This is a genomic window from Dyadobacter sp. CY351 (genome assembly GCF_021502625.1).
In the GTDB taxonomy this organism is placed as follows: Bacteria; Bacteroidota; Bacteroidia; order Cytophagales; family Spirosomataceae; genus Dyadobacter; species Dyadobacter chenhuakuii.
On the sequence record NZ_JAKFFU010000006.1, the window covers coordinates 1 to 115,343 of the forward strand.

Genomic DNA, 115,343 nt, shown 5'->3' on the forward strand with positions numbered 1-115,343 from the left:
TCTTTTTCGTTGTGGGGGCCTGTGGTGGGGGGGGTCCGGCCGGCCCCCCCCCCCCCCCCCCCCCCCCCCCCACGACCCAACCATTGCTCCGGGTTTCAACCCGGAGACATAGAAAAAATTAGAGCTTCTTCAACAAGCTTCCAGGCATTTTTACATGCGCGCTGTCGCCAACTGCCAGATCAAGTGATTTGAAAATGTTGCTGTCGACCTGGAAAGTGCTGCTATCCCGGACTGTTATCTTACTCTTACCAAAGTCATTTTCACGATAGGCCGTAACGATAGCGCCCGAAACAAAATCTGCCCGAAGATCATTGACCTGATTTTCCAGCAGGACCATCGCGCCGCCGATCTGTTTTATATCTAAACTTTCCTGCTTCATGTTCTTAATCTTGCAGTTGATCGTGTTTGACTCCAAACCCTTCAATGCCGGAACGAAAATGTAGACAGAGGGCAATGTATGCACAATCTGCTGCGGCGACTGGCCGCCTTCGGGGAAGTCTTTTTTATAATTGACGGTCAATGTATCATTGACAACTTTCCAGTCGATGAATTTTTGATCAACTACAAATTTGATTTCAAAATCTTTGCCCTGCGACACCTCGGTCACACCAAAGCCGACGCCCTGTAATCTTACATAGTGAAATGGCTCCAAACTATGTGTGAGGTAGCCCGAGTAGGGGTCTTTTCTATCAATTTTATCAAACTGTTTCTTTAAAACAAGGTTGGAGGCAACCATTGCGCTCAGAAACAATGATAGCACGATAATGAGTAGTATATTGCTGGCTTTCATGAGGTTATGCTAGTTATTGACAGGGAAATTGTCGGTGACGAACTGGTTATAACGCGTTTGTAGTTCTTCCAGGCTAATGTTAAGCAGGTAAAGCGTTTTGAAAACTTCCGGCAGCTCGGATTCCAGAAAACGTTCTTTTTTATAAGCCAATACGCGCGCTTGCGCATCCTCGCTTACCGAATAGCCGATGCCCCTTTTATTGAATATAATTTCTTTGTTCTGCAAGAAATCATACGTCCGCATCACCGTGTTTGGGTTCACTTCCAGCATGCCTCCCAGCTCCCTTACCGATGGAATGCGCTCAGTAGGAGGCCATTTGCCCAGTAAGATCTGCTCGCAGATGTAATCGGCGATTTGCAGGTAAATGGACTGTTTATCTTTAAATTCCATGAATGCGGGGATTAAACTTCCTTCTCTTTAAGGCGTAAATAAGCGATATACCAAATGCTCAGTATAAACAATGTAATAAAGGCCTGGATGGCGTGATAAATGTTCTTTGGGAATTGGATATGAAACGTGTTCAGGCCGCGAAAAACGGTGAAGTTACCATCCTTAAAATACCACATTTGCCAGCTGGTGAAGGGTAATGTGTTCAGTTTCGATGGATAATGCGTCAGATAATGCGCCATACTGAGATGGATCGTAAATACAATGATTACCGAAGCTACAATGAAGGCAGCTGTTTTGACATAAGATCGTTTTGAGAAATAGATGGATCCTAAAAGCAAAAGGCTGTGTAATATGAAATAGGCAAAGCAGAAATACACTGCCAGGTCGAATTTGATGTAAGGATATTTGTATCCCCAGGAGGGCAGCTTGGCATTGGCAATATCAATCGTCTTGTAATGCAATTGGAAATAAAGAACAAGGAAACTGACGATAAAGAGCAAATTGAAAAACATTGCGCTCAGAAACTTCTCCAAATGCGAGGCTGGTAGCATCAGGCTGCTGATAGAAGTCGGCAGCGAAGCATAGTGCGTCATTGCATTGCTCGTGTAAAAGGAGCTGGCAAAGAGCATTACCATAAACATGGCCATGTAGTGCAAGGCTTCATAGGTTCCTACGGGCTTGCTGGACGTAACGATAGGAAGCATCATCGAAAGCAGCAGAATTGTCAGCAGCGTGGCAATCAATAGATAATTTTTGCCTCTTTCAACCAGATCCAGCTTTAAGACGAGCGCAAAACGGTGGATATCAAATGTTTGGTTCATAGCATAAGTTCAGATAGGATAGGAAGAATGGATCGGGTGAGCATTGCCAGCAAAAGCAACAGCATCGTTATAAGGAGCCTGGTCATTGTTTGCCGAAAATTTGTCTGATCCGCTCGGGGTTTCCCAGCACAGCATTGAAGAGATATTCCAGGTCCACACGGCTTTCTTCCAGCTCAGAATTTTCGAACACAGCTTTATAACCTTTGAGCGATGGCTCGGAGTAAAGCACGCGGTTGTCGTAATCGATGCTGGGAAGCGTTCCAAAGCACAGTTTTTCGGCTACTGTTTCCAGGCTATGCTGGATGAGTATCTTGCTGTCTTCCAGGATAATTATCGAGTCAATCAGATTATCCAGGTCACGAACCTGGTGGGTTGAAATCAGAAACAGCCTGTTTTTATCAACATTCATTGAGACCAATTTGCGAAACTGACTTTTCGAGGGAATGTCCAGGCCATTGGTGGGCTCATCCATGATCAGAACTTTGGTGTTGGCAGAGAGCGCAAATGCAATGAGAAACTTTTTCCGCTGGCCATAGGACATGTCAGTCAGCTTGTTACCCAGAGGAATGTCCATTTCTGCAATGTAGCCGTCAAATTGTCCTTCATCGAATTTAGGATAAAACGGAGCGATCATATCAAGATATTTGCGGATCGTTACCGAGGGCAGGTAAATCTCTTCAGGAAGAAAGAAGACATCCTGCAAAAATGCCGGAAGACGCTTTTTAGGCTCATAACCCACCACATTGATATGGCCTTGCTGGGGAAAAAGCAAACCGACCATGTTTCTGAGCAGGCTGGATTTACCGGCGCCGTTTCTGCCGAGCAAACCGTAAATGTGCCCGGCTTCCAGATTAATCGACAGATTCTCAAACAGCTTATTCTTCTTGCTATATCCAAATGTTACACGGTCTAGCTGGATCATTTCAGAATCGTTTAGTGTTCTAGTTAAGTAGTACACTGTAAAAGTAAACATCTGAAATGAGTAAGCAAGGTTTTGTCAAAAAATATTTTGAGATGTGATTGCAGCTGGTGATTCTAGCTGTTGCCCAGCAGTTTTTGGTAATCTGCTTGCGTATCAATGTCGATGCCGCCGGAAGGGAAGGGGACTGGCGTCACGTCGATGGCAAATTTAGTAATGAGCTTTTTAGCACCTTCGGCTCCGGTGAGCTTTAAAAGGGAAGGGAAATATTTGCTGGAAAAAAGAACAGGCGTTCCAAAAGTGTTCTCATAGGCAGAAGCGACAATGCCTGCATTGCCTTCCAATGACTTATCTATCAAAGCATTAAACAGATCAACAGTAACAAAAGGTTGATCGCTGACAGCGAAAATAACGCCTGAAATGCCGGGCTGCGATGCCATTTGCTGCTGAACTCCGGTGACAATGGAAGAGGCCATGCCCGATTCCCAGTCTGGGTTGTAAACTGCATGACAGGGAAGCGAATTAAGCTCTTTTGCAATCAGATCAGCATTTGAGCCAGTCACTACGGTCACGCTTGTGCTTTTTGCGGCAATAGCGGCTTGGGTGACATGGCGGATCAGCGTTTTGTCCTGATAGCGGAGCAGTTGCTTAGGCTCGCCCAGGCGTGAGGAATTGCCGGCGGCAAGAATAATGATCCCGTAACCAGACGTCTCGGCCATATATTTCAGGATTGACTCGTTTGTATTTCGCAAAGAAAATCCTCCCGTGTGGATTTGCGATAGTCCACTTTCTGATCTGCTCGGCTGTGGATCGGCTCGGGCTTTTCACGCAGGGAAATTCCAGTTCTTCCATTTAAAACAGCTTTAATCTCGGCAAGCACCGACAATGCTATTTCCTCAGAGGTTTCAGCGCCAACGTCGAGTCCGACAGGACCAAAAATTTTGCTCTTTTGCTGTTCTGTGACTTCAATGCCTTCCTTTCTGAGATCGCCAAACATTTTTTCCAGCTTCTTTTTCGGGCCTAACGCGCCTATATAAATGCATTCTTCAAGCTCAATGAGCTCTTTGAGCAGCGCCAGATCGTAGTTGTAATTATGGGTCATTAACACAAAAAACGTCCGCGCATCTGCTTGAATATGCGATAAAACTTCTGATGCCTTTGCTACGATTACCTGACTGGCTTTGGGAAATCGCTGCCTGGTTGCATGCCCGTTCCGGCCGTCGACAACAGTTACGTTCCAACCCAAAATACCAGCCATTTCCGAAAGGGGAATGGTGTCATTTCCAGCGCCAGCGATGATCAGCGCCGGGGCCGGACGCAGATATTCTACGAAACTCGTCAGCTTTTGGCCTTCAAAATCAAGTTCTTTAAAAAACGACTCCTGACGCTCTTTGACGAGTGCTGCCTCAGGAAGCAACTGCTCTAAGAGCGCAGGTTGCAAAAGGTTATCCATGGTTAGGTGATCCGTTTCCAGATCCAGAAAACAGGTTCCAGGCTGAATGGCAGTGCGCGAATAAAGTGAAAACAGCGTGATTACCACCGCATTCTGCCGTTTTTCAAGCGCTTTTTTAAGTAATGCGATTGGATTAAGCTCGTCGTCGGAGTGGATGGGTTCGAATAGGATGTGAACAATGCCATTGCAGCCCAGCTGAACGCCAAGTGTTGTGTCGTTATCGTCTGTGGTATCGTAGGTTACCAGTTTGTTCTTCTGCTGTGAAATTGCCAGCAGCGCCTTTCTTAATGCGTCTCCTTCCAGGCATCCGCCGCTGATGGCTCCCGTAAGCTGACCATCGTCGGTGACAAGCATACGCGCGCCTGGACGCCGGTAAGAGGAGCCTTCTACATGTACGACGGTTGCCAGCGCTGTTTTCTTGCCAGCATTGACAGCAGATTCGTATGATCTTATAATGTCCGTAATTTCTTTCACCCCCTGTGTTCTTTTACTATTTTAGAAATTACTGCAACAGCATGATCTACTTGCTGTTCCGTAGAAAACCTTCCGAAGCTGAACCGGAATGTGTTATGGATCAATTCATTGGAAAGCCCCATCGCTTTCAACACGTAGCTCGGTTCCAATGTAGCCGATGTGCAGGCCGAGCTTCTGGAAAAAGCAATGTCGCTGCCGGCTTCAAAAATCATTTTTTCCCCATCAATATCATGGAAAGAAATGTTGGTTGCGTGGGGCAGGCGCGGGGCGGTGCCCGCATTAATATCTATATGTTGCAATGCCAGTATCTGCTTTTCAAAATGATCGCGTAGCGAGCGGAGCCGAAGACTTTCTGATGCCATTTTTTCAGCACAAATCTCACATGCCTTGCCAAAAGCCACAACGCCGGCCACATTAAGGGTGCCGCTGCGCATATTGCGCTCATGGCCGCCACCCTCGATCTGTGCAGTGAGTGTAACGGTGGGGTTTTTCTTGCGTACATAAAGGGCGCCGACTCCCTTGGGTCCATACAATTTATGGGCGCTGAAAGCCAGCAGATCAATGTCATCTTCCTGCACGTCCACTGGAATTTTACCAACTGCCTGCGTGGCATCCGTAAAAAAGATAACGCCATGCGCTTTGGCTATCGTGCTGATTGCTTTAATCGGCTGAATGACGCCCGTTTCATTGTTGGCATACATGACAGCAATCAGCAGCGTTTGGGCCGTAATGGCTTTTTCGAGATCATCTAAGTTAACCACACCATTGGGCTGAATTTCCAGATAGGTAACCGAGCCGCCTTTACGCTCAATGTGTTTGCAGGTGTCCAGCACGGCTTTGTGCTCGCTTACCACGGTAATAATGTGGCCTTTTTGATCAGGATTATTTTCCCATACACCCTTTATAGCCAGATTGGCTGCTTCTGTTGCGCCCGATGTAAAAACGATTTCCTGCGGATGTGCGCCTATGAGGCTGGCAATATTTTCACGCGCAATATCTACGGCTTCTTCTGCTTCCCAGCCATAGGAATGCGTGCGGCTGGCTGCATTGCCAAATTTTTCCGAGAAATAAGGAAGCATTTCCTCCAAAACCGCCGGGTCCATCGGAGTGGTTGCATTATTATCCAGGTAAACAGGCAATTTTAAGGTCATGGCAACAGCAGTGAATCTTTATTGGAGAAAACAAAAACCTTGTTTATAGTTCAAATTAAACAAAAACCATCCCAAACTGAGAAACACTTTTTTGAAACTTATTATTTAAATTTGCGTTAACTCTATCATATTAATAGATTATATCGTCCACTTAAATCATCATACATCATGTCACTTCGACTAGGAGATATTGCCCCTGATTTTGAGGCAAACACCACACAAGGCCAGATTAAATTTCACGAATGGTTAGGAGACAGCTGGGGATTGCTATTCTCTCACCCGGCTGACTTTACGCCGGTTTGCACCACAGAACTTGGCAAGACGGCTCTTTTGCAAGGTGAATTTCAAAAACGTAATGTAAAAGTGCTTGCCGTGAGCGTTGACGACATTGATTCACACAATCGCTGGATTCCCGATATTAACGAGGTTAACAATACAGAGGTCAATTTCCCGATCATTGCCGATGAGGGCCGCAAGGTTGCTGAACTCTACGATATGATCCACCCCAATGCAAGCGAGAAATCTACCGTTAGATCTGTTTTTATTATCGGGCCTGATAAGAAAATCAAGCTTACATTGACTTACCCAGCGTCGACAGGCCGTAATTTCAATGAAATTCTGCGCGTCGTTGATTCACTTCAACTCACTGCCAATTACAGCGTTGCAACGCCTGCCGACTGGAAAGATGGAGATGATGTGATCGTGGTCCCGGCTGTGAGCACGGAGGATGCCGAAAAGAAATTTACCAAAGGTCTCAACATTGTTAAGCCTTACCTGCGTTATACGCCGCAGCCTAATAAGTAAGTGAGCCTGGCTCAAAAAAATAGGATGTCGCATCAGGCGGCATCCTATTTTTTTGTTATCAAATGCTGTTATTAAAATTAGCTTTCGTTCTCGCTTTCAAGTATTTCTTCGGGCTTGATCATTTCTTCTCCATAATAGATCATATGCCTTGCTCCCTGGTAATAAAACCAGATGGATGCGCCCATGCTTATGTGGCTGATGTCGTTGTAATTAAACCACGGGCCGAAACTGAATTTGAGTGCATGTAACCCGGCAGAAATAGCGCCTAATGCTGTTGCAATGAATATATTAATGCTTCCCGGATCTTTACGCTGTCTGTAAACATATATCTCAATCAGAAATAGCATCAGGAAAAGACCGTAAAATGCGTGAATTTCAACAACGACGAAGTTCAGGGTAATGAAGGTCAGTGCAAAAAACACGGCCAGCTCTACATAGTTCAACCAGCCCAGGATTAAGCCGCTACGCTTTTGGAGCAGAGGTTTGATGTGCCAGATCGCTGCGCGTTCAAAGAGCGCTACGGCAATCATGCTGGCAAACCAGCCGGGAATTTTGCCAGGCTGACCTGTTAAATACAGAAATCCATGCCCTAGCACACCGCCGATTGCAGTGGCAATGCCCATGAAAAAGAAAAAATACTGGATTTGTTTGTACATCCTGTGGGCCCTTCCCAATTTCCCAAGGTGGACAAATGCATATATGCAGATCACAGTCATCATCAGACTGGAGATTACAGTGGAAGGTTCTAAAATGGTAATTCCAAAAACCTGGATCTGATGAACCTTACTGAAATCAATGGCAACTTCATTCATGAACGGCTGAGTGTTTTAAAATAATCAATCTAACAAAATTATACCACGATTCTGGAATGAATGCACATTTCCCGGTTTATCTCTTATTATTAGTTATATTGACGATATATTTGTAGTAAATAAAACGTTATAATACAGAGGAGTTTTAGCATTTTTTTAATGCTGGATACGGATCGCGGTATTTACAATTTTAAATGCTATTTCATGAAATGGTCTTTTGTAATTCAACAAAAACTGAAAGCTGCAATGCTTCTTGGAGGCATTATGGCACTTATTATATTGGCCACATTGCTGTCCAGGCGCAATATGGACGGGATTGACAAGTCCTTTTCATCCATTTACCAGGACCGGCTGATCCCTGCAACAACGATCATTTATCTGACAGAAAACCTGTATGGAAAGCGGCTTTCCCTTGAAGAATATTTACTGACCAACGGGACAGGAAATAAAAACGAGATCCGTGTGCAGTTAAGCACGCACAACAAGAACATTGACTCGCTGATCAAAGCTTTCGAGCAAACATATCTGGTTGATGAAGAGGCTAAAAGTCTGACTGCATTTAAGAACGAGGTGCACAGATACACGGCCCTTGAAAAGTCTATTCTTGGTTTGTATAATGCAGGCGCCCAGGAGGAAGGTAAGCGACTTTTCGCTGGCGTGGGAGCAAACACTTTCAAAAACACCATTACCAATCTCAACGAGCTGACAAACATTCAGTCCAGCATTGGAAAGGATCTGATGAAGGAATCTAAAAGTGACATTGCCAGCTTTGGCATTATTTCATTTCTGCAAATCGCGCTCGCCGTTGTTATCGGGCTTATGTTGCTGGTGCTGATCCAGAACTCGTCTATTGTTAACAAGCCCAAAATTTCGGGACAGAAAAACCAGTATTTTAATCTTAATTAATGAAGGCTATAAACGAAGAAAGGTCAGGATTTCCTGACCTTTCTTCGTTTATCTTGATTTCTTACTGACCAACTTTACGGCCTTTCAGTGTTTCTCTTGAATTTTTAACCTGCTTCAAAAGATCTTTCTTTACGAACAACCGGGCGCCATTTCCGCCTTGCAGATCGAATGTCCTTTCTTTATAATCAAACTTATTGTTGGGCAGCACATCCAGGAAATAATTCTGGCCGCTCAAATTAAACTTCATCCCCTTGGTATCTTGCTGGGTATCGTCCCAGGAAACATGAATAACACCGTTGTCTGAGCTCAAAGCTACACCTGGCGTAAAGGGCAGCACATTGATGGTCTGAATGCTCTTACCGTTGCTCATGGTGATCTGCCCTTCCGGGTTTACTTTAATGTCATTAGGATCAGAAACTTCACGGCGAATGTTGATTGCCTTGTCGTTGAAAAACTGAACCTTGGCAATTTCAATGTTGGCTGCTTCCAGGTCGCGGCGAAGATCTTCCGTAAACACGGTATAATTAGAGAGAGGGACGGAATTCATTGTGGTGCAAGCTGATACTGCGCTCAATAAGAATACGCCTGCGAAGAGTTTTTTAATAAGATTCATGTTACTAATTGGTGTTCTGAATGAACTGTTTGAATAATTTTAGTTGAGTTGGTTACCGTTCGCAATATTAACAAAAAAGCTAGTCAGTTACCAACCGATTGATTAATGAGGTTGATTTCAGCAATCCTGACAATCTGTCAGCCGACCTGCGATTTAATTGTATTTGGAACGCATATTTGGATTCGGTATTGCAGAGCAGAAAAAACAATTTCTTCAATATTATAAACAAAAACGGCATAACTATGGAATCAGTGATTCAGGAAAAAGGAAACCTCAGCATTCATACCGAGAACATATTTCCGATTATCAAAAAATTCCTTTATTCGGACCACGAAATCTTCTTACGTGAATTAGTATCCAATGCAGTCGACGCTTCTCAGAAAATCAAAAAACTAGCCTCCTATGGCGAGTTCAATGGCGAGCTGGGTGAGCTGAAAGTGGTCGTAAAGCTTGATAAGGAGGCTAAAACAATCACCATCAGCGATAATGGGATTGGTATGACTGCCGATGAGATCAAAAAATATATTAACCAGATCGCATTGTCCGGCGCCACCGAGTTTGTAGAAAAATACAAAGACAAAGGCGAGGACGGAAAAGGTGACAAAGGAATTATCGGACACTTCGGCCTTGGTTTTTACTCAGCTTACATGGTTGCAGAAAATGTAGAGATCATTACAAAATCTTACAAAGAAGGCTCCGAAGCGGTTCGCTGGGAATGCGATGGTTCTACGGAATTTGAATTGGGCCCGGCTGAAAAAGCAGAGCGCGGTTCGGACATTATCCTGCACATTGCCGCTGATTCCGAGGAATTCCTCGATGAGCACCGTCTGCGTGGCATTCTAGAAAAATATGGTAAGTTCCTGCCAATCCAGATCGAATTTGAAGAAAAGATCATTAATAATCCAAACCCGATCTGGACGAAAAATCCGTCTGATCTGAAAGATGAGGATTATCTGGCCTTCTACAAAGAGCTTTATCCTTTCAGCGAAGATCCGCTTTTCTGGATCCATTTGAATGTGGATTATCCCTTCAATCTGACGGGTGTTTTGTATTTCCCAAAACTCAAAAACGATTTCCAGGGTCAGCGCGAAAAAATCCAGCTTTACAGCCGCCAGGTCTTTATTACCGATGAGGTAAAAGACATTGTGCCGGATTTCCTTCAACTGCTGCACGGGGTGATCGACTCGCCGGATATTCCTTTGAACGTTTCAAGAAGTTACCTGCAAGCCGATGGTAATGTGAAGAAAATCAATGGTTATATCACGCGTAAAGTGGCTGATAAACTGTCAGAGATTTTCAAAAATGACCGCGAAGGTTTCGAGAAAAAATTTGATGATATCGGCCTTTTTGTAAAATACGGAATTATCAGCGATGATAAATTCTATGAAAAAGCCAAGGATTTCTGTCTGGTAAAAAATACAGAAGGCAAGTTCTTTACTTTCGAGGAATACCGCGAGCACGTAAAAGGTAATCAGACTGATAAGAACGACACGCAAGTATGGCTTTATACGACCGACGAGAAAAAGCAGGATGCATTCATCCAGTCTGCGAAAAAGCGCAGCTATGACGTGCTGACATTTACGACGATCATTGATTCGCACTTTATCAATACGCTTGAACAGAAACTTGAAAAAGTGAATGTGAAACGCGTTGATGCCGATACGCTTGACAAGCTTGTTGAAAAGGATGTGACGTTAGAAAGCATTCTTTCCAGCGATGATCAGGATAAAGTGAAGAAGATTTTTGAAGACGTAGCAGGAAGCAAAAGCGCGCATGTTCAGGTAGAGGCCATGCCGGTGGACGAGCTGCCAGTGGTGATTACTTTCCCTGAATTTATGCGCCGCATGACTGATATGCAGGCTACTTCGGGACAGCGTTCTATGTTTGGCGATATGCCTTTGATGTATACTGTTTCGCTTAATGCTAATCACCCGGTGATCAGCCGCGTGCTGCAAGCCGAAAACGAAGAAGCTCAAAAGACTTTGGCAAAACAGGTTTTTGACCTTGCATTGCTTTCACAAGGTCTGCTTTCAGGAAGCGATCTTACGCAGTTCATTCAACGCACAGTTTCGACTTTGTAGACTGTCATCAATCTTATCAAGTCTGCAAAAAGGCTTGGTAAGTCATAAAAAAAGCCCGCTTACTTCGCAGTAGGCGGGCTTTTCAGCTTCTATATGGTGTCAGAATTCTTTATTTGACATAATCAACCTTCTCAGTTCTTCTAACTCGTCCCATTTCTGGTCTTTGGCCAGCAATGCTTGTTTTGGCCAGGATGTAGGATTCTGGATCTGAAACCTGGGTCCTGCTTTTTTCAAAACGGCTGCTAACCTGATAATGGAAGTGTCGGCGAGCTGTTCAATGGTATGAATGCCTTCCCGATTGAGCAATTCTTCAATCTTTGGGCCGATGCCTTCTATAATCTTCAAATCTTCCATGGGCCGGATTGCTTAGCGGTTCATAGAGATCAGGAATTCTTCATTGCTTCTTGTGCCCTTCATATGTTCAAGCAGGAAGTCCATGGATTCCATTGCATTCATATCCGACATGTGTTTTCGCAGGATCCACACTTTTTTCAGTGTTTCTTTATCCAGAAGTAGATCCTCGCGGCGCGTTCCGGAAGCCATAACATCAATAGCAGGGAATACACGCTTGTTGGAAAGCTTGCGGTCCAGCTGCAATTCCATGTTACCCGTTCCTTTGAATTCTTCAAAGATAACTTCGTCCATTTTAGAACCTGTATCGATCAATGCCGTGGCAATAATGGTCAGTGAGCCACCGTGTTCTACATTTCTGGCCGCTCCGAAGAATCTTTTCGGCTTATGCAACGCATTGGCATCCACACCACCCGAAAGGATCTTACCGGATGAAGGAACCACCGTGTTATAAGCACGTGCAAGACGCGTGATGGAATCCAGCAGAATCACCACATCATGGCCGCATTCAACCATTCTTTTGGCTTTTTCCAAAACAATGCTGGCCACTTTTACGTGACGGTCTGCCTGCTCATCAAATGTAGATGCAATCACCTCAGCTCTTACGCTGCGCTGCATATCAGTAACCTCTTCCGGACGTTCGTCGATCAAAAGGATCAAAAGAAACACCTCAGGGTGGTTACGCGTGATGGCATTTGCAATTTCTTTCAGCAAAACAGTTTTACCCGTTTTTGGCTGCGCAACGATCATTCCACGCTGTCCTTTTCCAATAGGAGCAAAAAGATCCAGTATCCTTGTTGAATATTGATCGGGACGTGAGCTTAGCTTCAAGCATTCATCCGGGAAAAGAGGCGTAAGATATTCGAAAGGAATACGGTCCCTGATTTCCTCGGTTGTTTTACCATTCACAGTCTCAACACGGAGCAATGCAAAGTATTTTTCACCTTCTTTCGGCGGGCGAATCTGTCCTTTAACCGTATCACCGGTTTTCAGGCCAAAAAGTTTAATCTGAGAAGGCGATACATATATATCATCCGGGCTAGCCAGATAGTTGTAGTCTGCTGAGCGCAGGAAGCCGTAGCCGCCATCCTGCATAATCTCAAGAACGCCCTCATTAACGATCAATCCGTCAAACTCTCTTACGTAGTTGTTGTAGTTGCGTTTGATTTTAGACGATGGATCGTCGCGGTGTGCAGGCTGCTGCGGTTGTTGCGGCTGGCGTTCACTGGAATCGTTAGGCTGATTCTGCTGATTTGGCTGGCGGTTTTGTCTCTCTTCTTTTGCAGCAGGTGTATTCTCTTCCGGGCTGGTTTCTGTTTTTTCCTGAACCACTTCTTCTGTTGCAGGCGCAGCAGCTTCCGGCTGGTTGGTTACTTCTTCTTTGCCCAGATCATTTAATGTATCATTATCTGAATCGGCTTCTTCACGAATGTCCAGATTCTTGGGCCTGTCATTATTTTCAGGGCGCTGATTTCTCAGGGAAGTGTCAAATAGGGGAGCAGGTGAAGGCGACGCATTGTCTTTTTTCATCCTTGCCGATCTGTTGTTTGCCGGTTTCATAGTATCCGAAGGGGCGTCAGATGGCCTTCTTGCCCGTTTTTTCTTTGGTTCATCGGCATCATAACCATCCGATTCCAAAGCCGGTTGTGCTGCGGGAGCTGCCGGGGTTATATTGTTAACAGGCTCAGCAGCTGCGGGAGCTTCTGTAACTGTTGCAGGCTCCTGTTTAAGCAGGATTCTGTTGATAAGTTCTTTTTTTGGGAGTTTAGCGTAATCAGCAACACCAAGGTTGCCAGCTATTTCTTTAAGCTCTGATAAAAGCTTAATGTTCAATTCATCAATTGTAGGCATACAGACAAGGGAAAGTAAAGTAGCACTTTACCGAATGGATATTAAGGTTTTGAATTTTTTTGGACAAAAGCCGAGAAGCATATCTCGCAGTGACGTGATGGTCATTAATATTAAAAATATCTTTTGTAAAAGTCCGGGTGACGACTCTACAACCTGAAAAACTTTATTAGATATACTCTGAAAGTTGGCAATTAAATAAAGGAAGTAAAGACAGTAAATCGGCAAGATTTTAAAACCTCGACAACGTTGAGAGTCATCGTGAGATGGAATTGGATTTAAAAGTCGATACTGGACTTATAGCGACGAAGGTAAAAAAAATATTTTTTACATCAAAGCGAAAACCTATTTAATACAAAAAAATAAACAATTCAAGCTTTCTATCTACGAAACACTGACATTAAGTGCTGATAATGAATGCACAAAACATGCGCCAACAGTTTTGACAGCGCTAGTTTTTGTGCCTCAAATGTGGGACTTTTGCAAAATTATGAACATTGTCATTGATTCGGGAAACACTTATTCGAAGGTCGGATGGTTTGAAAACGATAAACTGATACGCTATACGACGCGCCTTACATTTACGGAACTGATCGAAGCAGTGCTGGCGCAGGCTCCGGAAAATATCTTGTTTTCATCTGTAAGTCACACGGCCGCCGACTTTGAAGATGCGCTGGGAAAGTCACTGAAAATATTTGACTTAACACCCGGCACGCCATTGCCTATCAAAAAAAATTACGACACGCCTCAAACCCTGGGTGCCGACCGGATTGCCGCCTCCACCGGTGCCAATTTCTTGTATCCAGGGGAAGATTTGGTTGTTATTGATATGGGCACTTGCATTACATATGATCTGATTGACAAAAACGCGGTGTTTCAGGGCGGGCTGATTTCCCCCGGGGTGAGAATGCGATTTAATGCAATGCATTCGTTTACTAAGCGACTTCCGTTGGTCGAACCGGATTCAGATCCGGAATTGATTGGAAAAAGCACGCACAGCGCCATGCAAAGTGGCGTAATGAATGGGGTTCTTGCAGAAATGCATGGAATAATTGAAAGGTATCGGCACAAATCGCCGGATTTGCGCGTACTATTATGTGGAGGTGATGCTGCTTTTTTTGAAAGTAGCCTGAAACCACCCATCTTTGCGGTGCCGGAATTGGTTTTAATAGGATTGAACAGAATTTTAACATATAATGTCTCGTTACAGTAGATTCAGAATACTCACATTTGCAATTGCACTCATTTGGAATTGTACATACCTCAATACGGCGCTAAGGGCACAAGGCTTGGGCAATTCTCCATACTCTTCATTGGGAATGGGAGAGTTTTATGGCGATGCTTATTCTGATAATACGGGAATGGGTCAATCCGGTGTTAGCACGGGAACCGGGTTTCAGATCAATAATCTTAATCCAGCCCTTTGGGTGCGTAACAGGTTTACAACCCTGGATATTGGCCTGGTCGGGCAGTATAAGGATGTTGCTTCGGGAGCAAACAAACAAACAAACACAGGCGGTAATCTTGCTTATGTTTCGCTGGCTTTTCCGATCAGCCCGCGTTGGGTGCTGGGTGTAAGCCTTAAACCGTACACGTTTGTAGATTACAGCAATGCTTCGATACGCAATGTTCCGGGAACCCAGTTTGTAGGAATTTACAATACTACCGGAAAGGGAGGCATTAACAAGGCTTCGGTCACAACAGCTTACCAGGTTACAAAATATTTAAGCCTTGGTCTTGAAACTTCCTATTTTTTCGGGAATGTGCGTAAGGCCACAGAGGTTTCCCTGGTTGACAGGGCTGCAATTGAACGCGGCGACGATCTTTCCAATGAATATGTGGTTAGCTTAAATGACCGCACAACTTATTCGGATATTGCGTTTCGGGCGGGTGCTGCGTTAAGAATCCCCATTAAGAAGGAAAATAAGCTGAACCTTAATCTGGGTGCTTCTTACAGCATTGGAACATCGATCAATGCGGCCCAAACCACCACTTTTGAGGTTACTGCCAACGCGCTTAACGTGATCAGTCCTGACACGCTTCAGAATTTGATGGGCGGCGGGATTAAAACGCCTAACCAGCTGCTGGTTGGCGGAAGTTTGGAATGGCCGTTCAAATTGATCCTTTCTGCGGATTTCAGCTACCAGCAATGGTCACAATACAGAAGCTTTACAAACGCCAATGACGGTTTGAAGGATGTGGGCCGCATTAACGTGGGGGCAGAATACCTGCCAAGATTTACCTCACTGAATTATTTTGATCTGGTAAGATACCGCGTTGGGTTTAGCTATGGTAAAACACCCTATTCGATTGGAAATAGTGACGTGAATGATACCAATGTAAGCCTTGGCTTTACATTCCCGATGGGTAGGGGTTATCAGAACTTTCTGTCTGTGGCACTCGTTGCAGGACAAAGAGGAAGCACCGGCGGCGGGATGATCAGAGAACGTTACGGGCGCGTCGTACTGGGAGTGACGCTTCTGGAAAGATGGTTTGTTAAACAAAAAATCGACTAAAATCAGACATGCGAATCGCATTGATCTTCAAGCAAATACGAAAAGGAGATAAATTTTTATCTCCTTTTTATCTTATTGTGCTGACTGTATGGATGCTGGCCGCCTGCGAAGGCAAACAAAACAAAGTCGGTGCCTTGTATACCGGCCCGCTCGAACTTGTCAATGATGTTGAAGTAAAATACAGCGAGCAGGGAAAGCTGAAAGTGGTGATGAAAACGCCAAAGCGCCTCGCTTATCAGAACGAAGCACAAGTTTTTCCCGATACGATCAACATTAATTTTTATGATACAACAGGGACGATAGTTACCCGCCTACGCTCGGACTCGGGGCATTATGATAAAGCAGCCGACGTTTATATTGTAAAAGGAAATGTGCGCGTCGTCAAGTCGGAAACGGAAGAGTTGCTTACCACGACTGAGCTCAACTGGAGCCCGCGCACGCGTAAGGTCTTTACAGATAAACCGCTTTCAGTTATTAACAAACGAACTTCGGAAGTTACCAATGCGATCGGGATGGATGCCGAGCAGGACTTTACACGTATTAAATTTCGAAAGGCAACCGGAATCTATAAATTCAGCGGCGCTCCTTAATATTCCTTGCAATCCTTTAATGCAGCTTGTACAGTTTCAATAGGTGTATATACGCTGTCTTTACCCCATTTCATACCCAGAAAGCTGACCAGCTCAGCAATTTCAATCTCAGTCAATTTGAGATTGGCGGGCATAGGCCGGTTAAATTCTTTGCCGTCAACCAGAATACTGCCTTTCATCCCGTTTCTGATAATGCAAGCAATGGCAGATTTATCGCTCAGTCTGGCAGACGTTGCCAGTGGGGGATAAAGATTAGCCATTCCCTTGCCGTCTGCCTGATGGCAATTGGCACAATAGGTCGTATATAGCTGATATCCTTCAACAAAATACTGCTCACTTTTCAGCTCAGATGCACTTTGGCAGGAAAACAGGGAGATAACTGAGAGAAGAAGAATCGCTGGTTTGATCATCAAAACGGGAGGTGACTGGCTATTTATATTCGTCGAGTAAGATCTTCATATCGGCAATGAGCTTCTGGGTTCCTTCTTCTGTTGTGCCGTCATACATGCCTCTTACCCGCTTGTCCTTATCGATCAGGATAAAAGCCCCGCCGTGAATGTACCCACCGTCAGCCGTCTTGTCTTCTTTTGCCGTAACCAGATAGTTTGTCTGACCAATTTCAAAAATCTTCTCTTTATTACCAGTCAGAAATTGCCATTGATTGCCTTCGATGCCTAAATCACTTGCGAATTTCTTCAAAACCTGGGGCGTGTCATGATCCGGATCGATAGAGTGGGACAGGATCATTACCTGCGGATTGCCTTTGTATTGATTGTAAACCTTTATCATTTGCCGCTTCATAACAGGACAAATGGTAGGGCAGGTTGTGAAGAAAAAGTCTGCAACATAGATTTTGCCTTCCACGATTTTTTCAGAAACGGTGTCTCCTTCCTGGTTAACAAATGAAAATGCGGGAATAGTATTATAAACCGTATCAACCACTTCCTTTCCGTCAACCATTTTCTTGACCGCATCGCGTTCTCCAAGAATCGGCAATTTCTTATCGTCCTTGCAACCAAGCACGCCTAAAATGAATGCAGCGAAAACGAACGTATATATATGAATGGTCTTATTTCCTTGTATCATAACCTGTTACTCCAAAAATGTTTGCGCTTCTTGAATGGACTTTAATGTTACCTGTTTTACTTGCAGAATCTTTTCCTTTTCGCTCTCGAAATAATGGATTGCACTTTCAGGCTTTAATTTCTTGGCAGAATCACCTCGGTAAGCATGCATCCAGCTCATCATAAGCTTATCCGATTCATTTAGTTTTTGATTCAGATCCACAGCTTTCATGCGTTCTTCGGCGATGGTATTGCTGCTGATGCCTTCGTTTTGCAAACTATCCATATGCTGGATTTTCTTGGATAACTTTGATTTCAATGTCATGATCTGGTCCATTTGCGGCATCACTTCGTCGTGAATCGTCATCACTTCTGCTTCCAGCTCGGAGGCCTTATCTTGTTTGCCTTCTTTGCCGCATCCTGACAAAAGGGCCAGAACAAACACGGATAGTATCGGGTATTTCATGAGTTTGGGAGGTTAAATCTATTGTATTTTGAAAATGCTGTTTGGCCTAATTTTGTTCTTTAAGAATCATTTCGCGTGCATTGACCAGCACTGAATCCGAAGGATTATGCCCCCCGATCATTTGCGCAATTTCCAGCACACGCTCGTCTACGGTAAGTTTCTTTATTTTACTGACGGTTTTTTCCGAAGAATGATCCTTGTAAACAAAGTAATGTGCATTGCCGCTGCTGGCAATCTGATGTAAGTGTGTAATGGCAATAATCTGATGGTTAAGCGCCATATTTTGCATCATCTTGCCCATTTTTCTTGCAATTTCACCCGAAACGCCCGTATCGATCTCATCAAAAATGATCGTAGGAAGCATTCGTTTATCTGCAAGAATGTATTTGATGACCATCATTAATCTGGAAAACTCGCCGCCCGAAGCAACTTGCTTCAATTCTTGCGGGACGACACCTTTATTGCCGCTGAAAAGAAACGCCACCGAATCCAGGCCATTAGCTGTCGGCAAAGTTTCTGTTACCTGTATAGATAAACTTGCGTTTGGGATTCCCAGTTCCGAAAGTCTTTCCAAAATCAGCGTTTCTATTGCTTTGGTAACTTTTCGCCGCTTTTCCGAAAGGATTTTGGCGCTTTTGAGCATCGCCTCTTTCGCCTGAACCGCAGCTTTTTCCGCTTTAAGCAGCTCATCATCCAGGTTCAGCACAATGCTGAGCTTACGCTGCAATTCTTCTTCAATTTGAAGCAACTGCTCAACAGTAGTCACCTGATGTTTTTTGAGCAATGTATATATCAGGTCCAAGCGCTCCTGAACCAGTTCGGCACGTCCCTGATCGATGTCTACTGAGCTGTTTGCCTGGTCGATCTCGTCAGCTATGTCGCGCAGTTCTATCAATGTGCTTTGCACGCGCTCACGGATGGCGTCATACACAGGAACAAGCCTGGCGGCCTGACCTATTGCATTAGCCGCATTTTTCAGCAGTTCAAGGATGGAATTATCGGGGTTATCTAGTAATGTGTAAGCGAGTTGCAGCTTTTCGCGGATCTCTACTGCATTTTCCAGAATGTTTAATTCAACTTCCAGCTTCTCCTGCTCGTCAGAAACCAGCTTGGCGTTGTTTAATTCCTGAAAGAGAAATTGGTCGTAATCGAACTCTTTCCGGAGCTTACCCGCTTCTTGTTGCAGCGTTTCAAAGGCCCGTGTTGCGTCCTTGTATGCCGAAAAATCCTGCTGATATGCTTTAAGGAGTTGTGCGTTATCGGCAAAGGAATCCACTACGCGCAGCTGAAATTCATTGTTGCCCAGCATCACCGAATCGTGCTGCGAGTGAATGTCAAGCAGCTGGCTGCCGATCCGCTTTAAAGATTCCAGATTGACGGGCGTATCATTTACGAATGCGCGCGATTTGCCAGCCACAGAAATTTCACGGCGGATGATGCATTCATCGGAATAATCGACATTTTCATCTTCAAAATTGGGGGCAAGGTCATAGCCGGAAAGATTAAAACTGCCTTCTATCACACATTTTTCGCTGGAATCGTAAAGTGATTTCACATCGGCCCGATTGCCCAGAAGTAAGCCTATTGCGCCCAGCATGATCGACTTTCCAGCCCCCGTCTCACCTGTAATGATATTGAGTCCGGGATCTGGCGACATTTCCAGCTGCTTAATGAGCGCGTAATTTTTTATAAGTAAATTCGAAAGCATATCTATACGAATATAGTTATCAGATCAACAATTAGGAAATATAACCATTCGCGGCCTGGTTTTGCCTGCTCATTTCGAGTTGGCATCATAAACGATCTCGTAAAGCGATGGCAATGGAATGAGATGCGTGTGATTACGCGGGTCCCGGATCAGCAAACTTTCGTTTGTAAAAGATTCAAGTTTGCCAAAATGCGTGTTCCCATTATTCAAAACTGCGTTGATTTCTATTTTAAGCAACTTTTCGAGTGAAGCAAAAATGTCTTTGGAAGAGATGCGTATCAATCTTTTACTCATAAGAAATCACAGAAACGATTTGAAGGGGAAGTGCGATGGTTTATAAGGAGAGACGTTGATATAATTGCGTTTTGCTAGGATCCAGCCCTACCAGAAGCGTATAAGCTTTCGCACGTTCCTCGGGCTGCGCCTCTATCAGGATCCGGTAAAGCTCATCGGATTTTGAATCGAAAAAAGAGTTAATCACCACACTGGCAGGCCTTAACTGGTTGACTTCCTTGGCCGTATTGAGCACTTCCAGCACTTTTGCGCGGGTCTCCGCCGGATTCTGAGTGGCAACGTCGAGCCCAAGCCGGTAGTATTTATACATGCCTTCCCGGAACGGCGTGAACTGCTGGCTCATCAGGTTTTCTACAAGCCAGTAACGATTGCGCGAGTCACCATTGGAATCCCAGCCGCGTTTATTAGGGGAGGAGTTGCGAGCCTGATTCACAAGATTAAAAGCCTTCTGAACATAAGGCGCCCCGCCGAGTTTGCTGAAAGAATCGTAGTCAAATATCAACGCTACATTCGCGTAAAAGGCCAGAATGTAGGGAAGCTCTTCGGTGTAGTTATTTTCGTTAAAATAAAGGGGCGTGTTGGGTAAGTAACTGAAGGTGAAATTTTTATCAACATAAGTGAAAAGCACTGTCTCGTAATTTGAATTGTAAACAGGCCTTGATACAACCAACTGTGCATTCCCTTCATAGGCGCCCTGATTGAGTGAGCGCGTCAGGTTCACATTGAGCTTGCATTTGATTTTTTCCTCTTTGCCAAACTCATCATTAGTCCAGCGTGTATTATTCAAAAAATCATTCATATAAGTTTGAAGCTGCGCCATAGACTGTGGATCAGTCTTTTGCTGTGCTACCAGCTGCTCGTAATTAAGATTCACCGAGAACTGGAACTCCTGCGCCAGCGATTGTGCAGAATGCGTGCAGGCGACCAGTAAGAGCAACCAAACCCAAATATTTTTCATGCTTCACTCCATTTATTTAAGACAATGTCCAGGATGTCCTGTGCCACTTCATCTTTATTTTTAAGATCGAAATGTTTCACATTTTTCCCTTTGTCAATAACGGTTATTTTGTTGGTATCGTGTGCAAAGCCAGCACCCGGATCATTCAGTGAATTCAGAATGATGAAGTCAAAGTTCTTGCGCAGTAACTTGTCCACTGCATATTCCATTTCATTCTCTGTCTCCAATGCAAAGCCGATCAGCAACTGGTTTTCCTTTTTGGTTTTTCCCAATGTCCCTGCAATATCCTGCGTTTTAACCAGATCCAGGGTCATTTCCTGGCCTTGCTTTTTAATCTTATGCTCGGCTATAACCTTTGTCGTGTAGTCAGCAACGGCAGCAGCAAATATAACCACGTCGCTTTCTTCAAAATGTTGGGCAGTGGATTTATACATTTCATTTGCGCTCTGTACATTGACGCGCTTGACCGTCGGTTCGGGCACCGGCAGGCTGGTAGGCCCGCTCACAAGCGTAACTTGTGCTCCCGCGGATGCAAAGGCCGCTGCAATTGCATAACCCATTTTCCCCGACGAGCGGTTGCTGATGTAGCGAACCGGATCAATTGCCTCTACGGTGGGGCCGGCAGTAATTAGCACGCGCTTTCCGGAAGCGATGGGTTTTCTTGCAAAAAAGCTGCCTAAAACTTTTATGATTGCCTCTGGCTCGGCAAGACGACCGTCCCCAATCAAACCACTGGCCAACTCACCATGTTCTGGCTCGATGAAGTGATTTCCAAAGCGAAGTAATGTATCAATGTTATGCTTCGTGGACGGATGCTGATACATATCCACGTCCATGGCGGGCGCAAAGAAAACAGGACAGCGTGCTGACAAATAAACGGCCGTCAACAGATCATCACAGTTGCCGGTGGCGCATTTTGCAAGCGTCCGCGCCGTCGCCGGGGCAACGATGATCGCATCCGCCCAGAGTCCAAGCTCCACGTGGTTGTTCCATGTTCCGTCCTGACGGTCCGTAAATACGCTTAATACAGGTTTTTTAGATAAAACAGATAAGGTAAGCGGGGTAATAAATTCCTTTGCCGACTCTGTCATAACCACTTGAACATCAGATCCGACTTTTACCAAAAGCCGGACAAGAAGGGCAGATTTATATGCGGCAATGCTGCCTGAGACGGCAACGAGTATCTTTTTACCTTTAAGATTCAAACTTCAATCGCTTTGGGTGGTCAATTCGGAAGGACTCCTGTAAGGCATAAAGTTACAGAGATAAGTGTAACATTTAAAGCCTGTAAATGAAAAGCCAGCCGCAAAACAGTTTTTGCGGCTGGCTCTTGAATGAAATCAATTTTTATTCTTCCGTTGTATCGCGGTAAGCGTGATAAGTTTTTCCTTCGATGAATTCATCTATTGAAATGCTTCCTGCTTTTGGCATACGCTCGTAAAATTTGGAAATTTCAATTTGCTCCCTGTTTTCAAACACTTCTTCCAGGTTGTCTACGCCAGAAGCAAATTCAGCAAGCTTATTGTTAAGCTCTTCTTTCATCTTGCTCGAAATCTGACGGGCTCTTTTGGAGATTACAGAAACTGATTCGTATAGGTTACCAGTTACGTCTGCGATCTTATCGGTATCCCGGGTAATGATTGATGGATTGGTTGCCATACTTATGGTGATATTAGTTAAAATTAAAATCTAAATGAAAGAACTACTGTCCTTTCGGTTCTGTAATGGCCGGCGTTGTTACTTTGGTCGGCTTGTTGGCTGGATCGGGCTGCGTTTCAAGTTGTTTTTGACGTTCCACTTCGGCTTTTGCAATCACATCGATTTGCTTTTGGCTTTCGTCAAACATTCTTTCCGCATCACGGTTATATTTTCCTGTCGGATATTTATCGATCAGCTCCTGATAAAACTTCAAGACGTCCTGATAACGCTCCTTTTGCTTCGAACTAAAACTGTTGGTGGCAAGATTGTACTGTGATTCCACCTTCAAAAACGCAAGTTCCTCATTGTATTTCGAATCTGGAAAATCCTTACGGAAGTTCTCAATCGATATTACGGCAGACTTCATCGACATTGCATTGAAATCGCTGATCTTGTGATATAAGCGGGCTCTTTCATATGCTTTGCGTTCAAGCTTTGCGCGCAGCTCCAAAATATAACGCGTACATTCTTCGCGGAAAGGGCTTTCAGGATATGCATTGATAAAATCCTGCATGGCCGAAATCGCGGTAAATGTACTGGTCTGGTCTAGGTTGTACGGCGACGAATCCTTATACAGAGAAAAAGCATGCATATACAATGCTTCCTGTGCGTAATCGCTTCGTGCGTAGGTATCAAAGAACTTTTTGAACAAAAACTGACTCGTATTGTACTGCCCCTGCTGGTACTGGGTATACGCATAGTAAAACTGCGCCAACTCGGATTCTGTACTTCCTTTTAACAACGGAATGAGTTCTTCAAAAAGTAGGCCGGAACGATAAAAATCCCCCTTTTTGTAATAAGACATCGCGGCATCATACTTTTGCTGATCCGTACCAGTCTTTTGTAACTTCGAGAACTTACTGCAAGAAGTAATTACAAGGACCGCAATAAAAAGCAAGAAATAGCTTGCTGGACTGTTTTTTCGCATATTAGGTGCAAAGGTAATAAAAAAAGCTACATCATTCATAACGAATGCGTAGCTGATATAGTGTTAAAAATTAGCCTATTGCTGATGGCGTACAAGCATTTTTTTAGTGGCTACTTTTTGACCGTCCAGTGACAATTGATAGAAATAAAGCCCTGTCGGCATATCTTTCGTATTGACACGCAGCTTTCTGTCATTTCTGTTCAGGGGCAGCTCAGCCATTTGAGAACCAAGCACGTTGTAGATAATCAGTTTCGCGTCACGAATGTTGGCAGTGATGTTATAGTCAAGATCTGCATATTCGCTGGCTGGATTCGGATAAATGTTTGATACTGAAATCTTATCGTTGGCATATAGTTGCTCTTCCACTTTCAGCTGCGCTTCCATCTCAGGTTGTCTTCTGTTTGAAGATCTCTCCACGATTTCGGCAGTAGCGACGCCTGTGCTTTCAGAAGCATTGGGAGAAGCGAACAAGAAAGAACGATAGAAACTGTTCAGCGCTTTTGGATTTTGCAAAGACAGTAATTTGTAGCTTGAACCCGTTGCCAAACCTGAAAATTTGATGTTTTCGCTGGCAGCAGGGTTCTTCTTGTTGACCATGTTCAAACGGCTGCCGTTCGAGACGGATTGTGCGTTTAAACCCTGTAAGGTCAACGTTAGTGTTATTATTAAGTAAAGTATATTTCTTTTCATAGCGTCATCTTGGAATACTTTTGACTAATATTTTATAATATTTTAGTAAAAAAGTACATTACAAAAATATAGAGAAACAATTGTATATTCAAAATATATTGTGTGAACGGACATCTTTATTTTGGAATCTAAAAAATCATGCCTGCTTAAATAAAATGAAGCTTGTCTCGATATATTTTTTACAACTCTTTCCAAATCGTCTTATTCTTGGTTGGTTTCTCTGAAATTCGCCAATTAAACCCGTCCAACTGTCGTTCCGGAGCCTTTATTTTCGAGGGTGGAATGAGCCTGCCGTCCGGTTTCCCCACAAATGAGATTTTATGTACACGATTGTCGGTAAAAAGCAGATTCATTTTTCCACATTCAACCCGGTTCAAGCCGATGCTTTTTTGCTCATCATCCACCGCATAGTAGGCACTTTCGCCGTTTCCATCCACCAGAACCTGTTTTAATTTGCTCCCGCTTTCAAAAAAAGCATTGATCGTGCGTCCTTTCACCTGGTTAAACTGCTTGACTAAGGTATCCTCTGTAATCACAAAAGATTTGCCTTTCAGCAGCATCCGGTTGATCTCATTGTTGACTAAAAAAGCAGTAATCGAATCGGCCTCCATTTGATAATGCTGGTCACTCCATAAAATCGGTTTCCGGAAAAATCGGATAATCGAATCGGCTGTATTGTAAGTGATCGAATCGCATTTGCCCTGGAAATCGCTTTTATATATAAAAACGTTTTTATTTCCGATCAGCTTCCTTGTGCTATCCCTCTGATTTTCATATGAATACAGTGTATCCGCACGAATGTAAAGAGTGTCGTCGGAAACTACATTTCTGACATATGCATGACCGAATATTTTGGAATAGCCCTCTTTTTTCCAGTAATATCCTTCGTCACCATTCAAGACCGTTTTATCCTTTTTGGCGACGATCACCACATTACCTTTTCCGCGACCATTGTTGGTTTTACCGTCCACTTCCAGCGAGTCAGCGGTGAGTGTATACGTTTCATTGTCTACCATCGTCCGCTTCTGAAATGAGGACTCGGCAGACTCCGTATTGTAGCGACCCCTGGTTCCGTTTACCGTGCCGTCTTTATTCGTGATTTTAGTAACACCATTAAAATCCGACCACTTCGTCAACGAGTTATACAGCAGTGTATCCGTCGTAAGCACATACTTTTTGTTGACCAGTTTTACACTTTTATAATAAGTGAACTCCTTTGTTCGCGTATTATAAAAACCCTCTTTACTCGTCAGCACATTTTCCTCATCGACAGTCCGGCCAGGCGTTTTATAATTGGCAATGCCATTGGCCATATCGTATTCGATTTTGCGGGTCGTTAGGGTGCGTTTGCTATCTTTCAAAACCGTCTTTTTACCGCTTACAATAGCGAGTCGCGTGTTGCCAAAATAGTAAAGCGTATCGCCTGTCACTGTAACCGTATCACCCTGTATGATCTTAACATTCCCGAAAGCTTCGATCACATTCGTATTAATATTCTGGATCGCGAGATTGCTGTGCAAGAATGCTCCTTTGTGCTTAAAAACGCCATTTTTGACCCGGCGGGAGTCAACTCCGTTTTCATTCACAATTTCCAGCTCGTCGGACTTTATAATTTCAACAAGATCCTCACTCTGAACTGGCTGAGGTTTTGGTAAAGCTCTCTGGGCCAACAGGTAATGTGAAAAAAACATCAAAACAAAGAACGTCAAACGAAACATATTACCTTTGATATTGATGACGCGCAAAAGTTTAAAAGGGTTGCAGTTCGCGATGTATTTTTTTTTATTCATGTTGCCATTCTTTCTTTTACCTTTGAAATCAGTGCCTTCTGGCGAGTCTGGTAAAAGACTATTCATGTCTTATATACGCCAAAACTACATCAATTACGTTTCTTAGGTTCATGTTGGATGCTTTTTTAACTTTTATTAACCAACACAAGCTGGATCTCGAAAAACAGCCATGCTTATTGACTGTGAGTGGGGGAGTAGACTCAGTTGTAATGCTTCATCTGTTTCACAAAGCCGGTTTTCCCGTTGGCATCGCACATTGTAACTTCGGGTTAAGAGGCGAAGAGTCTGATGGAGATGAAGAGTTTGTTGAGCAGCTTGCCCAAGCATACGGTTTTCCATTTTTTGCCAAACATTTTGATGTAAAGTCCTTTGCAAAGGAAAAGGGCATTTCCACGCAGATGGCTGCACGCGACCTGCGTTACCAATGGTTTGAAATGCTAAGAACCACCAACGGCTACACACACATTGCCACCGCCCACCACGCAAATGATTCACTGGAAACAACCCTTTTAAATCTCACCCGCGGAACAGGTTTATCGGGCCTACACGGCATTTCAGGTATCAACAATCATCTCATCCGCCCATTGCTCCTGGCCACCAAAGAGCAAATTCTGACCTACGCGCAAGAGAACGCGCTAACATGGAGAGAGGACCGCTCGAACGCTTCGGACGACTACAAAAGAAACCTGATCAGGCACAAGGTTGTGCCCGTTTTGCAGCAGCTAAATCCGTCATTGGAAGCCACCTTCATTCACTCCTCCGCAAAACTGTCAAGTGCAGATCGGTTGCTGAAAGAAATGCTGGACGAATGGGCGAAAGGGGTTGTTGTGAAGGAGGGGGAGCAGGTGAGGATTAGTAAGGCCAAGATTGTTTTGGAGAGCGAGCCGGGGTATAGGTTATGGCATATTTTGCAGGATTATGGATTCGCTTATTTGCAAGTAGAGAAAATTGTTGAGGGATTGAATGGAATGCCGGGAAAACTGTTCGAATCCGCATCTTATACATTGCTGATAGATCGAAAAGATCTAATCCTTAAAAATCGGGTTATTGCAGCGTCTGATGACGAGATCAAAATAGAAGAAAGTCAATCCGAAGTTAATTTTGCCGGACGATTGATCTCGCTATACAAGAAGAGCCGCAATTCAAACGATGAGCTTCCTAGTAACAAAAGCATAGTTTCCATCAATTATGACAAATTGGTTTTTCCTTTAAAAATTAGAAAATGGGAAGTAGGAGATTCGTTCCGACCACTGGGCATGAATGGCGCGCGAAAAAAGTTAAGTGATCTTTTCATCGATTCGAAGATGGATAGATTTGCAAAGGAACAGGTGCTGGTACTTTTGAATGGCAATGGGGAAGTTATTTGGGTGGTAGGAGTGAGGTTAGACGAGCGGTACAAGGTTCATGGACGTACAGCGCATATCTTGCAGGTAGTAGTGAGCTAGAATAGCTCTCTGTTCTTGACTTAGCAAAAAACATCCAGGAGACACAGTGTGTTTTATATCAGCTAATGTTCATGACTTTGGGGATAGAGAAGGCAATAATCTGCATCCTTATCTGCAAAATGAGACTGAACAGCTTGGACTGGATGTAAGATATTTTCGATCTCTGAATCATTTCAATGGGGTTCACGCAAACCACCTAAATTTTCTTGACGAGCAATGGGTTAGCACTAACATTGACTGGGAATTTTTAAATTTGTCGGTATTGGAAGGGGTCCGCGGAATCATTGCGGTTATTACTTTGAAACCTTTGAAAGAAATATTGTCAGGTACTATAAGGGTATATTGAATTATGACCCCTTGCAAGCTAAATATGATCAATCCATTTCAATGTTCAATGTTGGTTGCAAAGCAACCGATGAATTTGATGTGTGGATGAGCTTAGGCGGTACAGCTATCGTCGAATATTTATTGGATGATGAGCATTACAACTTTGTATCAGTTCAATTCCACACAGAGGTCAATGTCCGGATAAGAGACAAAATAATAATTAGTTATGAAGCTAACTATGATGACGAGAACTCAGGATTGTCAATTGAAGGTGCGTGTGAGATTTTATATTTTGCATAGGCCTAGTTTTTTTTTAACATGAGCTATTGCGCATAAAGATTTTGTTTTTACCTTTGCACCACGTTTCGCACACGGCGAAGTATTTAGAGAGATGGCAGAGTGGTCGATTGCGACGGTCTTGAAAACCGTTGACTGTAACAGGTCCGGGGGTTCGAATCCCTCTCTCTCTGCAGGACATGATGTCAAAACATTCAAAAACCCCGTTTAAACGCTTTAAACGGGGTTTTTGATTTTTACGGACTACCAAAATATTCAAAAATTCCCAATGTTTTTTGACGCCGATCGTGGAACTCCATAAGTCTCACGAAATGACGCACAAAAAAGCCATTAACTAGCTGGTTAGTAAGGTGTTCACTAGATGAACATCTTGCGTTTCAATAGTAACAATTCGATTTTTGTTCATCTTAAACATTTTTACCATGTTAGAAACAAGCTTCGGGTTGAACTTCTTTTTGAAGACCCCACGCAATGAAAGTCCAGACGGTACCAGGCACATTTATATGCGCATCACCGTAAATCGCCAACCCAGGGATATTGCTACGAAAAGAGTATGGCACCCGTCCAAATGGAATATCCGCGCCGGAAGAGCCACAGGAAACAAGGAAGATTCTAAAGAATTAAACAGTTACCTGGACTCCCTCAGTGCAAAAGTTTTTCAGGCTAAAAAAGCTCTGCTGGAAGCGGACAAAGAAGTCACTGCCGATGCACTCAAGAATATGCTCCTCGGAAAAGAAGGGGACAAAAGGACGATCCTGAAGATTTTCAAGGAGCATAATGATCAAATCGCGGCATTGATCGGGGCTGATTTTGCGCCAGGTACACTTGAACGATATGAGACTTCTCTCAAACATACGCGGGAGTACATCAAGTGGAAATACAATGAAGACGATTTTGATATCAAAAAATTGGACTTCGAATTCATCTCCCAATTTGAATTTTGGTTCAAAGCAAAAAAGAAGATTAGTCATAATACTACAATGAAGTATTTGGCCAACTTCAAAAAGATCGTTCTTCTTTGTGTTAAGAGAGGTTGGCTCACGCGTGACCCATTTTATGCTTTTAAGTTCTCGAAGAGAGAAGTTGATAGGGAGGCGTTAACCGAAAGCGAGTTGAAGAAGGTTTGGGAAAAGGATATGGGCGACGGGCGTCTATCATATGTGAAAGATATCTTTCTTTTTTGCTGCTACACTGGACTTGCATATGCCGATGTCTACAAATTGAAACGCACAGAAATAGTCGAAGGAATTGACGGCGGGAAGTGGATCACCACTAAACGGCAGAAGACGGACACGCCTTCAAGAATTCCACTGTTACCACTAGCATTGGAAATTATGGAGAAGTATGAAGACCATCCGCAGTGTGAAAATGAGAACAGGGTGTTGCCGGTGCTTTCTAATCAGAAAATGAATGCCTACTTGAAGGAAATTGCGGATTTGTGTGGGATTCAGAAGAATGTTACTTTCCACCTGGCTCGGCATACTTTTGCGACTACCGTCACTCTTACTAACGGCGTGCCGATTGAGAGTGTGTCAAAAATGCTGGGACATCGGAATATTAAGACTACTCAGCAGTATGCGAAGATTGTTGATAGAAAGATTAGTGATGATATGGCGAGGTTAAAGGATATACTAACGAAATAGTGTCAATAGGGCTTTTTAGCAAAGACTTAGCTGATCCAAGAAGGCATGCGAGATCGTGCCTCTCCGATCAGCTAAGGACACTATCTCAAAATCTGTGTAAAGTTTAAATCGGGGTTTGTAACTCCGATTTTTTACTTTTAACAAAACACAGTTTATGAGACCAGAAGATTTGTTGACTGATGAGTTTTTAAAGCAGTTCAAGAGCCGCGACACGCTCAATGACTTTCTTGGCCAGTTACAGAAACGGGGCATTGAGAAAATGCTGGAAGGCGAACTGGATGGGCATTTGGGATACGATAAACACGAGCAGTCGCCCAACGGCAATTCCCGTAATGGCTATGGAAAAAAGAGGGTTAAAACCAGCTATGGCGAGTCGGAAATACGAATGCCTCGCGACCGGGACGCCAGTTTTAATCCCATGATTATTCCCAAGCGGGAAAATATGGTAGACGGAATCGAAGAGGTAATTGTGTCTCTGTATGCCAAAGGAATGAGCGTTGCTGACATCGAAGACCAGATCAGGGATGTTTACAATTTTGAGGTTTCGACATCAACTATCAGTCGTATCACTTCCCGGATAGCAGAAGACATCGTTAGTTGGCAGAACCGGCCTTTGGAGCCCGTTTATTTGATTGTGTGGATGGACGGTATTGTCTTCAAAGTGCGCGAAAACAGCAAGGTAGTCAACAAGACAGTGTACATCGCTGTTGGGCTTAAACGCGATGGTTATAAGGAAATCTTAGGCATGTGGCTTGGCAAAAATGAGTCTGCCGCCTACTGGATGAGTGTTCTGACAGATATGAAAGCCCGAGGGTTACAAGATATTCTGATCACGGCAACAGACAATCTCAACGGCTTCACCCAAACAATCCGGTCTGTTTTTCCTGAATCGGCCACCCAGATTTGCGTAGTCCACCAGATCCGGAACAGTTGCCGGTATGTGGTCTGGAAAGATAAAAAGGAGTTCAGCCGCGATTTAAAAGACATTTACGGTGCTCCCACGCGACAGGCGGCCTTAGCTGCCCTGGATAGCCTTGAACTGAAATGGAACAGCAAATATTCCTATGCCATCAAAAGCTGGCGCGAAAACTGGGATGAGCTGACTGTCTTCTTTGATTTTCCATTAGAGATTCGCCAGATTATATACACCACAAATCTCATAGAGAACCTAAATGGGAAAATAAGAAAGTACACGAAGAACAAACTGTCATTTCCGACTGATGAAGCAGTGATGAAATCGGTATATCTAGCCTTAAGAGAGGCTTCGAAAAAATGGACCATGCCGATCCGAAACTGGGGGATGATCCTGAATCAATTTTTGACTATTTTTGAAAACAGGGTCAGGCTGTAAGCTTTGCCCAACCCCGATTGAAAAGTTTACACAGTTAATGCGATAGTCCCCAGCTAAGTTATTAATTGTGTCTTGTGATAGAGGTTTTTATTAAAAGTTTAATTCTCCTTGTTTTCTTGATAAGTCCATAGGGATACGTTTGGTCCGTAATTAGCCGCCTCAAAATCGGTCTTACTCAAGATCCCGCCTTCTTAAAAACTTGTTAATTACGTTACAGTTTGACGAATAATAACTACATTGTTCAGGCCCTTATCTTAAAAACATGTCATTATCCGCAACACAATTAAATTTCGAACTTCGTGATTTGTACCTACAAAAACTTTCGAAAATCTACACTACCATTCGCACGCATGCAGTTGATTCTCAATTGAAAAATCTGCACGGTCCATTTTTGATAGAAGTACAACCGGAGTATCTCGAAGCGTCGAAAAAGATTATGTTTGTGGGAATGGAAACACATGGATGGAGAAAGTGTGATTTGGGTGAAGACTTAATGATCTCCTATCAGAAGGTCATGGAATGCCACCGGGAATTTATGTCACAAGAAAAGCCTATTAATTCTCCCTTCTGGTGGTTTATGAGAGACCTGAATGCCGTATACCAGCAATCGGATCTGCGAAAAACTGTGCTTTGGACTAATTTGTCGAAAATTGACGTTGGCAAGAGCCGACCTACTGGCCAGCTGTTTAATAATACGATGGCAGGTTTTATTGACTTGTTGGTAGAAGAGATTGATCTGTTAAAGCCGGCAATTGTGGTTATCATGACTTCAAGTCCTAATTATCGGTGGCATCTAGGTGAACATTTAGGGCTAACCACAGGTTTGGCGCGGCGAGAAGAGCTTATGCCAAGGTTACTTTATCGATGGACTGCAGATAAACTCCCTACGAACACTTTCCAAATCTGCCATCCTAATAGCCTTCGTTTCCGGAAAGGCGGTTTCAAGCAAAATGCAGAAGTAATTATCGGGAAGATAAGAGAACTTGCCATTTAGGTATTGTAACTACACCCTTTAAACTAAGTTGTCTCACAATATGAATTTGCTTCAAGCCCAAAAAAATCAGCCATAATAAGACGATAAGGCAATCGGCGAACTTTTCAAAACTCGCTTGATGCTTTATTTAAAAGGAGGATAGCTATTGACCAACCCATTCTATGCATTTAAATTTTCGAAGAAGGAAACTAACTGCTAGATTTTTCAGTGAAAGTGATAGACCATTGATCGTTGATTTAATGTGTATTCTATTCAACGTATTCGCTTTCAACCGCAGCAGATTGTATTCGGTTCTTTGTTACAAAGCCGGAATGTGAACCTTACAATCAGTTAAATAGATGCTATCTCACTCCCATCATATAATCTATCTTATGTCTAATCTTCGCTCTGCGATTTTAATGACATCCTCTTGAAAAAGGCTAGTAAATTCCAAGTCATTTAATATCAAAATTTCCAAGGTCAATGTTTTTTTATCCAGTAATAGTAGCCTAGTATATCCTTCTGAGGCCTTCTCAGAGGAAGCAAGCGTTCCGCGGTTGCTAAAGCACCAATATCGTTTAACATTTGTCTATAATAGTTAGGGTTGTATTTTCGATTGGTCTCTTTAAATATTCTGTCAATCTGCGCACGCATTTCGATATCAAGCCTTTCAATAGTTTTTTTGATTTTTCATTTGTCTTTTTTGAAAACTTTGGTTATAATCTTCCAATCCTAAGTTTAGCGGTGCTCAGAAGTAAATCTGGAAATAATGGGTGATACTTGTTTTGATTTACAAGGAAAAATTCCAAGGTTAAATCAAGCCTTCCAAGAAGTAGCAAGACGGTGAAGCCATCGGAAGCATTCTCGCCTTCGATATGGCTTTCGACTAAACCGATGGGGTCAACATTCCCAAGCATCGTAGAAAAATATGTTGGGGCATTCTTGTTAATCTCTTTCTGTATCTTTTTATAGAGGCTTTCTAAATCTAATTGGAGATCTTGCTCAAGTGCTGTATTCGACTGTAGTTGATTGTCAAAATTGCTGTTTTTGATAAACTGGAATGTGACGGTGCCATTGTCAGGAATAGGGTCGCCTTCTTTCCGACCTGGATCTACAACATTCTTGAGCTGAGCGACAATATAGCCTTGACTTAGCCACGCCTGTTTTTGAGTGTGAGTCGGGCTGTTAAAATCGTTTCCCCAAAACACGCTATATTTAAAAGCAACCCCTGGCAATCCCCCTTTGCCCATCAGTCCCACTTGGATGTTTAATTCGTGGATAGAAACCGTGACTGTTTCCTCATGCGTTGAAGCGGCTGTGGACAAAATTCGTTGAATGGGAAAGTATTTCTGGTTTGGGTCAAGGGGTTTACACTTCTTGAAAACATTTTTTTTGAGTCTGCCTCTAGTCTTGGGATTGAGGTTGTGAAACTTGCCGTCCATCTCCTTGAATGGTATGGCAATTGAGGAGAACAAAAGCATCTCTGTACGGAAAGGTTCTTGTGGGAAGTTTGGATAAAGGACCGTATTGAGTGATTGGATGAGTTTGCAATACTCAAAATAGGCTACATCTTCGTTGTGATAGTTAGCATGAAGCTCCTGATTAATTAAAAGCTCAATAGGCTTCTCGGATATCATTTTATTCCTTGATCCGCCCGGGATAGGAAAGTATTTTATTGCCTCACCTGCTTCATTAGCCTTAAATATGAGGTAGTTTAAAGTGTATACCGCCCGGTTGTCATAGATAGTAAAATCAGATGGCTTCCAGAAGCTCGCGAGCTTCGATAAGGATGAAATAACTCTGAACAAACCAGAACTGAGGGGTTTAAGTGTTGAGATCCGGACATAAAACTCATTAATCTTAACTACGTTTTGTGCGTTTTCTTTTTCGCTCGTTTTAAAGGCTCTTATTCCACCCCATTCTCTAATAATCCAGAACAATAACGGATAATGCAACGGTTTGGTGGCCAGTTGCCGCTCAACTGTGTACTTGAGAAGCCTATTTTGCTCGAAAGCAGTATCTGCAGAGAGTAACAAATTCTGCTCCTCAGTTGCGAATAAGCCCGAGCTACGACCGATCAAATTCTCAATTTTCCAGGTGTAAATATTCACTAGCTCGTCTACTGGAAGGGTGTTGCGAGCAATTTTTGCCAACGTTTCAATAGGACCCATTTGATAATGATAGATTAGACCACAAAACTAAGTATAATATTTAAATATCAAGTGTTTTTGTAAATATGAGTATATTTATGTGTCTTGTGTATTTAAAGAGCACTCGAATTACTTCAATATTCCTCAATATCAACAAGTTAGATGACGTAGTTACGTGAAGAAGACATGTTTGTATATTTAAAAGTCAACTACATGCTATCGGAGACAATAGAGAGGTGGGCTTCTATTGCTGCTAGAACTGTAACAATTCAGCAATGGACTGCTGAAATTAATTGACAAACAGGTAGTTGAGTGGCTACCCTGAGCAGAGAAAGCTGTAACTGATCGAAATTACAGAAATTTTAAAATTAGGAATTAGAGAGCATGTTATCTGGAAAATTAAGGACAAAGAATCGTCCCAGACAAATTCGTCCGGTGATTAAGAAACATAAGTTTATGTATTACCGGAATTTGTAAGTTCCAGAAAGACAAGCGCCCTTAGCTGCCCGGAACACCAAAGCCGGCAAAGTCTACCAGATAAATGTAACCCTGATCTCTTGCTTCCGTACACCAATCTCTTGCAAAGTTTGTCTCATTTTCCAAATCGAATCTGCAAGTATCTTCGTAAGACCAAACCACCACTTCACTTACAACAAAGCCGGTAACCGTCTGATGGTCTCCCGCAATATTGGCGTTACCTGCTAATTCTCCGATAGGTCTTGTTGAATTTTCCTTTAAAAGTTCATGAACACTAAAATGTGCGCCGTTATGCGAAATAACTTTCCTTCTTATAAAAACGAAGTCACCACTTCTGACAGAAGCATTGATATAACTATTCACACCACTATTAAAATTAAAAGCTTTAGCTGCCCATCCTATTTTCAATTTTTTAATTCCCGGCTGTAAAGGAATACCCATGCGAACGTTTTCATTTTCAGGAATAACATAGCGATTACCATTTGCTAATGCAATTTCTCTGAAATGTTTGAAGATCACCAAGCGATACCTTGCTCTTGTATAGGCTACAAATGCTAACCGTTTTTCTTCATCTAACTGTTCTTCAAGTTCTGCTTGAGTATGTAACTCATTGCTATTTAAAGGCAAATTTGAGAATGATGGAGGAATAATAACGCTATCAAATTCAAGACCTTTAACCTTATGCATTGTAGTTAGAACTATTTCCGTCTCACTAGTGCTATTCGTAATTTTATCTACATGTTTTTCGTATATTTTATATAATTGTCCATCATCCTTTTGAGTCAACTCATTTATGAACTCTAATAAACCATCGAATACCTGATGCTCATCCTGTTCCTCCAGGTATTCTAAAACAAGAGCATGAATAACTCTAATGTAAAAATGAGTCCAATTTTGGTTGTGATTGATCAGATCGCCTATAAATTCACGAAAGGTTTGTTTAAAACTTGGAAGAATTTGTTCACCTATCTTGGATTTTAAGAATAACATAACGGCATGACATTCTCTTATGCGAGTGAACTCATAAGGCAAGCTACCTTGAATACGGATTCTAATATTTGGAAGATTAAGTCCTTTTATTTTTTGAAAGCCTCTGTATACCTCGTTGTTTGTTCTGAAAAGAATTGCTATTTGCTTATATGGCCGTTGCCCCACTCTTTCTTGCATTAACATTGAAATCTGATCCCACCAATCCATTCTTTGCTGCGTCCGGTCTATTATTTGAGCATAATTTGCAATGAAATTCTCATCAGGAACTCTTGTTGGTCTTGGAATCAAATGTTCGTGCTCTGCCGGAAGTGTCAGTATCTGAGACGCTAAATTCAATATTGCCGGGTAGGACCGATGATTGTCATATAATTTAAATTGAGTTGGATTGAATATCTTATTAAAATCAGCATAATATGGCCAAGGGCCCATGCTTCCACCTTCCTTTATTCTTTCATATCCATATATGCTTTGATTTGGATCGCCTATTATAAACAACTGAGAATCAGTTAATTCATGTAGTTTGTTTAAAAGCTTAATTCTTACATTATTAATGTCTTGAAATTCATCTACTAAAATATGCTTTAACGGTGCTAGTTGATTCATGATTTGCCCAGGAGCACTAATCAAACGCTGAAGTAAAATATTTTCCCATGTATCGAACGGATGACCATTAACTTCATTTTGGCAATACCTTTTCGCTAAACCATGAAAGGTAAATATCTTGATTCTCTTCGCTAAGTTTCCGTAACCTAAGTCGTTGAATAGATGGCCTAATCTTTCTTTCAACTCGGAAACAACAGCTCTATTATAAGCTAGCACTAAAATTTCTTCGGGATTCGTTCCGATATGATGCACCAATTTGGCTACCCGAAGCGTCAATGTATGTGTTTTACCGGAACCAGGACCAGCCATAACATTGATGTGCTGATTTATTTCGGCATCATAAACATTTCGTTGTTCTTTATTCAACCGATCTTCTTCCGTTTTCATTGCGTCTCCCCTCCATTTTACAAGCAATGGGTCATTGGGTGGAAGCTCCTCTTGTAATACTTGTAATAAACTTTCCAAAGAGTTACAACCGAAGTATTTCCTGATGAAAGTGTCTTGCTTTTTTCTGATTTCACGCACGTTATTACCTAACTCACCTTTATGGAATCCAGCCAATACTTCGAGTACAATCAGTTTCAATTCTCTTACTTTTCGGGTTTCATCAAATTCTTCATATATTATTTTATCAGCAGATTGCAAATCTGTTTCGTCGATATTCTCAGTTGAGGTAAGGTAAATTTCAATGCCGCTAGGAAGCAAGCCTCCCGTCTTACTATATCCTGACACAGATAGTATAAAAAGTAAGTCAGATAAGTATTGAATATTTCCTTCAAAATTCAATCCGGAAATAATATCTGGCCAGTTGAAGTTCTTTAAGTTTTTCTCAAAATATTGCTGGGATACATAATCTAATAGTTTTATACAATCTTTCTTAATTTGTGCTATTTTATTTGACCATTCTTCCTTTTTGTGATAGCCATTAAAGATTGACTGCTTTATTTTGACTTTCTGGTTACCGTCAGTAACCTTTTCCATTTTGGTTTCATGTTTTGTTTTTCCCAACAAACGAATGATGGTAAAGGCATGTTTGCTTCTTTTCTTGACAATGTCTTTGAGGTAGTTGTTATATTCCTTCGTTTGATTTTCTGCATTGTCTTTCTTTGTCCAAGGTAGCTTCTTAAATTTTATATTTTCAGTTATAGATTCATGTATAAACACGTCTAATTCCTCACCGTCAAAAATCTTGGAGTCGTTGATTGGGACTGTACTTAGGATTTTAGATGCCAATGAAAATATAACCTGAAGTGCTGGGTACTTTTCGGCTCTAGAATGGATATTTTTACAATGATTTGTTTCGTCGAAGCGGATTTTAGATGGCTCAATCACCACATCTTGTATTAGTTTAAATATTCCAGCAGAATGATTTTTAAGTAAAGCACTAAATAGGTTGTTGAGACTTAGCCTTGAAATGCTCCGAAGTGATGCAATAGATAATTGTACTACCTTACTAGATTGATAATCAATTGGTTGTAGCTCAATTATGGCATAACATACTTTTTCGCAATCCTTATCCGGACAGTTATTTATACGTTCGGCTAATTTGTTTAATGATGCGGAATCAAATTCTAGATGAGTAATTGTAAAGTAGCCCAATTTAATTCTTTCTAATCGTTCCAGCCAATGCAAAGCGATTCTGAATTTATTATCCAGGTCATCATTCACAGAACCCTTTTTATTCGAATACAGATTGAACGGAACTGCTACTGGAATTTCGGTATTAGATGTCAAGGGCTTAAATCTTTCGATATATTCTTGCAATACATGTTTGATATCCTTGACCTCATGCCAGGAAATTCGGCTTTCATGCAGTTGGTCTTTCAACTTTGCGAAATCATTGGTGGTAGTAAGACAGAGTGTCCTAATAGGATTTTCAATATTACTAAATCCTGCTTCCAAACGTTGTTTTTCGTTTCTACCAGCCCTACCAACTTCTTGAAGAAAATCCTCAAATGTACTAGGTGGTGAATAATGTGTTACAAAGTGAACGTTTGGAATATCCATTCCCATACCAAATGCTTTTGTTGCAAAGAGTATTAGAATTTCGCCTGCTTTAAATCTTTCGTAAGTATCCGTTCGATCTTCTGCATCCATTCCTGCATGGAACCCACCGACCTTATCCGCAAAACTACAGTCTGCGCCAAATACATCCCTTAAACTGTCCGGCATTATTAGAGAGCATTCTTCAACCTTTTTTCTGCTCTTAACAAAAATGATTGCCCGGCTTAGGGAAAAATTAAATTTGCCTGATTTTAGGTAATTCGCTACTTCAAGAAGCATGTCATCTTCAACCACATTATGTTTGAAATCCATCTTGATGTGGTCTCTTACAGGATTGTAACTTTTCTCAGTGCCTTCTACGGTAACTACGCCGGGCATCAAAACACTTATTTCTTCAAATACCTGTTCTGATATTGTAGCAGAAAATAGCAGCTTACTCATTTTATATATTCCAGAATAACCTGCAACTTTTCTACCAGCATTCAAATAGTCAGGCCGAAACTCCTGACCCCATTGCGAAATACAGTGTGCTTCATCAAATACAACATATTCTAATCCGCTATCCGCATCCAATCTTGTTAGAAGGCAATTTTCAAAAGATCGAGACCTAAACCGTTCTGGTGTGATGTAAAGAAGCGTTATCTCACCTCCTACGATTCTTCTATAAATGTCTTTAATCTCTTCGTGTGATTTATCACCACTTAGATATTCAACGTTGCTATATAGACCTTTGTCCCATAGTGTCTCTACCTGGTCATGCATTAATGCTCTCAAAGGTGATACAACGATTGAAAGTTTATTCGTAAATGAAGATCGAAACAATGCTGGCGCTTGGAATAACACAGATTTTCCAGCACCAGTTGGCAGGGAGATTAATAAATCTTTTTTTGCCGGAAGGATATCATTGAGACATTGATCTTGATAGTCGTACCAATCAAAAAAATCTCCATTTTCATTTTGGGGCAAAAATAATCGTCTTAAAATCTCCTTAGCTTCTCTCACGTCAAAATCAATATCAACCGTAATATCTGAAGGGAAAAACTCAGATGCCTCTTTGTAATCAGATTGATATTCTTCTATTCTATTCCAAAGTCGTGCATATTTTGACTTTACATCCAAACTCTGTTCAATACCAACAAAGTCAGCTAATCTAGTATCACACAAATACAAACAAGAATCTGGATTATTATCTACAATCATCTTATAGTAATAGTCAACTAGGGGTTTGTGAAGCCTAAATAATTTGTACGTATCAAAATCACCTTCACCTACTAAATCCTTCTTTATTGTTGGAATGTATTTTGCGTTTTCGGATAATTCAATATCTGTTTTCTCAATAGTATTTTTCAGCATCTGTAATTTCTCCTGCAACAAAAAGCTATCCCATATGAAATCTATTGAGCCAGAATAGTTTGTTGAAATGACTTTGTCTAATATTAGAAAAGATGCAATTAAGAGTTTGTTAGATGATCTGTGTGTGTGCAATAGTTCTACTTGCCGTGCCAGTGAAGCTTTTTTGTCAGGAATATAATACCCTTTACGTCTTGCATAAGCAGATAGTTTTTCTATTTCAGATTCATTGTTGATAATTAGAACTTTCGGATTGTTTACTTCACCCATACCCTCAAATAATTTGAATTGATATGTCCAATAGCTTTTCCGGTACAATGATTCAGGGTTTACCCTTTTCTCCTCTGCTATATAACTGCTATTTTTGGCATCAGGCCGTATGACGAATGAATTTGTTTTTGTAAACGTCTCTTCCACCCAATCAATGTGGTAAACTTTATTAAGAGGCAGATCTTCCAGAGATGCTTTGAAATTCACGTTACACCATACTCTGAATTTGCCGTTTCCAATTTTTTCCAACCAAATATTTTGAAGAAATTTGGGGAATTCAGTAATACCTAATTTACTGCAGTGGATTTGTTCAAGACTGACGAAACTTTTACCCCCCGACATCTGCAACCAAATAGGTTCATTCTTCAATCTGGCGAAAATTGTAGCGAAGTCCAAGTCCTGGCCTAATTGTAATTTGCTAGTTAGGTTGTACAATTCACTTCCGATTACAATTGTTTGAATGTCCGAATCGTGATTCACATATTGTTTGAGAATTTCTATATCAGTGGGTTTAATACAGATAGGTTTGTCGATTTTGTTTCCAAAATCAACTTCTATACAGTCGCATATTGCTGTTGACTGTTCATTAGTCAACATTGATTTTATAGCTGTCGGTAAATGTTGTAAGTATGACTGAAGTCCTTTTGAAACTCGTGAATCCACAAAGCTATAAAGGATAGCTTTTAGTATATTTTCATCGGCAAAAGTTGCTGCTATCTTTTCTTTATTTAAGTGAAAGCTTAAGAACTTATCAGTGGAATAGAATGCGAAGTCAAATTGATGTGACAATGTATCCCATAGAAATTCAGGAGCAATTATAATCTTGCTACTCACGTCCTCTAAGTTTTTTGAGAGTTGAGCAAGTATTTGCTCTGGAAGATTTCGATTCGTAGGATTTGGGCGGAAAAATTCGTTTGCCTGAGTTGTAAGATAGTTATAATCTAACAATGCCAAGGTTGGGTTTGTGCTAATTTGATTAATTGCGTTGATTGCTTTTGATGGCAATAACTCCTTAATAGCTACTGAGTTATTTATAGATGCTATTATCCTAGATAATTGATTTTTGAACAATCGATAGGTGAGCTCCACATCGGATACTGCACCGTGCTCGGTTTTAAGGCCATAACTGAATCGTTCCGGATTTAGAAACATTTCGACCTCGAGCGTATCCCAAATCAAGTCTGCTGGCGGTGAAGCTCCATGATCTGCTAGTATCAGTAAGTCAAATTTTTTTATGTTCTGCCCAATTATTAAGCGACTGGAATTTAAGAGACTGACAAGTTCGGCAATCCCATCTCCAGGTATTTTATAATCTACATCACTTCTTACACCTGATTCGCTTTTCCAGGCAAACTCATTTATTTTCTCACCATCGGATTCCAGATCGAAACATAGGAAGTCAATTTTTGCAAATTTATTTTCAAGAATGCTAGTGATGTGCCTCTCTCGGTAATTGGATAGAGATGGAAACTCTAAATAATATTTTATAATCTTATCAGCTGGCTGCTTTTCTATAAAATGCGCTTTATCATTGTCATTTTGTATTTTCTCAATGTGAGTCCTTACTCGGATATCAGAAAGCTCTTGAAGCAATCCCTGCTCATAAAGTTCTATGTAGTAGTCATTATCGCTGCATTTGAAATTAGCTTCAGTCAGATCAGGAGAAGCAAAAGTACCAATGAAAGTTTTAAGGAAGATTATTACAGTTTCCAGCTCCTCTTCAGTGTTTATTTCCCAGCCCCGGCTAATTAAGTAATTATATGATTCTTCAACTAGTCTTGTCGGACCTTGCTCCGAAGATATCTTAGTTATTACTTGTTGTAATTCCTTCCAATCCAGGGCTGGCAAAATGTCGAGATTCCATAGATCAAAGTCTTCCTGCTTTGTGCAAGTTGGCAGGGTTTCGATTTCACCCAAAGTCCAGAGTGCGAAACTTACCTTTGAAAGCAACTTTGCTCGAGGTTTTAGATAAGGCTGAAAAAGGGGGATTTCTTTTGCCGCATTGATTCTGCTGGTGACTTCTGTTAGGGATTCTCGCTCAATACTCTCAATACCGTCTGCATATAGCGAGTGAATCTCGGCTTCCTCAAGTTCTGGTTTCAGTACGTTAGTCAACCAAACAATTGATTCAATGTAATCGACAGGATTCAACAGGTGTTTCACTAATAACGTTTTGCCAAATTGAACTTTTACCTCTTTCTGGATTGCATGGTCTTGAACGACGCTTGGTTCCCAATAAGAACGCCGATGCTGACCAGTTACTGTTGCGAAGCAGTTTTCATATTTGCCTCTAATGGCTATTTTTTTTGGGAAGGAGTTTTCTATTAGTGGAAGGCAGATGGGCTGCACCGCTCCTTTTTTGTTGAATATGACTACCGGAACTTTGTTGGAGACGTTAATTGCATCAAGTTCGCCAGTCTTTTTTCTGGAAGGTTGGGTTTCTAATATAACTATCTCATCCGTTGTAATTCCCGGTGTGAGTAAGTTTGAAACATGAATAAAGCACTCTTTTTCATCTTCAAAGCTATGGATGTAGCCGAAGCCTTTTGTGGCATCGAAAAACTTAACTTTTCCCAGTTTTATATGTTTGGTAGGCGTGTGATGCTCTTTTGTTGCAATTGAGTTTAATTGTGGATTTTTTATATCGCCAAATGTTTTGGCGATATTTTCTTTTGGCTTAGTAGTGACCTTGCTTAAGTCAATTTGAGTTACTAGCGCACCACCTTTCAAAACTTTTTCAAGTTTTAAGCGCACATCCATTTTAGTAAGCTTCGTAGATGTCTTTGGGTCTATATTAACTGCAATTCTAAATAGTTCAATGACGGACGGGAGTTGCTCTTGCCCTATATCTTCAAATCTGGATAACTCGAGACCAATATGCTTCAATCCTTTTTTGAGGTCCGCAATATCTATCAGTTCCTTATTTAGAATATCGTTTAGGTTCATTTGAGGGGCGAGTATTTTTTGCAGAATCTAGAATTCTCCTTTCTGAATTTGCAATAGATTGTTGTTGAATTGGAAGGGATTATTCGAACATTCAGTGTGCAACTAATTATTCACCAAGCAAGTCACTGACGTAGCCCAATTCTTTTTTGCTTAAGGGCATCGGTTGTTTTTTGCTGGTTTTCTTCTTGTTCCACAATCCGGCTTTCACCTCCTCCTCATGAATCTTATGGTTCAGCTCCAACAACCGTTTCAACACTTCTTTCCTGGCATCAGGATGGATCGTAAAACGCACTCTGTCATTCTCCGGCAAATAATCTACTTCATAAAAATCATGCTTCAGTGCTATATCATTCCATCCGTAGGCATCCAATACTGCCTCATCCATTTGCACATGTATCTCACGGAGTTTGAGGATGCCTTTTATGGCTTCATCAAATGAAATAGTATTAGCCGTTTTTTCAAAATGCTTTTGCAGTGAAGCTACCTGTTTGTCTTTATCATTAATCCCTTGTGTGGTGATGGCATTGCAGTGGAACAGATTATATGTTTTGGTAAGCCCCAATTGCATATTCATCATGAGTTGCCTGCGGTGTTCGTGGTAGGCTTCGCCAATGGTTTCTAATTGCCATTTCTGTTCGGAATTTATATTTGGTGGAAAAGGAAAGGTCTCAAAGAGAGAAGTGGGAGCATAACTCAATCTAGTTTCAAGTGTTGTACAGTAATTCCAACACCAACTATTATGCATTGAACTTTGTAAAACGGCGAAAGAGTTGAACTCATGTAAGTCAAATACTATCAGCTTGGCATCAAGTACCTGATTTGTATTAACAAATTCAAATGCTACTGGTTTGGTAACTTGTGCAATCGCAATTACTTTGGTCTTGTTTTTAATTGAATCATACATATCAACCGCTCGTCTACCATATTGCCACCATTTTTCTCTATATCCTTTGTCTTTTAAAATATCCCTTTGTGGTTTTACCTTATTTTGAACGATTGTATAGCAATCAAAATAATTTTTTTTACAATAATCTTCTTCCCAGTTATAAAAATTAATTATTTGACGAGTTGCAGTTGCATCGGAAGTAGAGTTTAAATCGTCCCCATTTAAATAAGGTAAAATAACTTTTGCATTTGACATACTGTTTTTAAGAAGTGTTGTAGCCTCATCCTTATCCAAAATAAAACCAGTGCCTAAAACTATTGTCCCCTGAAAACTTTTCTTTTGGTTCGAATATAAACAAAATGGATTTTCATTATTACTTTTATTGTCATCAAGAAATGGAGTTATAGAAATCACTTCGGTTGACCCTAAAAATATCTTCTTCTTCCAATTGCCTTTGAATATGCAAACTAAAGAAACTTCGAGAGTGGCTACACCTGGCCATTTAGTAGATTTTATTGCAAAATTTATTGTCCCTGACTTACTGCTTATATATTCTAACGACGCTTTTTTCGTATCGCCTTGTGCTATTGTATTCGTTGATATTAAACTTTGAAATCCTTCATTTTTAATAATGTAATAAATCCTCCTAAAAAAATATCCCACCAAATCAACTCCACCTTCTACTGGGAAATAGTAATACTTTATAATTGACAAATAATCATCTCCATAATTTCCACTTATTTTTTTTCCACCTAAAAAAGGAGGATTCCCCAACACACAATCAAAGCCTCCTTCATTAAATACTTCCGGGAACTCGATAAACCAATGGAAGAACCTTTGTTCTAATGCCACTGCTGTTGCCTTCGCAACTTTTCTATCCTGCCAACCTTTATAACCACTTAGGATAAGCCGGAAATCTGCATCGGTCATCAGGTATTCTTTGTTGGCATCGGTTTTAGGAATAAAGAATTGAGCAATTTGTGTATCCGCCATTGCCTTTAAAAAAGTAAAACCTTTGCCATCAATAAACTTCTTGTAGGCTTTTGCCTTATGTTTTGTCTCATCAGGTGTGGTTTCTGGCAGCTGGTTAAAGGTCTTGTATTCTGCCATTGCTTCCTGCACAGAGTTTTCGGTTGTTTTTTCAAACTCAGCTTTCAGCTGTAAACTTTTGGCAACCCTTTCTTTGCGTTCTTTTACATTTTTATCACGCCATGTTTTGGCAATGTCTTTATTGTCTACCGTAAGGGTTTTAAAGGCTTCATCAGCAATTCCTTTTTCCAATTCGCTGCGGTGTGCCAGGCCTACTATGGCGTCGCCACATTTAATATGATGGTCTAAAAAGTTAAGCGGTTCTCCGGGGTTGTATGCTTCTAACCATAAGGCAATTTTGCAAAGCTCCACTGCCAGTGGATTCTTATCTACGCCATAGATGCAATTCCGCACCACATCCTTCATGGCTTTGCGAATAGACAAAGGATTGGGTTGTTCTTCCTCGGTTTGCATCCTGGCTACTGCCAGTGCAATTCTACGAGCTGCACTTAATAATATATGTCCACTGCCGCAGGCAACATCGCAAACTTTTAATTTTAATAAGGCATTTATTGTACTTTCCTTGCTTACTTTCTTTTGCGTGTAAAGTAGCAATATGTCTTCAATGAGATACTCTAATGAATGTTTGATTAAAGGCTGCACCAATTCTTCTGGTGTGTAATGAGACTGAAACTCTCTGCCACCCGCTTGCTTTTGCCAATTCACCGAATAATTATCAGAGCCTTCTACTTTGTTAAACTCTAATTTTAACTCCAGTAAACCTTCATAAACAGAACCAAATTCTTCAACATCCAGTCCGCCATAATTAACGGCTATCAGTACCCCATTGTCATTTTCAAAATAACTAAGTGACTTTAAGATGTTTAACAGGACCGAATTACTCAGGTAACATTGGTGCAAATCATATTGACTATTGCTGATGGCATGGTAGCCAAACAAATCACCCTGCAGGCTCATGATGCCAAGTTTTTCACCAATTTCTTTTTGCTCAAACAAAGAAAAGGTGCTCACCAGGCTTTGCCATAAATCGTAATGGCGGTTGGCTTCGGGTGGTGGAAGTTTTTTAGCCAATTTCCTTAACCTGAGTAAGCTATAATAATTGAAATAGATTTGGTTAAAGCGTTTGGTTTCAGGTGTTTTGCTATCTGAGTAAATAAGGTTACGCTCTTCAATGACAAACAGAAATAGCAAGCGATAAATGATTCGCAGCTGGTGCCGGTAATATTCATCTGTGTTAACGTTTCCCGCTGCAACAGCCTCACGCAAAGCTGCATTATTAGGATGGTTAATGAAACCATTGGCCAAGTTCTTTATAGCTCCTTTAACTGCTTCACCCAATTTATTGCGGATAGTACTACCGGCTTCCAACCCTTCCTGATGGTATTTCTCCATGATGCTTTCAGCTCCGGCATCAATCTTTTTAGGCATCCGACTGGCATGGAGCACACGGTAGAGAATAACGAAATCAGAATACAGATCCTCTTCCATCATTTTTTCAAGGTTAAACTCCAAATAGCTTAACCGAGTAATACGGCTGGCATCACGCAGCAAACGCAGTTGGCGGCCATTGGTAGCCATGCCATACAGGTGCTCACTGTAATTGAGATACTCCTGCACCAAAGCGTGAGGTGATACCCGAAGTTGCTTATTCTCTGGTCGCTTGTCCAGTGATTCGTGGTAACCACCTACATACACAGGAAAATTATCTAAGCTGCTGTCACGGAAACCAATAGGAAAAGATTTGCCGTTGAGTTCTTCGGATTGTCGGTTGAATGTGAGATTGTAACCCAAATTGGTTAGAAGAGGCGATATCCAGAAATTACGCGTTTCTGTTGTTCCGGCTTCACCTTCCTTTAATCGGCCCAATTTACTTTTATATATAGTCCATTGTCCTTTGGCATCCTGCCATGCCAGGCTTATTTCATCCTTAAGTTTGGCATTGGTTAAATCGGCATTGAAATCCTTGCCCTGCTGGAATGTTGCTTGCTCACCGCGGATTTTGGCCAACAAGTCAGTGGAAAGAATGGAGCCTTGTATGTCTATTGAGGGAAAATTCATACTGATTTCTTTACTTAAATTTTGGGGTTAGGAATTAATACATATACCCCTAAGATATCGGGAGGCAAAACAGGAGTGACTGCTTCAAATCGCTTGGCACCTATATACTTTGCAAAACGGGTATGGGCATTTACCAATTCATCAGACCGCTTTGCCACTACCGCAATGAAGTCAGGATGCAATTCTTCGAAATGTTGCAGTTCCTTTTCAAAAATGATTTCCTGCCTTTCCGTACTAATGTCCAATGCACTTGAAGTGTGCAACAGCGTTTTACATTGGTCTATGTCCAAGGCATGAATGCCGTCAAGTGTTTGCTCGTAGCCCCAAAGAAACATTTCTTCCGAAACCATTTCGTGATGCTTGCTTACCTCACGAATAACATTGCGAACACGGAATTGAATTAAAGTGGTTTGTGTATTAACCGCATCTGTACGGAATACAGATGCTCTTGCTGCTTTATTCCCTTTTCTTTCTTTATCGAGTGAGTTTGCAATAATGCGATGGCAGAGCTGCTCCACAAAACGATGGTTGCGACCTATGTAACGGAATCCATGTGGAGTAGGTGACTGAAAAGATATATGGATTTTGTCGCCCTGCCCCAAAGCAGATGCCATCCAATCATCCATATTGAGCTTTTTAAAAATGTAGCCGCCTTGTGTTTTTTCAAAAGTTGCTCCTAATAGTTTTGCTGCTGCCAGCACAAACGCTTCTAAGGTGGCCACATCACCAATGGCTTCATCTACCTCATGCAAGTCTTTTTTAACTTCATCCGGCATGATGCTTTCATGCGCAAAAATGGAACGGATTTTTTCTGCCTTCTCCCTTGCTGCTTCAATCTCGTTGGTAATTTCAACATCTAATTCATCCAACTCAGGGCTTGGCCCAAAGTCTAGTCGCATTTGTTTTGAAAACTTCTTTTGCGCTTTATCAGGATTTAACAAGACTTCTTTCAAAACCTTATCCATTACCGAACGGTTATTGTCGGCCAAGGCAATACTAATGCCTGATGTGCTTTGGATGCGCTGTATTTTCTCAATGATGATTTTTAGTACCACTACATCCATTGGATTGTCTTCACCAAACAGCACTTTTACATCAATGGTGTTCTGGTGGTTACCATTTTTATCAATCCATCCCGGTTGGCCATAACGGTCAACACGGCCTTCTCTCTGTTCCAAACGGTTGGGATTCCAGGGTAAATCGTAATGCAGGATCGCATTGAATTTATCTTGTAGATTGATACCCTCACTTAAACAATCGGTGGCAACTAAAACCCGTTTGGGGCTTTTGCTCATTTCGTCAATCTTCTCCCTTCGTTCTTCATCACTCAGTTCGCTGGTGATCGCTCGAACATCTACATCCCTGGGTAAATATTCTTTTAGAATTTTAGCCACATACTGTGCGGTGGCAATAAATCGACAGAAAACAATAGGGCTTTGCCCTTTATTAATCCAGAGTTTGATTTGTTCAGCACCCAGCTTGACCTTTTGATCTTTCTCTATTCTGGTTAATTCCAAAGCCTTTTGAGCAAGCCTGTGTAACACATTCCATTCGCTTTCGGACAGACCGGCACGATCAATGATTTCAATCTGCTCTGAATCACTTTGCTCATCCCATTTTTCTATGATAGGATTGTCTTTTACCTCATCTGATGTAATGTCATCCAGCTCTGTGATTTTCGATTTGCGCCTTTGTAACATTTCAAACCCAGCTGCAGGGCTACTCATTACTCCTCGCAATAAGGATAGTGCTGCAAAGTATTTTATTCGTGCCTTGTTTTCGGTAACACCTTCTGTACTTATACCTCTTGCAAATTTTAATACATCCTGATAGAGTTTATAATAATCTGAGGATGCAGAAAGTGTGTAGGCCAATTCCTCAGTGGTCCGCTTTGGAAAGGGTGTTTCTTCATCCAACCACTTTTCGATATTCTTTCTTTTACGTTGTATGAAGTGAGACGCTACTTTTTTCTTTTCTGACGTTTCTAAATCTGAAAAATCGTACGTTTCAAATTCAGGGTTTACCAGACCTAAGAGCGACTTGAACTCACCATCTTTTCCACTGTGTGGCGTTGCAGTGAGTAAAAGCAAGTGTTGCCGATCGTTTTTGGCAATCTTCTCTAACAGTTCATATCGCTGCTGGCTTTGACCCGTCTTCTTAAAATCAAGATTTTTCGTACAGGTGTGGGCTTCATCTACTATCACTAATTCTGGCACATCTTTTAAAAAGGCAGGCATCTTAGCCGAACCATTTTTTACATAGTCAATGGACACAACCTGGTATGGATAATAGTTGAATACGTTCAGTGTATCATCACCCACTATTTTTCTTTCCAAGCCTGCTACTGTACTTGAACGAATGATTACAGCATCGATATCCAATTTATCGGACAATTCCTTTTGCCACTGTTCACATAGATGAGGAGGACATAAAACTGCAAAGGATTTTATAGTACCCCGTTCCAACAATTCCCGTAAAATCAAGATGGCTTCAATTGTTTTACCAACCCCCACATCATCCGCTACTAATAAACGAGTTACAGATTGCTTTAATGCCATTATTAGCGGGACCAATTGGTACGATCTCGGACGAAACGATAGTTTACCCATGCAACGAAATGGGCCACTTACCTGGCGGAAAGAAAGCCTTGCTGCATCATATAAAAGCTTGGCTGTCAAAAAGCTGTCCAAGTCTGATTTGTCGGGTAATTCAAACTGGTCATCTTCTAATTTGTCGAATGCCTGCAGTACGGGTTCAAATACTGAAATCATTTCATCATCAGAACCCCCAAGCGGTTTGAGTAATACGATCTCACTGTCAGATGACGGTTGTACTACACACCTTCTTCCTCGGAACTTGACGAGCTTTCCTGGCTTTTTTAATTTACTATCAATCATATCTACCGTACTTTTCTAAAAATGTCTTGTCTCCTTGTTACAAATGATGAAACGAGTTCTGACGTATCATCCCAGACCAACACATCAAAACCGGCCAACTCAATCGTTTTTCGTTTCCTTTCATCATCAGCTTTATTGATAGCCTTTTTATGTATTCCCCCATCGACGAATACTAAGGCCTTTTCTTTTTCATACACAAAATCGGGTTGCACATAAAACTGTTCCATATTGTGATTAGTGAAGTCTGGTAATCTATAACCATTTTCGAACAGGTAATCTAGTAGTACTTTTTCTCCTGGGCTGCGGTGATGTAATCCTTTTTTTAGCTCTTCGAATTTTTCTTCATAAGTACCCCCAACCGTATCATCAGGATTGGAGATTATTAATAATTCTAAGGCTTTAATGATGGAGTGACGGTCGATTTTGGTATGATCCATTTGATTGTAGTAAGACAATAAATCGTCATAGCTTGCTTTGGTCCGTGTCGGAAATAAGTCCTCTTTTGTAGAATAGTCATAGCCGCATATTTCATACGCCTTTAAAAATATTACACGAAGTTTTGCGGGGTTCCTCGCAATGTCCTTCAATACACCTATACTTCCTTCGGCAGATTCATACATCATGATGTTTTTATATTCATCACTGCCCATTAATCGGGCGTCAATTTCAACAGGTTCGATATTATATAATTGTTCAATTGCCTTCTCCAAAGCGTATTGCATTGTCACGACTCCTTCATCTGTTAAGCCCAATGATTTTATTGGTTGTACATACAATACATCAGATGTATCATAAGTGTATAACATGATGTTTTGAATTGGATCTTCGGGATTGGGTCGCGCCAGCTGTTTTTTTGTTTTGAAAAAACCTGTCTTAGTTCCAATATCAAAACCATCATCACGGCCACGCTTCCATTTTTTGTTTAATAAAATCAACTTTGCTGCAGGCGCATAAAACAATTTCATTAGTTCATCGCCATCAACTGTGAGTTTGATTTTTGTGGCGTCAAGCAAACTGTCTGCTGAATTTAAATAGATCTCTGTCACATATCCCTCAGAGGTTCGTACTTCTTCCATACACGAAATGCGTTCAGAGTTTTCAGACTGAGCCTCTTCTAATTCCAGTAGATTCTGATATAATTCAATATTGCTGGCTGTGAATTCTGTTCCGGTAATAGGGTCTTGATTTTTACCTCGCCCTTCATCTTTGCCAAGAAAAGCATAATTAGTTTCTTTTGATATCTTTATTTCCATCAAGTTCAATGAAACATCATTTGGCGTTATACGGTTTACCTTATACTTACCACCATTGTGATAAATGAGGTTATTCGGGCCAAATTCTTTTAAACCAATAAAGCGTGGTCTTGATATAGATTCGTTTCTGTCCTTTCCTCCTAAGAAAACGCGAATTGGTAAACGGGTAAAATTGTATCCAGGCAGAAAGCCCTCAGAAGCCAAATAACGAAAAGTGTAAAACTCAGATAAAGTTGAATTTTTGTTTTTATCAGATTGGTTCTCAAGCAGACTCTTTCTGTCTTTAGCCCTCATATAAGAAATACTAGCCAGTTTTTTTAGCTCTGCATCTTTTATCACCGGGCTTAAATGCGTCTCATGAGCCTCGTTCATTTGACGCAAGGCATCTAAGTACATCTTCCGCCAGCGCAGTAAGGCATTTTCCAGCTTATCTGGTACGGTTCTGATTTGCGTCTCTAACCATGTTTCATTAAACCACTTGATACCTTTAAAATCAATACTTGAAACAACCGATAACACTACCTTTTTGATTGAATCGAAGTTGGAATTAATAACATCCTGATACTTTGCCTTAATCTCCTTCTTGAGTTTATACGAACCACCTGCAATATCAATCAGATCAACCAGAGAAGGTTTAAACTCTTCTGCATTCAGGAATGAAAGCACGGTAGCATTGATATGAGATCGGATTAATTCCTCATTGGATAGATCAATTCTTGGAGCCTGCACGACACCTGCAACCATCTTTACCGGATAATTGAAATAATGCTTGTCATGTGGTGACACCTTAGAAGCATAGGTGAAAACCAAAGCGGATTGCCCGCTACGGCCTGCCCGGCCACTACGCTGAGCGTAGTTGGCTGGGCTTGGTGGCACATTGCGCATATGAACAACGTTGAGGGAAGAAATATCAATACCAAGCTCCATGGTAGGCGAACAGTAAAGGGCGCTTAACTCAACCGCTTCATTAAATTTTTCTTCTCTGTTAATTTTATCTTCGTTATTAATCTGCCCGGTATGCTCTGCTGCTATATAAGATTTCGGAAGTTTTGAGAAATCTTCCTGATAAAGTTTCTGAAAATAAAGATGTGGTTTAAGGTTCACTTCGCTATCAAGTGCGATTAATGAGGTCTTATCAGCATTGACGTTGGTTAAATCTCCTTTCTTCCAAAGCACTTTTGAAAGAATCAATTGATAGGCATCTTTATCACCATTCTCTGCTTTAATGTTTATTTTCTTCAGATAATGCGCCTCTGCCAAGGCATCTAAAAGGTTGGTCATGAAAACATTGTAATTGTTTCCTATTGGAGGACTTAGGTTATTCTTTCTAAACTCGTGTTTGATGTAACGTGCCAACCTGCTGGAGGGGCCTATACTTTTAATAAAAGTTTCTCTTGTTGCCTTATCAGCCCCTTGCACAGAAAGAAAATTGGGGGCAACCAACTTTTCACCTTTGTCTAGCGACCAAAGTTTCTCTTTATTCAGTTGCTGATTCAGCTCACTTTCGACACGCAACCTGTTCTCATAACGCAACATGTCGTAATCTACTGCATACATATTTCTGAAGTAGTTTAACACTTGCAGTATAAACTCCTTTCTCTCTTTTAATGAATAATTTCTCAATAAATCAATATTGCTCCAAAGTGTTTCATCTGCCACATCATGCTCAATATTCTTGTATGTTATTTCTAAGAGCGCTGTTTGTTCCAGATTTGGCAAAATATATCGCCAACCTCTCTCCAAGTCTTGAATGATACGATAAGCAATGTAATTTCTCAGGGCTTCAAGATTATCCTCACTTGGTCGGATAGGGTTAGGGGCGGGGTTAGTTGCGTAATCTTTTTCAGGCAGGTTCAGCGCGTCCTGAACTTGGAATATTAAATCAGATATCTTTAAGGGTATGACGCTACTACTCAACACTTTCTCAATAGCCGAACGCAAATGCACAACTTGTATAAAATCGTTGAAATGTCCTGCCTGCAGGGAAGCATCTTGTCTGTTATCTGTAAAACTCATGAGCTTTTGCTCTTTCAAAACCTTCCCCTGGCGGTAAAGTGCCAATAAGGTTTGAAGCGTTATGAGTGTAGTTGAAGTAGAACGACCTTCGTTGCCTAAGGAAATCAACTTAGATTTTTCGCTTAGCTTGGGTTCTAAATAAACTAAACCGCAGGTAGGATCATAAACCAGTGGAGCTGGCATAAACCAAGCCTTTTCACCTCCATTCGGTGTTTCAGAGAAAGAGCCATCTCTGGTTACATAAATTTCTTTGGGTAACAGAAATTCTTTAGAGGGATCTATCTTATCTCCGGCTTTGTTTTTCCAGGAAGCTGGGAGTACATCCAAAAACTCATTTACGTCGACATTGTAGCCCTTATTTAATAAGATGTAACCATCTTTATAGTCATTGGCGGTACGGCTTTTTACCTTCTTTATTTTGATGCCGTTATTAATTTTCAGGTCATCATCGTTTTTTGGATTCTGATTCTCGTTGAAATCTCTAAAGACCAATTTCGACCCTCCAAGCTCCTTTCTTACACAAATAAATTCGTCACCACTAACCCTACTAAAGACGGTTTGGAAGACCGGAGTTTCCGGTTCATTTTCACCCAGTTTTACAAAAGGATTAGGTTCAAGTGTAACATATCGTTCATCAGGATCTTCAAGTGTTACATAAACATAACCGGTTTGAGAAATGAATTGATGCAATTTGAATGGCAATACAGTATCTTTTTTCTTCTCCTTTGCACTTTGAATGTTCAGAGATTCAGCCCAAACCAATATCTCAATAATTTTACGCTTACAATCAGATACATCAATTTCAGTTATTTCAGACAAGGCCTCAGAAATTGATTTCAAAGTTTTTGGTTCATTTCGTCTTTTATGAACACTCTCGTCTTTTATGGCAATTGTTCTTTCAAGCCATATCGCTATTGGATTTTCTAGAATAGCATTCTTTGATCGGTCGTGGATTGGAGCACGAAAAGCATTGATAAGCTGCGATTTTGTTGGTATGATTTCTTTTGTTGAATACGTCAACGATTCAACAATTACGTCGGTAGGTTTAAAACTGCCGTCAAAAAAGCGGGAGGCAACTTTTGCCACTTCACGTTTTTGTTCATCAACTGAACCTGTTGCCATTGTAGCTGACGTGCCAATACATACGATATTTTTATTCTTTGCCGCGGCTTTGATTCTACGATTTAAAAGAGACACATCAGCACCCTGTCTGCCCTTATATACGTGCAATTCATCGTACACCAGAAATTCAATATTGTTTAAGAAGGAATTCCTTAAGCTCTCATCTGCATTTCTTACCATTAATAATTCAAGCATCATGTAGTTGGTAAGAAGAATGTCGGGAGGGCCGGCAATCACTTTATTACGGTCGTCCTGCTTTTCTTGACCTGTATATTTCGCATAAGTGAAAGGCAGGCTATTTCCAGTTCGCTTTCGGTAATTTTCTTCAAAGCCCGATATAGCCGATTCCTGAGAATTAATAAGAGCATTTAGTGGATATACAATAATGGCTTTGATGCCAGGCTTGGTGGCGTTTCTAAAAAGGTAATTGAAGATAGTCGTAATATAAGTCAAGCTTTTTCCAGAGCCGGTACCTGAGGTTACGACAAAACCTCTGCCTTCATTACCCTTAGCAATTGCTTCTGTCTGATGCTTATAAATTTCCCATGAAGTATTTTCAGTATCGTAAAATATATTAGCAAACTCGTTTGATATAATGCCTGTTTTAATAAGGTCATCAACGTTTCCACCAGACTCAAATGAGGGATTAAATTGAATCAATGGTTCTGGATATAAACTTCCTGAATCAAAATCTTTTTTAACTGTGGTCAAGATTCGTTCATCTGCAATATTGATGAAGCTATCAATATATAATTTGTAATCATTCAAGATTTCGTTATGCAGCTGGAATATATTTTTATCACCCATTACTTTTTAAAACTTTTAAGATTGATTTTTTCTTCTGTAACTTGAATGGCCTTCTTTGCAACCTGTTCATCCTTCACCAAAGCATAGATTTGGTCGGCCAGCCATAGAGTCAATAATTCATCTTCATTAGCCTTCAGAATATTTGCAATAGCCGGTATTTGTTCCCGTTTTATTTGTCGCAACCCTTTTTCAATTTTACTCATTTGCGCTGTATCCATTTCGAGTAACGGAGCTACTTGCCGCAGATACAAGTTTTGCTGCTTCCTGAGTGCTCGAATTTTCTCTCCAAACTGACTTTCCATTATTCTAAAATTGACTTGTCACGAATTGGCAAATATAAGATATTGGAGGAAGGTATCTACTTAAAAGGGCGGCCTCTTTGCAAGGCTGTCAAAGTCCGGAAATCGGAGAAAAATGGGCAAGAGTAACGCATTAGTGTAGCTGTTGCGATCGAATCGGAGTAACAATACTATTATTTAGCGGCTAACCGCTTCTAGAGTTCTGGCCTTCAAGAAGTAGTATCATGAGTTAGACGCTATATTCATAGTATGATAAGAGGCGGTGGTGCTTATCGGGAGCGCGTATAGTATTTTAAAAATGAATGGGGCATATCACGCAGCTCAGCGAAGATTGTCGACAAGAAAATTGGGGATAAATTGAGAAGTTAAAAGAGGTGTTAGGTAATCTATAAAGATAATCGTCTAACAAACAAACTCGGCAAAAGGGCAGCTAAATAAGTGGCCCTATCCTCTGAGGATTGTGCGAAGCCGCCAAAAGCTTACGGCATAATGGCGGGTTTTTCTATTGTACAGGATGTGAAAAGTTGAGCCGCCAGCCTGTGGCACTTATTCCGTTTCCTTTTGGCTAATAGAGGGCCACTGCTAGAAGGGCTTTATTTGTGGTTTATCGGCGTAAAACCGGACAGCCAAAATAGTGGTGTTGGAAAAAAGCTGATGGAAGAAATTGTTGCCGAATCCGAGCGTCTTAAAAGGCCCATTTATTTGGAGACATCGACTGTCAAAAACATACCCTGGTACAAGAAGTTTGGCTTAAATGTTTATAATCAACTTGACTTCGGATATACCCTTTTTCTCATCAAAAATGATTAACAACGATGAGAATTGGGAGTACAGACATGCATGTTGTAACACTTGTGTTCATCATACTCGAACTAATTATGTTTGTGTATCAGGTGTTCTTTTACCTTTCTCACCCACAGGACAGGCGTAGGCTCTACTATGTCGGATTGTTGCTATTCTTGATCTTGAAGAATACTGCCAGCGGCTTTTTTCCAGATCCCAATCTAAGCAGCCCTCCCATGGTCGTTCAATATGCAATAGCCTATGGGATGGGGTTTTTGATGGGAGCTTATTTCCCGTATTACTTTTACAAAGCCTTTGATTTAACGCGGCTGCGATGGCATGCTTTATACGGCGTTCCGCTATTTATCCTGTTGCCATTTGCTGTCATATTCCCTGGGAAATTCATTTTTGACGGGGATATAGACAAGGCAATTAATTATGGCATGGTGATCCCAGCCGGGTATGCGCTTGTACTTTTGTATACGATTCAACAGTCGATCCAGGCAAAATATAGGAAGGATATTCAGGATCGCAGGTTCTTCGAGGTGACGGCAGTCTATATGGCCGTCATCCCTTGGGCATCGCTTCCATTTTTTGCATTTTTCAGGATACATCAGGTTCCGGAAGCGTTATTGACAAATATCGGCTTCATAGTAATAACGATACTGTTCATGAGAAGATCTATCCAGGAAAGTCGGGACGAATATGATCGATTGAGCAAGCTGGCGGGAGGAGACGGCCAAGTTTCCTTGTCGAAGCTGGATTTGATAGATCAGATGGTCAAACATCTGCAATCGAGCGAAATTTCTCCTTCACAGCGCTTCGAGATAAATTTGAATACAGTTGGCCTTACCACAAGGGAAAAAGAAATTGTCCGATTGATAAAAGTTGGTAAGACTTACAAGGTCATTGCGGATGAACTTTTCATTTCTGAGCGGACTGTTAGCAAGCATGTCCAAAATATTTTTGAGAAACTTGGCGTGTCAAATCGGGTTGAGCTGCTCAATCGGTTGGACATTTGGGAAAGTGGCTAATTTGCTCATCACAGCACGAAATACGTGTTTTCGCGTAGATGATTTGCGTCTTTTTGCGTAGGCCTTAAGCATTCAAATAGTTGTTTTCTCGTATTTACTTAGTTTCCTAAATCATTGAGTTTTGTCCCAGACATTCACTACTATGTGATGTGCACTTTACTTATATGGTATGGGACACGAGTATGCCTTGGACTGGCTAGACCAGATGGTTAACGAGCTAGATCCGCAAAGAACAGAACCGGAAAGTTTCGACGATTGTGAAACCATGGCAATTGTTGAGAAAGCCGCCAAGGAAGAGAAGCGGCTTATCCTATTGTTCAAACAGTTCGTCTTTCAAGATCAGAAAACCCGGCAGATCAGAAATTCAGTTAACCATTATCTTTCTGCGGCAGTGAGCTTGATGACAGTCGCCAGCAAAAACTTAAATCAAATTCCGACCAGAGCCAATAACTTTCGTCTGGCACTGGAAAGTGTGTTTCTATGCCTTCAGGACGTTACGGCGTTTATCGTCCACCGTTACCGGAATCTTGTTGATCGCGATATGTCTCTGAGTATGGTCAGCATTGATCCAGGTCCACACGACTTACGCAAACAGGAAAAATGCGACGTTATGAAATGCAATCCCAAATTGTCGGAGCTCGTGACTAAAGCATTCAGCGATGTCTTCTTTGATCGTCGAGGTGGTGAAATCACGATGCGCAAGCTTGATTTTTGGGACAGTGTAAGTCGGGGAGTCACTTACGCTGATGGCTCCTTGGAAGTGACCGAACCATTTGACCGTTTGGAGCTGATCATGATAGAGCGCAATTTCAATTCTCCGCTTTTTGTGAAATATTTAACTTCAAAGCTTTCTGAGCAAATCAAGAATTCTACCGATCCCAACTTGGTGGTACAAGACCTTGCCTTTTTGCAGAAAACATTCAACCAAATACCCGTCATGAGTGATTTGATTTTTAGTAATGAATTTGATGATTTGAGCTTGACAATCAATGCCTGGTTTATCCAGGAGATTGCTTTCCAGTCAAAAAGAAGCAGCATTGATTTAACAGAGCCCAGCGAGCAGCCACAAAAATCCGGAAAGAAATATGAAAGAAAGACTTCTGACAAGATCTTATGCAATCTTACTGTTGATCAACTCTCTCTGTTTTTCAAAGCTGCAGATATGTCTAACATTATATCAGCGCGCTCATTATCGGCAATTTTTCATTCGGTGGCCCCATATTTATCAACGCCACACCGCACCGACATTTCCCATGGTAGCCTCAGGGTGAAAAGCTATTCGATTGAGGAACGAGATAAGACCTTGCTGATAGAGATAATGATCAAGTTAACCGAGCAAATCAAGGATCTGTAAAGTAGATAGTCATTTAGTGTGGCTGATCGCAAACCTTAGGTAATCCAAGCAAGAGTGCAACTGATGGCATAGCTTTTTTATTTTATCTATTTGTAACACAACGCAATCATCGAAATGGGAATAAAAACAGGACCTAAAAAAGTTGCCAAGTCGACCGACGAGCCAGACAAGCGGCAACGGGACAATAAGGAATCTCCAGGCAATACGCCTTCCTTAAAACCGCACAAGCATAAAAAAGGCGACTAGCTTTTTTCGGGCGAGATGGATGATGATCCAGCAGAAGCTTTCAAGATTTTCTGCGAACAGATCAGTAGCTTGCCGGGAAATAGAGAAGCACTAGACGAATAAGTCGAGAGTTTTCAGGAGAGCTACCTCGGCTACTTTGGAGGATCGATGAGAGATGCGAAAATAGAGTATACTTACCAGTATGTTGATAAAACTGGAATGTTGGCCGATGCGCCTTCGCTACTTGAACGGTATTTTGATAATGAGGCTTTTGCTCGGGATTTGTTTTTGGAAGGGTATACTGAGGTGGAAGAGTATGTGTTTATTGACTACTGACATTTTCATGACAATATAACCGGCCATGGCCGGTTATATTGCTTTAAATCGATCCCTTAAGTGCTTTTTAGTTTGAGCAAAATCAGCTTGCGACGTGAATCATGGATGACGACTTGATTATGGTTTGAACTGGTTGGCCAATAAATGATTACTCTCCTGGATCCAATCCCTCGCTTAATTCTATGCCAGATTAGACTACACTATTTTATATCCTTACCCTCATCTTCTTCAATTTCATCCTCTTCCTCGTCACCTTCAATCTCATCATCTTCGTCATCTAAATCCTCATCATCTTCAATCTCCTCATCAGCGTAAGCCATTCCTGTAAAAACTCTTGCGTTGGATTGCATTCCAGGAATGCTAGAGTTAAAATTTTGAGCAAATTCTTGTTTAGATATCATGTTCATAACGGTATGATTAAGTTTTTTCAAAGATATCGCAACACGAGCATAAGCAAGACTTTTGAAAGTTATGTTTTTGTTAACAACAGTATACAATAGACATCGTAGCTACTGATATCTATTGACTGTTTGAAAATCTCATTTTCCCAACTAAACGAGTTAAAATTTCTTTCGCTACATTTATCTCCAGGGCCTTCTCAAAAGCATGCCATTGTGGAGCCCTATTAGACTCGATAATATGAAGGTTGCCGGAAGCATCCAGACCAACATCCACTCCTAGCAAGCCCTTTTCGCTCACCAGTTCGACCGCAGCGCTAGCAAGGTCAGGACGATCACTGCGAACAAACTCTCCCCCCTGATGAGCATTTGCAACGTAGCTGCCTCGTTTTTTAAATTTTTCTGCAATTCCTAGAACCTCGCCATCGAAAATTAACAGTCTGAATTCCTTTTCGAATTCAACAAAACTTTGTACTAGTAAAGGATCTTTTGAAAACCCATCCGATTGAAAAAATATGCGCACATAATTTAAAGCCCCGTCCAAATTATTCAAACGTAAAACTCCCTCTCCTTGACTTCCAGACACGGGTTTTGTCAGTAGTGGAAATTGCCCTTGTAAGTCTAGATCCTGAAATAACGCTATAGCAGATTCACTACTGAAACAGAAGTACGAGCTGGTTCCAACGTTACTATTAAACCGCGATATGGTTGTGATAACTTTGGAAGCTTTTCCGATTGAAAATCTTTCAACTGGATCGACAACGTCACAGCCAAGTAATACACAAACTCTCGCCAAAACAGCAGTAGCGATTTCGATGCCTTTTGTACTTCGAATTAGTAAAGAATTCATATCCGCGATACTTACCCCCTTGAAAATTATCTCAGGTTGTTCCTTGTCGCGAATGAGTTTATAAGTAACCTCGCGAGGGTCTATCAGTAAAACCTCATCATATAGTTCCAATGCCGCACCATATAATGATTGACCTTCATATGACAGTCCAGCGACACTTCTTGCAGTGGTGCAAATCCCAAGTCTAGCCATACCTACGATTATCAAATTCTTAAGAAACACTTAAAAGGGAATGGCAGTTCGATAAAGCTAATTCTCCCGAATCAATGCCAAGATTTCCAGGAGGTCCGCTAGATTCCACTCAAGCAAATCATACGTTTTTGAAGTCACGTGATAAGCACTTAACATGCTCGTATCGTTTCCTTCGCGCCAAACTAAATAACTGCCATAACCATCCTCCGCTAAAATGGTGTAACCGACCAAGGAATCGTCGTTGACAACAGTTTTCTGAAACTCAGCCATTGACTCTTTTTTTGTATATAGATACCATTTATATTCCTCAGATTCAAGTACTGGGGTAAATTTATCACTAAAAATTTCAAATAGCTTATTTTCAGTCATTTATGTGTATTTTTAAGAATTGACAGTCAATTTGAAGTCGCAAGATAGTCAAAGCGCGCTGCTGTGAGAAGTAGTGTTTCAAAGGTTATAGCTTTTACATCCTAATAATGCATATCTAGTAGATAAAATTGAACACTATACGGTCAAAAGGTATTCTTTTTGCGTTTTGCTGACTATTTTGAACATAATTTCTGGCAGACATCTGCTATGCTCAAATTTTTCTCCCTCAACATTAAATCCTCATCACAATGCCTCGTTCAAACATCAAATTAAAGAATTATGTAGACGAAGATTTTTTGCGTAGGCTAAGAAGTAACAATTATTTAATCATTGGGCTCTGCGGGCATCGTGACCTTCCTCAAGATGACTTGGTACATATCACTGAATTGTTAAAAGAAAGAATAGATAGTTTAAGAGCTAATAGGAAGATTGCTTTCATAACAGGGCTTGCCCCGGGAGCAGATCAACTTATCGTTAATTATATGGATGCAGATCTCGATGATTGTTTAATAGTTATTGAGGCGTTAAATGATAAGCAAACCAAAACGGTATCCTGCGAAGATTCTGCAACTGACTTTGAACGCTATTTGGATCCAGGATTCGAACATAAAAGAATTAGGCTTTATGAACACGAAAACTATGAACTTTCGGTTGCGGGTTGCAACAAGCAATTTGAGTTATTGGGAAAAGTCATTGTCGAACATGCTGACATATTACTCTTATTATGGGATGGTATTCCTGGTGGCCTTATAGGTGGGACCGCAGATGTTTCTCGTATATGGCATAGGGTTTATACATCTGACAAAACATTCAGAAAAAAAAGTGAATTGCACCATTTGCTAACTCCTCGATTAAAGAACAAGCATCCGATCGGCCTTCGCACTGGTTCAGGGATTTTTAGCCTATCTACACCAGATAAATTTGAATGGATTACTCACCAAAGTATATTTAATCAAAGAAAAAGTCTAAGCGAAAAGTTATTTTCTTTTGCCAGAAGCAATAGCTCATGGCTTTGGATCAGCCTCATTGTAGTTCTACCAATATTCTTTTTTGATCCCAAAAGCGGCTTCAGTGCCGGTGATGTCGCCCAGACATCAATATTATTAATGTTTTATGTAGCAGCTTGGTCGGCATATAACCGGTTCCCGAATTATCGAACTATACTCTTATCTTTTGTATATCCGCTCATGTTAGCCATCTCTGTTCTAGTAATAGGAACCTGGGGCTTTCTTCTTTCTATTAAAGAAGTACCGCTTTTGGACGCTGTCATTATGGCCGCTCGCTTAATGACATTAGATTCTGTATTTCACAGTAATGTTTCTCCAAATCCTCAACTCGAGGTTGGCAGGGTCTTAGGATTATTTGTGACTGGGTATTCCTTTGTTCTCGCTCTATCACTTGCACTTGGCAGAGAAGGACTTAGTCGCATCTCATTTTGGAGATACCGTATCATGCCTGGACAACAACGCTATACAGTAGTGATAGGAGACGGCATGATGGCGCTTAATTTAGTAGTAGACCTCATAAAAAAGGGAAAACGTGTGCTATATCTAGATGAAGGGAACGAACTAAAACTCACAGAGATCCTTTCATTCCACCGAGTTTGGCATTTAAAAGGCAATTTGACATCAAAACTAACTTTACGAAAAACTCACTTTCAGAACGCAAGCAAAGTCTTTGTGATTGGTAAGTCCGATGAAGAAAATTTTAGAATCATTCAGGAGCTGGATGAGCTAGATCAAAACCGTGGCACTTCTTCACCGGATTGGCATGTACACCTGTCACAAAAGAGCACTAGGGAACTGCTTCATGAACTATCTCAACGAAAAAAAAATTTACATACATTCAGTATTAACGAAAATATCTCCCGCAAGCATTTGAACAAGTTTCCCTTAGATCGATTTAATAAAAAATCAAATGGTGAAATTGAAGTCGCAAAAGTTATTATCCTCGGGTTCTCAGTTATTGCGCAGGAGCTTGTATTGAACCTTATTCGGCTGGGTCACTACACAAAAAACAAGATTCTTTCGATTACTATCTATCTGAGTAAAGATGAGAATGAAGCGGCAAAAAACTTCAAGCTTGCACATCCCGAATTGTTCAATCCATCAGCACTTAACTCACTAGCTGGTTTTGAATCAATCCAAGAATACGTGTTCTATGAAGGTCGCCCGTCAACTGTACCGTTACTCGAATTTAAGGATCTCCCTTGTTCCCAGAGCTTGCTGCATTCTCCTGAATTTGATATTTACCACCATCTACGTCCCGACCAAGCTTGTACGATTTATTCATGCCTGTCGGCTAGCCTGCAAGCCATCGAGACATTGGCGGCACTTCTTCCAAGAATAAGCTGGATCAAATTTGAGAACAATGGAAGTCTCGATGTGCAGTGCTTCTGCCATTATAATCTTCCAGACAAAAACGAGGAGGAGTTTGTAGAAGCGCGGTTGCGTAGCCTGGCTCCATCGATACCAATCTTCTGCTTTGGAAATCTGCTGGATCACTGCTCGGAAACGGCAATAGTGAATGAAGAGCTACTGATCTTTGCGAAGCGAATCTCCTTGTCCTATGTAACACTATTTAGACGAGAAGCACTTATGGGTATTATAAATCAATTTACTTGTACTGACCCAGCATTCCCAGAGTTTGCCCGGTTGCTAAAAGTAAGTCCTGACACATCAGCCATCAGTTACAAAAAGCATAATATTAAAGTTTTAAATTCTTTAATAACGCTCAACGAACAAACCATTAAATATTGCGCCGAGCAGATATGGAAGGATCTGAAGGAGGAGGAGAAAGAATCGAACATACACGCTGCCGACCATGCTCAGGTGAAATTTCGCTTGATCAAGAAAGATTACCATGCAATAGCAAATTTTGGCGAGTATTGGAGTGAAGCCGAGATATCAACACTCGGTGAAGTGGAGCATAGGCGCTGGTGTGCTGAGAAACTAACATATGGATGGTTGCCATATCAAAATGAACCCGTATGGAATAAGTATAAGAAAGATATAAAGGCTCAAAAGTATCACCTACACTTAACTACCTATACAGATTTACTTAAAATAGAGCAGGAAAAAGATGATAGTCAGGTTTATATACTGCCATTCCTCTTCAAGTTATCGATATCAACGAAGAGTATAGTTTAAACCTATAATATATGCATCGCCTACCCTCCAAAATGCTCTCTTAAATAGGCCGACAAATCGTCATCGTCCAGCAATAAAAGTCTTGGGGCTAGATCATCAAAAAATGCTCGATTTGCGATACGAATTTTGTCTAGTTCGGGCAAACCAAGTCGCTTAACTAATTTTCGCTCAACAAACTTCTTAAAACATAATTCATAAGTATCCAAGTTATATATCCGCAAACCTATCATCCGAACAAGCACATCCCTTACCTGATTTCCATTTTGGATGATTTCAATACATGTTCGCAGTGAAGGATTGTCTACATCCATTGCCTCTACCAGTTCGACAGCAATCTCTTTATGTGCAACTGTGCTTTTTCCGTCCAATAGAGCGAGCACTTGGATCAACTGCTCGCTCTTTGAATATCCGTTTTTAATCATCAATGAGCAAATCTTTCTAAGAGAATCCGCATCAAATATTGTCTTTGCAACCAATGCAGCCGTATCCAGGTTTCCATTCAAGACTGCGAGCCTCGCTACCTTTCCTCTATCGTCGGGATCTAATTTCATCGAATTCTCATAGGCGATATGATCCTCAGAATTGGAAATGAAATATGATATTATTCGCTCACTTTCTTCAAAATCAACCGGTTGCAGAACTTTGGGAAGTGACTTTGTCGATGAGCGAAAAGTGTCATAATAATTTCTATTCTCAACTTTTGAAATTTCATACAAAGACTCTACCAGATGCTGCGCTGGACTTAAAAACTCCCCAATGGGCACCTCCAGATTATATACTTTTTTATGAAGACTAACGAAAAGTGATTGAACCGACAAAATATCAAACAAGTAGGTAAATTGACGTCCAGTGACGGGTCTATCTAGTACACCAACAACGGTTTCATCCGTCAATAGAATAAAATAAGGCTTCTTAGCTATCCAAAATGGAGACCATTCAATATAAAACCAACTTTTATCAGTAAACTTTGGGGTAAGTAAAGTTATCAAAGCGTCACTAGTCACTAAGTTCTGGAGCAATTCTTCTTCCCAATCGTCACCGCCGGCTATCGATCTGCCGGCCACGTAAACCTGGACATCATCTTTAAATACAAAACGCACAGACTCGGCAATCTTGTCTGCACTTTCTTTGTTCATCGTGCTGTAGCTAAGGAAGACTTTAAAATTTGGCATGACAATAGACGAATTTAGAGAATAGAAGTACTTAGAAATAAAATCCCAAAAAGAGGATGGGCTTACAGGTATGCAATAGTACAATGCTATCAATAAAATACCAATTATAGAAAGATTTTCTATAAAGAAATTTACTTTGACTTATTTATATTATTTTGAACCTGAAAACAAGTAAATCCGTAACAGAATTAATACAAACATCCAATTGTATGAAAATCTTCTTTAGTTGGTCAGGAACCAAAAGTAGAGAATACGCTCAGGCGTTAAGAGAAATGCTTGAATTAACTTTTCATGGCGTAGACATATGGATATCAGACGACGACATTCTGGCCGGCGATCAATGGAGTAAGGCAATTTATGAAAATTTAAATAATTCAGACTTCCTCGTTGCATTTATTACCAATGAAAACATAAAAGCACCATGGATTCAATATGAATCTGGAATGTTTTCGCAAAAAAATGGAATTGAATCTGTTTGCCCGTATCTGATTGGAGTTTCACCAGAAGACATTGGTAAATCCCCAATATCTCTTTTCCAAGCTCTTCAAGGCACTAGGGAAGGAACTAAAAAATTGATAAAGACCCTTCGGACAAAAAGCCAGTACTCTATCAAGGAAGATAAATTAGAAAAGGTATTTGATCAACACTGGCCAGAATTAGAGTCAAAATATGAAAATTTGAACGGGAAATTTCAAGAAAGTGAACAATTAGGATACGATCTGGCAAGATTAAACAATGTAATGGGAGACCTCAGGAATAATCCGATCTTTTCTAATGTCTATATTGCGGATGCTACAATTAGTTACTTACAAGATTTTTCTAAGAGACTAGATCGGGGTGTCCGGAGCGCTTTCCCATCAATCTCACTACCCTATATTTGCTATCCTTTCATTTTATCCAAAATCCTTAGGTCCCGTCCTAACACGCAAATTAAGGCTATCTCAATTGTAGACAATGATGAAAGTTTCTGGCCTGATCAAATGGGAGATGTAATATTAGAAAATACGCCAAAGGAAAGTATCAGAATTTTTGCATTTAAAGATGAAAAACAAATGCGCTTCCATATACCAATGCTACAAAAGCATTCGAAGGTATATAATGTATATGCAATCAGTCAGGGAAAGCTTCAAGACCTTTACCGCGGAAGCATTTACGACTTCTCAATTATTGGCGACATAAATACAGATAACTTTAATATGATTGCGAAGTATGATCGATCGGGGTTTAGCTATAAAAAGATCACTTTCGGAAGCCAACCCCAAGATTTGATCAGACATAATGACCTATTTAAGATAATCATAGACCAATCAGAAAGCATTAATAACGATCAAGAGCTCGACCTTATGAATCCCAGAAATAGTTTGTATGATACCATTTTTCATAGCATAAGTCGGTTAAACAACAAACCGGTCGAAATGTCCTCTTACATTTCCATTCATGAGTACCATAAGCACGAAGAGAAACATGCGTATTACATAGAAATGATGGAAAGAATGCTTGAAATATATAGAATGCGAACGCCAATATCCCGTCCAAAGGTCTTGGAAATAGGTTCAGGAACTGGAATTTTTACTAAAAGGCTTTTACAAACAATGAATATTGATATAATGGCCATTGAAATTGACTGGGCATGCTATAACTCTTTACTCGAAAATTTGCGTTCTATAAATACTTCAAGAGTAATGCTACAAAAGGATAAAACGAGAAATACGATTAAATTCGATAGTCTCAACGCAACAGTAACTTGCTTTAATGAAGATGGTCGCAGATTTAATCCACCAGGTAAATTTGATGTCATTTTTTCCTCGTTTGCTGATCACCATATCAATAGAAAGGATAAGGTGAAATATTTCGAAAACATCAAAAAAAATTTAAAACCAGATGGAATATTTATTGTTGGCGATGAATTTCTACCAAATTATGTTGAAAATGATCCAATTGCAAGAGAAAATGCCCTTAGGATATACCACCATCACATTATTGACGAAACACGCAAACGGCATGGAGATAGCGCTGAAGAACTTGTGCAACTTGAACAGGATGCGCTAGAGTCTGGGATTCAAGGTCTTGGAGATTTTAAACTTTCATGTGAACTCTACGAACAAGCTTTTAAAAATTCATCTATGATCCAGGTCGAAAAGCATTTGATTGGGCCAACAGATATGTCGAATGTAGGTGGAATATATGTGTACGTAATTAAAGCGGCCGATTAACTTATATTGACAAATCGATGACTTTTGTTTTCTACAGTAAATTAACAGGCTTATGACTGCAATAGAACCATAAATGCTGTAACTATTTTCAATAATACGTATATCCTAGCAATTTAACAGGTGCACGAAGGTTCCACAATACAAATTGATTGCTATAAACTCTTTAAGTTTCAGGGCCAAATAGGCAGACTATCTCACAATAACTAGTCTCTAAAACTGCTGTACCGTGAATAGACACTGCTAGTCGTGAATCATGGCTTGTGACCAGTTTACAATTTTAAACGTTTGGAAAGCTGTAAGTTATTATGTCGATCAAATCCCTCGCTATCGACATCGCCCGTCCCCGGTTTAAGATGAGCCGAAGTATGACGCTTTGCAAAGGATAAAGTGGTGATGGGATTTATTATCTGTATTTAGGCAATTGGTAAGATTGTCAATCAAGCAATGAAAGTGAAGTAATAACCAGCGCCGAGCTTTGCGAATAGACTGACAATTATGAATTATCCGATTTCCAATCACCAAAGCTGTTTTTCTTGTAATGTGCCCCTAGTCCATAACCGTCGATTCCTTTGGTAGCTCCAAAAGAACCGCGTTCTGTCACAATTATGCCTGAATCACCATCTTTTTTATCTGATGTTGGAGTGTAATTAGAAGTTGATTTTGATCCATAAAATGGATTTTTCTCAATTTTCCGCTTCCTTGATGTCTCCAGGTAACCAGGGTTTTTCCCATCTCCATGTAGATATTATCTAACTGTCTTGCTATGAAGAAAATGGCAACTATCAAAACAATAACAGACAGCATAACTTCTTCATTTATAGTACACTTAGAGTAAAGAAATTACAATCGAACACCGGAAACTCTACTTTCAACCGTCTGAAAACCTAGGAGGGGCTCAATCGAGATAATATGTTTTACAGGATCTTGGATGATAATGGGAAACGTCTCGACTATCACGCGCCAACCATGGCTTGAACTCTGCATCTCAAATAAACCATTCACATGATGGAAAGTTATCTATTTGAAACCGACTTGCATACAATCGACCTCTTTGCTTACTATTTGGAACACGAGGTAGGCACGGATCGACAAGCGGCTTTGAATCCGACGGTAGAACAAAACAAAGTGCTTAGAAAAATCGGCACCGCTGTTGTTGCGATGGTTGAAAAGGCAAGAGCAGATGAATCAGATGACTATCAGACGTTGGCAGATGGTTACAATGGATGGCGCAAACGTGGGATTAATTTAAACTATTTTCTTACCAATCATAGGGACCTATTCTTGTTTCGTCATCCGGACTTCCGGGTTTACTATGTAAGCGAAGCGAAAACCATTCTATTTGAGAAAAAACTTCCAGATGTGACTGGTAGGGAGTTTAATATTTATCTGCAGATCATCGGAGTCATTAAAAACTAGTCGAACAATTGGCGAACTGTAATTACTGCTTTACTTTGTCAATAACCTTTATCAGCTCGACTCTGGCCGAATTCAAAGATCGTTTTACTTTCTCACCGTCTTCTATAAATTTCCTCAAACCCACTGGATCGATGCTTTTATAATCATCTCGCATCAAATCACCCACCCATATTCCTCTTGCTCCAAAAACATTTCCTAGTTGCGTGGATGCCTCATTACCACCAGCTTTAAGTTGCGAGCTCAAATCAGGCCCAATGATATTGAGGCGAGTCTTACATGTATCCAGCGAGCTTCGCACCGCTTTCATTGCAGAATTAATCTCTTGATTATTTAAATTCTTTCGGCTTAGCGCCTCAATGAGGTAAGAAGTATTACTTTCCAGATCAAAAAGGTCTTTATGAAACTGCGTTAATGATCTTGCCAACCTAGCCTTTTTCACAGAGCTAGTGATTGGGCTAACAGAGGTGAGCATTGTAGAAAACCATCCAAATAGAGTTTTTGATCCTTTTATAAGTGATTCGAATGCGCTAGTGTGAATTCTAGCGGTTGTTTGAGAGAATGCGGAAGTACTTAAAACTAGTGCTAAAAATAATGAAAAGATCCAACGCATATTATAAACCATCATTTCTATTTGTTTTAGTAATCTTTTTTGCCCGAAAGTACTTTGTTGTGTAAAAAACGCCGAGATATAAAAAGAATAGCGCAGGGATGGAATCAGTTATATCCTCGTTAACCGCTTGAATATAGGTTGCAGCAAGCCACAGACTGCCAATTAAAAAAGCAAGAACGGCTAAGTGTAGAAAGATTTCCCTCATAATGAAAGTAGCAGGTCGAGATACCCAAATTTATTCTTATTTGAGAATTTTTCTATACTCATTCGTTTTAATCCCTTAAAATCTGTCATCAATCTTATTAAACGGTCTATTTGTAAATTCACACTCCCCAACATCCAATTTGAAAACCATTGTGGAAATATTAAATCATATTCTGCGTGGGTTTTCCTGGCTGGATAAATCGTGTTTCGATATTCCTAGCAGCACACCAAATTGCAAAATTCTTCGAGGTGAATTCTGGTCCGTTGTCCGACCTGATCACTTTTGGAAAGCCTTTACTCAGCCCGATCCGTTCCAAAACTCTGGTAATTCTTTTCGAAGAGAGCGAAGTATCAATCTTAATGGCCAAGGCTTCACGAGAACAATCATCGATCACGTTGAACGTCCTGAATTTGCGATTCCCAATCATAGAATCACTCATAAAGTCAACGCTCCAAGTATCATTCACCTGCGAAGGCTGTACCAGCGGTTGTTTAACCCGGGCTGGCAATCTACGCTTACCTTTTCGTCTTTTGTTCAGCTTTAAGGCCTGATAAAGGCGGTGCACCCGTTTATGGTTCCAAGGCTTTCCCGCTCGCCTCAGGTAAGCAAAAAGCTTTCTAAAGCCGTATGAAGGATGCTTAAAAGCCAATGCCTGCAACGATTCGATCACCTCAGAATCATCCTTGCGGCTGTTGTAATAGTATTGGGAACGGACAAGGTCAACGATTTTATAGGCTCTGCTCACGGCGATATTGTACTCCTTAACAATCTCTCCCGTCAATTCCCTTTTTGTGGCAGAGCCCAGCCCTTTTTTGCGAAAAGTTCTTTAAGGATTTGATTATCCAGGCTCAGGTCGGCAAACATCTTTTTCAGGCGAGAGTTTTCTTCCTCCAAATCCTTCAACCGTTTGACGTCAGAGGCTTCCATGCCGCCATAACGGCTCTTCTAATTGTAAAAAGTGGCTTCGGAAATGCCATTTTGCCTGCAAATCTCCTTGGTTGCAATGCCCGCTTCCTGTTGTTTGAGGATCGAAACGATCTGTGTTTCGGTGAATTTGGTCTTTTTCATCAGTTTAAAATTAAGTGATATTCTCTAATTTCAAACTGTCTGCGGTTTAGGGATACTTACATCACTAGAATTCTCCCGTAAAGTAGAACGCTCCCCAATCCCTGTAGTCCGGGTAAATTTTTTGCGTTTCAAGCTGGGCCAAATGAAAAGATTCGAGTTTTCCTGATCCTCTTTTTAGTTGTGAATAAAAACCTGTAAAAAAGTGTCGAGAGCTTTCCTGTTCAACTTCCCATAGCGTGCCAATTATTGTTTTAACACCAGTTTGCAACAAAATTGCCGGTAAACCCCTCAAATTATCGGAATAATCGAACCTGCCTAAGGCAGTTTCACAGGCACTTAAAGTCAAAACCTCTACGTTTGCGAAATTTTGATCCACCAGTTCATAGGCATTTAAGACTCCGTCGTCCAAAGCATCAGGAGATAACAATAGGCACTGAAAACAGGGGGCATCAGCATCGAATAGACCATGTGCCGACAGATGAACCCATTTCGATGTAGACATCGAAAAAATAAAGGTCTGCTCCGTAACTTTATTTTCAATAATAGGAGAAATTCCAAACAATTTAGCAATCTCAGTAGCCTCGTCGATTGAACTTTGCAGATGGGGTAAATTACCGAAGGCTGATGCATGCATATAACTAATTCCCATGACGGTCAATTCGTTTTTAACGATGTTTGAAAAAGATGCACCAATCTTCTGTCTGGCAAGAACGCCTAGATTTGGGATATAAGATATATTCCAGAAGTGACATAAAGGACTTTTATTATAAGGAAGCAAATGAAATGGAAGATAGTGAAAAGGCCCGTGCGGCCAAATGCAAAGATGAGTTTTGCCTTTCTTTTGCAACTCAGAAAGAAGAGCTCTCAATGGTGGGGGGAGAAATATATCGACCATCGACAATAAACTTTGTTCCGCTTCTCTACTTAATCCTTGTGTTTCGGGATCCTCTTGAATTTGCTCTCGAATTGACGCAATAAATGGTCCAAAAAAAGGAAGATGTTCAATTTTATCACCTTGGCTCATTTGAACAATCCAAGAAGGTTCGTTGAGCTTTCCTGTAATAAAATGAACTTCGTCAGTTGTGTAAATTAAATTGTGAAGGGCCGAATGGCCATCGGGCGTAGGATAAGCAAGCTGACAAAGTAATACGGTTTGCGGTGTTAATAATGCCTGGACATCTTCCGAGGCAAGTAAGTTGTCCTTATCCATAATTCTATCGGACACCACTTTCGTACTAATTTGCTTATCCAGTTGAACCTTCAAATTTCTAATTTCAATATAAGGATCTGTGCCATCCAGAGTATTGGGATAACCAGCATATGACATTAGGAGTGTCTCAGAATCTAAGAAATGATTATAATTAACTGATGTTGTTTTAAGCAATTCAGAGAGGGCGTTTATTTTAACAATTTTATCTTTTATTAGATCACTTTGGAGCACCCTTCCGTTTTTCGAATTTTGAAGTACAGAATTGTATGCATATCCTTTTGCAAGTTGACATAAATACGTAAGATATGTCGGATTGCCAGACCCGCGGGATAAGAATTTCGTTAAAAGTATTTTGTATATCGATTGGCATGACTCGGACAAGAACGATTCATTTAGACCTTCAATAAGTATGGAATACAAAGAAAAATATGAAAGTGCCGATTTACCTAAGTCATAATCTCCTTGCAATAACAAATCCTCAACTCGCTTTAGTATGTTGTTGACAAGATGGGGAAATCCTAATCGCGCAAAACTTGCTATCGCTAAAAAGTAATGTTCAATTGCTTTTTCAAAGTTTCCCTCATGAACATAGGTGGCACCACAGTTAAGTAATAAATTAGAAAGCATAAAGTCATATAATCTATAAAAAGGACGCAGTTCATTATATATGAATATATGATCGCCAATTTCCTTTAGGATTAATATACCGTCCTCTTCTTCACTATGTTCGCTGCTTTCAAAGGCAGTTAGGATCATTTCTGTATAGATTCCTGGCTTGGATATAGAAGCGTTATTTAGGAGGATCTTTAGGTCCGCATAGCGTTGCTTTGTACGCGTCCGTTGCTCAGAAATAACTGTTTGGGGAACCAGCAATTTCCGCATTAATTTGACTCCGTGATTATAAATTGAGAAAAGATTTTCTTCCGATCCATATCTGAAAATGATATTTTCCGACTTGGAAAAGAGCTTAACTGCATTGTTAGGATCTTTCTTAGTTAGATAAGTCAAACCTTGACTAAGCATGTGTATCAAACTTATCAAATCGTGATCTTTGATCAAGGTTTCTTCTGAATCTCCTAGCAACCTATCGGCCAGTTCTCTAAAATTATCTTCTGGAAAAATTTCAGAGCTATTACTACAAAAGGCGATGGACGATTCAAGACTGTTACGCTCGTTTACATATAAACTCTTGGGTGTAAATAGGCTTAGTGCCTCTTTATATAATTCAAGAGATATTTCAAATTTTTCAGTCTTATTGATTACGTTTATCCACATATGAGCTTGTCCCAATGCTTTGAGCGTATAAGCCTTTTCAACACCTTTTCGCATCAATCGAGCGTGCTCTAAATATTTGATTGATATCTGAAGTGCGTCCTTAGCCTTGGGTAGAGAAATGTTCCCATCGATAAAGTTCATGACTGAATTATTAAGTGAGTCATATAGCTTCTTCGCCCAGTACGATTCTTGCGACTCATAGTTTGAGCTTGTTTTACCCATAAACCATGGATCTAGATATAATACTCCTAGTCTATGAATGATCTCTCCCTTCAAATCATCTTTTATTTTATGTAACTGAATGGAGTCATTTGCCAGAGCCACGGATTTTTCCAGAATTCGATTATCTGGTACATCATATAAGGCATTGCAGGCTACGCCTAATCTTGCTATAATAACGAACGACCACATCTCCTTCCACTCATCCTGGAAAGGATATTCTGAATGGATTGAACTAAGGCTATTCTCGATAATATCAAGCAGAGAAAAGGCAGACTTCCAGCCTTTTGTTTCACGGTTTGAAGTGTTCTCAGCATAAGCACAAAGCCTGCGTATATAGATTGGAGACAAATCCATTCTGATTCTTTCAGAAGCGGATAAGTTCATGGCAGTTGAAATGGAAATTTTACCTTCAATGTACCTTTGGTATATTGACTCGATGGGCCCATATCCAAGAAGATAGTTATTGAAATCTAGTAGATAGTCGAAGAAACTTTCCAGCATCTTGAGCGAATTGATAGCCATCTCCTTATGGTAAGCAGAGAGAGGGACGTAATTCTTTCTAAAATGAGTCCACCTTGTCTTTGATAATAGTGAAGGGTGTTGAAACACATATTTAACAGCGTGTTCCGAATCTTCGATTTCCGTTAGGGCAGCGAAGTATTCTAGGCTAGGATCAACCATGCTATTCAAATTTTTATTTCTGCTATATTTAAAAGTAACTTATCCTGTAACTGCTCAGCGACTTTACTTCGTACAACGCTATAAGCACTTGGGCTTAGTGTTGCCTTTTTCGACATGTAATCTAATGTAGTGGTATCTTTTTCTGTTTTGACAAATATAACACGACTGAGTTGATGTGCGGAGTTTAGCACAAAAGCACCGATCTGGAGTGAAACTATCCCGCCCACATCAGTAGCTAAAGCAATTTGAAAGCCGCTTTTCGACAATGATTGGACATTTTTTTCAAAGGCCTTAATTTTACGATCCTCGGTTCCCATATTTTTTATTGCTTCTAATGATTTTTTTAGAATGCTTATATATGTCGATCCAAATGCCGCCGCCAATATTTCTAATAACACGGTATCAACTTCTATGCTAGACTCTTTGGCTCGATAGATCTGATAGTCAGAACCTTCTATTAACCATCCAATTTTTGTCAAAACCTCGGAAAATGTTTCGAACCATTTCATGATATTTGAATTTTCCGGAAATTGATAATTTGCTGCTAGTTGGGCTAATAACGTTGATTGTAACACATCGTCTCTCAACTCTGCGCTTACCTCGGAAGTGAATGACACTAAACTTCGAGCGGAGAAAAATGCCTGCTCTTCGTTTGATCGAACGGGCAGTGATTTTTGATTGAAAGATTTTGTAATACGTGCTTCACTGTATGGAGCGGCATCAGATATCGGAAGATCTGTTATAAACCGAATTCTATCATCTTGAGTCATGTTATTGATTTCTTTAAATGTTTTTACACTATTTGCTTTAAACTCCTGATTCGGCGATTAATTACATTAAGTAAGTATCTAGCAGTCGACGTCCACCAAATTTCGCTTCTCCATTTCTTCGACAATAGTATTAATACAGTTTTTCGCTATGTACGATTTGGCAAAGTATTTTCCGATTCCGAGATAAAGATGGACAGCTCTTTTTTTGCCCTGGTTAAACAAGTTGTCAAATTTTGATTCCTTGTTTATGCGTGGTAGTATTTTGCTCTTTAAGATCTCTTTGGGTAACTTGTCGACCTTCGATACGTGTTCAATGTTATTCAGTATGCATTTGACACGATCTTGAATTTTTGGTTTCAGGCTGAGTAAGTAACTTAGCTTGATTTTCGGATAGGCGTATCGCTCTTCCTTTAGAGGTTTTGCAAGCCAAAAACCGGATTGCTCGTCTCCATGAACGCGAACATCGGGAATCAAGGGAAGGTAGGTATTCGCAACGCCATCTGTATTTTTGGTGACAATTGTATATTCATCGTCCTCATAGCCAAATCTTAAAATGGGGTTGTCGGCATTGGCTGGTGCGCTAAAATGTTCCTGCAAAAATTTCTGACAATTTCGCCTACCTAGAAAGTAATCGTGTGTTCTGAATTTCTTAGAGAAGAAACCGCCGAACCCGCCCAGAGAACCGCAGGCTATCGGGAACAAGCGGGCTTCATTCTTGGAATTTTCGCTCTCACCCATGGCGCTCCTTACCGGCATAATCAAAAATCGAGTGTAATCGTCGCTCAAATAAGCTCTCTTGATCTGCTCGTCTTTCAACATCAGCTGTCCTCGCATCGCCGAAATGATGGATGGTACCAGGTTACGCAGGGCCTTTTTTGATACAAACCCATCTTCCAGCCCTTCGTCATTTGGGAATGGATCGATCATAACAACAGTGCTGTCGAACTCGGCCGCACTCGTCTTCACTGTATAGTCTCCGGAAGCTCCATTGGCGTGCAATTTGCTGCGCCGTCTGTCGTCCAGAAGTGATTGGGTAATTTCAAAAGGCTCGTTATTGATTACACCTCCATCCACATTGAGCGTGTGGAACGATTCATCCTGAGGAACTAGTTCATAGCTAGCACCGCTTGTATCTTTTACGGACAACATCAGGTTCAGATATTTGTTGTTTTTGATGTAAGCGCGACTGCGGATAAGATCACGGCTTTCAAGGCCTACCGGAAACGCGCCGGTGGACATGGCAGCCTGTTTTAGAATATCGACATTCAGGATATTACCGGAAGTGAAACTGATGGGTATTCTGCCATCATTTGGCAGGTCGACAGTCGTTGCATGGTCCCCTTCCGTATTAATGACTGTTGGGGCAGTCCCTCGGTCATTCTTTGAGCTGAATTTAAAGAAGGCGTAATCCCGGTGCATCTTCATTTTAAGATTTCTGTCACCCGAAGTAGTCTTGAAGGTAATCTGATAATCAAACCCTCTCAAATTAGTGACAGTCGTGAATATATCGGCATCGCTCGCGATGTAAGGGCGTTCGTAGGTCGATTCCACTCCCTTTTCTAGTACAGAAGTAGCGATTTCTTCAATGAAAGTCGAATTAAATGCTGCACGAACCTCTTTGCCTGAATTCTTCGGATTGCTTTCAATATCGCTATTACTCAGCATCTGCGACATCATGTCCTGCTGGTCTGTTTCTGTCAGGTTTACCCATGAATTGAAAAGCGGGTTTTGGGTAGTTCTCGCGTCATCATGTTCATCCGCTTGCGTAATGGGATCAAATTTGATTTGTGTTGCAGCAGCGGCGATTGCTGCTGTCATTCCGCCCGCTGATGCGCCACCAATTACATCAATAAGTACGTCGTGTCTCGGTACCTTTCGATAATCGCCTTGCTTCCAAGCATAGCTATTATTTTGAAGCTTTTTTGCACGCTCCCAGTGCTCAAGGGCTTCAAATAAATAGTCCATAACGCCAGCAGTATACGCACCGGCTGATATTGCCCCAGCCATGCAAATTCCAACGTGGAAAGTTGGTTTTTGATCTAATACGCTCATTTTAATTTTTATTAGGATGGTGAAACGTTTTCATTTGCCGGGTACCTCAGGAGTTACATTGATACGCGGATACCCGGAACAGCCTTGTTTGTTTGTATTCAAATTGAACCCTATCACATTTAATTGAATTTATAATTGAATCCTAATTGATAAACCTGCTCGTTTTTTCTGTCGAACGGTAACTGGCCAGATGTGTAGCTGATAAACAAACCGGAGGAGGATGTTATGGACGCAGCATAGTATCTGAATCGGTCAAGGTTAGATGCTTTTATGGTCTGGTTGGGGTTGAGCTCCTTGTAATAGCGGAATGAGCTGTTGAAATACAATATCTGGCTTCCGGCTTTCGCCATGACGGTCCGGAAGCTAATTTCAAAATTTATTCTCGGGAAAGGTTTACGCGCCGGATCTGCTTTTTCTCGGGTGGCGTCTTTCTGAGGATCTACATAATCGAACCCGGCCAGCACAACGGGTAGAGACGAGCCGTGAAGAACGAAGCCCTTTTCAAACCCGGTAAGTGACCGCAATAAGGCAAAAGGAATATCAAGCACATTGAGATTAGATAAAAGGTCCTTTTGATTCCAGGATTTTACACCCCCTCCCAGACGCACACCAATGGATTTCTGAACCTTTGAAAAGTCTTGATTTGATTCCAGCCCGCCGTTAAGATCCCCCTTGACGATCCACGAATTTTTCAGTTTGACAATTTCATTGAATTGCTTCCATTCACTCGATACAAGTATAGCCTCCCTAGTAGTGAGACTTGCAAGTCGCTGCCTTATCATGGCAAGCTCACTTTTTGATTTGCTCTCATCCGTTAAGAATACTCCTCCTCCGACATGGAAAAAGTTCAGCGCGATTTTGCTTAACAAAAAATTGATTGGGTTTACTTCTTTTTTTATAGCGACATTTCCCTGCGTTGCGAGAGACACCGAAACGCCGCTCCGATGGCTGCCTTTTTCATTGATATAAGCTCTTTCCAAATTAAAATCATATGACAAGCCTAGGGATGTGCGTGTTGAATCTTGGTTTTGGAAAGTTTTAAAATCGACATTAAGCCCATTGAGCCATCTCCCTGCTGACTTATTATCCGTCGCAATCCCTTCTAGAATAAAATTCCACACCCGGTCGTAATGCTCGGGGTTAGTTTTCAAAGAATCTACTTTATTTCTCAAGCTGGTTACCAGAAAATCAACCACGTCAGCGTTGGGGATATTTTGCGTGGCAATAGCCTTTACTTGATCAACTGAATTAACGGGCTGTGCTAATGTCGGGACGGAAAAAATGAAAGCAGTAAAAAATAGAATGTATTTCATACTACTGGCTTTTTTTCATTTACAAATAAATAATTGGTATCATTTGCCTCGGCAAGATCCTCAATGGTTTTGGAATCGTCCATCAGTACTTCGATCATGGCGCTAAGCGCACCATTCCTTGAAATGTTATTTTCCAGCTTGACACCAAAAGCGGAAAATAGCTGGTCAACTGTATTTGCGATTAGCGTCGCCTCAATTTTCAAATGATCCCTGCTTGCGGCCGGATTATAGAATGTTAATTCGGACATCTTAATTTTACCTGCATCAGGGAATGGAGCAAGGATTTGGTTGGTGCGAAATAATGTGAACCAGGTGTCTACATGAGCCATTTTTTCATCCGTCCAGGCCATAGTAAGATGTCTTATTTAAAGGTGTTAACTGAAGATCAGTACCAATTTTAGGAGTAAATGGCTTTATTGAAATGAGCTAGTAGGCCTAATTAGGATGTCTTTCGTTTACACGATTATGTCCCGATCTTCTTCGGGCTGAAACTCCCGATGATCGTGGCGCAACTTTCTCAGAACGTCATCTACAACCGCCTTGCATGTAAACAGATATTGATGGTGTGGAAGTAATAGGTCTCCTTTGAATAAGCCTTCCAATGTCTTGATATTACGATAGTTGCCCTTCCAGGCCTCGGCAAGTGCAGAATTCGTGTTATTTCTAAATGGAAAGAATGCTAGATTCCGTGGTGCTTCACCAGCCTCTGAAACTAATTGCTGAACATTAACAAAATTGAATCCCTGTTCAAGGGTCAGAACAGAGTCAGCCTCATCAAAAATATCCTTGCCGTAATTGCCAAGCGTTCGGTAATCGGTAGTTATGCCCATTGAGTCGGGCCGGTTATCAAAGAAGACATGGTCTATGCCATAGGATTGCTTTGAACTCACATAGAGTAGATAGTCAGCAGAGTTATGGTAGATGTGGACACGAGCTCCAAGATCTTTCAAGGGAGAAAGATCGTAATGGTAGTGCCGTCCTTTTCTTGTCTTTTTAGGATTTCGCAGCAAAACCCCATTTTTTTGAATGGAAAGGTGCGTAATATCCGGAGCCATTAAAAATATGTTCTGGAAAATTTTTCCTGGAAGCAGATGCCGGCTACCCTCTCCCGGATTAATCATGCCATTCAACAACTGATGTCCGTATGAATGGACAATCAGATTGAGGGATTGACCCTGTTTCTGTAAAGCTTCCGATAGTAATTTGAAATATCTAAACAGGCCCTTTTGTGTAAAACTTTTTCCAAACTCGATCGATCTATCGTCCGCATCCCTTCTGCCTCCATAAGACGGCCATCCAAAATAGAGCACCTTAGCCACTGTGCTGTCGGGGTGGTTCATATAACTCTGGACAAACCTGGCAGCCAAATCGAGTTTTAACCCTGGCTGCCAGTCGTACCCGTGTATATATACGAAGACATCCTTCTCCGCTTTTCCAACTACAGACTGTGCTACCGCATTCGCAAATATGTTGGGAAGCCAGTTGTTAACCTTTACGGATGGAGACGACAGATGGGAAAAATACAGCTTATCAGGAGCATCCGATACTTCACTTTCTATTGGTGCGTTTTGCGCGTTTAGTTTGCGATAACAGATGTAAAATTGACTTTGATGCCGTTCAGGAAGGCCAGAATATAGGTCGACTTCCACTTCAAAGCTATTAATCTCGATCCCATCGTCTACCTGATACCATAAGACGTCATCGTGAAATTTGCCTCCATTAATTTGTACCAAATTTCCCTTTTCAAAAAAACCTTTGCCCTTTGGTTTTTGAGTTTCGGGCCTGAGATCATTCTTTATAATTCCTATCATAACGGAGGGGGGTTACACGAGATAACAGCGTTAGCACTGGCTTACTTAATATCATTCGAAATTCAGAACCCAAGTTCGTCGCGGGTAACCCAATTCATTATTAAATGTCTAAGAGCCCTGAGCTGTAAATGTTAGAAATTTGCAAAAAAAAACACAGCCAACAAAATATCCATTTTGGCTATTATGACAAAGTTATTATTCGGCATTTGATGAGCATAGTTTTACAGATAGTAACATAGAGATTAGAATGACTCGTTAGCGTTATATGACTCTAGTGTTATCTGTCTTCGTTGTATAAGTTACTCCTTAATCACAGAGCTGCATAGTATTAGGTAAATTTTAAGCGCAACTCGCATTCGAAAAACAAGACATTTGGCTTCCGTCGCCGCCAAGCATAAATCACATACGCATTGTCACCTCGAAGGCTATAATTGAAGAAGTATCTAATTTCTTACCGGTTTTCTTAGCTTTTATAACGTATAAGAAATTGATAAATTCAAACGAACTAATCACTAGGAGCAATACAAAACCCTATTCGCCGATTAAAAGGATTGGTGAATTATATGTAAGAAGCTAAGTATGTAATTGAGGAGAACCTTCCTTAAATTTATTAGCATGGAGAGGCGTTGGCATGGCCTAGTTTTCAAGTCAAGTCCCCTGCTCAATGCTATTGGATTATTGTGGCTTAAAGGGGAGCTATGTTGCAGATTTTCTCAAAATTCCATGATTTACGAGGTGATACTTTTTCTTGCAAGAGCAAAGCCTTAACTTTGTTGTACAGTCGCGGAGCTATTCATTGATTACCAGCTAGTTAGACCTGTGATCGGAATTGGGATTTTTGGCCGTTTCGCTCATCATGGAACGCATTTTAGAGATTTCGTTATCGATTTGATTTTCAGTCCATTAAATCAATCGTTCGAATCCCTCTCTCCTCGTAGATTCCCGCCACTAATCCCGCTTCATCTTAGCTTCATCAAGCCTAGCCTCTAATTCCCTATTCTCCTCCATAAGAACCAGATTCTCCTTTTGCAGCGCACTCATTTTCGCTTTTGCAGAAATCAACGTCGTATCACCCTCCTTACTCTTCACAACCTCATTAAACAGATCCACATAACTCATGACAATACTTTGATAGAATGGTTGTCGATAGTTGCTTTGCAGATCGTTTGTCCATTTGAAAAGCGGTGCCAGGGCTTCTGCTTTGACATCGGTTGCTTTTTGGAGTTGGATGACGAGTGTGTCTGCGTCGTTGGTGTGATGTATTAGCTTTTCGACTTGCTCGTTCGTTACGGCAGTGAGGTCGCTTTGTTTTTTTGGTATTTCAATCATTGAGAAATAGAGCAAAAAAGCGATGAGTAGGATCATTAAAATATAACACAGCGAGAAGCGGAGGATTGTTGCATATCGCTGCGCAGCATTGATTGGCTTCATAAAGGGTCGGTTAAGGCAAGCCCAGCAGGACTTGTTTGATCATTTGATTCTGAGATTTTAACTCTGCATTCTGTTCTTCTAATTTGGAAACCAGCGTGCTGACGCGTTTTACTTCACCTGCCTGTTCATTGCGTTTGCTCAACAAATGCTTATTCAGCAGAACTCTCACCTGGTAATTCCGGATAAGTTTGTAAGCAAGCAGGGCGGGGGAGGTTTGGCCCGCATATTCCTTTTTCATTGAAGCAAATTGCCTTTCCAGCACGGCGTCGCTGCTGGCAATGGCGATCTGATCATTGGAAGCGAGTGCAGCAATGTGTTGTTTATATAAACTGTCCAAAACGACAACTTCCTTTCTGAACTCAGTTTCCTTGTCCTGGCTGATCAGCTTTGTTTGGTTGCTCTTCCGAAACTTGGGCGTGGCATAATAAAAGGCGATGCTCCCGAGGAGCAGTAAAGTCACGTTGATCAATATATACCATTGCGATCGGTTCATATCTTTCGAGGTTAGGCAATGTCCCATTTTCCGGCGTCGACATAGGGGAGTGCCAGCAGGTTTTGAAGGACAAAATCAATGAAATCCAGATAGCCTTTGACATTATCGAGCAGCAGGCTGCAATCGTTATGATTGTAAGGGCTTGTTAATACGGAATCGATCATGGAGTCCATTACCGACTTGGTTACTTCCGCATAATGCGTGTTGAATTTGGTTGTCCCCGCAACATTATTCCGCAGATATTGGTAAAACCGACTGGCGCTGCTTTCTGACAGACAGTCAATGGCGGTACGCATGGTGCGAGCGTAGCGGACCAGTTCCTGAATGAAATGTACAGGGGGCAGATCCTTTGAAATGAGCCGGTAATGGTCGATAATTTCAAGGCCGGCGAAAACCAGCTTTTCCGAGATCTGGTAAATGTCCCGGGCAATGGGCGACTGGTTTTGCATACCGTTAATTTTCCTCTGGATCAATATTGCGGTCTGGTGAATGCTGTTGATCTGTTTGCCGCAGGTTTCGTAATACCAAAGCAAATTTTCCCCGAAAACGCCGGCCGAGGGAGGAATGTAATCGTAGTCGGGAGAAAACATCTGCCCTTCGAACCGGATCCGGAAAATAGGCATGCTATGGGCATCCGAAAGCTTTTCATGAACAGAAAGCAGTTCCAGCATGGGTTTTAGCGTCACAAATGGCTTTCGAAGCGGCTGCTCTTCCATATCATATTCCCCCGTTTCTGTCAGCCCTGACAATGAAATGCGCAGGACAACATAAAAAATACCCACATTGCCGAGCCGGTTCTTGTAATCCATCAACGACAGGCTAACGCTGTCAGGGTCCGTTCCCGCGTCCCATTCCACGCGTACGCCGCCCGGTGTAACAGCACGGCAGGAGAGCATTTGGATGGTGTCGCCCAGGACCCGGAGCTGAATTCCTGCGCCAGAGTTGTCGGCGGATGGCAGCAGGCCGTAATTATATGTATTTAGAAAGATTGCGGTAGCATCACGCAAAGCGTCACGGATCGCGTGGTCGTGTGCGACGAGATGCCGCTGGGTGATTTTCATACCATCCCGCCAGTTCAGAAACGGATAAGTAATTTCTGGAAGTGTCATGACCGGATTGGATTAGTGCTGATGGCGTAAATAATATCATTTCCCTTTACTTCATTCTCAAAAAGGGTTTTCTCTGTGTCCAGAATGATCTTTTTCCTTTGAGGAGAATATTTGAACAACATCCATTCAAGCGGGAGCTGGCTATCGGACAGGAACTGGATTGGTTTCTTGCGATATTCCCGGTGTTTGTTATGAAAAGATATGAAGTAATGGAAAAGCTGTCCTAATGTTATGTTTCCCGGATATTCCACCTCATATCCTTCAAACGGCTCGTTTTTTCCTGGTACGGGCGTAAAATTCATCATTACACGGACCGTTTCAACAGGCACCAACCTGGGCACAGGCTCGTTTACGGGGTAAGTCCAGGTCTTATATCGCAACGCCGGGATCTTCATCCAGAGCTCATAGGAAACAAAAATCAGCGCGGGTAGGAGGAAAGCGGGAGAAGCGGAGAGCAGAAGATATTGAAAAGGATTGTCGTGGTTCAGCAGGCTATAAGTAACCATATATCCTGCAATGCCGACAAAATACAGTGAAAGACCGGCAATGAAAACGTCCAGCAGGGAATCGTTGCTCCACCACGACAAGGTCATTGGCGCCAATACTAAATACAGGATACCCATTAGAAAGGACATGGCGAGCAATACAATAAAACCCGTGATAATCGAGTCTGTTTTTGAATTGACAAACCCTAAAACAGCAGACAGGAGAAATACCCAGATCAGCCAGATCGCCCATCTCAAAACAGACATTGCGCTACCTTTTTCATACATTAAAATACCAGTAAATGCCAGCCCTGATAACAGTGCCAGCAGTGCCGGTAATATCTTGTAAAACAACTCCATAGATGTCAAAAGTCACAAAATTGTTGAATAGCCCAGAACACCCGTGTCCCTGGTTTTATTAATGGTAAAAAAACCTTTTTCTGCGATCAGTAACATGTCCCACGAAATTTCGGCTGGCAACAACAAGCCGCATAGAAATGTCAAAATTCGGTAATGTTTTCCAGCCGGTTCATGGCTTCGGAAATGGTGCAGGTCGGTGTCGGCAACCGGGCCAATCCGGATGCTGATGTGATCCGGATCATAATACTTTCCATGCAGGATCCAGTCCACCCCCAATGTGCCTTTTCCCAGCGGTTGCAAAAAGTCAAGGTCAGTGCTGTGGCTGGATTTCGACTCTTTTTTATCAAAAAACACTTGCTGTCCAAGCACTTTTTCAAAATACAGCTGGCAAGCCTGCATGTTGCCGACGATCAGATGCGCGTGGATGGTCAGCTCCAAAATGGCTTCCTTCTGCTCAGGAGATAATTGCAGATCCAGATCGGGCCACAGATAATCGAAAAGCGTATCGTGGTAATAAGCAAATGGATTTACTACGGAATGGTGCTCATGCATTTCCAGGGCTACCCGCTGCCTGCCAAATTCAATATCAAAAGGTGAAAAGAATCTTCTGGCTTGATTTATGCCTGATTCGTAATAATCAATGTCTTCCAGCACAACTTCCGTGGAACGTTCGCTCCGGCTGATCGTTGGCTGAAATATCATTCCCGGTGGCAGCATATCGGAAATGCCCTCCCGTGCCATACGCACTTTGGCATAAGGCGTTTGAAAATCGGAATCCCGGTGCTCGTCCGTTATGCCTGTAACATCCCTGGACCCGGAGCGGTTGAAGGCGCCGATGGGTGTTAGTAATATATTTTCAGATGGATGAATAGCGGCTTCTGCGATTTCCCGTGCAACAGTTTCTGCACGTAAGTCGGTCTTTAATGTGAGCAACGTTTCGGCCACTTCATATATCTCCATCACATTTTCCAGTTAAATCCGTGAACAGAAATATATAAGGGGATCATTCCGACCGACTTTTGTAGCAGGCTGTTTTTAACCAATCTGGCTTGCCTCATCCAATATTCATCATTCTGATCTTCTTTATCAGGAACTATCAATACATCCAGCGCCAGGCGAAGGCCTTCTTTCTGCCCTTCACCGATGCCCAGTCCTTTTCTTACTTCAACTTTTAATGCTGTATCACCCAAAAAATTCATTGCAATGGTGCGGTAATCTTCAATCGTTACCGCCCGTCCGCGCGTAAGCAATGTTTCTTTCAGTGCCTTTTGCATTTGAACATCGTCCATCGGAGCGCGGCCGCCATTGGTGGGAAGCATCAAGTACGCCGCTTCGGCTTTGAACTGGTTTGTCGGAGCAGCATTCAATTTTGTCAGTGCGCGCAGTCCATTGGCTTTTTCTCCGTCGGAAGTCCAGAAATACACGTCCAGTATGGTCCCTGTTGACCGCGTTTTTACCATCAAGTAAACCTGGGGCAATGCGAAATCAAATGTGTCCAGGTGTTCCCTTAACTTGCTTACATGCTGATTGATCTTATCCAGATGATTGGAAACAATGGAAATATCGAGGGCATTGAACGCAGCCAGGTCATCGCGCATTTTTGCCGTAACGTCGTTCAGGCTTTGGAATGCATTGCGCTTATCAAAACGGGCCACGGCACGGTTGCGCAGCGCGTATACATTTTGGCCGCCGGCAAATTTATTTCTTTCAGTTGGTAAAAGAATCTCCCCGTCACCATTGACCACTTTTTCAATCGCCATAAAACCATCATCATCTTTCAACCCATATACATTGAAAAGTGGCTGCAATCTGCCTCGCTGGTGGATTAGCTTGCGGTTCAGGACCGGGATGCAGTTTGTGAAGACTTCCATTTTATCCAGTGCGGCGGGCGTCATCGAAGCAGGGCAGCGCATTTTTATCCAAAGCAATTTGTTCGGAAAAAGCGTTTTAGCATTGGCGTCAGGAATCATTCCAACCCATTCTTTGGGGTAGTTTTCAAGCTGAGTTCCTGCTTTCAAACCGGTAACGGTCATAAAGTGCGCATTGTATGATTCACGCACGCTCTCTTCAATGGGTTTGAAAAAATCGCTTTTGCTTTCCGCATTCTCCCACGCCATAATGCCATCCGCCGATCCATAATGTTGGACTGGATCAGTAAATGTACCCGATGCACTGTTTGAAAACTTGATCAGCGGAATGTAAGGAAGGTTTTTGGATTGATCAGCGATAGCGCCCCAGTTGAAAAACAATGTCAGTTGGTCGGGCGCTTCTTTTTCCGGTATTTCAATGCCGACCCAACATATCTGCTGCTCAATGGGCTTGGCTGGAATCTGGAATGCAGTTTCTCGCTGAAAAGTAGCGCCGGTCTTGTCGATCCGCGCGCCGGTTGCAATGAAGCGGACATTTGCGCCCGAAAGACGGAAAGATCCGGCCGGGCTCATCGTGACTGCCGAATTTCCCTGGGTTGCAAACTGATCCGAAGGAATGACCTCAACGGGTCCGGAAGTGGTTTTTATCAATAATACAGCGTGTGCAGGAACAATGCCCGTGATCGTCTCAGGTAACACAGCCTCTGCCATGCGCTTCACGGTATGGGACTGCGAAGACTCTATCTCCTGCCAGATCTTCTCTGTTTCTGTGGCAAAAGCACCAAATAGCAGATCCACCAGCGGATCAAACGAACCATTTTTCAGGTCAATTTCATCCACGCCCCATTGCCGGGCCGCTTCCTTATGCAAGCGGGTTTTTATCGACTCTTTGGTTTCTAAAATCGGCATAATGTTGGATTTCGACATATGTTTTTCAGACCACAGTGATGGGGCCGAAGAACATTAAGAATAGTTCGTCAAAGTTTTCGCCGGACTGGATCACAGTTCCTTTCACCCGTATATTGAGACGGTTTCTGATTCTGGTAACCTTGTTTTCCCTGCTCAATTCCTGCAATTCATCCCTTTGCACATCCACGTCGTGAATTTTAAGACGGGTCTCGTATTTATGGACAGAAACCCTGATATCGTCCCGCACCTGATCCAGCCAGATATTCAGGTTATCGGTTTGTTCAAAATCTTTTTCCCACAGCAAACACTGGAATCCGCTGTCATAGCGCCATTCACCGCGCTGAGTCAGGAGCAGGAGATAAATGTATTCCCGAACCGAAGCCTTGACCGTCACTTGCGGCAATGGCTTTTTTTTGAGCAGCGCGCCAAAATCGACAGGAATACGGTAGTGTTTAGCCATTGTCCTAATTTATCATCACCATAGCCGCTTTCAGACTAGCCTGCGCGCCGCCTTCAAGGGCAAGCTGCGCATTGCCTTTAATGATGGTTTGCGACTTGCCTTCAACATTCACAGTAGCACCTGTAATCTGCATTTTGGCCTTGGCTTCAATGCTTCCTTTGTTGGTCTCAACCGTCCAGTCCTGCTGGGCATTCATACTGATCTTCTCGGCTTTTAATTCAATTTCTTTGGCTTCGATCTTGATTTTTCCATCGCTTTTGATTTCGATATGCGGTTCATTGTCCATAGAAAGAAGCACTTCATTTCTGGACTCCGGATTATAAATACGTATCTGCTCCTTTCCGCTCGAATCATCGATCAGAATGGAATTGCCGCTCCTGGTGATAATGCCTTTGAAATTGTTCTCTGACTGAAACAGCTCGCTTCCAGGCAAAGCCCTTCCAGTGAACATCGAGCCACGCACGAAAGGTATATCAGGGTTACCCATTTCAAAATCGACAAAAACTACTTCATCCACTTCGGGAATAAAATAGACGCCACTTTCATCACCGCTCATGAGGTTTGCGACCCTGGCCCAAGGCGTCGACTCACCATTTTTCTGCCAGTAAAATTGCACTTTCACCCGGCCCATTTGTTCAGGGTCGTTGGTGTCAACCACCTTTGCTGGTTGTGTTTCGGCTTTGGGTTGGAAAATCCGGTAATCCACAGGGGGATATGCAATGTCCTGCGGTATTGCTTCAAAACTGTTTTGATAGAATCCCCTGGAATCTACATAATGTCTGATATTGGTGACGACAAACAAACCGTAGTCATCGGTTCGTTGCGTATTGCCATTTTCAATGATATCATCCTTAATTGTTACCGGGCTGCCGACTCTCATTTCAAGGCTAGTAGAAGTGCCTTTAATAACAGCAAGCTTATTACCCGATTCACTTTTTTTATTCTTGACAGCATTTTGTAACGCAGAGTTTGAACCGCTGCTCTGAAAGCTGATGTCCAGATTCTCATAGCTGAAAAGGCTTTCAGATTTCTCGAACGCTGTCTGCGCATGATCTTGGAGTTCTGCTTTTTCATCCCTGGATTTTATTTCAGAGACTTCATCCTGCACATAGCCATAATGCTTACCCTTGAATAGCATAGGTACCAATTTCAATTCATATTCCAGTTGAGTCAGATTACTGCCGTATTCCAGGCTGGCAGGAGAGGACGAAACGCGCGACGACTTGCCAAAGATAAACTGTTCACCATCGTAGTAGAACCATTCGCCGTAAGTTTCGGCCAGCCGTTGCAGGAAGTGATAATTATCTTCCTGATACTGGGTAATGTACCCAATTCGCTCCGAGAAATCGGGGGAAATGTAGGCTTTCAAAAAGCCTTTGAAAGGACTAATCACTTCACTGACAATGTTGGAAAGCGACATTTCTGAGAATGATCTCGTATTGTTGCCCGTACTGAAAAGGATGGTCGGACTAACGCCCGAAACCACCACAGTATTGTCAATTGCGTCTTTCATCTGCAATTGGATACTGGTAATTATGCCGATAAATACCAGGGAAGTTTTTTGTTGAAAATTACTGGACGTATCAACCTCTCCCTGCATTATTTTTACAGTAATTTTCTCGCCAGCCCATAGTTGCGTGACTTCTCTCAGACTCAACTGCCCAGCTATATCTTTTTCAAGCACTTCCTTGACATCTTCCACCTTAATATGAAGATCTAACAGATGGTGACTGTCAAAAGGTTGTGACAAGCTCAGATCAATGAATTTATTGATGGTAGAAGAGCCGATGGTTACATTTATCCGGTTGATCATGTGCTTGGGATTTGATTTATTGACAGCGTTAGCACAAGTTGAGGTTTGCTAGCAGTTCACCACCATTGTCTGGCATATAGTGTAGAATTCTCCGGTACTGTTCTACACGATGATCCAGATTATTGAAACCACCGTTAACAACTTTGGTTATCGCTTTAACATCGCCAGGTTTTTTATCAACCAACTCATTCAAATTCCTGGTTTTCCAAAACCAGGCCGAAGCCCGCCACGCTAGGTTGTCATCGAGTAATAGATCTGGATTGATGACAAGGTTAGAACCCAAACCTAAGGCGGTGCTTACTTCACGATAATTGCTTTTGCCGGTAATTTGAATACCTCCTCTGCCCCTGTACAAAAAACCTTCGTTCGTTCCGTTTCCGAGCGAGAGCCGGTTACTGTATACAAAATCTCCGATCTTTTCGGGATTGCGGGCAAACTCCCGAGCAAATTCGAGTGACACAAATCTGGATGGCCAAGTTTTAACCAATGCCTCGGCCGAATAATTGAGGTTTTCGGCGTTGGCGTTGAACCGGCTTTCATGAGAAACCTGCGCGAGAAACATATTTCTTCTCCCTGCATTTTCACTAATCTCAAATTCATCCATTGCAGCATTGATCAGCCTAGCTATTTTCAAAGCCCTACTATACCGAACTCCAAAAATTAAACATAGCTCCAAAGATGAGATGTGATACTTTGTTTTGTCAGATATGAATGTCAGCATAAGACTTTGCACCTAATCCAATTATCAAATGTTAATGTGCTCTTCCTGACTCCAATGTTGGCATGGAGGAGAACGATTGATCATACTGCCGACTAGGGCCAAAAATGAGGACTTGTTCGCGTTCTTTTGCTCCAATTCCTTCTTTGTATTGCATTTCTGCTCCGTGAAGGATCATAGGAGAACCGAATCGTTGGTTCAGGGAATCACGGACTTTCGGAAATAGGCGCTTTACCTGATCCTGACTTGTATATTTCTTTGAACCATCCGGTGATGCATTCAATATGGCCATGAGATCAAAATCTGCGTGAATTTTCATACCCTGAAACTTAACCACACCTTTTTCTGAACCCTGTGTTTCACTCGTAAATCCTGGCGGCAGCTTTCCGCCTTTTAAAAACGTGTTCCATTGGTTAACAGCCGCATCCTTATTTAAAAAAGCTTGCGGACAAATCGTCGGATCAACTACAAGACCGCTAAATGCAAAAACAGGATTGTCTGATGTTTTGGCTTTACAAAGTGTTGTTTTTGCGATATATCCATACTTACCCATCCATTTGTCGGAAAGATCATTCGGCTCTCTCAGCAAAATCCAACACCAGTGCTCATGGGCAACGGAGAAAAAGGCTTCGCGATGTTGTGATAACATTTGATTGTCAGGATAGAGGCCAAAAAACAGAAAGTGTGGCCATAGTCTCAGGCCACATATACTTCTTGGTTTATTTTACCACTTCTTCTCAAATGCCACTCCGTCAACGGTAATCTTTTTACAGGAGATCGTTACGTTTTCAGTCATAGTCCCAGTGGTACCGGCGTCCATCGACTCGCTATAACCGACTACTGCGCCTTCCTCGAACTCGACTGTTTTGAAATCCTTTTCAATATCGGAGGGATCTTTGAAAACGATTTTTCCTTTGCTGCGTTTGGTCGGGTGGATGGCCAGTTTCCAGAACTCTGATTCTTTGATACCTTCCACAACCAGCGACAGATTTCCTGCGAAAACCTCAGAAGTTGTTTTTCCAGTCACATAATCAGCGCTTTGTGAAACTGAATAGGAGCAATGATGTAGTCTGCGGGCGGTGCCGCCGTCAATGGATACTGTTGCTTCGAAAGCCATGGTTGAAAAGAATTTTAAGGTAGAAAATAGTTGCAAAATGATTATTTACTTGATCTCCGTATTCCACTCATCACCGCCATCCATGCCAGACAAGCTTACCAAAAAGCTCCTGGCCGAAAAATGCGGGGTGATGGAAATGTCGAGGATAATGTTCTTAATGTCGTTCGGATCGCGGCGGATGTCTTTGACCGTGTAATCTTTGATCAATTTTTTGGATCCGGTAATGCTGTTCAGGAATTTGGAGATCTGCTTGCGGAGGTTATCGTCTGTATCATAAGTCCAGTTCTGGAACGCGTAACGGTCCAGAAAGTCGACTAGCACCTTATTAATCCAGTCAAAAACACGGACAACAGAATACGTTTGCAGTCCTACGTTATCGCCGTTGAACATGGTCCGGTCCGAGAATGCCTGCACTTTTCCGTATGCCGACAGCATCGGGATCAGGCCCATTCGGTTCATATCCCCGGCCTGGTTCCTGTCAATGTTAAAACGGGTCCCTTCTGCGCCCATCAGCATGCCGTATGTAGCGCCCGCAACCGGTTGCGACATGAGTACTGAGTGCATTCTGCCAGCCAGCGCCGTTGAGGGTGGAATGTGCAATGCTTCTTCCTCGCCCAGGTCATTGTAAGCTTTTCTTCCTACCAGCCAATTGCAGGCCATCAGCAAGTTAGCCTTGTGATTGCTGGCGTCGGCCAGTTTGGTTTTTTCAAAAGAAGAAATGGCCTCTTTTACGTCCACAAAATCTTCATAATCAGTGATCATCATCACTTTATGCTTGCTGGCAACGCGGGCAAATGAATCGATAACCGTATTTTTACCCATATAACCAGGAATAACCATCAGCGAATAATTATCGCTCAGATCGTACACCTGATAATTATTATGCAGCTCTTCATCAATGGTTTGCAACACTTCGCCATCCTTAATGTCTGCCACCTGGTCCATGGAAGCATTCACTATGGTAAGCTTTGGAATAGAACGTTGCTCCGTATTGAGCATGAATGTGGAAAGACCCTGGTAGGCAACTTCGAGGTCCCGTGAAGCTTCGAGAATGGAGGACTGATTTTTCTTGAGTAACGACTCATTTAACTCTTGTCCCGCCCTGGCTTTGGACTGCATTTCATCCACAGAAGCACTTTCGCTGATCAGCTCGGCCCATAGTTCGAGGCGTTGCAGCAGATCTTTGCGTTCCTGTTCTGTATCTTCATCGGAAAGATAATTGGCTTTTGCTCCTGCCTTTTGGGGGTTAAGATCGCGGACTCCCTCGACGGTGGTTTCAATGAATTTGAATCCGCCCAACGATTTCAGCAGTTCCAGACTATCATTCAGTGACAGCTGTTGAGAGGCAGTTTGTGTAGCTGACGGCTCTTTAAATGCAGCTTCTGATCCTAATGATTGGGTTTCTTCCTGTTGTTTTGCCATGTCGGTATGACCGGTTAAAGTAGGTTTTTAAGATAGATAACAGGGATTACAAGCTTTCTTTCAGCTCGCCGATCAATGTCTGCAATGCACTCAGATACGTGGCGCGGGTGGCGGGATCGCTCAATGCTTTCTGTAACTGGCGGTTGTTTTTCAGGTTCTTGTAAAAACGGTCGTAATTATATTCCTTACCTGAAAGCTCTTTCAAAAACGGACTTTGTTCCAGCATTCCCTCTGGTGAGAAATCCTTCATCTTGGTGAAAGACATGGTTTCAAAAACCGGCGCACCATTCTCATCCTCGAATTCTGCTTCCACTTCGGGTTTGAAATGTTCAAATACGGCTTCCATCGTTTCCAGTCCGGTTACCTTTTCCTTTTCAGGGTTACTATTAAAAGCCGAAACATATAATGTCCTGGAAGGAGGCAGGGCCTCTATTTTTTCATAACCTTTGTTAGCGTCAGGATCCACATTTCCGCCGGGGCGAATGAAGTCAAATTGGCCAGCCATAAGCTTAGTATTTTAAATTTTTTAGTAAAAAATCGTAAATCAGTAAAATAACGTCTATTTGTATACGTAGAAGAAATTAGTGCTCCCAGACGTGAGCATTGTCTTGGTCCAGGCTCAATTTAACCTCGCTTCCTTTTCCTATTTCTCCCGAGATAATCATTTGGGAAAGCGGTTGTCGGAGCCGGGTGCTGATGACCGCGCGAACCGGCCGAGCGCCGAACTGCGGATTGTAACCTTCCAGAGCCAATGCTTTTTCCGCTTCTTCGGTAATGTTCAATGTTATGCCCAATTTATGCAGGCTCTTGCGCAGCGGACGCAGCTGAAAATTGAAAATCTTGCGAATCGTGTCTTCGGTGATCGGCCTGAAAGGAGTGAGGCCGGTAAGCCGCCCAAGGAATTCGGGACGAAAGTAACCTTCCATATTCTGGATCAGGTCAGTCTGTGACGGCACACGTCCTTCGTTAAATTCCTTTACTATAAACTGAGACCCAATGTTGGAAGTGAATAGCAGGATCGCATTCGTAAAGTCGCCTTCCCGGTCCAAAGTATCGTGCAACCGTCCTTCATCCAGAATTTGAAGAAAGATGTCATACACTTTCGGATGTGCTTTTTCCACTTCGTCAAAAAGTAAAACAGCAAAAGGCTGTTGCCGGATACGGGTAACCAGTAAACCACCCTCTTCATAGCCTACATATCCGGGAGGCGAGCCTTTCAGCAGCGAAACCGTGTGTTCCTCTGCATACTCCGACATATCAAAGCGGATCAATGCTTTTTCATCATTAAACAACAACTCAGAAACCGCTTTTGCCAGCTCCGTCTTGCCTGTTCCTGTCGGTCCCAGTAAGAAGAATGAGGCAGGTTTTCCCGTTTCGCCTACACCGGAACGACTTTGTCTGATTGCATTGGAAATGATCTCGATGGCAGTGTCCTGTCCCACAACCCGCTTTCTTAAATGATCTTCCAGCTGCATAAGCTTCTCTTGCTCGTTCACCTGGATTTTACCCAGCGGAATTCCCGTTTTATAAGCGACTACGGCGGCAATATCCGTTTTATCAACCAATTCTTTATGCTGCTGTCCTTGCAATGCTACTTTTTCGAGCAGTAATGTGAGTGTATCAATGGCCGTTTGCGGCTCTTCAATGCTTTTGATGTCATTAAGTTCCTCGATTTGCCCCAGCAACACTGGACTTAGCCGGTCATGCAGTTGTTGTTCAAACCACCGCAGCTCTTCCAGGAACAATGCCGGTTCGGCTTCAGTGTATTCGCCTTTCAGCCTTTCAAACTCCTTGTTCAGATACTCAATTTCTCCCGGTGTGGTTTCGGTCATCAGCTTGCGGGCGGCCATGGTGCGGTCAATGAGGTCCAATGCCGCATCGGGCAGGCGACGGTCTTTGATATATCGCCTGGATAAAGTCACTGCTTCTTTTACTGCATCTTTATCCAGATTTAGACCATGGTGTTTTTCAAATTGCGGAACAACCTTTTCAATCATTCTGCGGGCCCGCACATCGTCCGGCTCGTCAACTTTTACAATTTCGAAACGTCTGCTGAAAGCCTCGTCCCGTTCCATGTATTTGCGGTATTCGTCCAGCGTTGTCGCGCCGATCACCGTCAGTTCGCCTCTGGCGAGTTCTGGTTTAAGAAGGTTTGCCAGTCCCGGAACGCCGGCCTGGGGATCCATCAAAACGTGTATTTCATCGATAAAGAGCAATGCTCTTTCGTATTGTTTTATTTCTGCAATGATATTTTTCAAACGGTCTTCCACTTCCCCTTTGTAGGACGCGCCGGCAATCAACGATCCCATATCCAGCTGAAAAAGGTGGGAATTAAGCAAATGACCAGGAACATTTCCGTTGATTATCAAATGGGTTAATCCTTCTACCAATGCCGTTTTGCCCACGCCCGGTTCGCCTACAATGATCACATTTGGTTTTGTTCTTCTTCCCAATGTTTCCACCATCATGCGGGTTTCCTTTTCCCGGCCTACGATCGGGTCCAGTTTGCCTGCTTTTGCCATCGCGATCTTGTCTATACAAAACTTAGCGATCGCCTTGGCTTGCGGGTTCGACGGCGGCGCAATGGTGGCTGCCTGCGCAGATCCGGTAGGTAACAATCCTGCATCATTGCCCGAATCCATAGACTGAACATCTTCCAGCGTCTTGGTCAGCAGGAAGGATTCGGTTAGCGGGAAGGCTTTCAGTTCATTCTTGTTAAAAGCAACCTCCGGGCGGGTAAGCGCGATGAGAACGGCAAAGGGCGAAACTTCCTGTTCACCCAGTTTAAGCCGGATCACATCCGCGACTTCCATGGTTTTCATCACCTTCTCGTCGCCAGCCGGTTCGTCAACGGCGCGCGCCGATTTCGGATATTTTTCAATCTTGTATTCGGCCCAGTCACGGATAAACTGAATGTCTGTTCCCCAAGCCACAAGTGTGCTGCCTATGCCTACATCATTGTGCAAAAGACCGACCAATAAATGCGACGGCGAGAATGTTGCATGCCGGTATTCCCTGGCAGTTGCCTGGGCAACCTGCAATGCTCGAATCAGTTCGTCGGTGAGATTTGAAGTCAGCATGAAAACCGGCTTAGAAGGTGTAATAAATTACCGATGCAATGTTATTAAAGATATAGGCCGGGCGAAATACGTCATTTGACGTATTTTTTAGCACTACCACTTTTTGCTACTTGCATTGGTCTTGAAACCGGCTTTTGAACTTAATGAATCCATCTGCAAAGCGCATTACGATTGGCCGTAAACCAGGCAACACCATTGTCCTGAACACCCATGATGTAAGCGGCACACATGCTTCGCTCACACTTGTGACGCCTGTAACGAATACATGGGAGATTCAGGATCTTGGGTCTGCAAACGGGACTTTTGTGGATGGAATGCGCGTGTACAGAAAGGAAATTACACCCGCTAATCAGATCAAGCTAGGCCAGACTCTGCTGTCGTGGGAGCTTATACTGGATCCGCGACCGCTGGCTCCGGTTGTACCAATAATGCAGACAGCCAAAGTCCTGGATGTTGAAGAGCCCTCAGCAGCGCAGGAGGAAATACGGGAAATTGCCTGGAACCTTAAAAAAGTGAGTGATGACTTCCGGGAAAAGCGCAACCGGATCGCGGAAATTCAAGCGCAGGAATCCATTAATTCCAGGATTCAGGGTTTGGGTTTTCCGATGGGCGCAGTGATTGGTTCGCTTGCCCAGGCCCTGCCACCAGATTATAAAATATTCGGGTACGCAGGTGGCGTCATTTCGCTTGGGTTTGCAGTGAGCGCTCTGATCAGTTCTAAGAAATTAAGTAAGGAAAAAAAGAAATATACGGGACTTGACGACTGGTACAAGATCCATTATGTGTGCCCGCATTGCCACACATTTATCCAGCAACCTTTTGAACTACTTGAAAAAACGAAGAATTGCAGGGCGTGCAAAAAGCCGCTGATTCCCTAATACCATACGGATATCTTATGAACAATCTAGATTTTGAAAAAACCCAGATCTGGGCGAAAAACCTGGCTGCTAACCCTGTTCCTCCTGCGGCCTCCATTCCAAAACCATCATTGAATTTTCAGAAACCGGCTTTCAGCATTAAGAAACCTGTGCTCCGGCCTTTGACAAAAGAAGAAAAAATCACGCTGGCAGCGGGCGGCGCACTGGCGATAGGCCTGGGAGCGATTGTCATCACGAGTTTGTCGGACGAAGATGTGGATGTGTCTCCCGTTACTCCGTCCATTGCAAATCTGAATGCACCAAAACTGGATCTGGGCTCGCCGGAGCCTGTTGCAAAACCGCAAACTCCGGAACCTGTACATCATACGCCACCGCCACCAAGACCGCCCTCCAGGCCACATGAACCAGCCAAAGAAAATTCCAAACCCGATGGCCTTCATGCGTTGATCGACATTCCCGAGACGCCCGAAGTTGCCATAACGCCCAAAGACGAGCAGACTTTTATAGATGCATTTAATGCTGCCAGAAAGGAAGTGGGCCCGGCCGGACTTTTCGCCTGGCGGGACACTTATTACAGTACATTCACTGACAAGGAGTGGGAGTCCGTTGCGGAGGACAAGAAAGCGTTATGGCTTGACGGCGCTCAGCCCATCATTGACCCGCAGGTCGAAAACATAGTGCCTGTGGCCGAGCCGGTTGCTGAGCAGGAGCAGCAGCATGTGATCGTGGCCGAAAGAGGGGCGGTTACCTGGACAGGAATCGATAAAGACGAAGACGGACAGGCTGAAATCCTGATGGCACGAATCAATGGCCAGTCTCCTATGGTGCTTATGGATACCGATGGTGACGGGCTGCTGGATACGCGATATGATTATGAAGCGTCCAGCGGGCGAACCTATGCGTCCGTCATAGAACCGATTTCAATGAGCGCAGCTGAGATAGCACAGCTCGAAATTGTGCCTGTCGGGCCGGATATGGGCTTTTTTAATCAATCCACAAGTGGCGATTCCTCTGATGCATTACCGGTTTCTATTGTTGAATTCGGTGATAGCTATGTGGTCAGCCTGGACAGCAATCGTGACAACACAGTTGATGCAATAAGTTACTTGACAGACCATCACGGGCCGGTTGTCGGGCTGGATCATGATAACGACGGGCAGATCGAGACGGGTTATATCTACGATTCGGAAAGCGGAACGATTAGTTTCCAGGAAACTGCGCCAATGGAGGAAATGACCGTTGGGCCACCAGCGTATCAAATGTTTTCCGACGCAGCAGGGCAGGATGGACTCGATATGCCGGAGCTTTCTGATAATGAAGAGCTGTCGATGAATGAAGACAATGACGTTACGGACGATTTTGATTCCTATTTTAAGAATGACCAGGATCAGTCGGACGAATATCAAAATGCTTGAATAAAAGTTTTAACGTGGCAATACAATGGAAATAGCATGCAGAAAATGCGGCGCCGTGCTATCCGTAGCCAGCACCGCTATACCGATTGTCAAATGTACAAACTGTGGTTATCCCAACCCTGTGATTGCGGGCGCGCAACCGCCAACTGCGAGGCCGCAAATGCCAGTCCCGGTTGCACCATCGCAACAAATGGGTGCACCATCGCCGCCAATAGCCGCGCCGCCACCGCCTTCCATGTCCCAGCCGCAGAGGCCAGTGGCAAGCAGGCCGCAAGCCAGCGCGCCGGAATTGGGATGGCTGGTCGTCCACGACGAAAATGCGGATCAGCAAACGCATCCGTTACGGATTGGGAAACAGGTTATCGGCAGGAAAAGCGTGAGCAGGCCCTGTGATATTATGATTGAGACGGATGATCCTTACATGGGCCGTAACCATTGTATTCTTGAAGTAAAACCTAGCAGGACTGGCAGTTACGAGTTTTTTTTGTCGGATGTGAAGATGACCAATGGTATGCCCGAACAAATGAGCACCAACGGAACATTCGTGAATGCACAGCCTGCTCCGCTGAGGCCGAAGGATATGGTATATCTCAAAGATGGGGATACCATTCAAATGGGCAAAACCAAAGTGGTGATTAAAACACTGATCACCGTGGCCAGCGCGCAGGATGCATCCCGAATCGTACAGGATATGGACTATGCACCGACCGTGATCATTAAATAGCACAGATAAGTCAGGACTTTAAAGCCTATTCCGGAATGAAAATATCGATTCATCAGCCAGCCGGTTTTAACGAAACAGGCGGACGCTCCAACAATGAGGATAGCATTTATCCCATTCCTGGAACCGCCACCGTTTCAGACCGGCTTTTTATGGTTTGTGATGGTGTTGGGGGCGAACATAAGGGAGAGGTGGCAAGCTTCCTGGCTTGTAAGCATATCAGTGAATGTTTTTCCAATATTGGAGAAGCAGAAGCTTCCAAAGCATTTGTTCAGAAAGCGATTGATTCAGCAAGGGAAGCATTTATTGAAACTGAAAAAAGCGATCCCGAAACGGCGGGAATGGCCACAACCCTCGCATTGCTTTATTTTGATGACAGGGGTGCCGTGCTGGCGCATCTGGGTGATAGCAGGATTTACCAAATCCGAAACGGGAAGGTTATTTTTCAAACCAAAGACCATAAATGGGTGAATGAGCTCGTGGAAAGCGGCGTGATCACAGAAGAGCAGGCCATGCAGCATCCGCAGCGAAATGTGATTACCAAAGTGATAACCGCTTCCCGCCCGGATGAAGCGGACTATACGAGAATAACGGATATCAGGGCAGATGACTTTTTTTTCCTTTGTTCGGATGGTGTGCTTGAACAGCTTTACGATGACCTTTTGGAATATCATTTACGGGACAACGCCGACAACCATCCTGAACCAATTGAAATTCTGGAAGCTATAAAAAATGAATGTGCGCACAAAACCAATGATAATTTTTCTGCCTACCTCATTAAAATAGAATCAGTTGAGCAACAGGCAACCCCGGAAGAGAGGGTGAAAGAAAAAGTGGTGCATATGGTGATGCCCGAGCCGGTAATTCCGCAGTCAACGGCCCGGAAACCACGCGGTGTCTTGTTTGGCCTGATCACATTTGCAGTCATTTTTTGCAGTGGATTGATATTTCATTTTGTCAGGTCGGAAAAGCAGACTGAGAAAGCACTTTCGGAATCAAAAGTAAGTGTAAATGAGCGGGATACGGTTCGGCTGGAAGTGCCTGTACAAACGATGGACGAGCCGGAGATTGCCGATTAAGTTTAATAAGAAGTGAATTAAGTATCGATCAATATGGATGCTACCGATTTCAATGACCGCTTCGACTACGATCCCGACAACGACTTGCTCGGCGAGGGTGGTTTTGGGAAAATTTTCAAAGCCTGGGATAACGTGCGGAATGAGTTCATTGCCCTCAAAATGTCGAAGGTCGTGCCGGGTATGGAGGAATTTAGTCTGCTGAGTGAATATGAAAGGGTTAAGCAACTGGAACATCCCAACATTGCCAGATATATGGACTGCCGCCGGATCAAATTGCCGGGCATAGGGACGCATGATATTGCATTGATGAAATATTATGAGCACGGAAATCTTGCACAACTATTAAAGAATCACACCCTTACCACAGGCCAGAAAAACAAGCTCATTGAGGGATTGCTGGATGGCATTTCCTACCTGCATAAGCTCAAACCCCTGATCATTCACAGCGACCTGAAACCGTCGAACATTCTGGTGGTCGAAAGACGCGGGTTTTTTATTCCGTTAATCACCGATTTTGGGATCAGCCGCAGGGCAACCGTGGATGATAAATCCTACGTTACTAATCTCACCGGTGCCGGCACATACGCATATGCGGCCCCGGAGCAATGGGAGGCGAAAGAACTGAGGCCTAATGCAGACTTATGGAGCTTCGGTATTCTGGCCATTTATGTCTGGTTCAATGGTAAAAAACTCCCCTTCCGCTCCGACGACATCAGCATTGCCACAGAATCAGGAAGAATTGAGTACATGAAAAGGGTAATGGCCCTGGACTTTATCCCTGATCTGAAAGGGCTGCCGGAAATATATCAGAAAATGATTGATGCGTGCCTGGTTATCAGTCCGCAAAACAGGGTGAAAACCGTGGACCAGCTTTACACGATTCTCCGCGGCGGCGAGCCTGTTGTAGTGGATGAGCAAACGAAGGTTATGCCCAAGCCGGAAGCGCTTAAAACCAAGCCGGTGGTCATTGACGAAAAAACCAAAATTCTTCCACAAATCCCCGAACCGGTAATAGAAGTAAAAAAAGAGGAGCCAAAACCGCTGCCGGAACCCATCCCGGAAAAAAAGAAGAGCTATGTCATGCCTATTGCACTTGCTTCTGCGGCGGTTATTGGCGGGCTTTCATGGATGCTTATTACGGCAGATCCAAAACCGGCAGCCGTAAAGTCAACACCATCGGCACCGGTTGTTGCGGCCAAGCCTGTTGTTAAAGAAGCGCCTGCGCGAGCTGTCGTTAAGCCCGCTGAAAAGCCCAGGAAAAAACTCCCTGTTAAGAACGCAGCCGCTGTGGCAGCCAAGCCTAAAACAGACAGTAAGGCCATATACCATGTGGTGGAAGAAAGTCCGAGATTTCCCGGAGGAACATTGGCTATGGAAAGCTGGGTTTCCAGTAATATGCAAATGCCCGAAGCGGCGTCACGCTCCTTTATTTCCGGTGCAGTACGTGTTTCGTTTGTGGTAAATGCCGATGGGACCCGGGAAGATATACAGGTGGTGAGAGGCCTGGGTTATGGTTGTGACGAGGAGGCGGTCCGGCTCGTAAAAGCGATGCCCCGCTGGATCCCGGGCAGAACAGCCGGAAGAAGCGTAAGGGTGAGGACAATTGCCGCTGTAACGTTTGATTAATACGTCCTTCCAATCACTTTGGCAACAGCCTCGCGGCTTCCCTTTACCTGCAATTTCTGGTAAATGTGTTCCAGGTGTTTGCGGATAGTTTTATCAGAAACAAAGAGTTTTTCGCTGATCTGGCGCACATTAAGCCCTCGGACAATCCATTCCAGTATTTCATTTTCCCTTAGAGTTAGTTCCGCCGACTTTGAAACCGACTGGATTTGAATGTCGTTGGATCCTTGTCTAAGCAAGTCCAGCGTTTTGGCAGCCATCAACGGCGACATAGGGGCGCCTCCTTCCAGCACTTCGGATATGGCATTGATGATCTTGTGGGGTTTTTCATCTTTCAGGAGATAGCCGGACGCACCTGCTTTAATGGCTTCAAAAAGTTTGGCATCATCATCAAACATGGTAAGTATCAGAATCTTTACCGAAGGATATTTCTCTTTCAGAAGGCGGGTGGTGGTAATTCCGTCCATTTCGGCCATTTCAATGTCCATCAGGAAAACTTCCGGTAGGGCGACGCTGGATAATTTCTTAAAAAGGTCTTTCCCATTTATTGCCTTAAGTATAAGTTCAATGTCTTCGCTAAGAGACAATTTTTCCCATAAGTCAGAGGCAATGGTGGGATTGTCTTCCACTAGTCCAATACTAATTTTAGGCATAGAATGGGAGGTTAACTTTGTAGAGAAAGAAAAAAATGCCGTCATGCGGCAATCGCCCTTTCACAAAGTAACGAATCAGAAATCGCGCAAAAAATACGTCATTTGACGTATTTTGTTTATCAAAGCGGGAACTCTACCAGCACTTTTGTGCCTTCACCGGAAGATTCCAGCTCCAGCTTTCCATTCAGTTCTTCCGCCCTTTTTTTGATATTTTCCAAACCATATCCCGGACAGATTTCCTCGCGGCAAAAACCCTTACCATTATCATTGATTAGCACGGTAAAGCTTGTTTCATCAATGGCGAGACACACCGAAACGCTGGTTGCGTTGGCATACTTCATGGCATTATTCACGGACTCCTGAACGATCCTGAAAATGGACGAAGCAACCGGAGGGGAAAGCAGCACTTCGCTGTCTCCGTAAGCCACAACGTTCAGCTTGGGATATTCCGATTCGCAGGAAATGCGTGTAAGCAGTCCGCGTACGCGCTCTGTCAACTGGCCATACGGAATCTCAGGCTGATTGAGAACCCAGATCGTCTCTCTCAATTGCTGAAAGGTTTCGCTGGTAAAATCCCGGAGGTCTGCCAGCTGCGTCTGGTTCGCCTGGTTGTTGAAGGCCATAATGTCGAGCCGTGAGATAATGTGAGTCAGCTGCGATCCGATCCCGTCATGTAAGTCACGCGCGATGCGTTCGCGCTGATTTTTTAATTGAGAATGCAGCAGCGCGCTTTCCTGCGAGAGGAATTTGACGGCTCTTTTCCTGGTGTTCCTCTCAGGGTCGCCGAGCTTTTCGTTAGCCGAAGAGCTGGTTTTGGAGACGGTAAGCACGGGATAATCATTGAATGAGGAAACGTTAGTCATGAGTAGGGGTGGAATAATTACGGTTATCAAATTTCTTTTAACTAATTAATAGCTACAATACTGATCATTCAGTAATTTGGGAAAAAACCCTCACTAGATGCGATGAACTCTACTCAGCCAAGCGCTTTTGATTTAACTACGATCAGGAAGATATGGAAATCTGACATACTCAAATCGGAAGCCAAGGAAATTGAAGAATACCTTCGGGAAAATTCCCTTTTAATTGAAACACTGAATTCAAATAGCACCTCGGTGGCCATCATTGACATTCAGTCGATGCGCTATCTGTGCTGCCTGGGTGATGCTGTGCAAGTTATTGGATGGAGCAACGACATTCTGATGCAGGAAGGGGTGCAGTTTTTTCTCTCCAAAATCTTCCCTTCCGACTATAGAGGATTTGAAATAATGTCGGCTATGACAACTGACTATGTGTGCAAATTGGATGATCATAAAGTTATTTCATTTAAATCACTTTTTGATTTTAGAATGGTTCGGCCGGATGGAAGTTTCACGAGGATAATGCATCATGGGGTTGCGTTGAAGCGCGATTCCTCGGGTAATATATCTTTTCTACTCGCATTGATCTCGGATATTACACATTTAAAGCGTGATGGAAGGCAGCACTTGCACCTTACAAATGGCTCCGAAAGTTTAATTTATGAGGTAAACAACGAAACAGGTTTTTGCAGAAAACTGGAAAGCCTAAGTGATCGTGAACTGGAAATTGCCCGGCTAACAGGGAAAAAATTAACAAGCGAAGACATTGCAAAAAAGCTGTTTATCAGTACCCACACCGTAAATACACACAGACAAAATATGCTCAAAAAGCTGGACATGGCCGACACAATGGAATTGATTAATTTTTTAACCGTGTATCACCTCATCTAGCGCCTGATTCAAGCTGTTCTAAATGTGTTGTTCATACCATTCGTCGGAATCTTTCGACTGCACGTCATCGGCGTTTTCAGCAATCTCGTCGTTTGAGTACAATTCATCTATTTGCTGATCAAGCAGCTGGTTCTCTGCAACCGCCAAATCATTAGTATTCTCGACTTCCTCATCCTCATGAACATACGCAGGATCAAGAAATTCACGGTAAAACATTTCATTTCTGTAAACCAGCGGCTGATCATCTGAGAAGCGTTCGTAATGAAGCGAAACCGTTTCCCAATCTTCATTTAATACAGCCGTGGTAAGCTCCGGGAATCGGGACAACGATCCGGTATTGTATACATAATCGAACAGGATCTGCTTCTGCCTCCCTGTCAGGCTTTCCCAATCCACGTTTTCCGGGACGGAACCGGCATGTGCGGCAGCGAAGTTCTCGATCTGGTCAATTGTGCGCTGTTCGTATTCGGGAACCAGCACATTTTCAAATAAATTTCGCTGTTGTTGTTCTGTAATAAAGATCCCTCCTCGCTCTGCAACCCAGCTTGCAGCTTCCGGGCCCGTTTTTTCAGCGGCGTCAATGAATGCATAGGCAGTCTCAGGATCGATGCCGGCATTGGTAAGGTCTGTATAAATTTCCTGAGGCGTGCGATGCCCCATATCGTAGCCAGGTCCGATGGTAACGCCTGACCTGCCTCCTGGAAAGTGGGGAACCAGGCTTTGCCCCTGATGGCCTATTTCCTGGTGATAAGTAAAGGTATATTTTGTCATATGAAATAGTATTTTGTACTGCTGCGATACGACTTTGGGACTTGAATATTGTTTAAAAATACGATTTTGTTTTTCAATATCAGCTCAGAAATTTTAAACTTATTTTACGGTTGCTGCCTCCAAAATATACGTCAATTGACGTATTGATTGCCAGTTTTGACCAACCTATTTTTGGCTTGTTAAAAGTGCAAAGTTCCCTTCTACCTAAACTTTACGCAGCCATGCACAATCGTTTACCACGGCATATCATCCTGTTATTGTCAATATTAATCTGTGGTAACTCCATTGCGCAAACACCCGTACGCAAACCTGACAAGATCTTTAAAATTGATCAAACCAGCCTGGAAGTGCTGATCGAGGAGGTAAACAAAACCGACATTGCCTATAAAAAATTAAACGACCCGAAAGGGCCTTTGTACGCCATTCCAAAGAAGGAAGTTTGGAAAATAGTTTGGAATAATGGTGATGTAGAAGAAGTTAACCCACCCGTTACTGCGACTGCAAAGGCAAGAAAACCCACCGATCTGATCGTTACCAAAAAGAAGGAAGCGGATGAAAAGTTCTGGGATAAAAGCGGCCTGTACGCAGGACCCAAAGTCGGTGTAGGGCTATCCTTCATGCCCAAATCAGGCGGGCTGATAGAGGGGACAGAACCGGCATATAGTGGCGGTATTGCCATTGGTTTACACAAAAAAGCATTGGGAGTTCAAATTCAGGCACTATACACACAAGTAGGATATGGCGTGTCGGTGCCGATTGGAACAGCGGGTGAAGTAACCAGTATCAAAGGCACCCAATCGCAGCTCCTTTTACCATTGACCATTATGACATCGCAAAAGGCGGGCCCCCTCAGGATTGGTGTTTCAGTGGGTGCATTCGGACTGATGCAGATAGGCAACGGTGGTTTGAAAGTCAGCGATGCAAATGGCAGCTCAACTGTCAAGAATTGTGACACTTGCTCGGATAAGGGATTAGGATTTGGCCTGACCGGCGGGATCGGTGTTACGATATCGGAAGGTCCGCGCCACGCAGTTTTTATCAATGCAGACTGGTATTACAATCTCGGAGAAAACAAAGATTATAAACCTGGGGAAACCAGTGTTAATACGCATTTAGGTTTGTTAAGCGCAGGCGTGCTGTTCCATTTTCCCGGCGGGCACTGATCAAAGATCTGATATGAAAATTAATTCTGGAACGATCGTTCTATTTTTGGCTCTGCTTATTGGTCCCCATGCATTATTTGCTCAGGAGCGCTTCTACTTTCGAAACGGTAACACTTTCCCGCACAGAATCGTAGAAGCAAATGATAAGGAGATTAAGTTTCTGGAGCCAAAAGGAGACGCTACGATCAGGCGTGGTATTGACCGGGAGAATGTGGTGGTTGCTTTCAATGCGCACGGCTTGTTTATTGTTATAAAAGATCTCAGCCCTGATCCGGAGGTTTCCAGGAAGTCGCTCGAAAAGTTTTATAATGCCACCGGCCCCTCAACCGATTTGCTCATCAAGTCGACGCCGATTGAGGTGATCCCGGCAACAATCAGGATGGAGAATGATGCGATCAATTATCTTACAGAAGACAACAAACCTGCATCCATCAATAAAAATGACCTGGTAGCTATCATTTACCAAGACGGCAGGCACCTCTTGCTGAGAGATCCTGAGGAAGCCGAAAATTTACTCAGTGCAGCCGCTGATAAGGTGCTTAGATACAGTAAGCCTGCGGCCAAACGGAACAATGCGCCACCCTCGAAAGTGGCTACCGCTCCGCAGCCGGTAGCTGAAAAAGCCAAGCAGCCCGTGTTGTCGGAACAGGAATATAAGGAGTACAGACAAAAGTCAATTACCAAAGTGGAGCAGTTCAGCGACTACTTGCAGGTGATCGTGGACAGGAGCTTTTCAATGAATGAAAGGGATCTGGCGATTAAAAACGCATTGCAGCTTTTCCTGCCAGAAACACAAATCGAGGTGTCATCTAAAAATAGGAAAGGAGTGACCAAGCTGCCATTGGAAATGTATCTCAAACGGTTGAAAATGCTTCCCTATGGCAATGTGCAGATCAAGTGGAGCCAGATTGAGTATGTAAGCGAGCTGAAACAAGAGCAGGATGGCAATTACTATGGGACCATTGTCGGAAACCAGACGTTCACGGGCTACGGAGAAAAAAACCAGAATATCCTTTACAGCGACATCACAAAAAAGAGCGTTCGCGTGAAGCTCGAAACATATCAAAAAGAGATTGACGGGCAAAGCAAAACCAATTGGACGGTGCTGCTCGGGAATATTGGCGTTGTGGCTGACGAATAGTAATTCTATTATTTCAATGAAAAAGGTCTTGCTGCTGTTGTTGCTATTTATAGTGGTTTGGGAGATGAAGGCGTCGCCTCAAGCCCTGCGTATTATTGGCCAGGCCAGTGATGTGCGCTCCGGGGCAAGCGTGTCGGGTGTATCCTTTTACATTGAGAAAGATAACCGGCGCACATTGCTGTCGTCCACAGATGAGCAAGGACATTTCAAGCTCGATCTGCTTTCGGACGCGGCAAAGATCACGATAGAAAAAAAGGGTTATCGGCTGATCAGCACAGGTATAACAACCTATAAGAACGCGGGAAAAAGGATTGATTTTTTTGTGAAAATACCATTAATACCACTGGATGCACAGGCAAACGATACGCCCTACATGCAGAGCCAGCAAACGCAGTACACGGTTGAAAATGAGCAAAAGAAGAAGACTACCATCGTGCGAAAATTTTTTGTGTCCGACGCCGTAAATGGCTCTGCGGTTAGGAATGGAACATTGTGTTTCGAGTTTACAAGAAATGCCAGGAAGGAATGCAAAGAACTTCATGAGGAGATGACTATGTCCTTTGGCGAATCCGACATTGTGGGATTTACGGTTTCTGCCGAAGGATACCAGGAATATACGGGTAACCTTATCCTCGATAAGATGGATGAAAAACCAGGCAAATACGACATTAAGCTTACGCCGGAAATCACCATGCTTTCCCTGAACGTCAGCGGAAACCCATCGGTGGCATCGTGTAAACTCACAGCGGATTCGGGCGGCGAGATAGTACTGCCTGCTTTGGATAAAATGGCCTATGCTGCCTTGGTGCGGGCGGGAAACTATCGCCTTACGGTATTTGACAGGAAAATGGCACTGATACATTCTGAGAAAGTTTTCGTGACAAAAGGACTGAATTTCATGGGCTTAGTCGTGGGGAATAAGCCAATCCCTGTTCGGGAAATGCCGGTAGCAAAAGCAGAAACCGGACCTGTAAAAGCAGAAGGGCTGGATTCTCTGGAAACGCTTACGATATATTTTAATCAAAGCGATTATACATTCAAACCGGATGAAAAGGCAAAGCTCGATGCACTCGCAGAATGGCTGAAAAAAAATAATGACAAGAAAGTGCGGGTGGTGGGACATACCGATAATGTCGGCAGCACTAAGCTAAACATTACGCTTTCGGAGTTCCGGGCCAAAGTAATCCGGCATTACCTGTTGTCCAGGAAGGTGAGTGAGAAGCAAATTTTGTGGGCAGGGGTGGGAGGGAAATATCCAGCCAGAAAAAATGATACGGAAGAAAACAAACGATTGAATAGGAGAGTGGAAGTTTCCATGCTCCCATAACCCAAGACCAGCATCATTAAATGATACAGCTTATGCGATTGATTTTTACCACCTGTTTTTGTTTCGCCATCCAAGCTCTGATATTCGCTCAGACCCCTGAGCTTACACCGGCCGATATCAAAGAGATCCGGGCAGAGGCCAGAAAAGTCGTAGAAGTACAGCTTAACGATCTGCTGAACACCGTTGCCTTGGACAACATTACGGAGAGTAACAAACAGCTTTTGATATACGACAGCTATCTGCCCAGTCAGAACCAGGTTTTTTATGGGGATAAGGCCATGGTGGAAGATGATGTAAATCCGGACAACACGGTCAAGAAATCGGGTCCGGACCTGCCGATCCGTAAGTATCTTGACGATCTTAAATTGTACTATAACAAAAGCCCTAAATACAGTATCAAAATTTCGGAGGTTTCGGTAGGGCAGGTGCAGCAAAAAGAATACCCCTATGTTCAGGTAACTTTTAAAACACACTTCACCAACACACACCGGCAAAAGACAACCAAATATGAAAACGTATATAGAGTAGCGGAGCTGCGGGCTGACAAGCCGGACAAACAATGGATCGTACTGATAACCCGCATCGGTTATTATCAGCCCTCTGCAAATACAACAGCGGCCGTACCGGCTGCGACAGCCCCTGCGCCCGTTGTTGCCTCAGCACCTATCGCAGTAAAAAAGCCGGAGGAAATAAAGAAACCGGAGGAAACCAAAAAGCCTGAGGAACCTAAAAACACGGTTTCTGCTGTCCCGGAAAAGGCTCCCGTTATGGCAGTTGCAAACAAAGAACAGGACAATACACCCAAAAAAGAAGCACCGGCAAAAAGCACGGTAAAGGAAGAGATTCCCGTAGCAGAATTGAAAAAACCGGAGGTTTCGGAGAAGAAAGAAGCGCCAAAAGCAGAGCCTAAAAAGGAAGCTCCGGCGACTGTAAAACCGGCCGAAAAATCTCCCGAAATGGTTCCTGCCACGCCCAAAGACAGGCGAATCGCGACTTTGAATGCAGAACTGGTCTCTTTGCAGAAAAAGGCCGCGCAATATAGAACGAAAAGTACGCTGATCAGGGCAGGTGCAGGCATTGCAGTAGTTGCATCCATAGCAACCGGCGTTATCTTATATGGTGCTTACAATGATTATAAGTCCGAGATAGACAAAAATAACGCCGCTTTTGATAAGTGGTATGACACCGAGGTCGGGGGCGTTAGAAATGGCGACAGATTCAATTCCCGTGCAAGCTATCACGCCAAACCCAACAGCCTTATTTCTTTTGCCAGTCCGGGGGTTTTTGTGGCGGGTGCCGGTATCATTGCAGGTGGCGTGCTCTGGTTTGTGGGCAGCAAAAGTGCCAAGGAAGCCAGGCGTTACAATAAATTACTCGAGCAAAAAAGAAAGCAGATCGTCGTCTCCCCTCAGTGGAATGGTGCCCAACGATATGCCGGGGTTCATTTGAAATACCAGTTCTGATTGACTCTCTAAACCCGACGGAAAAATGATTTCCAAAATAGCATTCATAATCATGGCATTCGTAGCGGTTGGCTGCTCCATGCAGGAGCCCGGAGCCCCGCAGGCCGATTTCGAAACGTCAATCGCAGACTGTCAGGCACCGTGTAGTGTTGAATTCAAGGATTTGTCAACTAATAAAGGTGTTTACAATTGGAAATACGACTGGTCTTTTAAGGATAGCACAAGCTTTTCCTTGGAGCAGAATCCAGTCCTTAATTTTTCCAAAGCAGGTAAATACCAGGTTGTTTTGACGATCAGTAATGCAAAATATGGCAGCGACACCGCGGAGAAGACAGTTACGATTACGGCACCCATTGCTCCGGAAGCAGAATTTCTTGTTACCGGGAACAATTGTCAGGCACCGTGCGAGGTCGGTTTCACCAATCTTTCTAAGAATGCACAAACATTCAAGTGGGAGTTCGGCGATAGCAGCGCTGTGAAGACAGAACAATCTCCCAAGCACACATTCAACAAAGCAGGCATATATAAAGTCATATTAACCGCCTTCAATGAAACGGTAAGCGACACGGCTGCGAAAGTCGTGACCATTATCGCAGCATCCAAAGTACTCGAAGCCGATTTCGATATTGTTGCAAAAGATACAACCCGCCCCGATTCAGCTGTTTATTCATTCGTCAACAAATCCAAGAATGCAACCAGCTATTTGTGGGATTTCGGAGATAAAAGCCAGGTCAAGGCCGACTCACCGACACACGCATTTCCACGCACTACCAAAGATGTTACCTATAACATCTCTCTTTCCGCCATTTCGGGAAGTGAAATGAAGAAAAAAACAAGAGCCCTCATCATCAAAAAGAAATAGCAACCCGAACCTATGAGAAGAATTTTAATTCAGTTGTTGTTACTGGCAATCGTTTTCGGCTGCCATCAGGAGCTGCCCCCGCAGCCGGTTGCTAAGTTTACTTTTACAAATGGTGGCTGTACAGCGCCTTGTTCGGTCACATTTACAAGTGATTCGGAAAATGCGACAAGCCTAGAATGGGACTTCAATGACCGGTCAGAAATTCAGAGTGGTAAGACCGTGACACATGAGTTTGTCGATGGAAAAAATTACTACGTAAAGCTTATCGCAAAAAGTGCGGATGGCGGAAGTCATGGTGAAACACAGACGGTAGTAATAGAAGCAAAACCAGCTGCTCCCCCGGTTGCGGACTTTGATATGACCCCTAAAAATGGAGGTGTAGCACCACTTAAAGTTAGTTTTGATAATCAGTCTAAGAATGCAGCAACCTATAAATGGCGATTTGGCGATAAGTATGCCTCACCAGCAGATCCAGATTCTAGCACTATACAGAGCCCTTCACATACTTATTCCGTTCCAGGCACCTACACAGTAACATTAACTGCATATAATGCAGAAGGCAAGCCGCACCAAAAAACAAAAACGTTCGAAGTAAAAGCGGAAGGCCCGACGGCGAGTTTCACCATGGACAAAACGGAATGCGAGGCGCCATGTGAGGTAACATTTACAAACACTTCAACAAAGGCTGATTCTTACAAATGGGATTTTAGTGACGGTAGCACAAGCATTGAAAAATCACCTAAACACACATTTAACACACCAGGAACATATGTGATTGTGTTGACAGCCAAAGGTCCAGGAGGTGAAGACCCAGAAACAAAAACCTTGACTGTAAAAGCGAAATTGTCAAATGCCATTGCAATAAAGGGTACGTATAATTATCCAACGCATATGCTTTCCGATGCCGTGGGAAATATTTACGTCTGCGGCGCAATGACCGGGACAGCGGATTTTGGGAATGGGAAAGTGCTTTCAACCGGATATTCAAACGGTAACTTAGATTTCTTCATAGCAAAATATAATACTGTGGGTGAATGCCTATGGGCTTACTCAGACGGAAGCAGCAGTGACGACATCGCCAACGGGATTGGGTTTGATGATTCAGGCAACGTTTATCTTACAGGGTCTCTGAATGGTATACCCAGAAAATCACAGGGTTTTAGAGGTGGTTTTGTCGCTAAACTAACCAGAGATGGTAGCGTAACTTGGTTTCAATCATTTGGCGGGCCTGGTAATATCAGTGCTGAGGGAAAAAGTGTAGGATTTTATCAAACAACGGATGGACCCCGAATATATATGGCTGGCACCATTAAAGGAGTGACTGGCGATAAGGATATTCTCTTCGGAAACAGGTCATATGCGGCGGATGATCAAGATGTCGTATTGGTGTTTTTGGATGCAGATAACGGGAGCTTTGGTACACCATTGATCGTGGGCGGACCGAATGCTCAATTTGTTTCAGCAATGGTAATTGACAATGAAGGAAGTGCCTATATTACTGGCACTTTTGATGGTGCAATGTCGTTTTCCGGCAGGCAGAGTAGGCTCAGTGGGAGTGGTCGTCTGGACGCTTTTGTAGCCAAATGGAATTTGGCTAGGGGCGACTGGGAATGGGCGATTGACTATGGTTTTAGAGAAGACGACTATGGTTATGATATTGCAATAAACCAGCAAAAAGAGTTGTGTTTTGCCATGACTGAAACTAGTTCTGGAGACCCGGCACTGCACTATGCTAAGATTAACGCTAACGGTCAATATGAGCTTAATGGCAGTTCCTTCGGTCTCGATGGATGGCAGGTTCCTGGTGGAATTACAATAACACCGGCAGGACAGGTAGTTTTAGCTTCATCATTTACAGGCAAGGGCACACTACGAGGTGCTACATTTGACTCGCGTGGAAATTCTGACGTATTAATTGCTGAACTAAAAGTTGAAGATCCATATGTGGGCAAGCTATATGCACACGGAGGTGGCGCAGGTGAAGATCGTTCAATCCGAGTCTGTCTTGCTCCTGATGGCACAGTCTACAACACCGGTTGGTTTACCGGAACAGCTACATTCAATAATACCGAGTTAGTGGGTGCCAGTGCTTCCCGCAATACTTACATCGTTAAATACAAATACTAAAACATGACTTCTCATGGGAAAACCAGCTGCAAGAATAGGTGATATGCACGTCTGTCCGATGGTTACTGGCCTCGTACCTCACGTTGGCGGTCCGGTCGTTGGCCCTGGTGTCCCAACGGTTTTAATCGGCGGAATGCCTGCTGCGGTTTCGGGTGATATGTGCGTGTGTACCGGTCCGCCAGATACGATTGTACTGGGTTCTACGGGTGTTTTTATTGGTGGAAAACCGGCAGCGCGGATGGGTGATATGTGTGCGCATGGCGGGGCTATTGTGGTTGGTTTGCCTACGGTTTTGATTGGGGAGACGTTTGCGGGGAGTGCTGCTGCGGGAGCTCCGCCTGAGGCTTTGGCTGCGGTGTTGAAGAATGCGCCGGGTAATATCATTAGGGCAGTTAATCAGGCGGTCACGATGAAGAAGGCTGCGAATAACGGGGCGCCGTTTTGTGAGAAGTGCGAGGCCGCGAAGATTGGATAGCAATTTACAATTTTAATAGATACAACTATGCTCATAAGAAGTGATCAGATTCACATATTAGCGGCGAGCATAGAATGGTCATTTACGGTTCGCTGTACCGAATTTTTGAAACGAAGATTTCCGGATTGGGCGAAGGGGCAGACTTCGAAAGAATTAACCCTGTTTGTCAGTGAAATCATTTCTTTCGGAAAAAAATATGAAATAAGGTCCCAACGGAGTCTGCAGAATCTGATGTTTTTAGAAGTCAAATATAGTTTTTTGTCCGACGAAAAGCTTGTAGGCGCCATCGCTCAGATATTATCCTATCCGGACAGGCCCGACGATTTAAAACTGAACTATTTACATAAGCAAATAATCCACATCCACTCAATAAAATGAACCGACCTTCCCAGGAAGATGCTCTTTGTTATCCGATAAAAGAAGCATCCAAGCTTCAGGCATTGGTTGAAAAGGATAATATTGATGCAGAATATGATATCGTGGATGCACTCTGTGATGGTGTTAGCGAGGCTTGCCCGTTTCGGGAAGATCCTCAAATGCAAACTGACATTCAGTGCAATTTTGATAGTATCCTCATAACAAAAGCAGGGAGAAAATTTGATTACGAATGGAATGTCCAAAGTGGTGTTAAAGCGGACGTAAATGGAGATACCGACACCTATATTGAGGTTGTTGCAGGTGACTCTAAGGAAGCGGAAATTGTATTGAGAAAGAAGGGTTTGGTTGGGCCTTGCGAAGGAGGTAAAAACCACAAAGGGAAATCATGGGATATTGAGACTTTTAATAGTGTACCTGATGACGAATGTAGACTCATGGTGCTTGCGCGACAAACTAAATACAACGAGGTTGCGCATTTTCTCCCATATAAGCTGCAACCTAGCAGTTATACGGTAAGGGCAAACTCGTGCCATTCAAAACACGAGTTATCTATTAAATGCTATTCTGATGCAGAATTGACGGTTTCGGGTGCTTTTACACTATACAAAAGCAGCACTGAAAAAGACAGAATTTTCGGTGCCGAAAACGAAAAAAAGGTGCATCGTAATAAACGCGAATTGAATTTCGAAGTAAAACGAAATTCAGCTCAAGTATTGAAATTTAACGTTTTTGAAAAGGAAACAGTTACAAGAGAAAAGTTTGCCCGAAATGAAAACGATGCGCCGGAAAGTACTATCCCTTTAAATGAGCAGATAAAAGGCCACGTAAGCGAAGAGGCGGCTGCAATTCTGGAACACATTAATATAATCAAAGAATATGACAAAATCCTGGATACCGGGATGCAGGTCTTTCAGTCATTATTTAAAGAATTCAATAAATGTTCGAGAATACCTCTTGCCTGGGAGGTTACATTTCTCAAGACTAATGTCAATGTATCCGCCAAATGGGTGGAAGTTCCGGAATCAAGACGGTGTAATTACGAAGTAGCCGGATCAATAGAATTTTCACCTCTGATATCGGTAAAGTTTGAGGCAGATTTTTCCAACACCTTATCTTATATTCCGTTTTTGGGCCCGTACCTTGGCTTAGCTGGTGGAGTATTAAAGGCCTTGAATGCCGGAGAAATAGCTCTAAAGTTGGAAGTGTTAGGAAGTATTGGCATGTCGTCGGATAGGTTCATACTAAACGATAGCCAGGTTCCCAGTAAACTGAATAATTCCCAAATTACGGTCAAAGCAATGGGAGAAGTTGGTGCTACCATTAGACTTTATGCAACTATTAAAATTTGGACCCCAGAGTTTTTTGGAATATCATGCGGAGGAGAAACACATATGGAACTAGGAGTGAAGGCTAAACTTACAGATACCGAAAGTGTATTAAGAGAATTGTCATCCTACTACGCCAAAACAATGAGCGAAGAACAGAAGACAGCCCTGGAAATGCAATTTTCCGCTCCAGAAAGTAAACAATGGTGGCTGGGCTTTTCAGATGGCAAACTAATGTTTAAGACGAAAATAGGGTTTACCGGATTGGCGATTTACACAAAAACACATGCTCAAGGGGGCTGTGCTACTACTATTACAGACGTCGAAGTGCCAGCGTCAATGCAGAAACAAGCTGTCAAGGATTACAAGATGGCAAAAGAAAATGCGCCGAAATCAGATTTTAGCAAGAAATGGGGCGGTGAAGAGGAAGAGATACTTTGCCTAAAAGGTGCAAGCCCTCTTATTTGGCAGCCTGAATTCAACTTTTTTGGTAATTCATAGCGTAATGGATACAGCTGCATTATATAGGATTGAGGCACTAGTGTATGGGTGTAAATACAGTTTAACACTGAACGATGTCCCATTTGCTTTGGACTTCACCGGTAGACCGCTAAACTCTGAGATTCCCGGCAATGAATTTGTATTTACCGGTATGAATATTCTTGGTGTTGAGCTTTTTCCGGTTGGTAGTGCGACAAGTTTGGAACACGGCGCTGAAGTGAGTATCAATATAAAACGATATACCTCCGAAAGTAACCCGGGAGAGGGTGTTTCCGTGTTCTCTTATAATAAAGAACCCGGCTCGATAAAGGAACTTCCCTTTTTTTCACATTTCTCAACAGTCGAGATGGCTGTCATTCATGGTCCGCCTATTTGGCTCAACAACGTA

90 protein-coding genes, 1 tRNA gene and 2 pseudogenes (1 of these 93 running past the window's edge) are annotated in these 115,343 nt (G+C 42.5%); 35 read left to right on the plus strand and 58 right to left on the minus strand.

Going from position 1 to position 115,343, the window contains the following annotated elements; all coding sequences use genetic code 11:
- Nucleotides 1-118: 118 nt before the first annotated feature.
- From L0660_RS12540 to L0660_RS12570, 7 genes are all read right to left on the minus strand, one after another.
- Nucleotides 119-790, minus strand: coding sequence for a hypothetical protein (locus L0660_RS12540; protein WP_235159781.1), 672 nt, complete (start codon nucleotides 788-790; stop codon nucleotides 119-121).
- Between the two features lie 9 nt (nucleotides 791-799).
- Nucleotides 800-1,180, minus strand: coding sequence for a GntR family transcriptional regulator (locus L0660_RS12545; RefSeq protein WP_233796764.1), 381 nt, complete (start codon nucleotides 1,178-1,180; stop codon nucleotides 800-802).
- Nucleotides 1,181-1,191: 11 nt separating this feature from the next.
- Complete coding sequence (locus L0660_RS12550) at nucleotides 1,192-2,001, minus strand: hypothetical protein (protein WP_233796763.1); 810 nt, start codon at nucleotides 1,999-2,001, stop codon at nucleotides 1,192-1,194.
- A gap of 82 nt (nucleotides 2,002-2,083) precedes the next feature.
- Entirely contained in the window at nucleotides 2,084-2,923 is an 840-nt protein-coding gene (locus L0660_RS12555; RefSeq protein WP_235159782.1) for an ATP-binding cassette domain-containing protein, read from the minus strand.
- Nucleotides 2,924-3,036: 113 nt separating this feature from the next.
- Entirely contained in the window at nucleotides 3,037-3,639 is a 603-nt protein-coding gene (locus L0660_RS12560; RefSeq protein ID WP_235159783.1) for an NTP transferase domain-containing protein, read from the minus strand.
- Between the two features lie 5 nt (nucleotides 3,640-3,644).
- Entirely contained in the window at nucleotides 3,645-4,847 is a 1,203-nt protein-coding gene (locus tag L0660_RS26240) for an XdhC family protein (protein ID WP_235159784.1), read from the minus strand.
- Nucleotides 4,844-5,998, minus strand: a complete 1,155-nt coding sequence (locus L0660_RS12570; RefSeq protein WP_235159785.1) for a cysteine desulfurase family protein — start codon at nucleotides 5,996-5,998, stop codon at nucleotides 4,844-4,846. Before L0660_RS12570 ends, L0660_RS26240 begins: the two co-directional genes overlap by 4 nt.
- 168 nt (nucleotides 5,999-6,166) lie before the next feature.
- Between L0660_RS12570 and L0660_RS12575 the strand changes: the two genes are divergently transcribed.
- Nucleotides 6,167-6,802 carry a peroxiredoxin gene (locus L0660_RS12575; RefSeq protein WP_026632219.1) on the plus strand — a complete coding sequence of 212 codons (636 nt, stop codon included), beginning with the start codon at nucleotides 6,167-6,169 and terminating at the stop codon, nucleotides 6,800-6,802.
- 77 nt (nucleotides 6,803-6,879) lie between these two features.
- On the opposite strand, the gene L0660_RS12580 is transcribed toward L0660_RS12575, so the two are convergent.
- Complete coding sequence (locus L0660_RS12580; protein WP_233796758.1) at nucleotides 6,880-7,614, minus strand: DUF6962 family protein; 735 nt, start codon at nucleotides 7,612-7,614, stop codon at nucleotides 6,880-6,882.
- A 204-nt stretch (nucleotides 7,615-7,818) separates the two neighbouring features.
- Between L0660_RS12580 and L0660_RS12585 the strand changes: the two genes are divergently transcribed.
- Complete coding sequence (locus L0660_RS12585) at nucleotides 7,819-8,520, plus strand: MCP four helix bundle domain-containing protein (RefSeq protein ID WP_235159786.1); 702 nt, start codon at nucleotides 7,819-7,821, stop codon at nucleotides 8,518-8,520.
- Nucleotides 8,521-8,581: 61 nt separating this feature from the next.
- Here the strand turns inward: L0660_RS12585 and L0660_RS12590 are convergent, their stop codons facing one another.
- Nucleotides 8,582-9,067, minus strand: a complete 486-nt coding sequence (locus L0660_RS12590) for a hypothetical protein (protein ID WP_229208269.1) — start codon at nucleotides 9,065-9,067, stop codon at nucleotides 8,582-8,584.
- 308 nt (nucleotides 9,068-9,375) lie between these two features.
- Here L0660_RS12590 and htpG point away from each other — a divergent pair, with 308 nt between their 5' ends.
- Nucleotides 9,376-11,214, plus strand: coding sequence for a molecular chaperone HtpG (htpG, locus tag L0660_RS12595; RefSeq protein ID WP_235159787.1), 1,839 nt, complete (start codon nucleotides 9,376-9,378; stop codon nucleotides 11,212-11,214).
- A gap of 99 nt (nucleotides 11,215-11,313) precedes the next feature.
- On the opposite strand, the gene L0660_RS12600 is transcribed toward htpG, so the two are convergent.
- Together L0660_RS12600 and rho are read right to left on the minus strand one after the other, a co-directional pair.
- Nucleotides 11,314-11,568, minus strand: coding sequence for a helix-hairpin-helix domain-containing protein (locus L0660_RS12600; protein ID WP_235159788.1), 255 nt, complete (start codon nucleotides 11,566-11,568; stop codon nucleotides 11,314-11,316).
- A gap of 12 nt (nucleotides 11,569-11,580) precedes the next feature.
- Entirely contained in the window at nucleotides 11,581-13,416 is a 1,836-nt protein-coding gene (gene rho / locus L0660_RS12605) for a transcription termination factor Rho (RefSeq protein ID WP_235159789.1), read from the minus strand.
- Nucleotides 13,417-13,903: 487 nt separating this feature from the next.
- Between rho and L0660_RS12610 the strand changes: the two genes are divergently transcribed.
- The 3 genes from L0660_RS12610 (at nucleotide 13,904) to lptC (ending at nucleotide 16,519) form a co-directional block, all read left to right on the plus strand.
- Nucleotides 13,904-14,626 (plus strand): type III pantothenate kinase, encoded by a 723-nt coding sequence (locus L0660_RS12610; RefSeq protein WP_235159790.1) that lies wholly within the window; start codon nucleotides 13,904-13,906, stop codon nucleotides 14,624-14,626.
- A gap of 106 nt (nucleotides 14,627-14,732) precedes the next feature.
- Entirely contained in the window at nucleotides 14,733-15,929 is a 1,197-nt protein-coding gene (locus L0660_RS12615; RefSeq protein ID WP_235159791.1) for a hypothetical protein, read from the plus strand.
- 8 nt (nucleotides 15,930-15,937) lie between these two features.
- Nucleotides 15,938-16,519 carry an LPS export ABC transporter periplasmic protein LptC gene (gene lptC, locus L0660_RS12620; RefSeq protein WP_235159792.1) on the plus strand — a complete coding sequence of 194 codons (582 nt, stop codon included), beginning with the start codon at nucleotides 15,938-15,940 and terminating at the stop codon, nucleotides 16,517-16,519.
- Here lptC and L0660_RS12625 read toward each other — a convergent pair.
- The 11 genes from L0660_RS12625 to L0660_RS12675 all read right to left on the minus strand — a co-directional run bounded on the left by L0660_RS12625 (nucleotide 16,516) and on the right by L0660_RS12675 (nucleotide 26,115).
- Nucleotides 16,516-16,929, minus strand: coding sequence for a cytochrome c (locus L0660_RS12625; RefSeq protein ID WP_235159793.1), 414 nt, complete (start codon nucleotides 16,927-16,929; stop codon nucleotides 16,516-16,518). The genes lptC and L0660_RS12625 overlap by 4 nt on opposite strands.
- 19 nt (nucleotides 16,930-16,948) lie before the next feature.
- Entirely contained in the window at nucleotides 16,949-17,605 is a 657-nt protein-coding gene (locus L0660_RS12630) for an SCO family protein (RefSeq protein WP_235159794.1), read from the minus strand.
- 6 nt (nucleotides 17,606-17,611) lie between these two features.
- Nucleotides 17,612-18,049, minus strand: a complete 438-nt coding sequence (locus tag L0660_RS12635) for a viral A-type inclusion protein (protein WP_233796749.1) — start codon at nucleotides 18,047-18,049, stop codon at nucleotides 17,612-17,614.
- Nucleotides 18,050-18,095: 46 nt separating this feature from the next.
- Complete coding sequence (gene recN / locus L0660_RS12640; protein ID WP_235159795.1) at nucleotides 18,096-19,757, minus strand: DNA repair protein RecN; 1,662 nt, start codon at nucleotides 19,755-19,757, stop codon at nucleotides 18,096-18,098.
- Nucleotides 19,758-19,826: 69 nt separating this feature from the next.
- Complete coding sequence (locus L0660_RS12645) at nucleotides 19,827-20,051, minus strand: hypothetical protein (protein ID WP_026632206.1); 225 nt, start codon at nucleotides 20,049-20,051, stop codon at nucleotides 19,827-19,829.
- A gap of 40 nt (nucleotides 20,052-20,091) precedes the next feature.
- Nucleotides 20,092-21,009, minus strand: a complete 918-nt coding sequence (locus tag L0660_RS12650) for a DUF4835 family protein (protein WP_235159796.1) — start codon at nucleotides 21,007-21,009, stop codon at nucleotides 20,092-20,094.
- Nucleotides 21,006-22,214: a bifunctional phosphopantothenoylcysteine decarboxylase/phosphopantothenate--cysteine ligase CoaBC gene (gene coaBC / locus L0660_RS12655; protein WP_235159797.1), complete on the minus strand. Its 1,209-nt coding sequence runs from the start codon at nucleotides 22,212-22,214 to the stop codon at nucleotides 21,006-21,008. The genes L0660_RS12650 and coaBC overlap by 4 nt, the downstream gene beginning before the upstream one ends.
- 142 nt (nucleotides 22,215-22,356) lie before the next feature.
- Nucleotides 22,357-22,668 (minus strand): DNA-directed RNA polymerase subunit omega, encoded by a 312-nt coding sequence (locus L0660_RS12660; protein WP_026632203.1) that lies wholly within the window; start codon nucleotides 22,666-22,668, stop codon nucleotides 22,357-22,359.
- A gap of 43 nt (nucleotides 22,669-22,711) precedes the next feature.
- The gene (locus L0660_RS12665) at nucleotides 22,712-23,635 is read right to left on the minus strand and encodes an outer membrane protein assembly factor BamD (protein WP_233796744.1); all 924 of its coding nucleotides are present in this window, start codon (nucleotides 23,633-23,635) and stop codon (nucleotides 22,712-22,714) included.
- Nucleotides 23,636-23,710: 75 nt separating this feature from the next.
- Nucleotides 23,711-24,325 carry a T9SS type A sorting domain-containing protein gene (locus L0660_RS12670; RefSeq protein WP_235159798.1) on the minus strand — a complete coding sequence of 205 codons (615 nt, stop codon included), beginning with the start codon at nucleotides 24,323-24,325 and terminating at the stop codon, nucleotides 23,711-23,713.
- Nucleotides 24,326-24,504: 179 nt separating this feature from the next.
- Entirely contained in the window at nucleotides 24,505-26,115 is a 1,611-nt protein-coding gene (locus L0660_RS12675; protein ID WP_235159799.1) for an OstA-like protein, read from the minus strand.
- Between the two features lie 110 nt (nucleotides 26,116-26,225).
- Between L0660_RS12675 and tilS the strand changes: the two genes are divergently transcribed.
- The 6 genes from tilS to L0660_RS12705 all read left to right on the plus strand — a co-directional run bounded on the left by tilS (nucleotide 26,226) and on the right by L0660_RS12705 (nucleotide 32,172).
- A complete protein-coding gene (gene tilS, locus L0660_RS12680) occupies nucleotides 26,226-27,560 on the plus strand; it encodes a tRNA lysidine(34) synthetase TilS (protein WP_255712324.1) in 1,335 nt (444 codons plus the stop codon).
- A gap of 357 nt (nucleotides 27,561-27,917) precedes the next feature.
- Nucleotides 27,918-28,187, plus strand: coding sequence for a hypothetical protein (locus tag L0660_RS12685; protein ID WP_235159801.1), 270 nt, complete (start codon nucleotides 27,918-27,920; stop codon nucleotides 28,185-28,187).
- An 85-nt stretch (nucleotides 28,188-28,272) separates the two neighbouring features.
- A tRNA-Ser gene (locus tag L0660_RS12690) sits at nucleotides 28,273-28,357 on the plus strand.
- A 249-nt stretch (nucleotides 28,358-28,606) separates the two neighbouring features.
- Nucleotides 28,607-29,827: a site-specific integrase gene (locus L0660_RS12695; RefSeq protein ID WP_235159802.1), complete on the plus strand. Its 1,221-nt coding sequence runs from the start codon at nucleotides 28,607-28,609 to the stop codon at nucleotides 29,825-29,827.
- 154 nt (nucleotides 29,828-29,981) lie between these two features.
- Nucleotides 29,982-31,178, plus strand: a complete 1,197-nt coding sequence (locus L0660_RS12700; RefSeq protein ID WP_235159803.1) for an IS256 family transposase — start codon at nucleotides 29,982-29,984, stop codon at nucleotides 31,176-31,178.
- Nucleotides 31,179-31,440: 262 nt separating this feature from the next.
- Entirely contained in the window at nucleotides 31,441-32,172 is a 732-nt protein-coding gene (locus L0660_RS12705; protein WP_235159804.1) for a hypothetical protein, read from the plus strand.
- A gap of 695 nt (nucleotides 32,173-32,867) precedes the next feature.
- On the opposite strand, the gene L0660_RS12710 is transcribed toward L0660_RS12705, so the two are convergent.
- The 6 genes from L0660_RS12710 to L0660_RS12735 form a co-directional block, all read right to left on the minus strand.
- The gene (locus L0660_RS12710; RefSeq protein WP_235159805.1) at nucleotides 32,868-34,322 is read right to left on the minus strand and encodes a hypothetical protein; all 1,455 of its coding nucleotides are present in this window, start codon (nucleotides 34,320-34,322) and stop codon (nucleotides 32,868-32,870) included.
- Nucleotides 34,323-34,799: 477 nt separating this feature from the next.
- Nucleotides 34,800-42,941, minus strand: coding sequence for a DEAD/DEAH box helicase (locus L0660_RS12715; protein ID WP_235159806.1), 8,142 nt, complete (start codon nucleotides 42,939-42,941; stop codon nucleotides 34,800-34,802).
- A gap of 106 nt (nucleotides 42,942-43,047) precedes the next feature.
- Nucleotides 43,048-46,935 (minus strand): Eco57I restriction-modification methylase domain-containing protein, encoded by a 3,888-nt coding sequence (locus L0660_RS12720; protein ID WP_235159807.1) that lies wholly within the window; start codon nucleotides 46,933-46,935, stop codon nucleotides 43,048-43,050.
- A 14-nt stretch (nucleotides 46,936-46,949) separates the two neighbouring features.
- The gene (locus tag L0660_RS12725) at nucleotides 46,950-49,832 is read right to left on the minus strand and encodes a helicase-related protein (protein WP_235159808.1); all 2,883 of its coding nucleotides are present in this window, start codon (nucleotides 49,830-49,832) and stop codon (nucleotides 46,950-46,952) included.
- 2 nt (nucleotides 49,833-49,834) lie between these two features.
- Nucleotides 49,835-55,030: a DEAD/DEAH box helicase gene (locus L0660_RS12730; RefSeq protein ID WP_235159809.1), complete on the minus strand. Its 5,196-nt coding sequence runs from the start codon at nucleotides 55,028-55,030 to the stop codon at nucleotides 49,835-49,837.
- Nucleotides 55,030-55,332 carry a helix-turn-helix domain-containing protein gene (locus L0660_RS12735; protein WP_235159810.1) on the minus strand — a complete coding sequence of 101 codons (303 nt, stop codon included), beginning with the start codon at nucleotides 55,330-55,332 and terminating at the stop codon, nucleotides 55,030-55,032. Before L0660_RS12735 ends, L0660_RS12730 begins: the two co-directional genes overlap by 1 nt.
- A gap of 594 nt (nucleotides 55,333-55,926) precedes the next feature.
- Here L0660_RS12735 and L0660_RS26350 point away from each other — a divergent pair.
- From L0660_RS26350 to L0660_RS26355, 5 genes and pseudogenes are all read left to right on the plus strand, one after another.
- On the plus strand, nucleotides 55,927-56,139 hold the full coding sequence (locus L0660_RS26350; RefSeq protein WP_409013400.1) for a GNAT family N-acetyltransferase: 213 nt from the start codon (nucleotides 55,927-55,929) through the stop codon (nucleotides 56,137-56,139).
- 68 nt (nucleotides 56,140-56,207) lie between these two features.
- Complete coding sequence (locus tag L0660_RS26180) at nucleotides 56,208-57,146, plus strand: LuxR family transcriptional regulator (RefSeq protein WP_304488703.1); 939 nt, start codon at nucleotides 56,208-56,210, stop codon at nucleotides 57,144-57,146.
- A gap of 169 nt (nucleotides 57,147-57,315) precedes the next feature.
- Nucleotides 57,316-58,500 carry a hypothetical protein gene (locus L0660_RS12745; RefSeq protein ID WP_235159811.1) on the plus strand — a complete coding sequence of 395 codons (1,185 nt, stop codon included), beginning with the start codon at nucleotides 57,316-57,318 and terminating at the stop codon, nucleotides 58,498-58,500.
- A 114-nt stretch (nucleotides 58,501-58,614) separates the two neighbouring features.
- Nucleotides 58,615-58,746, plus strand: coding sequence for a hypothetical protein (locus tag L0660_RS26155; protein WP_255712325.1), 132 nt, complete (start codon nucleotides 58,615-58,617; stop codon nucleotides 58,744-58,746).
- A gap of 117 nt (nucleotides 58,747-58,863) precedes the next feature.
- A pseudogene (locus tag L0660_RS26355) lies at nucleotides 58,864-59,061 on the plus strand (antirestriction protein ArdA); the annotation flags it as partial.
- Nucleotides 59,062-59,261: 200 nt separating this feature from the next.
- On the opposite strand, the gene L0660_RS12750 reads toward L0660_RS26355, so the two are convergent.
- The 3 genes from L0660_RS12750 to L0660_RS12760 all read right to left on the minus strand — a co-directional run bounded on the left by L0660_RS12750 (nucleotide 59,262) and on the right by L0660_RS12760 (nucleotide 60,870).
- The gene (locus L0660_RS12750) at nucleotides 59,262-59,468 is read right to left on the minus strand and encodes a hypothetical protein (RefSeq protein WP_235159812.1); all 207 of its coding nucleotides are present in this window, start codon (nucleotides 59,466-59,468) and stop codon (nucleotides 59,262-59,264) included.
- 112 nt (nucleotides 59,469-59,580) lie between these two features.
- The gene (locus tag L0660_RS12755; protein ID WP_235159813.1) at nucleotides 59,581-60,501 is read right to left on the minus strand and encodes a RimK family alpha-L-glutamate ligase; all 921 of its coding nucleotides are present in this window, start codon (nucleotides 60,499-60,501) and stop codon (nucleotides 59,581-59,583) included.
- A 57-nt stretch (nucleotides 60,502-60,558) separates the two neighbouring features.
- Entirely contained in the window at nucleotides 60,559-60,870 is a 312-nt protein-coding gene (locus L0660_RS12760) for a hypothetical protein (RefSeq protein ID WP_235159814.1), read from the minus strand.
- A gap of 248 nt (nucleotides 60,871-61,118) precedes the next feature.
- On the opposite strand from L0660_RS12760, the gene L0660_RS12765 reads away from it, so the two are divergent.
- Complete coding sequence (locus L0660_RS12765; protein WP_235159815.1) at nucleotides 61,119-64,019, plus strand: hypothetical protein; 2,901 nt, start codon at nucleotides 61,119-61,121, stop codon at nucleotides 64,017-64,019.
- Between the two features lie 20 nt (nucleotides 64,020-64,039).
- Here the strand turns inward: L0660_RS12765 and L0660_RS12770 are convergent, their stop codons facing one another.
- Nucleotides 64,040-65,191, minus strand: a complete 1,152-nt coding sequence (locus L0660_RS12770; protein WP_235159816.1) for a toll/interleukin-1 receptor domain-containing protein — start codon at nucleotides 65,189-65,191, stop codon at nucleotides 64,040-64,042.
- 209 nt (nucleotides 65,192-65,400) lie between these two features.
- On the opposite strand from L0660_RS12770, the gene L0660_RS12775 reads away from it, so the two are divergent.
- Both L0660_RS12775 and L0660_RS12780 read left to right on the plus strand, forming a co-directional pair.
- Nucleotides 65,401-67,404 carry a TIR domain-containing protein gene (locus L0660_RS12775; RefSeq protein ID WP_235159817.1) on the plus strand — a complete coding sequence of 668 codons (2,004 nt, stop codon included), beginning with the start codon at nucleotides 65,401-65,403 and terminating at the stop codon, nucleotides 67,402-67,404.
- Nucleotides 67,405-68,406: 1,002 nt separating this feature from the next.
- Nucleotides 68,407-68,820: a hypothetical protein gene (locus L0660_RS12780; RefSeq protein ID WP_235159818.1), complete on the plus strand. Its 414-nt coding sequence runs from the start codon at nucleotides 68,407-68,409 to the stop codon at nucleotides 68,818-68,820.
- Nucleotides 68,821-68,842: 22 nt separating this feature from the next.
- Here the strand turns inward: L0660_RS12780 and L0660_RS12785 are convergent, their stop codons facing one another.
- From L0660_RS12785 to L0660_RS12895, 23 genes and pseudogenes are all read right to left on the minus strand, one after another.
- A complete protein-coding gene (locus tag L0660_RS12785) occupies nucleotides 68,843-69,445 on the minus strand; it encodes a hypothetical protein (protein ID WP_235159819.1) in 603 nt (200 codons plus the stop codon).
- A gap of 350 nt (nucleotides 69,446-69,795) precedes the next feature.
- The gene (locus L0660_RS12790; protein WP_235159820.1) at nucleotides 69,796-70,416 is read right to left on the minus strand and encodes a DDE-type integrase/transposase/recombinase; all 621 of its coding nucleotides are present in this window, start codon (nucleotides 70,414-70,416) and stop codon (nucleotides 69,796-69,798) included.
- Nucleotides 70,413-70,703, minus strand: a pseudogene (locus L0660_RS26360) (transposase). Before L0660_RS26360 ends, L0660_RS12790 begins: the two are co-directional and overlap by 4 nt.
- A 64-nt stretch (nucleotides 70,704-70,767) precedes the next feature.
- Nucleotides 70,768-74,091 carry a CHAT domain-containing protein gene (locus tag L0660_RS12800; protein ID WP_235159822.1) on the minus strand — a complete coding sequence of 1,108 codons (3,324 nt, stop codon included), beginning with the start codon at nucleotides 74,089-74,091 and terminating at the stop codon, nucleotides 70,768-70,770.
- 5 nt (nucleotides 74,092-74,096) lie between these two features.
- A complete protein-coding gene (locus L0660_RS12805; protein WP_235159823.1) occupies nucleotides 74,097-74,861 on the minus strand; it encodes a hypothetical protein in 765 nt (254 codons plus the stop codon).
- Nucleotides 74,862-74,939: 78 nt separating this feature from the next.
- Complete coding sequence (locus L0660_RS12810; RefSeq protein ID WP_235159824.1) at nucleotides 74,940-76,913, minus strand: patatin-like phospholipase family protein; 1,974 nt, start codon at nucleotides 76,911-76,913, stop codon at nucleotides 74,940-74,942.
- A gap of 119 nt (nucleotides 76,914-77,032) precedes the next feature.
- A complete protein-coding gene (locus tag L0660_RS12815) occupies nucleotides 77,033-78,226 on the minus strand; it encodes a hypothetical protein (RefSeq protein ID WP_235159825.1) in 1,194 nt (397 codons plus the stop codon).
- Nucleotides 78,223-78,576, minus strand: coding sequence for a hypothetical protein (locus L0660_RS12820; RefSeq protein WP_235159826.1), 354 nt, complete (start codon nucleotides 78,574-78,576; stop codon nucleotides 78,223-78,225). Before L0660_RS12820 ends, L0660_RS12815 begins: the two co-directional genes overlap by 4 nt.
- 105 nt (nucleotides 78,577-78,681) lie before the next feature.
- A complete protein-coding gene (locus L0660_RS12825) occupies nucleotides 78,682-80,037 on the minus strand; it encodes an alpha/beta hydrolase (protein ID WP_235159827.1) in 1,356 nt (451 codons plus the stop codon).
- A gap of 948 nt (nucleotides 80,038-80,985) precedes the next feature.
- Nucleotides 80,986-81,468: a hypothetical protein gene (locus L0660_RS12830; protein WP_235159828.1), complete on the minus strand. Its 483-nt coding sequence runs from the start codon at nucleotides 81,466-81,468 to the stop codon at nucleotides 80,986-80,988.
- A gap of 10 nt (nucleotides 81,469-81,478) precedes the next feature.
- A complete protein-coding gene (locus tag L0660_RS12835; protein WP_235159829.1) occupies nucleotides 81,479-81,961 on the minus strand; it encodes a hypothetical protein in 483 nt (160 codons plus the stop codon).
- Nucleotides 81,962-81,972: 11 nt separating this feature from the next.
- Nucleotides 81,973-83,070 (minus strand): hypothetical protein, encoded by a 1,098-nt coding sequence (locus L0660_RS12840; RefSeq protein ID WP_235159830.1) that lies wholly within the window; start codon nucleotides 83,068-83,070, stop codon nucleotides 81,973-81,975.
- On the minus strand, nucleotides 83,067-83,915 hold the full coding sequence (locus L0660_RS12845; protein ID WP_235159831.1) for a TssN family type VI secretion system protein: 849 nt from the start codon (nucleotides 83,913-83,915) through the stop codon (nucleotides 83,067-83,069). The genes L0660_RS12840 and L0660_RS12845 overlap by 4 nt, the downstream gene beginning before the upstream one ends.
- Before the next feature lie 12 nt (nucleotides 83,916-83,927).
- Nucleotides 83,928-84,875 carry a hypothetical protein gene (locus L0660_RS12850; protein WP_235159832.1) on the minus strand — a complete coding sequence of 316 codons (948 nt, stop codon included), beginning with the start codon at nucleotides 84,873-84,875 and terminating at the stop codon, nucleotides 83,928-83,930.
- Nucleotides 84,875-86,710: a hypothetical protein gene (locus tag L0660_RS12855; RefSeq protein WP_235159833.1), complete on the minus strand. Its 1,836-nt coding sequence runs from the start codon at nucleotides 86,708-86,710 to the stop codon at nucleotides 84,875-84,877. The genes L0660_RS12850 and L0660_RS12855 overlap by 1 nt, the downstream gene beginning before the upstream one ends.
- Nucleotides 86,711-86,717: 7 nt before the next feature.
- Nucleotides 86,718-87,152, minus strand: a complete 435-nt coding sequence (locus tag L0660_RS12860) for a GPW/gp25 family protein (protein ID WP_235159834.1) — start codon at nucleotides 87,150-87,152, stop codon at nucleotides 86,718-86,720.
- Between the two features lie 4 nt (nucleotides 87,153-87,156).
- Nucleotides 87,157-88,965, minus strand: coding sequence for a type VI secretion system Vgr family protein (locus L0660_RS12865; RefSeq protein WP_235159835.1), 1,809 nt, complete (start codon nucleotides 88,963-88,965; stop codon nucleotides 87,157-87,159).
- A 28-nt stretch (nucleotides 88,966-88,993) separates the two neighbouring features.
- Nucleotides 88,994-89,569: a glycoside hydrolase family 19 protein gene (locus L0660_RS12870; protein ID WP_235159836.1), complete on the minus strand. Its 576-nt coding sequence runs from the start codon at nucleotides 89,567-89,569 to the stop codon at nucleotides 88,994-88,996.
- Nucleotides 89,570-89,717: 148 nt separating this feature from the next.
- Entirely contained in the window at nucleotides 89,718-90,332 is a 615-nt protein-coding gene (locus L0660_RS12875; protein WP_235159837.1) for a hypothetical protein, read from the minus strand.
- Nucleotides 90,333-90,407: 75 nt separating this feature from the next.
- A complete protein-coding gene (gene tssD / locus L0660_RS12880) occupies nucleotides 90,408-90,800 on the minus strand; it encodes a type VI secretion system tube protein TssD (protein ID WP_235159838.1) in 393 nt (130 codons plus the stop codon).
- Between the two features lie 45 nt (nucleotides 90,801-90,845).
- The gene (locus tag L0660_RS12885; protein WP_235159839.1) at nucleotides 90,846-92,222 is read right to left on the minus strand and encodes a DUF5458 family protein; all 1,377 of its coding nucleotides are present in this window, start codon (nucleotides 92,220-92,222) and stop codon (nucleotides 90,846-90,848) included.
- A 46-nt stretch (nucleotides 92,223-92,268) separates the two neighbouring features.
- On the minus strand, nucleotides 92,269-92,727 hold the full coding sequence (locus L0660_RS12890) for a type VI secretion system contractile sheath small subunit (RefSeq protein WP_082213002.1): 459 nt from the start codon (nucleotides 92,725-92,727) through the stop codon (nucleotides 92,269-92,271).
- A gap of 76 nt (nucleotides 92,728-92,803) precedes the next feature.
- On the minus strand, nucleotides 92,804-95,302 hold the full coding sequence (locus L0660_RS12895) for an ATP-dependent Clp protease ATP-binding subunit (RefSeq protein WP_235159840.1): 2,499 nt from the start codon (nucleotides 95,300-95,302) through the stop codon (nucleotides 92,804-92,806).
- 143 nt (nucleotides 95,303-95,445) lie between these two features.
- Between L0660_RS12895 and L0660_RS12900 the strand changes: the two genes are divergently transcribed.
- From L0660_RS12900 to L0660_RS12920, 5 genes are read left to right on the plus strand one after another with little or no spacing between them, the layout of a single operon-like run.
- Complete coding sequence (locus L0660_RS12900) at nucleotides 95,446-96,180, plus strand: FHA domain-containing protein (protein ID WP_235159841.1); 735 nt, start codon at nucleotides 95,446-95,448, stop codon at nucleotides 96,178-96,180.
- Nucleotides 96,181-96,197: 17 nt separating this feature from the next.
- Nucleotides 96,198-97,595 carry a hypothetical protein gene (locus tag L0660_RS12905; RefSeq protein WP_235159842.1) on the plus strand — a complete coding sequence of 466 codons (1,398 nt, stop codon included), beginning with the start codon at nucleotides 96,198-96,200 and terminating at the stop codon, nucleotides 97,593-97,595.
- Nucleotides 97,596-97,620: 25 nt separating this feature from the next.
- Nucleotides 97,621-98,319, plus strand: coding sequence for an FHA domain-containing protein (locus tag L0660_RS12910; RefSeq protein ID WP_235159843.1), 699 nt, complete (start codon nucleotides 97,621-97,623; stop codon nucleotides 98,317-98,319).
- Between the two features lie 35 nt (nucleotides 98,320-98,354).
- Nucleotides 98,355-99,395: a PP2C family serine/threonine-protein phosphatase gene (locus tag L0660_RS12915; protein ID WP_235159844.1), complete on the plus strand. Its 1,041-nt coding sequence runs from the start codon at nucleotides 98,355-98,357 to the stop codon at nucleotides 99,393-99,395.
- Nucleotides 99,396-99,428: 33 nt separating this feature from the next.
- Nucleotides 99,429-101,021, plus strand: a complete 1,593-nt coding sequence (locus L0660_RS12920) for a TonB family protein (RefSeq protein WP_235159845.1) — start codon at nucleotides 99,429-99,431, stop codon at nucleotides 101,019-101,021.
- Here L0660_RS12920 and L0660_RS12925 read toward each other — a convergent pair.
- Complete coding sequence (locus L0660_RS12925; RefSeq protein ID WP_235159846.1) at nucleotides 101,018-101,671, minus strand: response regulator transcription factor; 654 nt, start codon at nucleotides 101,669-101,671, stop codon at nucleotides 101,018-101,020. The genes L0660_RS12920 and L0660_RS12925 overlap by 4 nt on opposite strands.
- Nucleotides 101,672-101,790: 119 nt before the next feature.
- A complete protein-coding gene (locus L0660_RS12930; RefSeq protein WP_233796583.1) occupies nucleotides 101,791-102,534 on the minus strand; it encodes a sensor histidine kinase in 744 nt (247 codons plus the stop codon).
- Between the two features lie 102 nt (nucleotides 102,535-102,636).
- On the opposite strand from L0660_RS12930, the gene L0660_RS12935 reads away from it, so the two are divergent.
- Nucleotides 102,637-103,422, plus strand: coding sequence for a helix-turn-helix transcriptional regulator (locus L0660_RS12935; RefSeq protein ID WP_235159847.1), 786 nt, complete (start codon nucleotides 102,637-102,639; stop codon nucleotides 103,420-103,422).
- 18 nt (nucleotides 103,423-103,440) lie between these two features.
- Here L0660_RS12935 and L0660_RS12940 read toward each other — a convergent pair whose 3' ends face one another.
- Nucleotides 103,441-104,193, minus strand: coding sequence for a pesticin C-terminus-like muramidase (locus L0660_RS12940; RefSeq protein ID WP_233796581.1), 753 nt, complete (start codon nucleotides 104,191-104,193; stop codon nucleotides 103,441-103,443).
- 221 nt (nucleotides 104,194-104,414) lie between these two features.
- Between L0660_RS12940 and L0660_RS12945 the strand changes: the two genes are divergently transcribed.
- The 9 genes from L0660_RS12945 to L0660_RS12985 all read left to right on the plus strand — a co-directional run.
- Nucleotides 104,415-105,356 carry a hypothetical protein gene (locus L0660_RS12945; protein WP_235159848.1) on the plus strand — a complete coding sequence of 314 codons (942 nt, stop codon included), beginning with the start codon at nucleotides 104,415-104,417 and terminating at the stop codon, nucleotides 105,354-105,356.
- 13 nt (nucleotides 105,357-105,369) lie between these two features.
- Nucleotides 105,370-106,497 carry a hypothetical protein gene (locus L0660_RS12950; protein ID WP_235159849.1) on the plus strand — a complete coding sequence of 376 codons (1,128 nt, stop codon included), beginning with the start codon at nucleotides 105,370-105,372 and terminating at the stop codon, nucleotides 106,495-106,497.
- A 16-nt stretch (nucleotides 106,498-106,513) separates the two neighbouring features.
- Nucleotides 106,514-107,824 carry an OmpA family protein gene (locus L0660_RS12955; RefSeq protein ID WP_233796578.1) on the plus strand — a complete coding sequence of 437 codons (1,311 nt, stop codon included), beginning with the start codon at nucleotides 106,514-106,516 and terminating at the stop codon, nucleotides 107,822-107,824.
- 32 nt (nucleotides 107,825-107,856) lie between these two features.
- The gene (locus L0660_RS12960; RefSeq protein WP_235159850.1) at nucleotides 107,857-109,287 is read left to right on the plus strand and encodes a hypothetical protein; all 1,431 of its coding nucleotides are present in this window, start codon (nucleotides 107,857-107,859) and stop codon (nucleotides 109,285-109,287) included.
- Nucleotides 109,288-109,312: 25 nt separating this feature from the next.
- Entirely contained in the window at nucleotides 109,313-110,149 is an 837-nt protein-coding gene (locus L0660_RS12965; RefSeq protein WP_235159851.1) for a PKD domain-containing protein, read from the plus strand.
- 12 nt (nucleotides 110,150-110,161) lie between these two features.
- Nucleotides 110,162-112,276: a PKD domain-containing protein gene (locus L0660_RS12970; protein WP_235159852.1), complete on the plus strand. Its 2,115-nt coding sequence runs from the start codon at nucleotides 110,162-110,164 to the stop codon at nucleotides 112,274-112,276.
- 13 nt (nucleotides 112,277-112,289) lie between these two features.
- Nucleotides 112,290-112,751 (plus strand): PAAR domain-containing protein, encoded by a 462-nt coding sequence (locus L0660_RS26365; RefSeq protein ID WP_409013393.1) that lies wholly within the window; start codon nucleotides 112,290-112,292, stop codon nucleotides 112,749-112,751.
- Between the two features lie 374 nt (nucleotides 112,752-113,125).
- The gene (locus tag L0660_RS12980) at nucleotides 113,126-114,955 is read left to right on the plus strand and encodes a hypothetical protein (RefSeq protein ID WP_235159853.1); all 1,830 of its coding nucleotides are present in this window, start codon (nucleotides 113,126-113,128) and stop codon (nucleotides 114,953-114,955) included.
- A gap of 4 nt (nucleotides 114,956-114,959) precedes the next feature.
- On the plus strand, nucleotides 114,960-115,343 hold the beginning of the coding sequence (locus L0660_RS12985; protein WP_235159854.1) for a hypothetical protein. Its footprint extends 396 nt past the window's final position; the window shows 384 of its 780 coding nt (coding positions 1-384); its start codon is at nucleotides 114,960-114,962; its stop codon lies beyond the right edge, outside the window.

Coding starts and splice junctions, on each gene's coding strand:
- L0660_RS12540 (WP_235159781.1), bottom strand. CDS start 790: ATGAAAGCCAGCAATATACTACTCATTATCGTGCTATCATTGTTTCTG.
- L0660_RS12545 (WP_233796764.1), bottom strand. CDS start 1,180: ATGGAATTTAAAGATAAACAGTCCATTTACCTGCAAATCGCCGATTAC.
- L0660_RS12550 (WP_233796763.1), bottom strand. CDS start 2,001: ATGAACCAAACATTTGATATCCACCGTTTTGCGCTCGTCTTAAAGCTG.
- L0660_RS12555 (WP_235159782.1), bottom strand. CDS start 2,923: ATGATCCAGCTAGACCGTGTAACATTTGGATATAGCAAGAAGAATAAG.
- L0660_RS12560 (WP_235159783.1), bottom strand. CDS start 3,639: ATGGCCGAGACGTCTGGTTACGGGATCATTATTCTTGCCGCCGGCAAT.
- L0660_RS12570 (WP_235159785.1), bottom strand. CDS start 5,998: ATGACCTTAAAATTGCCTGTTTACCTGGATAATAATGCAACCACTCCG.
- L0660_RS12575 (WP_026632219.1), top strand. CDS start 6,167: ATGTCACTTCGACTAGGAGATATTGCCCCTGATTTTGAGGCAAACACC.
- L0660_RS12580 (WP_233796758.1), bottom strand. CDS start 7,614: ATGAATGAAGTTGCCATTGATTTCAGTAAGGTTCATCAGATCCAGGTT.
- L0660_RS12585 (WP_235159786.1), top strand. CDS start 7,819: ATGAAATGGTCTTTTGTAATTCAACAAAAACTGAAAGCTGCAATGCTT.
- L0660_RS12590 (WP_229208269.1), bottom strand. CDS start 9,067: ATGAATTCCGTCCCTCTCTCTAATTATACCGTGTTTACGGAAGATCTT.
- htpG (WP_235159787.1), top strand. CDS start 9,376: ATGGAATCAGTGATTCAGGAAAAAGGAAACCTCAGCATTCATACCGAG.
- L0660_RS12600 (WP_235159788.1), bottom strand. CDS start 11,568: ATGGAAGATTTGAAGATTATAGAAGGCATCGGCCCAAAGATTGAAGAA.
- rho (WP_235159789.1), bottom strand. CDS start 13,416: ATGCCTACAATTGATGAATTGAACATTAAGCTTTTATCAGAGCTTAAA.
- L0660_RS12610 (WP_235159790.1), top strand. CDS start 13,904: ATGAACATTGTCATTGATTCGGGAAACACTTATTCGAAGGTCGGATGG.
- L0660_RS12615 (WP_235159791.1), top strand. CDS start 14,733: ATGGGAGAGTTTTATGGCGATGCTTATTCTGATAATACGGGAATGGGT.
- lptC (WP_235159792.1), top strand. CDS start 15,938: ATGCGAATCGCATTGATCTTCAAGCAAATACGAAAAGGAGATAAATTT.
- L0660_RS12625 (WP_235159793.1), bottom strand. CDS start 16,929: ATGATCAAACCAGCGATTCTTCTTCTCTCAGTTATCTCCCTGTTTTCC.
- L0660_RS12630 (WP_235159794.1), bottom strand. CDS start 17,605: ATGATACAAGGAAATAAGACCATTCATATATATACGTTCGTTTTCGCT.
- L0660_RS12635 (WP_233796749.1), bottom strand. CDS start 18,049: ATGAAATACCCGATACTATCCGTGTTTGTTCTGGCCCTTTTGTCAGGA.
- recN (WP_235159795.1), bottom strand. CDS start 19,757: ATGCTTTCGAATTTACTTATAAAAAATTACGCGCTCATTAAGCAGCTG.
- L0660_RS12645 (WP_026632206.1), bottom strand. CDS start 20,051: ATGAGTAAAAGATTGATACGCATCTCTTCCAAAGACATTTTTGCTTCA.
- L0660_RS12650 (WP_235159796.1), bottom strand. CDS start 21,009: ATGAAAAATATTTGGGTTTGGTTGCTCTTACTGGTCGCCTGCACGCAT.
- L0660_RS12660 (WP_026632203.1), bottom strand. CDS start 22,668: ATGGCAACCAATCCATCAATCATTACCCGGGATACCGATAAGATCGCA.
- L0660_RS12665 (WP_233796744.1), bottom strand. CDS start 23,635: ATGCGAAAAAACAGTCCAGCAAGCTATTTCTTGCTTTTTATTGCGGTC.
- L0660_RS12670 (WP_235159798.1), bottom strand. CDS start 24,325: ATGAAAAGAAATATACTTTACTTAATAATAACACTAACGTTGACCTTA.
- L0660_RS12675 (WP_235159799.1), bottom strand. CDS start 26,115: ATGAATAAAAAAAAATACATCGCGAACTGCAACCCTTTTAAACTTTTG.
- tilS (WP_255712324.1), top strand. CDS start 26,226: ATGTTGGATGCTTTTTTAACTTTTATTAACCAACACAAGCTGGATCTC.
- L0660_RS12695 (WP_235159802.1), top strand. CDS start 28,607: ATGTTAGAAACAAGCTTCGGGTTGAACTTCTTTTTGAAGACCCCACGC.
- L0660_RS12700 (WP_235159803.1), top strand. CDS start 29,982: ATGAGACCAGAAGATTTGTTGACTGATGAGTTTTTAAAGCAGTTCAAG.
- L0660_RS12705 (WP_235159804.1), top strand. CDS start 31,441: ATGTCATTATCCGCAACACAATTAAATTTCGAACTTCGTGATTTGTAC.
- L0660_RS12710 (WP_235159805.1), bottom strand. CDS start 34,322: ATGGGTCCTATTGAAACGTTGGCAAAAATTGCTCGCAACACCCTTCCA.
- L0660_RS12715 (WP_235159806.1), bottom strand. CDS start 42,941: ATGAACCTAAACGATATTCTAAATAAGGAACTGATAGATATTGCGGAC.
- L0660_RS12720 (WP_235159807.1), bottom strand. CDS start 46,935: ATGAATTTTCCCTCAATAGACATACAAGGCTCCATTCTTTCCACTGAC.
- L0660_RS12725 (WP_235159808.1), bottom strand. CDS start 49,832: ATGATTGATAGTAAATTAAAAAAGCCAGGAAAGCTCGTCAAGTTCCGA.
- L0660_RS12730 (WP_235159809.1), bottom strand. CDS start 55,030: ATGGGTGATAAAAATATATTCCAGCTGCATAACGAAATCTTGAATGAT.
- L0660_RS12735 (WP_235159810.1), bottom strand. CDS start 55,332: ATGGAAAGTCAGTTTGGAGAGAAAATTCGAGCACTCAGGAAGCAGCAA.
- L0660_RS26180 (WP_304488703.1), top strand. CDS start 56,208: ATGTTTGTGTATCAGGTGTTCTTTTACCTTTCTCACCCACAGGACAGG.
- L0660_RS12745 (WP_235159811.1), top strand. CDS start 57,316: ATGGGACACGAGTATGCCTTGGACTGGCTAGACCAGATGGTTAACGAG.
- L0660_RS26155 (WP_255712325.1), top strand. CDS start 58,615: ATGGGAATAAAAACAGGACCTAAAAAAGTTGCCAAGTCGACCGACGAG.
- L0660_RS12750 (WP_235159812.1), bottom strand. CDS start 59,468: ATGAACATGATATCTAAACAAGAATTTGCTCAAAATTTTAACTCTAGC.
- L0660_RS12755 (WP_235159813.1), bottom strand. CDS start 60,501: ATGGCTAGACTTGGGATTTGCACCACTGCAAGAAGTGTCGCTGGACTG.
- L0660_RS12760 (WP_235159814.1), bottom strand. CDS start 60,870: ATGACTGAAAATAAGCTATTTGAAATTTTTAGTGATAAATTTACCCCA.
- L0660_RS12765 (WP_235159815.1), top strand. CDS start 61,119: ATGCCTCGTTCAAACATCAAATTAAAGAATTATGTAGACGAAGATTTT.
- L0660_RS12770 (WP_235159816.1), bottom strand. CDS start 65,191: ATGCCAAATTTTAAAGTCTTCCTTAGCTACAGCACGATGAACAAAGAA.
- L0660_RS12775 (WP_235159817.1), top strand. CDS start 65,401: ATGAAAATCTTCTTTAGTTGGTCAGGAACCAAAAGTAGAGAATACGCT.
- L0660_RS12780 (WP_235159818.1), top strand. CDS start 68,407: ATGATGGAAAGTTATCTATTTGAAACCGACTTGCATACAATCGACCTC.
- L0660_RS12785 (WP_235159819.1), bottom strand. CDS start 69,445: ATGATGGTTTATAATATGCGTTGGATCTTTTCATTATTTTTAGCACTA.
- L0660_RS12800 (WP_235159822.1), bottom strand. CDS start 74,091: ATGGTTGATCCTAGCCTAGAATACTTCGCTGCCCTAACGGAAATCGAA.
- L0660_RS12805 (WP_235159823.1), bottom strand. CDS start 74,861: ATGACTCAAGATGATAGAATTCGGTTTATAACAGATCTTCCGATATCT.
- L0660_RS12810 (WP_235159824.1), bottom strand. CDS start 76,913: ATGAGCGTATTAGATCAAAAACCAACTTTCCACGTTGGAATTTGCATG.
- L0660_RS12815 (WP_235159825.1), bottom strand. CDS start 78,226: ATGAAATACATTCTATTTTTTACTGCTTTCATTTTTTCCGTCCCGACA.
- L0660_RS12820 (WP_235159826.1), bottom strand. CDS start 78,576: ATGGCCTGGACGGATGAAAAAATGGCTCATGTAGACACCTGGTTCACA.
- L0660_RS12825 (WP_235159827.1), bottom strand. CDS start 80,037: ATGATAGGAATTATAAAGAATGATCTCAGGCCCGAAACTCAAAAACCA.
- L0660_RS12830 (WP_235159828.1), bottom strand. CDS start 81,468: ATGAAGCCAATCAATGCTGCGCAGCGATATGCAACAATCCTCCGCTTC.
- L0660_RS12835 (WP_235159829.1), bottom strand. CDS start 81,961: ATGAACCGATCGCAATGGTATATATTGATCAACGTGACTTTACTGCTC.
- L0660_RS12840 (WP_235159830.1), bottom strand. CDS start 83,070: ATGACACTTCCAGAAATTACTTATCCGTTTCTGAACTGGCGGGATGGT.
- L0660_RS12845 (WP_235159831.1), bottom strand. CDS start 83,915: ATGGAGTTGTTTTACAAGATATTACCGGCACTGCTGGCACTGTTATCA.
- L0660_RS12850 (WP_235159832.1), bottom strand. CDS start 84,875: ATGGAGATATATGAAGTGGCCGAAACGTTGCTCACATTAAAGACCGAC.
- L0660_RS12855 (WP_235159833.1), bottom strand. CDS start 86,710: ATGTCGAAATCCAACATTATGCCGATTTTAGAAACCAAAGAGTCGATA.
- L0660_RS12860 (WP_235159834.1), bottom strand. CDS start 87,152: ATGGCTAAACACTACCGTATTCCTGTCGATTTTGGCGCGCTGCTCAAA.
- L0660_RS12865 (WP_235159835.1), bottom strand. CDS start 88,965: ATGATCAACCGGATAAATGTAACCATCGGCTCTTCTACCATCAATAAA.
- L0660_RS12870 (WP_235159836.1), bottom strand. CDS start 89,569: ATGGATGAATTTGAGATTAGTGAAAATGCAGGGAGAAGAAATATGTTT.
- L0660_RS12875 (WP_235159837.1), bottom strand. CDS start 90,332: ATGTTATCACAACATCGCGAAGCCTTTTTCTCCGTTGCCCATGAGCAC.
- tssD (WP_235159838.1), bottom strand. CDS start 90,800: ATGGCTTTCGAAGCAACAGTATCCATTGACGGCGGCACCGCCCGCAGA.
- L0660_RS12885 (WP_235159839.1), bottom strand. CDS start 92,222: ATGGCAAAACAACAGGAAGAAACCCAATCATTAGGATCAGAAGCTGCA.
- L0660_RS12890 (WP_082213002.1), bottom strand. CDS start 92,727: ATGGCTGGCCAATTTGACTTCATTCGCCCCGGCGGAAATGTGGATCCT.
- L0660_RS12895 (WP_235159840.1), bottom strand. CDS start 95,302: ATGCTGACTTCAAATCTCACCGACGAACTGATTCGAGCATTGCAGGTT.
- L0660_RS12900 (WP_235159841.1), top strand. CDS start 95,446: ATGAATCCATCTGCAAAGCGCATTACGATTGGCCGTAAACCAGGCAAC.
- L0660_RS12905 (WP_235159842.1), top strand. CDS start 96,198: ATGAACAATCTAGATTTTGAAAAAACCCAGATCTGGGCGAAAAACCTG.
- L0660_RS12910 (WP_235159843.1), top strand. CDS start 97,621: ATGGAAATAGCATGCAGAAAATGCGGCGCCGTGCTATCCGTAGCCAGC.
- L0660_RS12915 (WP_235159844.1), top strand. CDS start 98,355: ATGAAAATATCGATTCATCAGCCAGCCGGTTTTAACGAAACAGGCGGA.
- L0660_RS12920 (WP_235159845.1), top strand. CDS start 99,429: ATGGATGCTACCGATTTCAATGACCGCTTCGACTACGATCCCGACAAC.
- L0660_RS12925 (WP_235159846.1), bottom strand. CDS start 101,671: ATGCCTAAAATTAGTATTGGACTAGTGGAAGACAATCCCACCATTGCC.
- L0660_RS12930 (WP_233796583.1), bottom strand. CDS start 102,534: ATGACTAACGTTTCCTCATTCAATGATTATCCCGTGCTTACCGTCTCC.
- L0660_RS12935 (WP_235159847.1), top strand. CDS start 102,637: ATGAACTCTACTCAGCCAAGCGCTTTTGATTTAACTACGATCAGGAAG.
- L0660_RS12940 (WP_233796581.1), bottom strand. CDS start 104,193: ATGACAAAATATACCTTTACTTATCACCAGGAAATAGGCCATCAGGGG.
- L0660_RS12945 (WP_235159848.1), top strand. CDS start 104,415: ATGCACAATCGTTTACCACGGCATATCATCCTGTTATTGTCAATATTA.
- L0660_RS12950 (WP_235159849.1), top strand. CDS start 105,370: ATGAAAATTAATTCTGGAACGATCGTTCTATTTTTGGCTCTGCTTATT.
- L0660_RS12955 (WP_233796578.1), top strand. CDS start 106,514: ATGAAAAAGGTCTTGCTGCTGTTGTTGCTATTTATAGTGGTTTGGGAG.
- L0660_RS12960 (WP_235159850.1), top strand. CDS start 107,857: ATGCGATTGATTTTTACCACCTGTTTTTGTTTCGCCATCCAAGCTCTG.
- L0660_RS12965 (WP_235159851.1), top strand. CDS start 109,313: ATGATTTCCAAAATAGCATTCATAATCATGGCATTCGTAGCGGTTGGC.
- L0660_RS12970 (WP_235159852.1), top strand. CDS start 110,162: ATGAGAAGAATTTTAATTCAGTTGTTGTTACTGGCAATCGTTTTCGGC.
- L0660_RS26365 (WP_409013393.1), top strand. CDS start 112,290: ATGGGAAAACCAGCTGCAAGAATAGGTGATATGCACGTCTGTCCGATG.
- L0660_RS12980 (WP_235159853.1), top strand. CDS start 113,126: ATGAACCGACCTTCCCAGGAAGATGCTCTTTGTTATCCGATAAAAGAA.